The following is an 86,212-nucleotide window of genomic DNA, read 5'->3' as shown; positions in this document are numbered from 1 at the left end:
TACAAATCTAGGGCCACCTCAAAGAGGGGGCATCGCCGGAACGCCGATTGGTATTATGACGGGTCACGGATCAGCCGTTTCACGTCTTGGGCTTTACCAATCTACATTGGATGGTCCGTTTTTTGGCGTTGATAATGCCGACCGTGGCATTTCCTTCATCCAAACCCAATCAACCACTCTTCTCAATGGTGCGGCACTTCACAGTGGCGGCACTCTCGGGACTGATCTTCTGTTGAGCTAACCAAAGGAATACAAAATGCGATTTGATATTGAAAATGAAGGCCGCAAAACATTTGCCATAGACCGTGCAGGCGCACTCGCTCTGGGCTATCCAGAGGCTCTGGTGGATACCTGTGAGGCCAAGGCCAAAGTGGCTGTCATTGGTCGGGAGTGCCGTCGCCGCATCTACTCTATGGCATCCGTTGAAACGCAGATGAACATGGCCGCTGCAAGCGCCATTATTTCATCCAAAACATCCAACTCCCGCACGGATGAAGAGAAGGCCGTGTTAGCGGGTCTTGAGGCTGCAATCGGTTGGGTTGGCGCAATGCGTGCAGCCGTCAAAACCCTTGCCGTTGACCCCGCAAAGGACTTCACGGCAGATGAGCACTGGCCGGGTGTTCCGCCCGCTGCCGCCGCTGTCGTGGACCAATTCTAGGGGCGGTTTAATGCCTGACAGCACATGGTACGAAAAGGGCGGTGCGCGTGGTTATGTCACCACGCGCCCACATGAATGGTGGATTGGCAAAAAGCACAGCATGTGGCTCCTTACCGTTCCGGCAGGGCGCGAATTCGAAAGCTCTGTGCCACATGGCTTGCGCTGGCTTTTTTCACCAGATGATCCGCTCTTCCTCAGGTCTGCATGTATCCATGACATGCTCTTGGAAGAAGGTTTCCGGCAGGCTTTTGCAGACAGCCAATGGTTTGAAGCGGCCATGTCTGAGCACGCCCCGCCACTGCGCGTCTGGCTGGCCTACAGCGCCATGAGAGGCCGTCGCTTTGTGCTTTGGTCTTTGGGCCGATCACCAAAATACGTCTGAGGAAACTGACCAATGCAGCACGATTATCCAGACCCGATTGAGACGGAAGTTATGGGCTTTGCCGTGATGGTTGATGAGACGCTCGGCCACCTCACGGTGACGCATGACGGCTCTCTCACATGGGATCAGCTCCAAGGGATCAAGTGCGCTGTTTGGGGCAATGAAGCCCGTGCGATTGAGGTCTATCCGGCGTCTGCTGATGTCGTGAACAACGGCCAGTTTCGCCACCTTTGGTTGCTTGGTGCAGATGATTTCTGCCCTGACCTTTTGGGCCATGCAGAGCCACGTCTGACCTTGGAACGGCGCTTCAATAATGCTTGGGACGCGGCCAATGCGTGAGGTTATTGCAACTTGGTTGGTCCGCGCGGCGGTAGCTCTAGCGTACCCTCAACGGCAAGGTGAGCCGCAAGTTGACGCAATAGTTCTTTCGCCCGGTCTTCGCTCATTCGATAACGAAACGACATTTGCTTACCGTTGCGCCAACGGAAGACGTCTAGAAGTAATGTTCTTGGAGTTTCACCCTTTGAAATGTGGAACTCCTCCATCTCGCCTTGATAAATCACCTCTGGATGATCGGACAATTTCAATCTCCTTTTCTGAAACGCTCAACCAATGATATCGAGCACCACCCGTGATGACGATGGCCGATTCCGCCACCGTCACTTCCAGCGATTGCGGCCGATACCGTCAAAGCTGGCGAGGCTTCAGTCGTGACCTATCCGGGCGGAAAGAACGGCGCGGGCATCTATCAGCGCATCATAAACCACATGCCACCTCACCAGACCTACATTGAGGCCTTTCTTGGCTCCGGCGCCGTGCTGCGTCACAAGCGGCCTGCCTTGCGCAATATTGGGATAGATCGCAGCGTGGAGGCGCTTGATCTGTGCCTTGAGCTGGCCGATCAGGCTGGCGTTGATCACAGTGAGTTTCGCCTGCTCGATGGCGATGCCCTCAAGCTGCTCCCATCGTTGAAGCCGATGGTGAGCGATTCCCGCGCCGTTTTGATAAATCAGCCCACCACGCTGCTCTACGCCGATCCCCCCTACATGATGGAAACCCGCAAAGGGGCGGACATTTATGACTTTGAGATGGATGATGATGCCCATTCTGACCTTCTGGACCTCCTGACAGAGGCGCGGTGCATGGTGATGATCTCAGGCTATCGCAGCCCACTCTATGATGATGCTCTGCACCTCTGGCACCGCATTGACTACCAAGCACAGACGCGCCGTGGGCCGGTTGCTGAGAGCCTCTGGATGAATTTCAAGGCACCCGTCGCCCTGCATGACTATCGCTTCCTTGGTGATGGTTACCGCGCGCGTGAGCAGATCAAGCGCAAAAAAGGACGGTGGGCTGCGAAGTTTGCCAAGATGGATCGCCAAGAACGTCTGGCAATCATGGAAGTGCTGACACAGGAGATACAGCCATGAAGCATGATGACACGATCCGCATCCGGATTGAAAAAGCGTATTTGCTTGGCTTCCAAGCGTCTGGTGAAGGCCACAACGGCGAGTATCCATTTGAGCAGCGCGATGTTGAGCCTGAGACGGATCACAATTGGACGAAGCAACGTGATGTGGATTTGAAAGCAGTGATGGAGACAGTGAAATGACCCCTATTTTATTCGCCCCCTATCAAGACTACGCTAACGTATCGAATGTAAAACGAATCGTGAGTTGGTGGGATATGTTGCAGGTCGATACGGTAAATTTCTTATCCAGTTTGACACTTATCAGCTCGGCATTAGGCGAATATCAAATTTTGCTCAGCATGGCGACGCAGACTGCAAACTATCGCGCGACACAACCACTCGAAACACGTGCTCTTGTTCTCAAAGCAATTGCGAGTTTGCAGGATGAATGTTCCAAACATGGCTTAGTGATGGGTGCGAAGTTTGCCCATACGGCCAGTGGAGACTGCCTCAAAGCTCTTGCCGGAGATAGCTGGTGTCATCCTCGGAACCTCAGAATTGTTACGGGAGCCTTGGAACAGTTGATCAAGGTCACAGTGACCGAAGCGGATGCACGTCAGTTCTACCTTCTGGACCGTACTGTCAGCGAACAACACGACGATGCCGACACCCTATTCGGGACGGAAGTCATTGATGCGTTTCCCAGTGCAGCGTTCGATATCTCAGAAGCTGGGAAGTGCCTATCCTTTGGCCTTTGGACCGCATCTGCGATGCACGTCATGAAGGTGCTTGAGATCGGGCTATGCGGGCTGTCGCATCACATGAAAATTGTGCATTCCGAGAACTGGAACAAGTCTCTCAATGAAATTGAAGCGGCACTGCGCAGCATCAGCAAGAAGACAGATGGGCCTAAAGAAGAGCAATGGGCAGCCGAAGCTGGCACACATCTGCGTTTTATCAAGAACGCTTTTCGCAATGAGTTAGCCCATGCAGGATCGAAATGTGATGAGAGAGAAGCTAGGGAAATCTTCGGAAATGCTCGCTCTTTCATGGCTCACATCGCCGAGATGACTGAGCAACACCGTTAAAAACTCAGATTTGGCGTCTCAAAGCTGGTGTAAATTCGTCTCAAAGGTAGCGGCGCGCCACACCAACCCATTGACGCCGTAAGCTATAAAATGAGTGGTGCCCAGGGGCGGATTTGAACCACCGACACGAGGATTTTCAATCCACTGCTCTACCCCTGAGCTACCCGGGCACCGGGTGTTCGCATAGGGTGTTTACCTGCGAACGTGGGCCTATTTAGGCCAGTGTTCTGGTGCTGTCCAGTGGGGAATGTGCGAAAAGTTCTACCATTCGCAAACGAGCGACTTAATGGGGTTTTGATCTACTGCCGAATGGGGTGTCAGCGGCCATCTTGTCGAGCGCTTTTTCAAGTTCTTCGACCAGCTCTGCTTCATTATCAGGGTCTTGGCTGGGTAGCGCGTAACTGCCCGTCATCCAACGACCAAGATCCACATCCGCGCAGCGCTTAGAGCAAAAGGGGCGAAATTTATCAACGGATTCGTTTGAACAGATCGGGCAAATCATTGGGCAATCCCCACAGGTAAAGGCAGGCGTTCACGTTTGCGTTGCAGCTCGAAATGGCCCAACGGGGTCCAACCCACCAGCGACGTCTCGATCGGATCTGCTTTGAACGCGGCACGCAGCGACACCTCGAACTGTTTGCGGTCTTTCTTTGGCATCGGTGCCAAATCAAGTGTGATTTGCCCACCAAGCCCGCGCAAGCGCAAGGCGCGCGGCAATGCTTTGGCCACGGCGAGGTTAACTTTCACACCAGCAGCGGGCGAAAAATCCCCCCCCGTGTTCACATCGACCGCCACTAACGCGCGGGTCGGCTCAACGAACATCGAACCCGTCCCCAAATTAACTTCGGCACTATCAAGCAGCACCAACGCGTCCAACACGCCGTGCTCCTCAAACCCTTCAACACTTTTGTTACCACCGGGCCAGTCGCGCCATGCCAGATCATGTGGCCCGGGTGCATCCACCAGTAGCTCCGGCCCGCCAACGCTATCAGCCAGCACCGCATCGGCCAGATCAAGCAGGCTGTCCGCTTCTTCGGCAATATCATCCGCATCAAGCCCCACAGCGCCGGTGCGCAAGATCACACCATGCCCCGAGTCAGGTGCGCGGGATCGATGTAGCGCTTCCAGCAAGGTCTCGCGCATGTCGTCATCACGCACTTGTCGCGACACGTTCAGCCCTTTGGCCCCCGGCGTCACAATCACACTGCGGCCTTTGAAAATCAGCCGGTCAGTTACTGGCACCGCTTTATCCGCCTCGGCGTAGCTTGTGACCTGCACCAGTATCGCAGTGCCGGGTTTCAGCCCTTTAGCGCCTCGAAATAACGCGGTTTGCCCACCGGGGAGCGACATCATCATGCCGCCCTGCCCCTTCATCGGGCGGTCCGCTACGGCGCGAAAAATGGCACCCGGTGCCGGGGGGGCATTGTCATCGGTGGCCAGCAAAAAGTCGTCCAGCTTGCCGTCAACCATACGCGCCGCCGCGTCGCGGCCCGCTATGTTGCCCAATACAATCAAAGTGCCTTTCATCGGCGTGCCTCGTATCCTGCGGCCTTTAGCATCATTGCCGCTTCGGCCACGGGCAGCCCCATAACGCCGGTATAGGAGCCCTGTATCCACGGGATAAACGCCCCCGCGGGCCCTTGGATCGCATAGCCACCCGCCTTGCCCTGCCAATCATTCGTGGCGAGGTAGGCGTTCAATTCTTCATCAGAGAGGTTCTTCATTTTCACTGTCGTGACCACATCGCGGGTCCAAATTTTATCGCCACGTTTCACCGCAATGGCAGTGATAACGCGATGTCGCCGCCCCGCGAGTGACAGCAAAAACTGAGCCGCCTCGCCCGCATCAGCAGGCTTACCCAAGATGCGCCGGCCAAGCGCCACAGTGGTATCTGCACACAAGGCAATCTCGCCCTCAGACAGCACTAAAGCCTGTGCCTTTTGCAGCGCAATCCGTTGACAATAGGCGCGTGGCTTCTCCGCGGCTATCGGTGTCTCGTCAATATCTGGGGGGCGGATGTCGTCGGGGATGACCCCCAAAGTCGCCAAAAGTTCCAGCCGCCGAGGCGAGCCAGAACCAAGCACAAGCTTCAACCCGGTCGCCCGGGTTAACGCCGTCATGTTGCCGTCACTTGAAGCGGTAGTTGATCCGACCCTTGGTCAGATCGTAGGGGGTCATTTCGACCTGTACTTTGTCGCCTGCCAGAACGCGGATGCGGTTTTTACGCATCTTGCCTGCCGTGTGCGCGATGATCTCATGGCCGTTTTCCAGCTCGACCCGAAATGTCGCGTTAGGCAGGAGTTCCTTCACGACGCCTGGGAATTCGAGCAGTTCTTCCTTGGCCATGTTCACTCCATTGTTGTTGCCGCGTTGGTGCGGACGTGGCACTAGATGCGCTCGCTTTGTGGGGTTTTCAAGGGAATTATGCGCAATTGGCCCTTAACGCGGCACAAATGTCGGCGCCGAGTGCACCAGCCGCGTGAAAAAACAGCCACAATCAGGGGCCTAGTCGGCTGTTGGTGCCCCGAATCGCGCCAAAATTCGTTCCTTAATCTGGTCACGAGACATGCGGTAGGAATTCAACTTTTCTTCACGCCCTTCGCCCAATCCAGTGGGGTCTAGGATGGGCCAATATTCAACATCCAAGTGATATAGGCGTGTTAGTTCAAGAGCTTGGCGTTGTGATGCCGGACTAAGGGCCACGACAAGATCGAAACCAGACAGGTCATCGCCCCACTCCTGCATCTCTTCAAACGACCGCGTGCGGTGGCGTGACAGCTCGACCCCCAGCTCGGCACAAACCGCGACCGAGAACCCGTCGATGTCGAGATCATTCTTCACACCCGCTGACTGGATATAAATGTCGGTGCCGTAGAACAGCTTCATCAATCCTTCAGCCATGGGCGAGCGCACGGCATTATGGTCGCAGCAGAACAAAACCGATTGTGGCTGATCTGCTCCCATTCCCTCAGCCCCCGAAGTGCAGAACGCAAATGAGGGTGAAAAGGCGGCGCGCCGTGTCATTATCGACCTCTGCCTTGCCTTCAAGGCGCTCGGTCACGACCAAAGCGCCCTCGTTGTGGATGCCGCGCCGTGCCATATCAATGGTCTCGATCTGGCTAGGAGGCAGCTTTTTAACCGCATCAAAGTAGCTTTCACAAATCTGGAAATAGTCTTTCACAACTTGGCGAAACGGCCCCAGTGATAGGTGAAATTCCGCTGCTGTCTCATCAGCTTGAGTGCGCAGATCAAACACCAATCTGCGTTCACGGATCGACAGGTCAAGCTTGTAAGGACCGTCAGGCGCACCCTCTTGTGGCAAGGAAAAAGAGTTGTCTTCCAGCAGATCAAAAATCGCGACTTTACGCTCCTGCTCAATCTCCGGCGTGGGAGTTGGCAAGCCGCTGTCGTCGATACTTACTTCGCAAAGTTTACTCATTGTTCATTCAACCTATTCAATCGTGCACGGACCGACAACCCGTGGGCTTCCAGACCTTCTGCTTTGGCCAAAACTTCCGCCGCAGGGCCTATCGCGCGCAGTGCGTCTGGCGTCATTTTGGACAGCGTTGTCCGCTTCATAAAATCCAACACTGACAACCCGGACGAGAACCGCGCCGAGCGCGCTGTGGGCAACACATGGTTCGGCCCGCCAATGTAGTCGCCAATGGCTTCTGGGGTGTAGGCACCGATAAATATCGCGCCGGCATGGCGCACTTTTGCAGCAATTTTCTCAGCATCTTCACAAGCAATTTCAAGGTGTTCCGGCGCAATTCTGTCAGACAACATCACCGCCTCATCCATATCACGCACCACAATCACTGCGCCGTAATCACGCCAGCTAGGCCCAGCAATGGCAGCCCGTTCCAAGGTTTTCAGACGGGCCTCCACCGCCTTGACCACGGCTTGACCAAAATCGACGTCATTCGTGATCAACAGGCTTTGGGCGCTCTCGTCATGCTCTGCCTGCGACAGCAAATCCACCGCAACCCAATCGGGGTCATTATGCTTGTCCGCGATGACCAAAATTTCCGATGGGCCCGCAATCATGTCGATGCCGACACGCCCGAACACCCGCCGTTTGGCCGCCGCCACAAATGCGTTGCCCGGCCCGGTGATCTTATCCACGGCTTGGATCGTCTGCGTTCCATAAGCCAGTGCCGCAATCGCCTGTGCGCCGCCTATGCGGTAGACGGTTTCGACCCCCGACAACCGCGCTGCCAACAGCACCAACGGATTAGCAATCCCATCCGGTGTCGGGGCGCAAATGGCCAGCCGCTCAACCCCCGCAACCTGCGCAGGAATAGCATTCATCAGCACCGAGGACGGATAGCTCGCCAGCCCACCCGGCACATAAAGACCCGCCGCCTCAACCGCGCTCCAGCGCCAGCCAAGCGTCTCGCCGTGCGGGCCTGTCCAGCTTTCATCAGTGGGGCGTTGGCGCTCGTGGTAAGACCGGATGCGCGCGGCAGCCAGCTCCAGCGCCGCGCGCTGCTCGCTGGATACTTTCGCAATCTCCGCGTCCATTTCAGCAGCGCTGAACGCCATGGTTTCGGGCGTTAACTCCATGCGGTCAAATTTCGCAGTCAGCTCGATCACTGCCGCGTCACCGCGAGCGCGCACATCGGCAATAATATCCGCAACAATGGCGTCCACGTCGGGACTGTCCTCGCGCTTCATCGTTAGAAGCTTGGCAAAGAGGGCATCAAAATCGGGCTCGGAGGTGTTCAAAAACATAGGCATGACGCATCCATACCTTGCGCGCAGGGCAGGCTCAACAATCCAAAGCGCGCACCATGAAGAAATCATCATGGTATTCGCCGCCAATCCTCACAGAGCGCGGCATAACCCCTGTTTGCACAAACCCGTTGCGCGCGTAGAACTTTTGCGCACGTGGGTTGCCGGACCAAACCACCAGCTCCAATTGGATCACGCCCATCTCACCTGCACGACGCACCAACTCGTCCATCAAAGCCTGCGCCACGCCGCCACCATGGTGTGATGGTTTAACATAAAACGGACCAATCATGGCGCGATGTTGTGTTGCAGTAAGGTTATGCGGCTCCAAGCCCGCAAGCCCGATCAAGTCTCCGGCCTCGAATGCTCCCGTAATTTTTCCGCTATCTAAGACGCGTGCAATCTCATCAGAGCGGGTCGCACGCACTTCTTCTGCGGTGCGCAAAAATGCCGTCGGGAAATTCGTCACGCCCTCAAGATAGAGCGCCTCATAGGCCTCCGCATCCTGTGATGTCAGGGGGCGGAGGTCCATGTCAGCCCTCTGGGTGCGTCGGGGCCTTGCCCGATGGCGCCAAGTAAGGCCGCGTGACATCTTGCAGTGTGATGTTCACGCATTCCGCGTCCAGCGCGATTGCGCCATCCCCCGCGAGCGTCAATTCAAAGCGCCCTGCCCCGTCTTCACCTGCCTCCCAAGTGATCGACAGAAGTGACAAAATCATCTCCGGGTCCGAGCGGTCTAAGCCGCTGGAGACCACCTTACTCACGTCGTCAAACGCCAGTACCGCGCGGGCACGTTCAAAGTCGTGCCCCTGACGCGCGTTGGCAGGCAAGTCTTCCCACCGAAACCGATTAAGCAACAAGGCAAAGCGCCGTTTCTCGGGCTTCCATGAAATTTCGGACACAGGAAACACCGCATCCTGCGCTAGGGACGAGATCACAGTCACATCATCCGCGTCCTCAGCCTTCAAGCGCAACGCGCGGGCTGCGCCATCTTCAAAAGTTGCATCTTGCGACATTATTCTGGCACCCGTGCGATCTGGGCACCGATGCCGCCCAACTTTTCCTCGATCCGCTCGTAGCCGCGATCAAGGTGGTAAACGCGGCCCACAACAGTTTCGCCTTCGGCTGCCAGCCCCGCCAAAATCAGCGAGACCGAGGCCCGAAGATCCGTCGCCATAACCTGCGCCCCGTTCATTTTAGGAACGCCTGTCACTGTCGCGTGGCCACCTTGCACATCAATCTGCGCGCCCATACGGATCAGCTCCGGCGCATGCATAAAACGGTTCTCGAAAATCGTCTCATGCAGTTTGCTCGTGCCATCCGCGGTGCAAAGCGCGGCCATCATTTGAGCCTGCAAATCGGTTGGGAAGCCGGGGAACGGCTCTGTCGTCACATCAATCGGGCGCAAGCGATCCCCATTGTGCGACACCTTCAGGCCCCGCTCGGTCTCTGCAATTACAACACCGGTTGCCTCCAGCTTTTGGCAAAAAACCTCGATCAGATCGCGACGACCACCGATCACCTCAACCTCGCCGCCAACAATGGCGGGAACGATCATAAAGGTGCCCATCTCAATGCGATCGGCAATCACCTCATGGGTGGCCCCATGCAGCCGGTCGACACCTTCAATGGTGATCTCGGACGTGCCAGCGCCAGCAATCTTAGCCCCCATAGCAACCAGACATTTGCACAAATCCACGGTGTCCGGCTCGCGCGCGGCGTTCTTGATAACGGTTGTGCCCTTGGCCAACGTCGCGGCGGTAATGGCATTCTCGGTGCCGCCAACGGTAACAAACGGAAACTCAATGACCGCGCCTTTTAGCCCGTTCGGGGCCGAGACATGCACATAGCCCTCATCCATGGTCAGGGTTGCGCCGAGCTTTTCCAGCGCCATCAGGTGCAGGTCCACCTTGCGCGCGCCAATGGCACAGCCCCCGGGCAAAGACACGGTCGCCTCACCCTCGCGGGCCAGCAATGGTCCCAGCACGTTGAACGAGGCGCGCAGCTTGCGCACCATTTCATACTCGGCTTTGCGGTTGGTGATCTTGCCCGCTGATAAAACCATAACATTGCCGCCATTCAGCAACGCCACTTCGCAACCCAAAGATTCCAGCAACGTCGTCAACGTCCCGATGTCAGACAGGCGCGGCACATTGGTCAGGGTTAACGGCTCGTCACTCAACAACGCAGCCGTCATTAACTTTAAGCATGTATTTTTCGCACCGGAGATCGCAATCTCCCCACTCAATGGGCCATTGCCCGTAACGACGATCTTATCCATGTTTTACTGCCCTTTAGTTTCATTATTGCCCGCGTCAGCGGGGGCGCGTCTGGCGCGCGTTTGTTGCTTCCTGCGCCCCATATTCGCCTTTAGTGCAACCTTCAAGCGCGCCGCGCGCGTTTGAGCCTCGGTCGGTGGCTTGTTCGGGTCTTTGGGGGTCATTTTGTTACTCATGACACTGTCATAACGCAGGCGTGGAAAAGGGTCCAGATTAGGCTTGCGCTGGCCATAATTTGGCCCTATCTACCCGCCACACGCCAGTGACGATGCTGTGGTAGCTCAGTGGTAGAGCACACCCTTGGTAATGGGTAGGTCCATTCCAAGTTCGTGTGTTTGAACAGTGAGTTAGCAGCGTGCGGAAATTGTTAGTAGGGTATTAGTAGGGCGTATGCCCTTGTGCCTTGGATTTTATAGGCTGCTGTAGCTCAGTGGTAGAGCGCGTCATTGGTAATGACGAGGTCGGGAGTTCCATTCTCCCCAGCAGCACCATAAAATCCGATTTCCCAATAAAACCGCCCCTCAACGCCGACACACAAGCTTTACTGGCCCAATCGACATACTCTGCCTGATCCCAATGGGCTTGGACAGAAAGCACGTTTGTCTATACTGCACTTGATCCCAGTCGAAAAGTACCCATGCAATTAGTCCTTAGGTTCTTTCATTTTCAGGATGCGTTCGGAAATGAGTTCAACGGGGTCACGCAACCTATCAACGTTGATAATGATGTAACCGCCTGTAACGTCGGCGGATAAGCGATGGTTAAGCAACCGTTTGAGCGCATAGTGCGGAATGTCGAGGCTTTCAGCAATCGTGATGTAAGTTCTGCGCAGATCATGAAGTGTGAAAGTTACGCCTGAAGCCGCGGTGACCCGTTGAAGGAACGTTTTAGGCTCGACAATGTGACCTGCTGGACCTTTACCGGGAAACACCCATGGCTTGCGCGGCGAAGCTTGGTCTTGTCCCGCTTTAGTTCTGGTCTTTTTCGAGCGATATTCGCAATGAAGAAGATTAATACTGGCCCCAAGATACAGCGACGAGTTCAGACGTGATGCGGTTCGCATAGCGACGACCTGCGGAGTGACGCGCACCCAGGCTGCATCAGATTTAAAGATATGGTCGAAACCTTTTTCAAACCCCTGAAAGCCGAACTGATCTGGCGGCAGAAATGGGAAACCCGCAGGCAAACAGAAGGAGCAATAATCCAATACATCAATGGATTCTACAATCCGCACAGACGGCATTCATCCCTTGGTGGGAAAAGCCCCTTGGCATTCAAACGAAAGGCTGCCTAACATGAACCAAGAGACCGGAGCTTTTGTGCGGCGCGTGCAAATGGCAGGTGCAAAGTTATACCGGACCTGTGCAAAATTTTGCGACATAACGCTCGGAGGCGCAGATTAAGTGCGGTGCCCTCCAAATAAGCTCGTCAACGCAAACAGCCCCGCCGCCACGCAGACGATGGTGGGACCTGTAGGGGTGTCGAACTGGTAGGCCAGCCACAACCCGCCAAGTGCCGAGGCCGCGCCGATTAATGCGGCGATTGCAGCCATGCGTTCTGGCGTTCGGGCCAACGGGCGCGCGGCGGCGGCGGGGATGATCAGCAAGGCGGCGATGAGCAACACGCCAACCACCTTGATTGCCACCGCCACCACCAGTGCCAGCGCGATTGTTAGGGCCAGTTGCTCGCGCTTGGGATCAATGCCGCTGGCGTGGGCCAGATCAGGACTAACGGTCGCGGTCAGCAGCCGTTGCCAGCGCCAGCCCACAAGGCCCAATACCAGCAGCGCGCCGCCCCAGATCACGGCTAAATCGACACGGCCCACGGCCAAGATATCACCAAACAGATAGGCCATCAGATCAATTCGCACGCCCTCTAGGAAGGACACCGCCACCAGCCCGAACGCCAGCGCGGAATGGGCCATGACACCTAGAAGTGTGTCCATCGCATAGCCGCGCCCGCTTAGCATAGAGACCATCGTGGCCATCCCCAAGGCCACCACCAACACGCCCGCAAAAATCGACATGTTGAAACTCAGCGCCAATGCCACCCCAAGGATCGAGGCATGGGCCGTCGCATCGCCGAAGTAAGCCATGCGCCGCCACACCACGAAGCAGCCCAGCGGGGCGGCGGCTAGGGCAACGCCTAGGCCAGCGAGGGCCGCGCGGATCAGAAAACTATCGAGCATTATTGGCCTGCCTCATGTGTGTGGTCATGGTCGCAACTGTCACCATGCGTGTGGTCATGATCATGGCGATAAAGCGCCAATGCGCCCCCCGTGCCAGAGCCAAATAACGCGCGGTATTCTGGGGCCGAGGCCACCACGTCGGGCTTGCCCTCGCAGCACACATGCCCGTTGAGGCAAATCACCCGGTCAGAGGCGCTCATCACGACGTGCAACTCGTGGCTGATCATCAAAACCGCACAACCAAGGTCCGCGCGGACCTTCTCAATGCGGCGATAGAAGGCAGCCGACCCCGGTTGATCGAGCCCCTGAGTGGCCTCGTCCAGCAGCAGTAATTGCGGGTTATGCAACAGTGCGCGGGCCAGAAGTACGCGTTGAAACTGCCCCCCCGACAAGCGCGACATTTGCCGCGCCCCAAGGTCAGCCACACCGGCTTGGGCTAGGGCCGCATCAGACTCGGAGGCAGAAACCGGCAGGGGAAGGCCCAAAAAGCGGGTGACGGTGATCGGCAGGGTTGGGTCGATATGAAGCTTTTGGGGAACATAGCCAATGCGCAAACCGGGCGCGCGATCGATCTTGCCCTCGGACGGCGACAGCGCGCCGATCACTGCACGTAGGAGCGAGGATTTACCCGACCCGTTCGGCCCCACAATGGTCACGATTTCTCCGGCCGCGATGCTCAGGTTCACACGGTCCAGCACCTTATGCTCTCCGTAACGCACGCTAACACCTTGAATATCAATCAGCGCGCTCATGTCTGCGCACTTTGGCAATTGGGGCAAATGCCTTCGGCCTCCAGCACGGTGCGCTCGATGGTGAAACCCGTATCTTTAGCGGCCTTGGCAAGCCGCCCACCCGCAGGTTCTGTCACACTTTCGGCCACGGCGTCACAGGTGCGGCATATCAAAAACGCAGGCGCATGATCTTCGCCGGGCTGGGCGCAGGCAATGAACGCATTCAGGCGCTCAATCTTATGGGCAAAGCCGTGTTTCACCAAAAAATCCAGCGCGCGATAGGCCACAGGAGGTTGCGAACCCAACCCCTCCTCGCGCAGTGAATCAAGGATTTCATAAGCCCCGACCGCGCGATGCTGCGCCAACAACAATTCCAACACCCGTTTGCGCACGGGGGTAAAGTGCAACCCGGCTTTCGCGCAGGTTTTAGCCACTGATGTGACCCCGCTGGCGATGCATATTGCGTGGTCGTGGCGCTTAAATCCGAGCGGGTCCATGGGGGCTCCTGAAAAGAATGGTTGATATGTTATGCTATAACACTTACTGATCTTCAATATGTTATACAATCACATGAGAACGCCATGCTTCGTCCCATCCTATTAACCACCTTTTTGACCCTAACCTGCGCAGCCAAAGCCGATGTGCCGCGCGTCGTCACCGACATTGCGCCGATCCATTCGCTGGCCGCACAAGTGATGGGTGATTTGGGCACGCCGACATTACTGATCGACGCCGGAGCCTCGCCACACAGCTTCGCGTTGCGCCCGTCACAAGCCGCAGCGCTGGAGCAAGCGCAGACCGTGTTCTGGGTCGGCGAAGGCTTGACCCCATGGCTGGCCGCGGTGCTGGATCGCCTTGCTAAACACGCCTCCCCGACCGAACTTCTGGACGTCTCCGGCACACATTTATTGCCACTCCGAGATGACGATGATTTCGCGACTGATGACCACGGCCACGACGAGGGTCACGATGAGGGGGCGCATGACGACCATGACCACCATGGTGATTTTGATCCGCATGCCTGGCTCGACCCTGAAAACGGCAAAGTTTGGCTTTCGGCCATTGCTGCACGGTTAGAGCAGTTGGACCCGGAGCACGGCCCCATATACCAAGAGAATGCGCGCAAGGCTTTGGGTCGGCTAGATCAGTTAACGGCCCAAATTGAGGCAACATTCGCCTCGGACACCCCCCCTTCGTTCGTTGTTTTCCACGATGCCTACCACTACTTCGAGGCCCGATTCGACGTTGAAGCAGCCACGACGATTGCCCTGAGCGACGCGACGCCCCCCGGCCCGGCCCGTGTTGAGAAGGTACAAAATCTGATCCGCGAGAAAGGTATCAACTGCGCGTTCTCCGAGCCCCAGTTCTCGCAAGCTTTAGTCGCCACGGTTCTTGAGGGAACCGACGCAAAATCGGCCACTCTCGACCCCCTCGGAGCCGAACTCGCACCCGGCTCCGGGTTGTACGAGGCGTTGTTGACCTCTATGGCAACAGCTATTTCGGGGTGTTGATCAGGCCGACGAGACCACAATTTAGCTTTAACGCACCAATCAACTGATAAGTTACGAACGAAATGAAAAGAGGGGAAATGGCCATGTCATCGCAAAACGAAATTTTTCAGACATCCCGGACGTGTCGGTCAAGGGAAGTAGAAAAGTCGCTATCAAAAGCATAAAAATGAACACAAACATCCCAACTACACCACTCACACGCGCAGAAGCATCGCTCGGTGGGACCCAATATTTCAAACGCTGGGTTGATAACAACGTGACAAAACTGAAGTGGTCCGGCAAAATTGGACTGCGTGCTAAGATGTATCCAGCCATGAAGACAGGATACACAAATGACGAAAAGACGTAGTTTTTCAGACAAGTTTAAGGCTACAGTTGCGCTTGAGGCACTTCGTGAAGATCGCACAGCGCAAGAGATAGCAGCCAAACACAAGGCCCGTCCGACGTAGGTGACTACGTGGAAAAGGCAGGCGATCGATGGGCTGACGGACGTGGTTTCTAACAAAGCCAGACGAGTTGAGGACAATGAAGCCGAAGCCAAAGAGCTTCACGCCAAGGTTCGGAAGCTGGCGGTTAAAAACGATTTTTGTCATAAGGGCTAAAGCGATAAGCCCATCTGACGCAAGACCCTGAACAATCGGAACAGCACCGATCTGAGCCTGACCAAGCAGTGTCAGTTGCTCAAGATCAGCCGGTCGCCCCTGTATTACGTGCCGGTTGGCGTGAATGCGGAGTCATTGAAGCGGATGAATGAGATTGATCGTGTGTTCACGAAATACCCGTTCTTCGGCAGCCGACAGATCGCAGCCTACCTGCCGAGAAACGGGTTCCATGCTGGCCGTCACCGTGTGCGTCGACTGATGGGTATCATGGAGCAGCAGGCCACCTACAAAGGGCCAAACACCAGCAAGAAGCACCCACAACACCGGATTGCCCCCTACCTGCTGAGAAAGCCACCAATCACGCGCCCGAACCATGTTTGGTGCAGTGATATCACCTACATCCCGGTGCGGCGCGGCTTTCTCCATCTGGTCGCGATCAAGGATTGGACCACACGCAAGGTACTGGCATGGAGGCTGTCAAATACGGCACCCCAGACATCATGAATACAGACCAAGGATCACAGTTCACTGGTGCGGCGTGGAACTCCACTTTGACCGAAGCTGATGTCAAAACTTCAATGGACGGCAGGAGGCGCCATCTCGACAACATCTTCATCGAACGGTTGTGGCGATCACTGAAACAGGAGGCCGTCTACCTGCATGAATTGCAAGATGGGCTCCAAGCCAAACGCGTGATCAAAGACTGGATCAAGTTCTACAACACTGAGCGACCACACACCGCTCTCGACAAACGATCCCCAACGACGCATTCTTCAACACAGAACGAACCCAAAGGGCGGCATGAAACCAACCCGGTTACATCTTAGATAAGCCAAAAACCTGTCCTAAATAATGGGGCCACTTCAGCGCGGCACGTCAACGCAGGCAAAACTTTTATGATCGAAAATCTCGCGGTGCTGTTTGCGTCGGGTGACATCAAATTCGCTCATGATTTGCCCCTACGTCAGGAAATAGAAGAAGACCAAGCCTCGTTCACTCTGACAACCACAGCAGCCCAAAACCAGATCATCACCCAGTCGCGGTCATCCGCTGGCCACGGCGATCTTGGCATTGCTCTCATCGTCGGTACGTTCGCATCACAATATCTAAAACCTAGAAAAATCCTTGTCAGCCAACTGCGTGGTTGGGCGTAAGAGCCGCAGTAGAACGGGGGTTGCTACGAAGCTGTTGATAAACCTTGCAAACGTTGTTCGAGCATACGTCGGCAACCCGTTGACGATTTTTGTGTGAACTACGAAACCAAGTATCGGAACGCCATCAAGGCAGCACGTTTGGAGCAAGAAAGTTAAATACCGACGGGTCGCGATCCTTTGCATCGTGCCTGATGCCCAATTGCAAGCCGGTCATACCGAACGCCATTGATAAACGCTCAAACCCCTATAGTTCGTTGTATTAATTAAGAAAAAATGGCGCCTCCACACGGGCTCGAACCGCGGACCTACTGATTATAAATCAGACGATCGGCTGTTGAACGCACTACCTCTACCACGCTGGATATACTTGATCTCACACACTCCATTTCTGTCAGCTAGGTAGTATCTAGCTACGTTTCCAGCTTAAGTTTAGAAACTAGTGCCTCATACGGTGTAAAGCTAACCTCCTATAGATGTTTAAGAGCCAAAGTTGCAGGTTAGATGTCAAAAACTGGCAAGTCGGCGTCAAAAAGTATCACGTTACATGCACTCCCCACCAACAGAGGGCCCGTTGGTGGTCATTTAACCTGTGTCGAGAGGTCAAAAACGCCCCTCAATGGCCAAGTTATGCCGTGTTAAACACAAACAGCCACCTTCACACTAGCCGCATTTAGAATGCCCACATGACCCACATGTCATACAGCCCTCAATCATGCGCAGGCCATACTGCCCACAGCTTGGGCAGGCGGCACCACGATTGTCGCCTAAATTGACCACTTCCGCCTGCGGGTCGCTTTTCAACCCCATCCCTTCACCCGCGATAAACCCCGTGGCGATCATATGTTTCTCGATCACGCCGCCAAATGCCGCCAGAATGGAGGGGATGTATTTGCCCTGCATCCACGCCCCGCCACGCGGATCGAACACCGCCTTCAATTCCTCAACCACAAAGGACACATCGCCGCCACGCCGGAACACTGCCGAAATCATCCGGGTCAATGCGACAGTCCAGGCAAAATGCTCCATGTTTTTAGAGTTGATGAACACCTCAAACGGGCGTCTGTGGCCATTCATAACAATGTCATTAATGGTAATGTAGATGGCGTGCTCGCTATCGGGCCATTTGACTTTATAGGTCTGGCCTTCCAGCTCATTGGGACGATCCAGAGGCTCTGCCATGTAGATAACATCACCCTCTGAGGATGTTTGCGGGGTTTCGGATGGGGAGGTGTCGGCGCTCTCGGACACGGACAACACCGAACCCGTTACCGCGTTGGGGCGATAGGTTGTGCAGCCTTTACAGCCCGTATCCCACGCCGCCATATAGACTTCTTTGAAGTCGTCAAAGCTGATATCTTCAGGGCAGTTAATGGTCTTCGATATCGACGAATCCACCCATTTTTGTGCCGCCGCTTGCATGCGCACATGCTCCAGCGGGGCCAATGTTTGCGCATTCACAAAATAGTCTGGCAGCTCTTTATCACCAAACTTATCGCGCCACATTTGCACGGCGTAATCTATGACCTCTTCTTCCGTCCGAGAGCCGTCTTTTTGCAAAACTTTGCGCGTATAAGCATAAGCAAATACCGGCTCGATCCCCGAGGATACATTGCCTGCATAAAGCGAAATCGTCCCCGTTGGCGCGATCGAGGTTAGCAACGCATTGCGAATGCCATGCTCACGAATGGCCTCGCGCACGTCCTCGCCCATCGCTTGCATCGCACCACTGGCCAGATAGGCCTCTGCGTCAAACAGCGGAAACGCGCCCTTCTCCTTGGCCAAATCCACCGAGGCCAGATATGCGGCGCGCGCAATCGCGTGCAACCAGCGCTCCGTCAGACGCGCCGCGCCCTCAGTGCCATATTGCGCCCCGACCATCAGCAAGGCATCCGCCAAGCCCGTTACACCCAAGCCGATCCGCCGCTTTGCCGCCGCCTCACGCGCTTGCGCCTCTAGTGGAAATTTCGACGCATCCACCACATTATCCATCATGCGCACAGCCACGCGCACCAATTGATCCAACTTCTCCTCATTCAGATCAGCACCCTCAGCAAACGGGTCAGCCACCAAACGCGCCAGATTAATCGAGCCCAGCAAACACGCCCCATAGGGCGGCAAAGGCTGCTCGCCACACGGGTTTGTCGCCGCAATTTGCTCTACATAAGATAGGTTGTTGGCGGCATTGATCCGGTCAATGAAAATCACCCCCGGCTCGGCATATTCAAAGGTGCCGTGCATAATCGCGTTCCACAAATCCAGCGCCTGCACCGTCTTGTAAACCTTGCCGTCAAATACCAAATCCCACGGCCCATCAGCCTTCACGGCCTCCATAAACGGGTCTGTAATCAGCACCGAAAGGTTGAACATCCGCAAGCGTGCCGCATCTTGTTTAGCGGCAATAAATGCCTCCACATCGGGGTGATCACAGCGCATCGTAGCCATCATCGCGCCCCTGCGCGACCCCGCCGACATGATCGTGCGACACATCGCATCCCACACATCCATGAACGATAGCGGCCCAGAAGCATCTGCCGCCACCCCCTTCACATCCGCACCTTTGGGGCGAATGGTCGAGAAATCATAACCGATGCCGCCGCCTTGCTGCATCGTCAGCGCGGCCTCTTTCAACATCTCGAAAATACCGCCCATATCGTCAGGGATCGTGCCCATGACAAAGCAGTTGAACAACGTCACCGAGCGCCCAGTGCCAGCCCCTGCAATGATGCGTCCCGCTGGCAGGTATTTGAAGTCCGATAAGGCCTCAAAGAACACCTCTTCCCACTTGGCAGGATCCGTCTCGACCTTGGCCAAATCATGCGCAATGCGCCGCCAAGTATCTTGCACATCACCGTCAATAGGCGTGCCATCGGCCGCCTTAAAGCGGTACTTCATATCCCAGATTTGCTCGGCAATTGGGGCGGCGAAAGAAGTCATGACGATAGGTCCTCGGCAGGGAATCGGATTGCAGTTGGCATTTGGAGGGTTACTATATGTAGCACAGCGGGGATCAAATGGCATTCATCAACTTAATCAAATTAAGCGTCGGCACAGAAACGGTCGAAGGCTTGCAAGATTGGCAAGACAGCATTCGCCCCACCCTGCCCGGCGGCCTGCCCCGCCATGTGACCCGCATGTGGCCCAAACGCGAGGCCGAATTACTAAACGGTGGTTCAATTTATTGGGTCATCAAAGGCGTAATCCAAGCCCGCCAAAAGCTGTTGCGACTGGACGAGGTTACCCGCGACGACGGCATCCGGCGCTGCGCATTGGTGTTGGAGCCAGAGCTGATCCGCACTACATCCGTATTGAAAAGACCATTTCAAGGGTGGCGGTATCTTAAGCCCGAGGACGCCCCGCCAGACCTGACGGCACACCGTGTCAACGACGATGCGCTGCCGCCTGAACTGTCCGCCGCCCTAGCTGATATCGGGATTTTCTAAGCCCAAAATCCTCATCAGTCCCGACAGATCACGCCCGGTCCAATCAGCGGTCTTGCTGGCAAAAAGGCTGGCTTGCGAGGCCAGTAGCGGCCCATCAGACAACATGCGCAAATGGTTGGCCTGCAACGTGGCTCCGGTTGATGTAATGTCGGCCACGGCCTCCGCCGTTAGGTTCGCAACAGTGCCTTCCGTGGCGCCTTGGCTATCGACCAGTTGATAATCAGCCACGCCATGCTTTTGCAGGTATTCACTCACAAGCCTATGATATTTAGTCGCAACTCGCATCCGAAACCCGTGCTTGGCACGAAATGCCGCCGCTGCCGCATCCAGATCATCAACCGTTTGCACGTCAGCCCAGAAGTTTGGCACCGCAATAATTAAATCCGCATGGCCAAAGCCCATTTCCACAACGCTAACCACTTCTTCGCGCCATAGCGGCATCTTTTCGCGCACCATATCGGTACCAGTCACACCCAAATGAATGCGCCCCGCCGCCAGCTCGCGCGGAATTTCACCCGCCGAAAGCAGCACCAAAGACACGCCACCCACACCTGACACCTCGCCCGCATATTCGCGTTCTGATCCAGTGCGCGCCAAGGTCACGCCACGCGCGGCGAACCAGCTAAACGTGTCATCCATCAAGCGCCCTTTAGAGGGGATACCAAGTTTAATCATCGGTACATCTCCACCAATTGCGGGCGGATCACGCCACCCACGGCCGGAATTTCGCGCCCCTGCCCCAGCACCCGCGTCAGCGCATCGTAGCGCCCGCCAGTTGCTACAGGAATATCGTCATAGCCGTGAAATCCAAAAACGAACCCATCATAATATTCCATTGTCGTGCGTCCGTAGCCACTGGTGAAAATCAGGTTAGCAGTATCGACGCCACGTTTTTCAAGCGCCACCAGCCGCGCTTCAAGCCTATCTAATGCCGGGCTGATCGCCGAGAAATCCTTAGCAATATCGCGGAGCTGCTCTAACGCTTTTGGCAAAGTATCAGCCACCGACAAAATCGCATGCAACGCCTCGGTCTCGCGCAGCTCTAGCGGCGCTGTTTTGCCATCTTCACACAAGGCCTCAAGGCGCGCTTGAACTTCACCTTGTGAACGCAGTCCAATTTGCGGCGCATCCATATCGAAATCTGGCACATTTCGCGTAACTGGCGCGCTGAACCGCTTCAACAAAGCCCGAAACCGAACTGGTCGCCAGATATGGCGCAGCAGTGCTTTACGTCGCCGATCTGACGTTGAAAGCCCTGCAACCGCAGCCATTAAAATACCGATATCCCCGGTCACTGCGCGTAAAGGCAATCCCTTCAACGCACTGGCAAACAACGCAAAAACTTCGGCATCAGCCCCGACAGGATCGCTGCGATCAAACACCTCATAGCCGACTTGCACATATTCCGAAGGTCGCTCGGTCCCGGCCTCTTGCTTGCGAAAAACCAAACCCTGATAGGTATATCGCGCAGGCTCCGCCCCGATTTCCATATGCTGCTGAACCACAGGCACCGTAAAGTCAGGGCGCAACATTTGCTCGCCCAAAACTGGGTCCGACGTCACATAAGCGCGCGCCCGGATATCCTCGCCATACAGATCCAAAAGCGTGTCCGCAGGTTGCAAAATCGGCGTCTCAACACTGAGCGCCCCCGCCTCGCGAAACATCTTAGACAGCCGGTTTGCTTCATCATGAACTCGATCCATATCAGGCCAGCATTTCCTTGATCTGAGCAACCAAATCTGCGCGCGAAACCTCACGCTGGGCAGGTTGCCCTTTCCATTCCTCCAGTGTCGCCGTTTGCGCAATCTGCGCCCCCAGCACCAGATCTTTGACCTGCACAACACCGCGCGCGGCCTCATCAGAACCCTCGATAATAGCCAGCGGAGAATTCCGCTTATCAGCGTATTTCAACTGATTGCCAAAATTCTTCGGATTGCCCAGATAAACCTCGGCGCGGATGCCTGCGTTGCGCAGCTCTGCCACCATACTTTGATACTGCGCCATACGGTCGCGATCCATCACCGTCACAATCACCGGACCAACAACTTCCTTGCTCATGCGCCCCTTGGCATGCAGCGCAGCCAGCAGGCGATCAACCCCAATCGAGACCCCGGTTGCAGGCACTTGTTGCCCCGTGAACCGCTTGACCAGATCGTCATAACGCCCGCCCCCCGCAACCGATCCAAATTGGCGCGGACGGCCTTTCTCGTCGTTAATTTCAAAGGTTAATTCCGCCTCGTAGACTGGCCCAGTATAGTAGCCAAGCCCGCGTACAACGCTTGGATCAATCTCGATACGACCTGAATTATATCCCTGCGCGGCCATCAATTCCGCAATTGTTTCAAGCTCTTGCACGCCCGTGATGCCAGTCTCAGACCCCGACACCAACTCATGTAGCCGCGCCACAGTCGCGCCGCCGCTCTCGCGCTTGGCTTGCATGAAGCCCATGACAATCTCGGCTTGCTCACCTGACAAACCGGCGCCCTTGGTGAAGTCACCGCTGCCATCTTCGCGCCCCGCGCCCAACAATGCGCGCACGCCGTCAGGCCCTAAACGATCCAACTTATCAATGGCACGCAACACGATGCCACGCTCCGTCACAAACTTATCGGGATCAGACGAGTCTAACACGCCCGCCACTTCCATCACACCATTCAAAACCTTGCGGTTATTCACCCGCACAATGTAGTCGCCGCGCGGAATGCCCACAGCTTCCAACGTGTCCGATAACATCGCGCAAATCTCTGCATCTGCAGCAACAGAAGACGCGCCGACAGTATCCGCATCGCACTGATAAAACTGGCGAAAGCGCCCCGGTCCAGGTTTTTCATTGCGCCAAACTGGCCCCATCGCATAGCGGCGATAAGGCGTCGGCAAATCATTGCGGAACTGCGCATAAACTCGCGCCAAAGGCGCCGTCAAATCATAGCGCAGCGCCAACCAATCCGCGTCCTCATCCTCTTGCCACGCGAACACACCCTCGTTGGGGCGATCCACATCTGGCAAAAATTTTCCCAAAGCCTCAACGGTCTCTACCGCACTGCTTTCCAGCGCCTCAAACCCATAAAGCTGATAGACCTGCGATATCTGATCCAGCATCTCTTTTCGCTGCGTTACCTCTGCACCAAAATAATCGCGAAACCCTTTTGGGGTGGCCGCTTTAGGGCGGGGCTGCTTCTTGACTTTGGCCATGGCGCTCGGTCCTGCTTGTGTTGTTTGGCCCAGCCTTTACCCCGCAGCCCTTGCGGGGGCAAGCAAAGCGCCATATTTGCAGGTGTGAAACCGGAGGCCAACATGACCAATACCACCAATCTGGAAGAAAAAATCGCCCACCTCACCCGCACGATCGAGGATGTTTCCGATATTGTCGCACGCCAAGAAGATGAAATAGCCACCCTAACGCGCCGCGTAGAAATGCTGATGCAACGCTCCGCCGAGGCAGAACTAGACGTAGGCGGCACTGCTGTTATGGCAGATCAACGCCCCCCTCATTGGTAGGCCATTAGAAGGTAAGGCGCGCCCCGCCTAACACGAATAGAAACGGGGCGCTTTAGTCTTCTTCGATCTACGGCCATCGGCTCGGCAGCCTGTACCGCGTGAGCAAATAAACACTTAAACCTTTCTTTGTTCTTAAAAATACGGGCTGCACTCCAATAAAATCACGAAGCGCCGATTCCGTATTTGAGAGAACAAAGAAGCTAGACTTCTTCCACCATCAACACACCACTGAGCGATTTGATAGCGCCTTTCACCTGCGGGTTCACCGCAAACTTAGTGCCCAACTCAACTTCAACCTCGCCCGGCAAATCCGGTGACATCAGGCACAAAGACACCGGACCACGCGCGCGGATTTTCGGGTCTTGCCCAGAGCGCTCCAACACCGATGCGATAGCCTCAATCGCGCTGTCATCTTCCACGAATATTTTTAGGCCCAGCGATCCCGCATCCGCCACCGCGCCATCAACAGGCTGCGCGCCGCGACAAAGCAATTTCAGCTGCTCAGACTCCAATGTGGCCTCGACAGTCAACACCACATTGGCCCCCGTGACCATATGATCGCCAGATTTCTCCAACGTATCCGAGAATACTGTAACCTCAAATTGCCCTGTAGGATCAGATCCTTGCACAAAAGCAAACCGATTACCGCGCGCCGATTTTCGGTCTTGCCGCCCGGCAATATTGGCCGCCAGTTTGGCCACAAACGGCCCACCTTGGGCGCGCAATTCGATCTCGGTAAGTGTCATCACGCCTTTGCGTTTCAGCGATAGCATGTAGTCATCCAACGGGTGGCCGGACAGATAGAACCCAACCGCCTTGAACTCCTCCATCAGGCGCTCGGCCGGTAGCCAATCATCTACTGGCGATAGGCGTGGCTCGGGCAAATCATCGCCCGCTTCGCCAAATAGAGACACCTGATTAGAGTTGCGCTGCTCGTGGATCGCCGCCGAATAGGCCACCAATCCATCCAGCGAGCTTAGCACGCGGTGGCGGTTGCCATCCAACTGATCAAACGCGCCAGAGCGTGCCAACATCTCTAGGGGCCGCTTGCCGACACGCTTCAAATCAACGCGGCGCGCCACGTCAAATAACGTGGTAAACGGCGTGCCGTCGCGCCCATCTGTGACCAGCTTCATCGCCTCAACGCCGACGTTTTTCAGCCCGCCCAGCGCATAGACCACGCGGCCCTCATGCACGCTGAACGTCGCATCAGAGCGGTTCACGCAAGGCGGCACCACCTCGATCTCCATGCGCTTGGTGATCTCTTCAAAATACGTCGCCAGCTTATCGGTTAGATGCAAATCGCAGTTCATGACGCCGGCCATAAACTCTACCGGATGGTTCGCTTTCAGCCATGCCGTTTGGTAGCTGACCACCGCATAGGCCGCCGCGTGCGATTTGTTGAAGCCGTAATTGGCAAACTTTTCCAACAAATCGAAAACTTCGCGCGCTTTCTTCGCATCAACGCCATTCTCCTTAGCGCCTTTCTCGAATTTAGGCCGCTCGGCATCCATCGCCTCTTTGATCTTTTTACCCATGGCACGGCGCAGCAAATCAGCGCCCCCAAGCGAGTATCCCGCCATAACTTGCGCGATCTGCATCACCTGTTCTTGGTAGACGATAATGCCCTGCGTCTCGGCCAAAATGTGGTCAATCGACGGGTGAACAGATTCCAAATCTTTCAGCCCGTTCTTCACCTCGCAATAGGTCGGGATATTTTCCATCGGGCCGGGGCGATACAGCGCCACCAGCGCCACAATATCCTCGATGCATGTCGGCTTCATGCGCCGCAGCGCATCCATCATTCCCGAGCTTTCCACCTGAAATACCGCAACCGTTTTAGCCGCGGCATACAGCTCGTAGCTTTTGACGTCATCAAGCGGGATCGCCCCGATATCATTGACCGAGCCCTCGGGCGGCTCGAACAATGTCTCACCCGCAGCATCAACATGCAGCGCCCGTCCGGTGCCTTTAATCAAATCAACCGCATTTTGAATAACCGTCAAGGTTTTCAGGCCCAAAAAGTCAAACTTCACCAGACCGGCTTGCTCCACCCATTTCATGTTGAACTGGGTCGCAGGCATGTCCGATCGTGGATCTTGATACAGTGGCACCAACTCATCAATCGGGCGGTCGCCAATCACCACACCCGCCGCGTGGGTCGAGGCATTGCGCAAGAGCCCCTCAACTTGTTGACCATAATCCAGCAGCCGCGCCACGACCTCCTCGTTCTTGGCCTCTTCACGCAGCTTCGGCTCGTCGGCCAAAGCTTTCTCGATAGAAACCGGCTTCACGCCCTCGACCGGGATCATCTTCGACAGACGGTCCACTTGCCCATATGGCATCTGCAAAACTCGACCGATATCGCGCACAGCAGCCTTGGACAGCAGCGCACCAAAGGTGATGATTTGCCCCACCTTATCGCGACCGTATTTATCTTGCACATAGCGGATCACCTCTTCGCGGCGCTCCATGCAAAAGTCGATATCAAAGTCGGGCATGGAGACCCGCTCAGGGTTCAAGAACCGCTCAAACAGCAACGAATATCGCAACGGGTCCAAATCCGTCACCGTCAGCGCATAGGCCACCAAAGACCCCGCCCCCGAGCCACGACCCGGCCCTACAGGAATGCCCTGATCTTTGGCCCATTTGATAAAATCCGCCACGATCAAGAAGTAACCGGGGAAGCCCATGCCCTCGATGATATCTAGCTCGAATTCCAGCCGCGCCTCGTAATCTTCAACCGAGACCGCGTGCGGGATCACCTCCAAGCGCCGCTTTAACCCCTCAGCCGCTTGGCGGCGCAACTCGACCACCTCATCATCGGCAAATTTCGGCAAAATCGGATCGCGCTTATAGACTTTGAACGCGCAGCGCTGCGCAATTTCAATCGTGTTTTCCAACGCTTCTGGCAGGTCGGCAAACAGCGTGGCCATCTCTTGTGGCGACTTAAAGTAATGCTGCGGCGTTAAGCGACGACGCCCCTCTTGCTGGTCAACATAGGCCCCCTCCGCGATGCAAATCAGCGCATCATGCGCCTCGTACATTGCGGGTTTAGGGAAATAGACATCATTGGTCGCCACCAGCGGCAGCCCCATAGAATAGGCCATCTCAATATGACCACGCTCGGATTTTTTCTCTGCCTCAGGCAGGCCGCCATCAATCGGATGGCGTTGCAATTCTACATATAAGCGGCGCGGGAACACCTCCGCCAGTTGCTGCATCAACCCTTCGGCTTTTGGCCGCTGACCTGCGCGCAACAACCGCCCGATGGGGCCATCCGGGCCACCACTCAGACAAATCAGCCCGTCACTATATTTGCGCAAATCCTCGACCGAGACCTGCGGAACCTCCCCGTTCGCTTCGATATAAAGGCACGAGTTCAGCTTCATCAGGTGCAGATACCCCTGCTCGTTTTGAGCCAGCAGGACGATGGGGGCCGGACCGCGCGCCCGCTCGCCCGGGGCGGCTTTCTCAAAAGTCAGATCAACCTGGCAGCCAATGATCGGCTGAACACCCGCATCAAATGCGTATTCCGAAAATTCCAGCGCGGCGAACATATTATTGGTGTCGGTCAACGCCACCGCTGGCATGCCCATATCAATGCACTTGCCGGGCAGCTTTTTCAGCCGCATAGCGCCTTCCAGTAATGAATACTCGGAATGCGTGCGAAGGTGAATGAATCGGGGTTGGCTGCTCATGGGGGCAGTCTACGGTGCATGAGCAGCCAGCGAAAGATGCCGTTTGGGGATTCGCTTGTGCTAAACCGCAACATTTGATAGTTAGCTCCATGCCTAACCATTCCCTCGATACTTTGTTCTCAGCCCTTGCCGATCCGACCCGTCGCGCGGTGATTGAATGCCTTGCGCATGGCCCTGCACCCGTCAGTGAATTGGCCGCGCCGCATGACATGGCATTACCCTCTTTTCTTCAACATATCAAAGTGATGGAGGCAGGCGGCGTCGTTGCAACACGCAAGGAAGGCCGCGTGCGTATGTGCTGGTTGGAGCCCAATGCGCTGATCCCATTGCAAGGCTGGCTAGAATGGCAAAGGCGGGTCTCCGAGACAGACGTCTAAGCGGCGCTAAATTGAAAAGCTTGCCAAATGCGCGCGCGTGCGCTTTGCTATGCGTCAGGCAATCCCGTGGGTCTTCTACGTCGCATCGAAGGCACGCATATCGGGACACCCATCGGTAACGCGGCAGGATACTATCCATATGTTAACGTTTCTTCTAAACGGAGAGACCGTGGAAGCCGAGGTTGGAGCCACCGAAACCCTGCTCGATTTTCTACGCGAACGACAAGGCCTCACAGGCACCAAAGAAGGGTGCAACGAGGGCGATTGCGGCGCGTGCTCTGTCATCGTCACCGGTGATGACGGCGTGGCGCGCGCGATGAATTCATGCATTTTGTTCATGGGCCAATTGTCCGGGCGCGCCGTGCGCACCGTCGAAGGTGTCAGCGGCCCCGATGGCACGCTGCATCCCGTCCAAAGCGCCATGGTTGATCTGCACGGCTCGCAATGCGGGTTTTGCACGCCGGGCTTCATCACCACCATGGCCGCGGCGCATAAAAATGGCGCCACCGACCACGAGACCCAATTGGCAGGCAACCTGTGTCGCTGCACCGGCTACGCGCCGATCATTCGCGCGGCACAAGCTGCGGAAAACTCTGACGTGCCCGACTGGATGAGCGAAGCATCCGTGGCCTCAACCCCACCCTACCCGATGCCTCAAAGCTCCGACGCTTTGGCCGCGTGGTACAAGGCCAATCCTAACGGCACGCTTATTGCTGGCGGCACCGATATTGGCCTTTGGGTCACCAAACGCCTGATGAGCCTCGATAATATCGCCTTCCTTGGCCGCTGCACCGATCTGCAACAAATCACGTCCACCGATGCTGGCCTGCGCATCGGGGCCGCATGCTCTATCACCCAAGTGCTGAATGCTGTGCGCGTCAGCTACCCCTCGCTCGCTGAAATGCTGCGCCGCTTTGGCTCCACCCAAGTGCGCAATGCCGCCACCATTGGCGGCAATATCGCCAATGGCTCGCCTATCGGGGATGGCCCGCCCGCGCTTATTGCTTTGGGGGCTATTTTGCACCTGCGTTGCGGCGATACCCGGCGCGACATTCCGCTAGAGGATTACTTCATCTCTTACGGCAAACAAGACCGCGCCCTCGGTGAATTTGTCGAGGCAGTGACCATCCCCAACCAGCAAGACAGCCTCAGATGCTACAAGCTCTCTAAACGCTTTGACCAAGATATCTCAGCACTTTGTGGCTGCTTCAATATCGTCGTCGAAGGCGGCTCTATCACCAGTGCGCGCGTAGCCTTTGGCGGCATGGCAGCCACCCCACAACGTGCCAGCGCCGTCGAGGCCGCCCTGATCGGCAATGCTTGGAGCGAAGACAATATCGAGGCCGCCCTGCCCGCATTCGAGGCAGATTACACCCCCATGAGCGACATGCGCGCCTCCTCCCAATACCGCCTGCAAGCGGCGAAAAACATGTTGCGCCGCGCCTATGTGGACAGTCTCGGCATCGCCACATCCGTGTTGGAGGTCAACCCATGAGCGTTGGCACGAATACCGCCCATGACGCAGGCAAACTGCACGTTAGCGGCACCGCGCGCTACACCGATGACATCCCAACACCGCGCGACACGTTGCATCTGGCGTTTGGGCTTAGCACCGTTGCGCGCGCTACGATCACCAAAATTAACCTTAACGCAGTGCGCAAAGCCCCCGGCGTAATCGACGTCCTGCTGGCCGAAGACCTCCCCTTCGAGAACGATGTAGGCCCCGCCATCCATGACGAGCCGTTGCTGGCCACAGGCAGCGTTCACTTCCTTGGCCAGCCGATATTTCTCGTCGTCGCCACCTCGCATCTTGCCGCGCGCAAGGCCGCGAAACTTGGCAAAATCAGCTATGACGAGCAAACCCCGATCCTCACCATAGATGCCGCCCTTGCCGCCAATTCCCGATTTGAAGATGGCCCGCGCATCTATGCCAAAGGCGACGCGGACACCGCGCTCTCTACTGCCAAAAATCGCCTACAGGGCAGCATGGAAATCGGCGGCCAAGAGCATTTCTATCTTGAAGGTCACGTCGCTTTAGCCATGCCGCAAGAAGGCGGCGATATGGTTATCCACGCCTCCTCGCAGCACCCGACAGAAATCCAGCACAAAGTGGCCGAGGCCCTTGGTCGCCCAATGAATGCCGTGCGTGTCGAGGTGCGCCGTATGGGCGGCGCGTTTGGCGGTAAAGAAAGCCAAGGCAACGCGCTTTGCATTGCGTGCGCAATCACAGCCTCAAAGCATAATAAGCCCGCCAAAATGCGCTATGACCGTGATGATGACATGATTATCACTGGTAAACGCCACGAATTTCGCATCGACTATGATGTGGGCTTTGACGATAGCGGCCACATTACCGGCATTGATTTCACCCAATATGCGCGCTGCGGCTGGTCGCAAGATTTATCCCTGCCCGTGGCAGATCGCGCCATGCTGCACGCCGATAACACCTATAATCTGGACCATGTGCGCATCACCTCGCACCGCCTCAAAACCAACACCCAAAGCAACACCGCCTTTCGCGGCTTTGGTGGCCCACAAGGCATCGTTGGCATCGAGCGCGCAATCGAGCACATTGCCCACCACCTAAACCTAGACCCGTTGCAAGTGCAGCGCGCAAACTATTACGCGCCCCATGATCCCAAAGCCCCGCAAACCACCCCCTACGGCATGCAGGTCACGGACTCGATCATCAACGAATTGGTCGATCAGCTAGAAACCTCGTCAGACTACCAAAACCGCCGCATAGCCATTGCTGCTTGGAATGACCGCAACCCGGTCCTTAAACGCGGCATCGCTATAACCCCGTTGAAATTTGGCATCGCCTTCACCCTGACATTTCTCAATCAGGCCGGCGCATTGGTGCATGTCTACCAAGATGGCTCGATCCATCTTAACCATGGCGGCACGGAAATGGGCCAAGGCCTGTTTACCAAGATTGCCCAAGTCGCTGCGCATAGTTTTGGCGTGCCGATGGGCGCGGTCAAAATCACCGCCACGGATACGGGCAAAGTCCCCAATACCTCCGCCACCGCCGCCTCGTCTGGCGCGGATTTAAACGGCATGGCCGTGCTGAACGCCTGCGAGAAAATCAAAGCCCGCCTCAGTGAGTTCCTGTCAGATCGCACCCAAGGCGCTAGCGTCACATTCAAAGATGGCAACGTGCATGTCGGCCCCGAGGTGATGAGCTTTAACGACGCCATAGCACTGGCCTACCAAAACCGCATTTCGCTCTCGGCCACCGGATTTTATGCCACCCCCGATATTGAGTGGGACCGCATCGCAGGCAAAGGCCGCCCGTTCTACTATTTCGCCTATGGCGCCGCCGTCACCGAGGTTGTCATCGACACCCTAACTGGCGAAAACCGCATCTTGCGTGCCGATATTTTGCACGATTGCGGCGCCTCGCTGAACCCCGCATTAGACATCGGCCAGATCGAGGGCGCCTACGTGCAAGGCGCAGGCTGGCTCACCACAGAAGAGCTCATCTGGGACGAAGATGGCATGCTTGAAACCCACGCCCCCTCGACCTATAAAATCCCCTGCGCATCCGATCGCCCCGACATCTTCAACGTCGCCCTTTGGGATGGCGAAAATCACGCTGAGACCGTCTTTAAATCCAAAGCTGTGGGCGAGCCGCCCTTCGTGCTGGGCGTCTCGGCTTTGGCCGCCTTATCTGATGCTGTTTCCGCTTGCGGCACCGACTATCCAGACCTAGACGCCCCCGCCACGCCAGAGCGCATTATGATGACGTGCCAAAGGTTGCGCGAATGAGTTTTGACGCGCCAGATCTGCAACGCGCCCTCGCCACCCATGGCCGGGTTGCGCGTGTTGTGATTGCGGCGCATCAAGGCTCCAGCCCGCGCGAAGCCGGCGCCTCTATGCTGGTTTGGCAGGGCGGACAATCAGGCACAATCGGCGGTGGCGCGCTCGAGCTAGACGCCGCTCAGCGTGCCAGATCTGCTACAACAAATAGCGTCACACGCATCCCCCTTGGCCCGGCTCTGGGCCAGTGCTGCGGCGGCGCTGTCACCTTGGTCACCGAAGTTTTTGAAGCCATGCCAAAAATCGGCGCCAGCTTCACGCGCCAGATCAAAACCGGCACTGATAAACCCCTCTCCATCACCCGCGCTGAGGCCAATACACGCAATGGCGAAGGCACAATAATTACCTTTGAAAACGGCTGGTTACACGAGGTATGCAACCCATCACGCGAAGATTTATGGGTCTGGGGCGCAGGCCATGTCGGGCGCGCAATCATTGATGTTTTAGCCCCCACAAAAAGCCTCAATATCACATGGGTTGATAGCGACCTGGCACGCTTCCCAGACACGTCACCACCGCCCCTTGTGACCCCCTTTCCCGTGGCCAACATCCCCGATGCCGCACGCCACGCCCCCCATGACGCGCATCACTTGGTGCTGACATATTCGCATGTTTTCGATCTAGAGATTTGCCACCGCCTCTTGTCGCGCGGCTTCAAAAGTTTGGGCCTCATCGGCTCGACTACAAAATGGGCGCGTTTCCAGTCTCGCCTGCGCATATTAAACCATACCGATGCACAAATTTCGCGCATTACCTGCCCAATCGGGCAACCGGCGTTAGGGAAACATCCGCAAGCCATTGCGGTTGGCGTAGCATCCGAGTTACTTATGACGCTGCAAACGCAGACCTTGGGGGAGGAGATAGCGGTTTGACCGAAAATACACTCAGCATGGCAGGCGAAGACCTGCTCACAATTAGCGGCCTCACCAAGGCCTATCCCGGTGTCGTTGCCAATGACAACGTGTCGTTTTCGATCCGCCCCGGCGAGGTTCACGCGCTGCTGGGCGAGAACGGCGCAGGCAAATCCACACTGGTCAAAATGATCTACGGATTAGTGAAACCTGACGCTGGGGTGATGAAGTTCAAAGGTGCCGATTTCACCCCATCCGAGCCACGCGCCGCGCGCAACGCAGGCGTCGCCATGGTGTTCCAACACTTCTCTTTGTTCGAAGCACTTGATGTGGCTGAAAACATCGCCCTGGGCATGGAAAACCCGCCCAAAATGCGCGATCTGGCTTCGCGTATTACCGAGGTGTCGCATAGTTACGGCCTGCCACTGGACCCCGCCCAATTGGTCGGTGATCTCTCCGCAGGCGAGCGCCAGCGCGTGGAAATTATCCGCTGCCTGCTGCAAAACCCCAAACTGTTGATCATGGACGAGCCAACATCAGTGTTGACCCCGCAAGAGGTCGATATCTTGTTCCTTACGCTTGAGAAATTACGCGGTGAAGGCTGCTCGATTTTGTATATCTCGCACAAGCTAGAAGAAATTCGCGCCCTTTGCGACAGCGCCACGGTGCTGCGGTTAGGCAAAGTGGTTGGCACCTGTAATCCACGCGAAGAAACTGCGCGCGCCATGGCTGAAATGATGGTCGGCGAAGAGCTGCACGTGCCGCAGAAAAACCCCCGCATTCCCCAAGACGTGGCCCTAGAAATCAAAGGGCTAACCGTCCCTGCATTGACCGAATTTGGCACCACACTCAAAGACATCAACCTATCCGTGCAAAAAGGTGAAATTCTTGGCATTGGCGGCGTCGCGGGCAATGGCCAAGATGAATTATGCTCGGTGATCTCTGGTGAAATTTTGGTCGAGCCATCGCAGCTATGCCTTGCTGGTCAGCCCATTGGCGACCAAGGCCCCAACGAGCGCCGCGCATTAGGCACACTTGCCGCCCCAGAAGAGCGCCTAGGCCACGCCGCAGCCCCCGATATGTCCCTGATAGAGAACGCGCTACTTTCTGGTGCCGTGCGTGAAAACCTAGAGACCCGCGGCTTTGTTGATTGGGCAAAGACCCGTCTTTTTGCCAAGAAGATCATTCAAGAATTTGACGTGCGCACCCCGTCGGCCAAGACCGCCGCGCGCGCGCTATCTGGTGGCAACTTGCAAAAATTCGTGGTCGGCCGAGAGATTTTGCAAAAGCCGGATGTGTTGGTGATCAACCAGCCAACATGGGGCGTTGATGCCTCGGCGGCGGCCTCGATCAGGCAAGCACTGCTGGACCTTGCAGCCAATGGCGCGGCGATTGTGGTGATCAGCCAAGACCTTGATGAATTAATGGAAATTTCCGACCGCTTTGCCGCCCTAAACGAGGGCCAGCTTAGCACCCCGGTTGAGGCTGCGGGCCTGACAGTGGATCAAATCGGCTTGATGATGGGCGGCGCTGATGGTGGCGCGCCAGATCAAGACATAGCGCAGGTGGCGGGGTGAGGATTTTGGATATTTATAGAACAATGATAGGGAATGTTGCGCGGAGGAATTTAGCGTGATTACACTTGAAAAACGCCCTCAACCATCGCAGTTTTGGTCTGCGATCACCCCCTTACTGGCCGTGTTCGCCACGATGATCGCAGGCGGCATAATGTTCGCCATGCTGGGCAAAGACCCGTTTGAGGCGATCCGCGTTATCTTTTGGGACCCGTTATTTAACGAGCAGTTCGCCGCGTTCTCGCGCCCGCAATTGCTGGTCAAAGCCGCGCCACTGGTCTTGATTGCTATTGGCCTTTCCACCGGGTTTCGCGCAGGTGTGTGGAATATCGGGGCGGAAGGGCAATACATTATCGGCGCCATTTGTGGGGCCGCCGTGGGTCTTGCTTTTTATCCGACCGAGAGCTTTTTGATCTTCCCGTTGATGGTTGTTGCAGGCGCATTGGGCGGTTTTGCATGGGCGATGATCCCCGGAATTCTGAAGGTAAAGTTCCACACCAACGAGATTTTGGTGTCGCTGTTATTGGTCTATGTGGCCGAGTTCATCCTTGCCTCCATGGCGCTTGGCGCGTTGCGAAATCCGGAGGGCAACGGCTTTCCCGGCTCGCGCAATTTGAAAGAATACCCTTCAGCGTTTAATGCTGAATTGCTGCCCAATACCGGCCTGCATTGGGGTGTGGTAGCGGCAATGATTGCGGTCATTTTCGCCTATGTTTTGTTCTCCAAGCATATGATGGGGTTCAATATTCGCCTTGCTGGGCAGGCCCCCAAAGCGGCGCGTTTTGGCGGGGTTGAACCTGCACGCCTGATCTTGTTTTGCCTTGGTATCTCTGGCGCATTGGCAGGCTTAGCTGGCATGTTCGAGGTCGCTGGCCCCGCAGGTCAAATCAGCATCGACTTCAACGTGGGCTATGGTTTTACCGCCATTATCGTGGCCTTTCTTGGTCGCCTGAACCCGTTTGGCATCTTGGCTGCTGGCCTGCTTATGGCGCTGACATATATCGGCGGCGAGTTGGCGAGTTTCATGCTGGGAGTGCCGTCAGCGGCGATCCAAGCTTTCCAAGGCATGTTGCTGTTCTTCTTGTTGGCCATGGATGTTCTATCAAATTATCGCATCCGAATTGGTAAACGGAGGCCCATCTAATGGATCTTTCAGCAATCTCTCCCACCTTGTTATTGGCCTCCCTTATGGTGGCCGCGACCCCGATCCTGCTGGCCGCCTTGGGCGAGTTGGTGGTCGAAAAATCGGGTGTTCTGAACCTTGGCGTTGAGGGCATGATGATCACAGGCGCGATTTGCGGCTTTGCCATTGCGGTCGAGACCGGATCGCCTGTGATGGGCTTCATCGCGGCGGCAATCGGCGGCGCGCTTTTGTCACTGATCTTTGGTTTCTTAACGCAATACTTGCTATCCAATCAGGTCGCTACCGGGCTGGCATTAACCTTGTTTGGACTTGGCCTGTCATCGCTACTGGGCCAAGGATATGTCGGCATTCGGCCCCCATCCATCGACAAGCTGAACCTAGGTCCGCTGGCCGATATCCCGCTTATTGGCCCGATCTTGTTCAACCATGATCTGATGGTCTACCTGACGCTCATACTTTGCGTCGCCACTTGGGCTGTCCTTAAATTCACCCGTGCTGGCCTGATCTTGCGCGCGGTCGGCGAAAACCACGATGCCGCCCATGCGCTTGGCTATAAGGTCGTTAAAGTCCGGCTGCTGGCGATCATGTTTGGCGGCGCGTGTGCTGGTCTTGGCGGCGCGTATCTTAGCCTGATCCGTGTGCCACAATGGACCGAGGGCATGACCGCTGGTGCTGGCTGGATTGCGCTTGCAATCGTAGTGTTTGCCTCTTGGCGGCCCTTGCGCGTTTTGCTGGGTGCCTATCTTTTTGGCGGTGTGACTGTTTTACAGCTAAATTTGCAGGCGGCGGGGCTGGCAATCCCGGTCGAGTACTTGTCCATGTCGCCCTATCTGATAACCATCGCGGTGCTGGTCATCATGTCTGCACCACGCAAGGGCAAAAACGCCCGCGCATCACTCAATGCGCCCGCCTGTTTAGGGCGCGCCTTCCATGCCTCACACTGAGGCCACTAATTCCATAAACCTGGGGAGAAACCTAAATGAAACGTAGAACAATATTGGCCGGGGCCGTTGCCGCCTTGGCACTCACAAGCGCCGCCTTCGCCGAAGATAAAACCAAAGTCGGCTTTGTATTTGTCGGCCCTGTGGGCGACGGCGGCTGGACTTACGAGCACAACCAAGGCCGCTTGGCTCTGGAAGCTGAGTTTGGCGATAAGGTCGAGACCATTTTCCAAGAAAGCGTCCCTGAGGGCGCTGACTCTGAGCGTGTTATCACCCAAATGGCCCTGTCTGGTGCGGACCTGATCTTCACCACGTCATTTGGCTATATGGACCCAACAAACGCCGTTGCCGCCAAGTTCCCGAATGTAAAATTCGAGCACGCAACTGGCTATAAACGCAACACGCCAAACGTATCCACATATTCGGCACGCTTCTACGAGGGGCGCGCGGTCCAAGGCCACATCGCTGGCAAAATGACCAAGACCAACAAGATCGGCTACATTGCCTCCTTCCCGATCCCCGAAGTTATTCGTGGCATCAACTCGGCTTATATTCACGCCAAGAAGGTAAATCCTGACGTCGAATTTAGCGTCGTTTGGGCCTATACATGGTTCGATCCAGCCAAAGAAGCCGACGCTGCGACCGCATTGATCGAGCAAGGCGCGGACGTGATCTTGCAGCACACCGACTCGACTGCGCCACAAGCAGCAGCCCAAAAAGCCGGCAACGTGATCACCTTTGGTCAGGCTTCCGACATGGCTGAGTATGGCCCAATGCCACGCGTCTCCTCGATCATCGACAACTGGGGCCCCTACTACATTGCGCGCACCAAAGCGGTTATGGATGGCACATGGGAAAGCGTCTCGACTTGGGACGGTATTGGCGCTGGCATGGTTGGCATCGGTGAAATCTCCGACGCAGTTCCGGCCGACCTGAAAGCCGAAGCCTTAGCATTGAAAGACACCATCGCATCGGGCGACTACAACCCGTTCACTGGCCCGTTGAAAAAGCAAGACGGCTCTGACTGGTTGGCTGATGGCGAAACGGCTGATGATGGCACACTTGCAGGCATGAACTTCTACGTCGAAGGCATCAAAGGTGATATCCCTAACTAAGCAGCACTAGGGTGGCTCACCCTATCTGACATATCAAAAGGCCTGCGATTTTCGTGGGCCTTTTTCCATGCGGCATCCGGTCTGTTAGAAGGTATAGTTGCCACCCAATAAAGACAGTGCAACAGTGCCCCTATGGCCGAACAATACGATACATATCATCAAGGGTGTTTGATTAATGGAATTTGTAATCGGGGCATTCTTTGGCGCAATCTTCATGTGGATTCGCGGTTTCTTCAAAAGGCGATCTGCCAGATTGCACTACCTTGAATGGGATATAAGCAACCCTGAAAATCAGCTCAAATTCCTAAAAGATGCCTCCCTGCGCTCTCGCAAGCCCATAAACCTTGAGGCCTTTAAGGCCGTGTTTATCGTCGCGGAAGGTGTCATAAATAGCGTGACGCCTAAGCACCGTATTTTGGCCGAAGTCTCCATGGGGAGTTTTCTTGGCACAACGGGTGATGCGCCTCAAGACGCCCAAAATCGCGCATTCAAATCCTTTAATTCCAAACGTGTGGATTTTTTGATCATTGATGCATATGGCAAGCCAAAGCTCGCCATCGAATATCACGGAACAGGTCATTACCTAAGCGATGACGCCAAGCCACGAGATGCCGTCAAACGCCTCGCCCTTGAGCGCGCTGACATCCCTTTGCTAGAATTCCATGCTGGGGTTACAAAGGCAGAGGTGGAGAACAAAATTCGTTGGTGGCTTACCCATTATAATGGCGCGTCATAAAGGGGTGGAACTCTGCCAACTTCGGCTTGATAGATAGCGACCGCTGCCCGACCACTCACGAATGGGCTTTAACCACACGCAGTTCTCTGGCACGCTTCACCCTATGACACATATGATCACGCCCAATGGGGCCCCCGCGTCCAAGCTTTGTTTCGGAACTATGCAGTTCGGGGGCGGCGCAGATATAGTTGCCAGCCAGTCGATGTACGAGGATTGCCGGACCGCTGGCATCAACTTCTTTGATACCGCCTATGTCTACACCGATGGCCAGTCCGAGACCATGCTGGGCCGCTTTATTCGCATCGAACGTGACGATGTTTTGATCGCTACCAAGGCCGCGTTCAACAAGCCCACGACCAAAGATAACGTGTTGCAATCATTCGAGGAAAGCCGCGAGCGGATGAAGGTCGACACTGTTGATTTGATGTATCTGCACCGCTTTGATGAGACCACGCCGCTGCAAGAAAGCTTCGAGGCGTTGGCCGAGCTGCGCGAAGACGGCTTGATCCGCTATATTGGCATCTCGAACTTTGCAGGCTGGCAGGTCATGAAGGCCGCCCAAGTCGCACGCGATATGGGCACCACAATTGATGTGTTGCAGCCCATGTACAGCCTCGTGAAACGTCAGGCAGAAGTTGAAATCCTTCCTGCATGTACTGATCAAGGCATTGATGTTGTTCCTTATTCTCCGCTAGGCGGTGGTCTTCTTACTGGTAAATATGCCAAGGTTGGTGCCAAAGGTCGCCTTGTCGATGACGCGCGATATAACGCGCGCTATAACGTCGCTTGGATGCATGATACTGCCGCCGCATTGCCTGCAATTGCCTCTGAATATGGCACGGACGCGGCCACTTTGGCTGTCGCTTGGGTTGCACGGAATGATGCCGTTGCGGCCCCGATTATTTCGGCCCGCTCGCCCGAGCAATTGGCCCCATCCCTTGCCGCAATGGATTTCCAGATGGATGACGACCTTTATGCGCGGCTCACCGCTCTCAGTCAGGCTCCTGCCCCTGCAACAGATAGGCTCGAAGAAGCATGATCGACTTCCTTGTGATCGGCGGCGGCATCGCTGGCGTCTCGGCTGCGGCACACCTATCCGAGCTGGGCCAAGTGACATTGCTAGAGCGCGAAGATGCACTGGCTTACCATTCCTCCGGCCGTTCTGCCGCGATGTTCGAGGGCACCTATGGCAAGCCTGCCACCGTCGCGTTAAACGCGGCCAGCAAGGACTGGCACCTTGACGTCAATGGCTCGCGCGACACCCCGCGCGGCCTTATGTTATTGGGGCGCGCGGGCAAACAAGACGCCTTCGACGCTGATATGATCTCTATGCAAATGCGCCCTATGGGTATGGACGAAGCGCAGGCGATGATCCCCATTTTGGACCCCGCCCGCGTCACCCAGATCGGCTACCACGCCGAGGCATGGGACATCGACACTGACGCTGCCATCCAGCGCTATTTGCGCCAGTTGCGCGGCAATGGCGGCACCGTTCACGCTAAATCCGAAGTCACCAAAATCGAGAAAACCGCCCAAGGGTGGCGCGTCACGGCGGGCGAGATTTTCGAGGCACGCCAAGTCATCAATGCCGCCGGTGCATGGGCCGATCAAATCGCTGCCATGGCGGGGGTTACTCCGCTGGGTTTGCAACCGCTGCGCCGCTCTATTGCGCGCGTCGCGGCCCCCGACACCATCAATGTGAACAGCTGGCCAATGCTGTTTGGCCCGGGCGAGGAATGGTACGCCAAACCCGATGCCGGTGCCTTGCTGATCTCACCCGCCGATGAAGACCCCGTCCCCCCTATGGATGCGTGGGCCGAAGATATGGCGCTGGCCGAGGGCATCGCCCTCTACGAGGAATATGTGACCAGTCCTGTGCAACGCATGATCGCCAATTGGGCAGGCTTGCGCACCTTCACGCCGGACCGCTGCCTTGCCATCGGGGCCTCCGGGGTTGACGGCTTTTGGTGGTGCGCAGGCCAAGGCGGCTACGGCTTCCAAACCGCCCCCGCCGCCTGCCAACTTCTGGCCGACCTTGTCGCTGGCCGCCCGTCCGAGTTGGACGCGGACATCATCGCAGCACTGGCCCCAACGCGTTTTCACAACGATTAAACGCAGACTACAACCCACAGACTTAACCCCGTAGACCATGGTACCTATATTTGGCACACTCGACTTATTCAACTGATGGAGATTTTCCAATGACACGCATTTCCCTTATCGCAGCTCTTTTCGCACTCCCCGCCAGCAGCCTTTTTGCAGGCAACCTAGAACGCCTTGAAATTGCTACTGAAATGGGCGGCAAACAACTATCAACCTTCCTAGTTTCACGCGCGCCAGAGCTGAAACCAAACCTGCCAAATTGGGAATGGGACGACGACTACCGCAGTGCGGGGGGCTGTTTTTTGGACAAGCTAGAGGCCGGGATCGGTGCGGACGGCGTCGAGAAATACATCACCATTGTCGAAGCCCACGCCGCGCGCCCGATCACCTCGCTTGCTGATACCGCCAACCAGCCAGCAGAGCTGAGCCAGCCAGTGGCGCTGTCTGCAATGCAAAGCTGCGGCTTGCAAGAAATCATCATGAAACGCATGACGGAAAGCGGCCTGATGGGCGCGATGATGAACGAGGGTATGATGGCGAAGCTGGGGGGCTAAGCGCCCCCATTGGCTCAATTATATGTTTTGGCGGATGGTTTCATTCTTCGGATCATAGGGGCTGTCTTCGACAATCACCGCATCCCAAAGTTGGCGCTGCATCCGTACTTTCAGCTTGGTACCAACTTGCGCCAAATCTGGCGTGACATAGCCCATGCCAATACTTTTTCCAAACGCCACCGAGTAGCCGCCAGAGGTCAGGCGGCCCACTTTGGTATCACCGGAATACAGCGCCTCGCGACCCCATGGATCGGCATCTGTTGGCCCGTCGATTAACAGCGTGACGCATTTAGACCGGATACCTTTAGCTATCATTGCATCCTTGCTATGGAAGTCTTTCTCAAGGTTCACAAAGCGCGGCAGATCAGCCTCCATCGGCGTGGCGTCACGGCCCAATTCAGTACCGAACGCACGGTAGGATTTCTCCATGCGCAACCAGTTTTGTGCGCGTGCTCCGACCAGTTTCATACCATGTGGCTCGCCTGCTTTTTCTAGCAAATCGAATAGGTAATTTTGCATCTCGATCGGGTGGTGCAACTCCCAACCCAGTTCGCCCGTATAGGCTACGCGAATGGCGTTGACCGGACACATGCCCAGCTCAATTTGTTGCGCAGATAACCACGGGAACCGCTTATTGCTCAACGCTGTTTCTGGGTCCGCATCCTTGATAACAGCCCCCAAAACGTCGCGCGATTTTGGCCCGGCAATGGCAAAAACACCCCATTGAGTGGTCACATCTTGGCACTCAATGCGGCCAAATTCCGGCTCTTTATCCTCGATAGCTTTGCGCAAATAATCCGCGTCATAAGCCGTCCATGCGCCAGCCGAGACAAGGTAGAACTCGTCATCTTTGAGGCGCACAATCGTGTATTCCGTGCGCGTAGTCCCCGCATCCGTCAGTGCATAAGTCAGGTTAATGCGGCCCACACGCGGCAATTTATTGGTGGTGAACCAGTCTAGGAACGCCTCTGCGCCAGCCCCTTTGACGATGTGTTTTGTAAACGCCGTGGCATCGACTAAGCCGACACCTTCGCGGATGGCCTTGGCCTCTTCCACGACATGTTTCCACCAACCACCGCGCCTAAACGAGCGGCTATCATGGTCGTTAAAACCCATCGGTGCGAAGTAGTTCGGACGCTCCCAGCCGTTCACCCAGCCAAACTGCGCACCGCGTGCGGCTTGGCGATCATAGGCCGGTGATGTGCGTAAGGGGCGCGCTTCTGGGCGCTCTTCATCGGGGTGGTGCAAGGTGTAGACGTGGTCGTAGCATTCCTCGTTTTTGCGCGAGGCAAACTCGGTTGTCATCCATGATCCATAGCGCTTGGGATCAAGCGATGCCATATCGATCTCGGCCTCTCCCTCGACCATCATTTGCGCAAGGTAATAGCCTGTGCCCCCAGCCGCCGTGATCCCAAACGAGAACCCTTCAGCCAGCCACATGTTGCGCAACCCCGGCGCAGGCCCAACCAGCGGATTACCATCTGGTGTGTAGCAAATCGGGCCGTTGAAATCATCTTTCAGACCACAGTTTTCGCAAGACGGAATGCGGTGGATCATCTCCATATATTGCTTTTCTATCCGCTCCAGATCTAGCTGAAACAGATCGGCGCGGAAGCTATCCGGCACACCGTATTTAAAGCGCGATGGTGCATTTTTCTCATAGACGCCAAGTATCCAACCGCCACGTTCTTCGCGCACATATGACTGCGCATCGGCGTCGCGAATAACGGGATGTTCGGGGTTGGTTTTACGGAACTCGACCAATGCGGGGTCTTGCTCCATTACGATAAATTGGTGCTCCACCGGGATCGCAGGAATTTTAATCTTAAGCAGCTCGGCCGTGCGTTGCGAATGGTTGCCCGTGGCTGTCACCACATGCTCGGCCGTGATGATCACCTGTTCATCAGATGCGACCAAATTGCCGCCCTGTTCCACCATTTTGGTGACAGTGACTTTCCACTCGGACCCGGTCCACTCGTAGCCATCAACCTGCCATTTGCGCTCGATCACAGCGCCATGTTGCCGCGCGCCTTTGGCCATCGCCATGGTGACATCGGCGGGGTTAATATAGCCGTCCGTGTTGTGGTAAATCGCGCCTTTCAGATCATCAGTGCGGATCAGCGGCCAGCGGTCTTTGATCTGTGCAGGCGTCATCCAGTCATGCGGCACACCCACGGTTTCAGCCGTTGTGCTATAAAGCGCAAACTCGTCCATCCGCTCTTGCGTGCGCGCCATGCGCAAGTTGCCACAGACCGAGAACCCCGCATTCAGGCCCGTCTCTTCCTCAAGGGTTTTGTAGAACTTGATCGAGTAGTCATGAATATGCGTCGTCGCGAATGACATGTTGAAATAGGGCAAAAGGCCCGCCGCGTGCCAAGTGGAGCCTGATGTTAACTCGTCACGCTCTAGCAACATGGTGTCCCAACCCGCCTTGGCCAAATGATACGCGATAGATGTTCCGACGGCACCACCGCCGACAACCAATGCTTTGACATGCGTTTTCATCTGTGCCGACTCCCTGTGGACTTACTGTCCTTGTCTAGCAAGGGATGCGTCAATTCCCGTGCGTCTTTCGACCCAAAATCCACCATTTCCGACAAGCTAACCCCAGCCAGTTGCGCCGAGCACTGCACGTGGGTAAACTTTCACCACTCTCGTTTTAGAAAATGGATTGATTAAATGTTTCGCACCGCCGCCCTTATCGCAGCTTTGACCATTGCCTCCCCAGCCCTCGCCGCCCAATGCGGAAACTCTGCGGGCGGCTATAACGCGTGGAAATCCTCCTTCGCCAAAGAGGCCTCCAAGGCAGGTGTCGGGGATCGCGGGTTGGCGGCATTAGCGGGCACCACCTACGCCAAACGCACGATTGCAGCCGACCGCAATCAAAAGAGCTTCAAGTACACGTTAGACAAGTTCATGAAGGTGCGCGGCGCAAATACAATCATCGCCCAAGGGCGCAAACGCAAAGCCAAAAGCGCCGCGTTTTATAACTCCCTAGAGAAGAAATACGGCGTGCCAGCAGGCGTTATCATCGCCATTCACGGCATGGAAACCGGCTTTGGCCGTTTCATGGGTGACAGCAATGTTGTGTCCTCCATCGCGACACTGGCCTATGATTGCCGCCGCTCTGACTTCTTCACGGGCCACACGATGGCGGCGTTAAAACTGGTGGATCGCGGCGTGATCTCGTCCAAATCCATTGGCGCGAAACATGGCGAGGTCGGCCACACGCAATTCCTGCCGGGCAATGTGCTGAAATACGGCCAAGACGGCAATGGCGACGGGCGTATTGACCTCAACAACCTAGCTGACGCGCTGGCTTCCACCGCCAACTTCCTGAAAGGCAAGGGCTGGAAAAAAGGCAAAGGCTTCCAAGAAGGGCAGCCGAACTTTAAGGTAATCAAGCAGTGGAATGCGGCTGGCGTTTACCAAAAAGCGATTGCGATTATGGGCGGTAAGATTGAGGGTTAAGTCTGTGATCAGAGGTTAAGCATTATCCGCTTTGCGGACAAAGTGTGAATTCGCTGCGGCTGCGCCAATGTCGGCGTTGACCTATTGAGAGTTTCGTGTTTCCAATCCAAAATTGACCATATTTAGTAAGTATCGGGTAAATCTCACATCGAGGACTTCTGATCACTAGGCGATAGTAGAGCGGTATGGCCAAGCAGGATTTCTGGACTTCGAAGCAGAGAGAAAACAATTGAAACACCCAGTCCTTACCACTCTTTTCGGCATTTCGTTGGCCATTGGTGTCTTCGTGTTCACGTTCGAGAAAGGCCCTCACGCACAGCCGTTTTTGCCAATCGTACATGCCGATGGAACAAAAGAGTTTCGCCTCATTGACGGAGGTAATGACGGGCAGAAAGGCACTCCAGATGACGAGGTTTGGGTGCTGCGTATGCCTGCAGGACTATGGGCAAAGTCTCTTGATGAAGACCGTACTGATCAGCAGGTCGAAGACAACCCGAACTACCCTTACAATTTGAATTTTTCCTTTATCGTTGGGCTGCCTGATTTTCAGTTTCTCAAGGACCCGAACAAGACTGATCGCCATGAGCGTCTTTCGGTAAGTATTAACGCCCCAAACCTGCCTTATGGGGCAGGGGCATTTGCGGGCGAGCGAGAACGGTCGTTTTCGACGCGGCTTGATTTGTTTGCCAATTACAATTGCCGACAGGACACATCTGTTGGGACCGGTGTGTATCGCCTGAGGCAACCCACAGATGCAGAAGCGGCGCAGATGTCGCGGAAATATGTGAGTACACTTGGCAAGAGCGCCTTGCGGCTCTTCTTGCCCCCCGAATGCAACCGGCCAATGCTTGGTGGCAGTCAGCGGCCAACTTTCGCCATCTATGACATAGACAATACAGCCATAGGCTATGGCGGTTGTACCTTTAAGCGGGCCTCAAATACGGAGCTGTCTCCGAACGACAATTGCAGCTTTCGGTTCTGGCTACCTGTTGAGCGTGAGGTGTTGATGATGTTGAGTGCTAAGAACGTGCCTCAACTGCAAGATATCTATACGCAGGTTGCGACCTTACTAAGCGCAGCTACGGATCACGCAAATTCCTCAAACATGGTTGCTTGGGAAACCCGGAAATGAACACGAATAGCCCAATGTTCAGATTCTGGCGCATGCTTCATCTGATGGGGCTGGCCCCCGAACTGAACTCTTCAACCGTTTCCCGGCACTTTCAATTTTCCGAGAAACAAGCAGAAACTCAGACAAGTGTATTGTTATTCACCACGAGAGCTAGCGCCAAAAGCTAGGTGGCCATGCTGAAAGGACAAAACAGTCAGGCAGTTGAATGCGTCTGGCAGTATCTGGCTTCCTTGCGTGAGAAATACTGGCAAATAATGCATACTTGTCATTCGTGTTTATCGCAGCATCGGTGCCTCTGGGCTCTAAGCCGCCATTCATAGCACCACGTGCGTTTGACCCAACCTAAAACCTAGACCGTGCGCCCCTAAAGCATCCCTGGCACAACCTGATCCGGTGGTCGATGCCCATCTGCGAAGGTCTTGATATTCAACAAAACTTTCTCGCCCATCTCCAAGCGTCCTTCGCGGGTGGCGGAGCCCATATGCGGCAGGAGAACCACGTTTTTCAACTCGCGCAGGCGTGGGTTAATCTGGTTGCCATGCTCGAACACGTCTAGGCCGGCCCCCGCCAATTCACCGCTACGCAACATCCGCGTCAGGGCGTTCTCGTCGATCACTTCGCCGCGCGAGGTGTTCACAATCACTGCGTCAGGCTTCATCAGTTTCAAGCGCCGCGCGTTCATCAGATGATAGGTCGAGGGCGTGTGCGGGCAGTTGATCGACACCACATCCATGCGCGCAATCATCTGGTCGAGACTGTCCCAATAGGTGGCCTCCAACTCATCCGCGATACCGTCATGGACCTTCTTGCGATTATGGTAGTGCACCTGCATCCCAAAGGCTTTGGCCCGACGCGCGACAGCCTGCCCGATGCGCCCCATGCCCAGAATACCAAGGCGACGCCCGGATATGCGCCCCCCCATCAGGGCCGTCGGCGACCAGCCTTCCCAATCGCCAGATTGCATCATCGCCAAGCCTTCCGGGATGCGACGTGTCACCGCTAAAATCAGCGCCATCGTCATATCGGCAGTATCCTCAGCCGCCGCGCCGGGAGTGTTGGAGACCAAAATGCCGCGTTGGCGGGCGGTGTGGATGTCGATGTGATCTACTCCGGCACCATAATTCGCGATCAGTTTCAGGTTTTCACCCGCCTGCCCCAGCAGCCCAGCATCAATATGGTCTGTCAAAGTCGGAACCAACACATCTGCCGTTTTCACCGCCTCGACCAATTCAGCACGGGTCATGGGGGTATCATCGCTACGCAACGTAGCGTTGAACAACTCGGACATTCTGGTCTCGACATGTTCAGGTAACCGTCGCGTCACGACAACACTCAGCTTTTGGTTTGGCATTTGCGCTTATCCTTGAGTGGAAATTATTTCCCTATAGTGACAAGATCACGGGCAAAGGGGCAAGGTAGAAATGTCTCAAATATAAAGTGCAGCAGTGCAAACAGGACGGTTAATGAAACGGGTATTTGGAATTGCGGCTTTGGTCGCGTGTTTGCTTTGCGCTCCAATGTTGGCATTGGCTGCGGATCGCGGCCCTGTCACCAACCTGCCGTTGCCGCGATTTGTGTCCCTGAAAGCCTCTGAGGGCAATGTGCGCCGCGGACCTTCACTGTCACACCGGATTGACTGGGTGTTCAAGCATCGCAATATGCCCCTAAAGATTGTAGCCGAGCATGGCCACTGGCGGCGTGTCGTGGACCGCGACGGCGCTGGTGGTTGGGTGCATTATACGCTGCTTTCTGGGTCCAGATTTGGGTTGATCGAAGAAGACCTGACCCCGGTCTACAAACTGGCCGATACGGGGTCTCCGGTGGCGGCCTACCTAGAAGCTGGCGTTGTCGCGCGCCTTGGGAAGTGCGACCAATATTGGTGCCGCATCACGGTTACCGGCTCCAAAGGCTGGGTGCCTCGCGAAAAGCTCTGGGGCCTGCTGCCCGATGAGGTTCGCGAATAGCAAGCACGCGATTTATTTTCAAAACTTTTCAAACGCGTGTCGAAATCTCGGCCCCCCGTTCGTTATACCTATGAAAGCACCACCGCTTTCGGGTCAACAAACCGGAGGATGCAAACAAGGGAACGCCCCCCTTTGCCCGCACCATAGCGCTTTTCATCATCAAGGTGATCGGCGAAGCTCTGGGCAACAGTTTGCAAACCCTCGCACTGAAACAGCATAAGGATTTATCGCAATGCGCTACACGTTTTTAATATATACCGACCCTGCGGACCTATCCAATATGACACCAGACGATTGGACTGCCGAGAAAGAACTCTATGGGGCCTATATCGGGGCTTTAAAGGAGGCAGGGGTGTTCCTTGACACCGACTATTTGCAACCCGTGCAAACCGCGACCACACTGGCCCTCAAAGGCGGCGAGTTGCGGGTTCAAGATGGCCCGTTCGCGGAGACCAAAGAAACGCTGGGCGGGTTCTTTGCCGTTGATGTCCCCGATTTGGATGCCGCTATGGCGTGGGCACAAAAATGCCCCGCAGTTAAACGAGGCAAGGTGGAAATTCGCGCCTCGGCCATGGACGGTTGAACGCTGACGACACAAAGCTGCGCGCGGAGCATATCGCGCGCAGCTCTTACGGGCGGTTGATTGCAATATTGGCGGCCCCTGATCGCGATATTGCGGGGGCTGAGGATGCGCTGGCAGATGCGTTTGCCAAGGCCTTGGACATTTGGCCCAGCCAGGGCATCCCCGACAACCCCGAGGGCTGGCTTATCACCACAGCACGGCGCGGGCGCATTGATATGTTACGCAAGCATGGCCGCAATGACCCGCTTGATGAGGCCCATTTAGCGGCGAAAATCACCCCCGAGAATAGCATCCCGGACGAGCGGCTGCGCCTCATGTTGGTCTGCGCCCACCCTGCCTTGGATGCACAGATTCACGCCCCCTTAATGTTGCAATCCGTGCTGGGCCTGACATCGCACCGCGTGGCGCAGGCCTTTCAAGTGGCACCCTCGACCATGGCGCAGCGGCTGGTCCGCGCGAAGGCAAAAATTCGCGATGCCGGTATCCCCTTTTCTCTGCCAGAACGCGATGCCATGCCAGAGCGAATGACCGCGCTGCTAGAGGCCATCTATGCAGCCTATTCCCTCGACTGGATGATGCTACCCGATGGGCGCGACCTAACCCGCGAAGCGTTGTTTCTGGCCGATCTCGTTGCTTTCTTAAATCCCGACACTCCTGAAGCCTTGGGGCTGAGTGCGTTGCTTTGTTTCCTTGCCGCCCGCCATGATGCGCGGCTGGAAAACGGTATTTTGATCCCTCTGCACGCGCAAAATACGGCGCTCTGGGATCACCGGATGATCTCCCACGCCAGTAAAACCCTGACCCGTGCCTCTGGCGCAAAGCAGCCGGGGAGATTTCAGCTTGAGGCGGCCATCCAATCCGTCCACGCCGCCCGTGCCGTGACTAAGCGCACAGATTGGGCGGCTTTGGTCCAACTCTACACAGGGTTAAACGCGCTTTACCCAACCCTCGGAAGCCGCGTTGCGCAAGCTGCGGCCTTGGGCCATGCGCAAACCCCGGAGGCCGGGCTCGCATTGCTAAATCAGCTACCTGAAAACCGCATTGCGCGTTATCAACCTTATTGGGCGACGCGGGCGCATTTGCTGCGTGACATCGATCCACAGGCAGCGAAACCTGCCTACGACAAAGCGATTTCACTGTGCACCGAGCCGCCTTTGCGCCATTGGTTAGGGGTGCAATTGGGGCAGCTCAAGCTCCACTAGGCAAGGAACCGAAACCGGTCGGCCAACGCATCCCAAAGCGCTGATGAGGCCGCCGTTAACAACACCCCTTCGCGCATCGTGGGATGGTATTCGCGCCCATCCAGCAAGCGCGCCACCCCGCCCGCTTCTTGGTAGATCAGCACACCCGCTGCATGGTCCCAAACATTGAGCATCCCGTTCAGGCAAAACTGCGACGTTCCACTGGCCAGCATTCGGTATTCATGGCACGAGCAGCGCAGCGTCATAGTGCGCCGAAACGCAGGCAGTTGCGCCGCGATTTGGGCCTGCTGCGCCTTGTTGAACAGGTACATACCGACAAAGCCAAAACTGTCGGAAATTTGTGGGGCTTCGGGCAATTGAAGCGGTTTGCGCGCGCCGCTTTGGTTGCAAAACCATGCGCCTTGGCCCTTGATCGCCGTAATCCAGTCGTCATAGCTAGGGTCATAAAGCAGGCCAAAGACCGTCTCTCCGTCCTCAATCACGGATAAGATCACACCATAAGTCGCGTTGCCATTGGCAAAATTCCATGTCCCATCAATGGGATCAATGACCACAACTTGCCCCTGCCCAACCCTATCTAGTACCGATTCATCGGCGGCAACCGCCTCTTCGCCCACAATCGCCGCATCAGGCAGAAGATTACGAACGGCAGCCGCAATCGCCAACTCGGCTGCGCGGTCTGCAACTGTCACCAGATCATCGGGCGATGACTTGCTATCAATCACCGTGCCTTCAAGGTTGCGAAATAGCGGCTTAATTTCACGCGCCGCGACGTCGCGCACAATCTGGATCAGGGCATCGGCCTGTTGCGATGTTAGTTTCATGCGACATTATCCAATCCCCGCCCTTTAAGCAGCGCATCTACACCCGGCAAACGCCCCCGAAATTCCGTATAAAGCACGTCGGCTTCACGCAATCCGCCCACCGATAAAATATGCTCTTCCAGCCTCGCAGCTGTGGCCGCATCAAAGGCACTGCCAGCCTCTTCAAATGCGTCGAACGCATCGGCATCCATGACTTCTGACCACATGTAGGAATAATAGGCTGACGAGTACCCATCACCGGCAAATACATGCGCAAAATGCGGCGTTGCATGACGCATCCGAATGGCCTGTGGCATGCCCATCGCCTCTAAAATTTCGGCCTGCTTAGCCATTGGATTATCGGGCGCATCACCGCTGTGAAACTCTAGATCGACCATCGCTGAGGCCACATATTCAACGGTTGCAAACCCTTGATCATAGGTCGCCGCATTCAACATTCGCTCCAACATATCGGCAGGCATCGGCGCGCCAGTTTCCGCGTGGGTGGCGAACTTTTGCAAGACCTCGGGAACCTCTAGCCAGTGCTCGTATAGCTGGCTTGGCAGCTCGACAAAATCGCGCGCGACCGAGGTGCCAGAGATCGACTCGTAGGTCACATTAGATAGCACCTGGTGCAGCGCATGGCCGAACTCGTGGAACAGCGTGCGCGCATCGTCATAGCTTAGTAAAGCGGGGCTGCCAGCGGCAGGTTTGGCAAAATTGCACACGTTGATTACATGCGGGCGGACATCGCCGCGCAGCTTTTGTTGTGCACGCATCGCCGAGCACCACGCGCCGGAGCGTTTACCACCGCGCGCGAAGTAATCCCCGATGAACACGGCGATATGTTGGCCGTCGCGCGTGACCTCCCAGGCGCGCGCATCCGGGTGATGCAAATCAGCTTTGATCGGTGCGAACTCAAGGCCAAACAGGCGCGTAGAGCACTCGAACGCGGCCTCGATCATCCGGTCAAGTTGCAGGTAGGGCTTGATCGCGGCCTCGTCCAGATCATGCTCAATCGCGCGACGTTTCTCGGAATAATAGCGCCAATCCCACGCCTCTAGATCGCCGTTCACACCGTCGGCACGCATCATCTTAACCAGTTTAGCCGCATCCAAATCGGCCTGTGCTTTGGCGGGTTGCCAGACCTGCATCAACAAGTCGCGCACCGCGTCTGGCGTCTTTGCCATTTCGGTCTCTAGCTTGAAGTTGGCGAAGTCTTTATAGCCCAGCAATTGCGCGCGCTCGTGGCGCAATTTCAACGTCTCGGCGGCAATCGCACGGTTGTCGGTTTCGCCACCGTTCGCACCGCGCGCTACCCATGCTTCATAGGCTATTTCGCGCAGATCTCGACGTGGCGAGAACTGCAAAAATGGCACGATGAGTGAGCGCGATAGTGTCAACAAATACCCCTGCTTGCCGTCAGCCTCGGCCGCAGCGCGCGCAGTGGCGATCACGAAATCAGGCAAGCCTTCCAGATCATCCTCAGACAGCTCCATCGACCAATCCCGCTCGTCGCTCAGCAGGTTTTGGGTGAATTGCGTCCCGATCACGGCAAGGCGTTCTTTGACCTCTTTCAGGCGGTCGAACTCCGCCCCTTTCAACTGCGCGCCAGAGCGCACGAAACCGCGATGCGTCAGCTCCAACACCCGCATCTGCTCTGGTGTTAAATCAAGATTATCGCGCGCATCCCACAAGGCCTTTACGCGCGCAAACAATTTGGGGTTCATCGACACCTCGGACCCCCAAGCCGCCAATTTAGGCGAAAACTCACGCTGCAACGCTTCGCGTGCGGGGGTACTGTCCACGCCAGCCAGCGTGTAGAATGGCGACAACACGTTGTGCATCACCTCGCCCATCAGCTCTAGCGCGTCGATAGTATTAGCAAATGTCGGCGCGTCTGCATTGTCGATTATCGCGGCCAACTCAGCACGTGCCGCGATCAATGACGCCTCAAATCCGGGGGCGAAATCATCGTCAGAAATTTGGGCGAAAGGCGGGAGGCCGAAAGCTGTGGTCCAGTCGGACAGTAGCGGGTTATTCATGTGGGGTGCTCCTTTGCGCCTAACCTAAGCACTGCACCGCCAGATGCAATCAGCTGTCGCCGGGTTGGCGCATATGGCGCTCAAATCGGCGCAGGGCCAGCGATAAAGTGACGGTTAACACCAAGTAAATCAGTGCCACGACGTTATAGGTCTCGAAATAGCGAAAATTGCCCGCCGCCGTGACCTTGCCCAACTGAGTGATATCACCGACCCCCAACACCGAGACGAGGCTGGAATCCTTCACCATCGCCACAAAATCATTGCCCAAAGGCGGTAAAATCGTGCGGATCGCTTGTGGGAATACGATATAGCGAAAGCGCTGCCAGCGGTTCAAACCAAGGGTATGACCCGCCTCGATTTGGCCCTTATCAACGGATTGCAACCCGGCGCGAAACACTTCCGCGATGAAGGCGGAATACCCGATAGCTAGCGCCATGGTGGCGCGCCACAAAAGTGGAAACTGGCGGGTCTTAACCAGCTCTAGCCCAAGCGGTTCCAACGCCCAATTTGCCAATGCAACAAGGCCGGGGGCAACGACAAAGGCCACATAAAGCAGCATCACGATAATCGGAATACCGCGCACGACCTCGATATAAAATCGCGCAACCTGGCGGATAATGATGTGGCGAGACATCGACATTAACGCCAACCCAAGCCCCATCATTGATGCACTGGCAAAGCCGATTAACGTGACCGTAATCGTAATGCGGATACCCTTAGAAAGCGTCCCCAAAACTTGGGAATACAGATCGTCGGCCACCACTTGGTAGCCAAGATAGGCCACGACGCCCCCTAGAAGCACCAGCCAATAGGGGAAGTCGTCTTTTTGTTGTGAAGGACCTAGCACAGGCGCAATCAGCCGCCCAGTTTGTAGTCCAGGAACCACTTCTTATTAAGCGCGTCCAGCGTGCCGTCTTTTTCCATATCCGCAATAGCTGCGTTAATTGGCGCAACCAATTCCGAGCCTTTTGGGAAGATGAAACCGAAGTCTTCGGTACCAAGTTTATCGCCGACGATCTTCAACTTGCCCTCGGACGAGGCCACATAGCCATTGCCCGCAGTGCCATCGGTCAAGACCAGATCAACATCGCCAATGCGCAGCGCTTGCACCCCTGCACCAAAGGTTTCAAACTTGATAATGCGCGGGTTTTCCTCATTGCCATCCAGCACGTCATAGACACCGACATAAAACGGCGTGGTGCCGGGTTGAGCGGCCATCAACAGCTCTTCATCAGCGGCAAAACTTTTCGCATCCATGAAGCGATCTTCATCGGCGCGCACCAGCATGATCATCTCGGAGGTCATGTATTTGTCCGAGAAATCCACCTTCTCGCGGCGATCATCACGGATGGTAATACCCGTCATGCCCAGATCATATTGACCTTGGTTCACAGCAGGGATCATCGCGTCCCAGCTGGTGTTCTCATAGGTGATGGTCACGTTGATACGCTTGGCGATCTCGGCCATGGCGTCATATTCCCACCCAATCGCGTCACCAGTTCCCGGCTCGATAAATTGCAGCGGCGGATAGGCGTTCTCGGTGACGACAACGATTTCTTTGCCCTCAAGATTGGGCAGGTGCCCATCCGCAAAAGCAGCAGTAGCAGTAAAAGCGGCAAAGGCCGCAGCAGCAAAACGAAGCATGGGTCAGGTTCCCTTTTTTGAACTATGCGATCTTATGTGTCGCAGGTGGGGAATGGCAAGATGGCATGCAACTTCTCTCGGGTCTGGGCCGCGCGTTTACAAAGAAGGTCCCAGCACTGTAACGAGAAATAAACACTCGCCAAAAGCGGGCTTTTCCCGGAGCGACCCAAATTGGCGGAGAATTTGAGAGGTGCTTTTGCTGAGCCTCAAAATGGCGTTCAGCCCATACGAACAAGGCGCTTCGAGCGCGTTCAGCTCGCAATTGGAGAACTTTTCTGGGGTCACTTTTTGGCGCTTAAAGTCACGTTCTTGCAGGCCAACGACACGCCCGATCACTGGGCCATCACCATAGTGCCGTAGCAGGGGGGGCGCGCTGCAAGCCAACAGATCATGCGTGTCCATATTGACCTCTAACCGCTTGGCCCCAAGGCCATCGGCAATGCGTATCACATAGATGCTTTTGGTGTGCGGGTGGGGCCGCTTGTGATCGACAAGGACCAGCCCTTTCGTGTGTAGGGTCGGCTCCATACTGCCCTAAAGGCGCGAACCAGTGAGGCTTTGTCGGAGTTGATCCCCTGTCTCTCGCAACCAATCTGCACGAAATGCCAGATGACCGGTGCCCTCATATAGCGAAAACTCTGCTGGCATTACTTTGCGCTGAGACCTATTGGCTTCGGGACTTTTTGCTCTGAGTGAAGCGGAAGGATGTGTTTCCCGTTTCAATGATCGAGCAGTGATGCGTAACCCGGTCCAAGAGCGCAATTGTCATCGCGGCATCGGCAATACGGGCTTATATCGCCTAATCCCACCTTTTTTGGCGAGGACTTCTTTCTCGTTACAGTCGGCCTTAATCGCGGAAGGTCAAAAAGGTCTGGACGGTTGACCTAACGCACCATAGCATCCCCACAACTTCGGGAGAGACATCATGGCAACTGGCATCAACATTCGCACCTATTTCAACGGCACTTGGCACGCGAGCGATGTTCCCGTTATGCGTGCTGCGGATCATGCTATGTGGCTTGGCACCTCGGTCTTTGACGGCGCGCGCTTCTTCGAGGGCGTGTCGCCAGACCTGTTTGCCCATTGCGAGCGCGTGAACCGCTCGGCGCAGGCCTTGATGATCACGCCCACACATAGCGCGCAGCAAATGGTGCAGATCATCCACGAGGGCCTTGCCGCCTACCCCAAAGGCACCGCCGTCTACATTCGCCCGATGTATTGGGCGCTCGAGGGCGACGAGCTGGGCATCGTCCCCAAGCCTAACGCCACAGGCTTTGCCATCTGCCTCGAGGAAATTCCGATGGCCCCGCAAGGTGCCTCCACCACCCTCACCACCACAAAATTCTGCCGCCCGACACTGGAATCCAGCGTGATCAACGCCAAAGCGGGCTGCCTCTATCCCAACAATGCCCGCATGCTGGCCGAGGCGCGCTCCAAAGGCTTCGGCAATGCGCTGGTTGCAGACGTGATGGGCAACGTGGCCGAGACCGCCACCGCCAACGTATTCCTTGTGCGCGATAACGAGGTCTTCACCCCGATCCCCAACGGCACATTCCTTGCCGGCATCACCCGCGCACGCCATATCGGTCATATGAAAAATGCAGGGCTGCGCGTACATGAAACCGTGCTCGGCTTTGACGACTTTCATAGCGCCGACGAGGTGTTCTTGTCCGGCAATATGATGAAAGTCACCCCCGTCACCAAGCTTGACGACACCACATACAAATCCGGCCCCGTGACCGCACAAGTGCGCGATATGTATTGGGATTGGGCGCTGTCAGCGCAGTGATTTCCCATGTCACATTAGGCGCTTAAAAACTGGTGTTCTGGTTAAGGATTTTCCACTCTCGGGTACTGCTGAAAACTATGGGTTAATTTTCCGCCATAGGTGTTTAAAGGACATAAACCACTTTGGCCTCGTGTGTAGCGTTGGCCACAAGACTCAGCCCCCGTCACGTCAGGTCATCGGTTGTTTTTTTAAGCAAAACAGTCGGTTCCAACTTAGCTAGAAAAAACTCAATTGCCTTCCACCTTCCAGTTTCAGCCCCATACACCGCTGGCTTATCATCCTCCCCAGAATGGATGAGACGGATCGTTCCCATATAGCTCCAACTGCGCCCCTCAGACGGATCCCAAACATGTGCTTGGACCTCTGAAACGGCGGGTGCTTCATCTCTAACTTGAAGAATACGCCATTCGCAGGCTCCAACGTCAGCCAGTCGCATTTTAAAGTCTTTCGCTCGCTCCCCGATGGGCCGCTTCATGAAGTCAACCGTGTGTGCTGCAAGGCGCCCATAGTTTCGCCCTGACAATGCTTGCAGGTATGCCATTGCAGCGGCCTCTGGACTTCCCTTGCCGAATGCCTCGAGTTCTGCTTGGCTTGCCCCGTCTTCAAAAGACTTCAATGGGCGAGCAGACCAAGCACCAATCGCCTTGTTGATCTTTGCATCATCTGCAAGCCCCTTTAAAATCTCTATTACCGGTGGAACGTGCTGTTCCTCAAGGGCCTCCGCCACTCTTACTTTTTCATCCACTTTGCGTTCACAACAATCTATCACAGCATGCAGGGCGTTGAACGCCTTCGCGGCAACAACGGCATGACCAAAATTTAGGTCCACACCATGTAAGATGCCGTGACGATACGGAGCTTGTAATAGCTCAGTGGTAACAGAACCTCTTTGTTGACCAAGCAAACGCAACACGTCAGCTATACCGCCCGGGCCCGATGCGAGAGTATCAAAGACTGGCGCATCTGTACCGCCAGAGAAAGCATGTTTCCCTGTCAGATTTGTAACGATCCCATCAATGATCAACAGCACTAGTGGGACAGCAGAAACGAAGCCCTCTGCCTCAGCCCGTTCCTTGGCGGTCTTATAAATGTCGAACCAAGGGCGCAGTTTTTCGGACTTAAGTCGCTGCTGCAAAGCATGAAGATTGACTGGCTTGAGGTGGTAGCTTGTCAGGATGGCCGTGCTGGTCTCTTTGGTGGCGCCCATTAGCTCAAATAGTGTTGGTGTCGCCATGCCTGCAAACAAGGACCAGCCGTCTGGGGCATATCGTTCAGTGAAAACCTCTTGAGCCTTTGAGAGCTCGTCAATCTTAGCTTGTATTTTCTTCATATCTGCCTTCGCCCTACGCGCCTTTGAACTGAAAGGTACTGCTAAGTTCATAAGCGTACGTAAGCCAGAAAGCTGCTCTCTGAGATAAACTTGGCTATTTTTAGGCTCTTTGGTCATAGGTGCCAGATGGGCATGAATAACTGTCCTGTCAAATGACTCTTGGTAAGAAACTCTACAGGTTTTAGGCGCAGAATTATGAAAGGATATAAAGCAGCCATTGGTGCGGTAGCAGCGAATAGCGGAAGCCCCCCACAGCCGATGCCATAATCTAGCTGGCAACAAGCAGAACATGAGCGCCCGCCATTCAACATAACCCAACCTTTTGATGCTCAGGCGGCCACCGTCGCAAATGGCGCAATGGTTGCTCTGCTCGTGGCCACGCGCGCTGATGTAGACTGCGCATACAGCTCCATGCTGCGGTCCTTGAGGGTGCGCGCCCCGAATATCACCTCGACTTTTATGACGCATATTTTCGTGATCCATCTGGCAACAAACTTTGTATCTGCTGCCATGACCCGGAACCTCAGACCAGTGGCATCGGCACATAGCGGAACCCATCCCCAAGGCGCATGATGCGCCCCACGCCCGGAAACGGGAAATGATAGCCTGCAATCAGCAACTTCTCATCGGCGGCTTGTGACAGCAGCCGTTTTCGGGTCTCCACCGCCAGCGGTTTGTTTAAGTCCGCGCCGACGGTCCACTCGGGGTGCTCCAATCCGGCTATATAATGCACGACAGTATCCACCAGATGCAGCAGCTTCTCGCCCCGGCTTTCCAGCATCAACGCGAAGTGCCCATGGGTATGGCCCGGCGCGGCTACGGCCTTGATGCCCGGTGCAATTTCCTGGCCGTCCACATAGGGCTGGATGGCTTGCGCAACTGGCAACAAATGCCCGCGACAGTGGAGGATCATCTCGCGCAACTGAGCAGGCGCGCGGTCTGGCGATTGTGTCCAGAAGTCATATTCCATCTGGGGGATGCAATGGGTGGCAGATTTGAACACTTGTTCACCGCCCATAGTCAGCCCACCCACATGGTCCGGATGGCCATGGGTCAGCACCACCATATCTATATCTGCCGGAGCGAAACCCAGCGCTGCCAACGAGCTGATCAAGCGGCCATTGTCGTGCTCGTTGCCGTGAAACGTGACCTCTCCCATGCCAGTATCAATCAATATGCGTTGGCCAGCGGTCTCGATCAGCATGACCTGCAATGGCATCTCTGCCATTCGGCGCGACAAGCCATAGCTCTCCATCAACGCACCCACTGCCCCCTTTGGTGCATTGGCCCCGAACATGCCAACACCCATAGAAAAGCTGCCGTCGTCAATCACGCTGACCACCATATCACCCAAGTCAAACTGGCGAATGGCGCGCATCGGCATGGTCCCGTCAGCGCGTGCGGGGCCTGAGGGACTAAACTGGGCCAGCCCCAAGGCAAGGGCCCCCGACAGGACGGACCGGCGGTGGATGAGGGTGTCGGGCATTTCTGACCTTTCTGTGATCCATCGCCATCATAGGTCCAGCGGGTCTTGCTGAGCCAGACACAGACGCGTGAAGCGCAGATAAGGAAAACCATATGTTGCACGGCGACGGTGCTTGGCCCATGATCCGGCTCTCAGGAGGGCGATTGCCATGCGTAAGTTTCTTGTAGTGCTCGATGACAGCCTTGAATGCCTCAACGCGATGCGGTTTGCCGCGATGCGGGCGGCGCGCACGGGTGGCGGTGTCGAAGTTTTAGCGGTGATTCCGCCAGAGGAGTTCAACCACTGGGTCGGCGTCGGCGAAATCATGCGCCAAGAGGCGCGCGAGCGTATCATTGCGCATTTCGAGGTCTTCGGGAAATGGATGCGCGACAAGCAAGGCGTGGACCCCGAGTTGGTTATCCGCGAGGGCGAGCCGGTGCCGGAAATTCTGGCACAGGTAAAAGACGACCCCGAGGTCGGAGTTTTAGTGCTTGGAGCCAGCCCCGACAACAAAGGCCCCGGACCACTGGTGACCGAGTTGACACGGCGCTCTGGCTCGCTGCCCATCCCCTTTACGATCGTTCCCGGTGAGATGACCAAGGAGCAACTTGAAGCTGTCAGTTAGTGCTGCCCCAGCCAACTTAGAATAATTCTAACATATTGACTCCGCGCAGATCCAAGCCCATATCTATTACGATCCCCAAAGAGGCCGTGACCCATGTTTATCCAAACCGAATCCACTCCGAACCCCGCCACGCTGAAGTTTCTGCCGGGCCAAACCGTTTTGGAAATGGGCACCGCCGACTTTCCATCCGCAGACACCGCGGACAAATCCCCGCTGGCCAGCCGCATTTTCGCGGTAGAGGGCGTCACTGGCGTTTTCTTGGGTAATGACTTCGTGACCGTCACCAAGGTGGACACCACTGACTGGGACCACATCAAGCCCGCCATTCTAGGCGCGGTGATGGAGCACTTCCAATCAGGCCAGCCCGCGATTGACGGCGACGGCGGTGGTGCCACAGGTGGGCACGCCGAACACACCGGCGAAGACGGTGCCATTGTCGAGCAAATCAAAGAACTTCTAGACACCCGCGTACGCCCAGCCGTGGCGCAAGATGGTGGCGACATCACCTTCCACGGCTTTGAGCGCGGCGTGGTTTACCTGCATATGCAAGGTGCCTGTGCTGGCTGCCCTTCGTCGACGCTGACCCTGAAAATGGGCATCGAAAATCTGCTGCGCCACTACATCCCCGAAGTGGTTGAGGTTCGCCCAGTTGCCGCCTGAAGATGGTGCCCGCCCAATCGGGCGGTGTTACTGTCAGCACTCCACGCTCACCTCACGAAGCGCACCAACAACGCTAGCCTATTGCCACTGCGTTGACTGTCGGCGTTGGACTGGTGCTCCGGTTGCCGCCTTCGCCGCTTTCGCAGTTAACGATGTTGTGCTTGTACCACCACGCACGCCCTCTACGACTACACCCGAAGGCGTCAACCGATGGTTTTGCCCAGAATGTGGATCGCCGTTGATGGCAACCTTCGACTACCTAGATGGTCAGGTCTACGTACCCGTAGGCCTCCTTGATAATGCAGACGCGTTAGAGCCTAGCCTGCACACCCATTGTGGCTCGCAACTCCCGTGGCTTAGCATCACAGATGACCTCCCTCGTGTGCAAGGAAGCGGGCGTAAATGCCTAGCTAGAACAGGCAGTTAGTTACTTGACCCATGCCCCCTTAACTCTGGCTTTTGATACATCAATGGCACATTGCGCGGCTGCTTTATTGTTGGGCGATACCATTTTGGCGTCACGTATCGACGAGATGCAAAAAGGCCAAGTCGAGAGCCTGATGCCCCTGCTCGAAGACCTGCTATCAGAGGCAGGGAAAACATGGGACGACCTCGATCGCATCGGTGTTGGCATCGGTCCGGGCAACTTTACGGGCATCCGCATCTCCGTCAGTGCGGCGCGCGGATTGGCTCTGGCGCTCGGCATTCCTGCCATCGGTGTCTCCTCGCTCGAAGCTCAAGCCTACGGGCAAAGCGGCGTGGTGGTGTCCAGCTTGGATGCAAGGCAAGGGCGGCTTTATGTGCAAGTCTTCGGGACGGGGCAAAAGACCGATCCGGCACTCTGTGATCTAGACAGCCTGCCCGCCATTCCCGCACGCGCCGAGCCGCGCTGTATCGGGCATAGTGCCGACACCATCGCCCCCCTTTGTGCAGGCCACGCTGACACGCCCAAGATGCCCATTCCCGAGGCCATCGCGCGCATCGCGGCAAGCCGCACCCCAGACGGCACCCGCCCTGCGCCGCTTTACCTGCGCCCCGCCGATGCCGCCCCGCCCCGCGACCCTGCACCTGTCATTCTATGACCTTTGACGAGCTCGCAGCATTACATGCGCAATGCTTTACCACCCCGCGCCCGTGGTCCGCACGCGAGTTCAGCTCAATCCTAAGCCACGCCTTCCTCATCGAAGCCCCGCAAGGATTTCTAATCGGGCGCACCATCGCGGATGAGGCCGAGTTGCTAACCCTCGCCATATCTCCCGACCTCCGTCGGCAAGGCGCTGGAATGGGGCTGGTCTTGGCTTTCTTGGGCCGCGTCGCGGGTGCAGGGGCGACCGAGGCCTTTCTAGAGGTCGCACAAGACAATGCCCCGGCGCGCGCGCTTTATACACAGGCCGGTTTCACCGAAGCAGGGCGGCGCAAAAACTATTATACCGCACTAGACGGGGCGAAAAGTGACGCTCTCGTATTACGGTGCCCGCTTTAGCCACCAGAAACCCAAGCGACCTAAGGGCAACCGCCTTAAATCCCGGCTTTGCAACACGAAATCTTAAAAACTGGTTGACCCCCTGCCTCCTCTGAGTCGTTATTGTACGATGATCGACGGGCAGAGCACGCTCGGTCACTGCTTTTTGCAGCCGGGGGGACGGCCTCGGTCAAAACAAAACATCTGGGAGACCACCATGACAATCATGAAAAATTTTCTCGGCGCAACCGCGACGCTGGCCCTAACGGCCGGTATTGCCGCCGCCGACCCTGCCATCATCTTCGATTTGGGTGGCAAGTTCGACAAATCCTTCAACGAAGCCGCCTATAACGGTGCCACCCGTTGGGCAGAAGAAACCGGCAACAAATTCGCCGAGGTCGAATTGCAATCCGACGCACAACGCGAACAGGCTCTGCGCCGCTTTGCCGAAGCTGGCTCCAACCCGATCATCATGGCAGGCTTTGCATTCGGCAATGCTTTGGGCGAAGTCGCTGGCGACTACCCTGACACCTCTTTCGTGATCATCGACATGGTTGTGGACGCACCAAACGTGCGCTCGGTGGTGTTTAACGAACACGAAGGCTCGTATCTGGTGGGCTACATGGCGGCTAAGACTTCCAAGTCCAACACCGTAGGCTTCATCGGCGGCATGGATATTCCACTGATCCGCAAATTCGCCTGCGGCTATGCCCAAGGCGCGAAGGCTGCGAACCCTGATGCGACTGTGATCTCCAACATGACGGGCACCACGGGCGCGGCTTGGAACGATCCGGTTAAAGGCGGCGAGCTGACCCGTGCGCAAATCAGCCAAGGCGCTGATGTTGTTTATGCCGCCGCTGGCGGTACTGGTCTGGGCGTGCTGCAAACTGCTGCTGACGAGGGCATCTTGTCCATCGGCGTTGACAGCAACCAGAACTACCTGCACCCCGGCAAAGTCCTGACTTCAATGATGAAGCGCGTCGACACCGCCGTGTTTAACGCAATGACCGACGGGCCGGGTCTGGAAACCGGCTTCAACGTCATGGGTTTGGCCAACGGTGGCGTGGGCTACGCAATGGACGAAAACAACGCAGCACTGGTCTCTGACGAGTTGAAAGCCGATGTGGAGGCCCTTTCGGCCAAAATCGGTTCGGGTGAAATCGCTGTGCATGACTACATGTCCGACGAAACCTGCCCGGCACTGAAATTCTAAACCAGTCGGTATTTTAAGCAAAAAAGAGGGGGGGGCCTCAGGTCATGACAGATTGTCTCAACACATTCTTCTCAGCTTGGGGCGACCCCTCAGAGCAGAGCCGCGCGGCTAAAACCGACGCGGCTCTGGCCACTAGTTTTTATTACGCAGACCCCAATGCCCCCGCGCCGATCACTGATCGCGATGCCTATCTGGCCTATGTCAAAATGTATGGTGACATGATGCCTGACGGCTCTGCCGAGGTTGTTGATATGTCCACGCATAATGGCCATGCCCGTGCAACAGTCGCCTTTTGCAAAGACGGCGTAGCAATGCAGCACGGCCAGTATTTTGCCGATATCGTAGACGGCAAGATCACGCGGCTAATCGGGTTTGCAGGCATGGGAGCGCCCGCTTGAGCCTTGAATTGACGACTGAACCAGCAATTGAACTCAAAGGCATATCCAAGGCCTTCGGCCCTGTTCAGGCCAACAAAGATATCTCGATCCGCGTCATGCCCGGCACCATTCACGGGATCATCGGCGAGAACGGCGCGGGTAAATCTACTTTAATGTCAATCCTCTACGGCTTTTACAAAGCCGATAAAGGTGACATCTTCATCTCGGGCAAGAAGACCGCCATTCCCGACAGCCAAGCCGCCATTGCGGCAGGCATCGGCATGGTTTTCCAGCACTTCAAGTTGGTCGAAAACTTCACAGTTCTGGAAAACGTCATTCTGGGGGCCGAGGACGGCGCACTTCTGGCCCCATCCCTGCGCAAGGCCCGCAAAGAGCTGACCGCGCTGGCCGCTGAATACGAATTAAACGTAGACCCCGACGCTTTGATCGAGGACATCGGCGTTGGCATGCAGCAGCGCGTTGAGATCCTCAAAGCGCTCTACCGTCGCGCCGACATCTTGATTTTGGACGAGCCAACGGGCGTGCTAACCCCCGCCGAAGCTGACCAGTTGTTTCGCATCCTTCACCGCCTGAAGGATGAGGGCAAAACCATCATCTTGATCACCCACAAGCTGCGCGAAATAATGGAAGCAACGGACACCGTGTCGGTGATGCGCCGTGGCGAGATGACCGCGACGGTAAAAACCTCGGAAACCTCGCCCGAGCAGTTGGCCGAGCTGATGGTCGGGCGCAAAGTGCTGCTCCAAGTCGATAAAGAGCCTGCTACCCCCGGTGAATTGGTGCTGGAAGTCGAGGACCTGCGGGTCGTTGATGACAGTGGCGTCGAGCGGGTCAAAGGCATCTCTCTCAACGTCCGTGCTGGCGAAATTCTTGGTATTGCTGGCGTGTCTGGCAATGGTCAATCCGAGTTGTTGGAAGTGCTGGGCGGCATGCAAAACGGCACCGGGTCTATCCGTGTAAACGGGCAGGATATCGACCTGACTGGCAAGTTTTCAGACGCGCGGTCGCGGCGCAAACGCGGCATTGCCCACGTTCCCGAAGACCGTCAGCGCGAAGGTCTGATCATGGATTTCACGGCTTGGGAAAATACCGCATTTGGCTACGATGACGACCCGCACTACCAATCCGGCCTCTTGATGAATAACGTCGCTATCCGCGAAGATACCGAGGGTAAAATCAAGCGCTTCGACGTGCGCCCGGCCAATGCAATGCTGGATGCCAAAAGCTTCTCCGGCGGAAATCAACAGAAAATCGTGCTGGCCCGCGAGATTGAGCGCGACCCCGATCTTTTGCTCGTTGGCCAGCCCACCCGCGGCGTGGATATTGGCGCGATTGAATTTATTCACCAGCAAATTGTGGCCCTGCGCGACAAGGGCAAAGCCATCTTGTTGGTCTCGGTAGAGTTGGAAGAAATTCTGTCTCTGTCAGACCGCATTGCGGTGATTTTCGACGGCAAATTGATGGGCGAACGCCTGCCCTCCGAGACCGACGAGAAAGAGCTAGGCCTGATGATGGCTGGCATGACGCGCGAAAATAGCGGAACGACTACAGACGGGGGGGACGCCTGAAATGGACCAATTACCAAAATGGGCTGACCTGATCGTTGTGCCACTTGTCGGGCTGCTCATGGCCTTCGTGTTGTCCATGTTGATGGTTTTGGTTACCGGCCACGACCCGGTCGCAGCCATCAAATTGATGATCTCCGGCGCGCTCGGATCAACCTATGGCTGGGGCTACACGCTGTATTACGCCACCAACTTTATCTTTACCGGCCTTGCGGTTTCCGTAGCTTTCCACGGCTCCTTGTTCAACATTGGCGGCGAGGGTCAGGCGGCTCTTGGCGGCCTTGGCGTGGCACTGATTTGTCTGTTCATTCCGTGGCCCCACTGGTCCATCGCATTGATTGCGGCTTCCGCGTCTGCGGCGGCGTTCGGCGCGCTTTGGGCACTGATCCCTGCCTATCTGCAAGCCAAACGCGGCAGCCATATCGTGATCACCACGATCATGTTCAACTTCATTGCGGCCTCCCTCTTGAACTATGTTCTGGTCAACCAGCTGCGCCCCAAAGGCGCCATGGACCCCGCCACGGCCAAGTTTCCAGAACCCACACATTTGCCCTCGATCGGCGAGATGGCGAATGCCTTAGGCCTGTCTTGGGCCAAAGGCACCCCTGCCAATATCACCTTGTTAGTGGCCCTAGTGGCCTGCGTATTGGTCTACCTTTTGATCTGGCGCACCCGCTTTGGCTACCAGTTGCGTGCCTTTGGCAAATCGCAACCCGCCGCCATTTACGCAGGCATCAGCCCGGTTAAAATCACCATCATCGCAATGATGATATCGGGCGGTTTGGCTGGCATGATGGCTATCAATAACGTCATGGGCGAGGCCGAGCGCCTGATCCTTGGCTCCGTCGAGGGCGCGGGCTTTATCGGTATCGCGGTGGCTTTGATGGGCCGCTCGCATCCCGTCGGCATCCTGTTCTCAGCGCTTTTGTTTGGCGCACTTTATCAAGGCGGCGCCGAGTTGGGTCTCTGGACCAAAATCCCGCGCGAGTTAGTGATCGTCATTCAGGCCTTGGTGATTTTGTTCACCGGCGCGCTGGACAACATGGTCCGCCTTATCGTGGCCAAGCTATTCTTCCGAAACCGTAAATCGGCGGAGGCGTAGACATGGACTACAACACCCTCCTGCAAATTCTCGACAGTGCGCTGCGCCTTGCAACGCCTCTGCTCTTTGCCTGCCTCGCCGGGCTGTTTTCCGAGCGCGCGGGCATTTTCGACATCGGATTAGAGGGCAAAATGCTCATGGCCGCGTTTTTCTCGGCGGCCACAGCCTATTCAACCGGCTCCGTCTGGTTGGGCCTCTTGGCGGGGATTGCCGCCTCATTGGTGTTGTCCCTTATCCATGGCTTGGCGTCGATTACCTTTCGCGGCAACCAACTCATTTCTGGCGTGGCGATCAACTTTCTCGCATCCGGCCTGACCGTGTTAATCGGGCTAAGTTGGTTCAAACTTGGGGGCCAAACTCCGGCGCTGCGTGGGGCCGCGCGCTTCCAAGGGATCGACCTGCCCTTTGCCGAGGCCCTGTCTGGCGTCCCCCTCATCGGCCCGCTCTATTCTGTAGTCTTGTCGGGGCACACCATCCTCGTCTATGTCGCCCTGCTCTGCGTGCCATTGTCTTGGTACGTGCTATACCGCACCCGCTTTGGCCTGCGCCTGCGCGCCGTGGGTGAAAACCCGGCAGCCGTGGACACCGCAGGGATTTCCGTGGTCGGTCTGCGCTATTCGGCTGTCCTGATTTGCGGCGTTCTTTGCGGCCTTGCGGGGGCCTATTTGGCAACCGGCCTAGGCGCGAGCTTCGTCAAAGAGATGACAGCAGGGCGCGGCTACATCGCATTGGCAGCGCTGATATTTGCCAAGTGGCGACCATGGTATGCGCTGTTCTCAACCTTCTTGTTCGGGCTACTTGAAGCCGTGTCCAACCGCTACCCCAGCATTGATTTGGGCTTTGTCACGCTGCCCTCGCAATTCATGCAAGCACTACCCTACATCCTGACCGTGGTGATCCTCGCTGGATTCGTTGGTAAGGCCATCCCGCCCCGCGCTGGCGGCGAGCCCTATGTCAAAGAGCGATGATCGCGACAAAAGAGGCCCATTTTAACCCGCAAAAGCACTCAAATGCCTATTTTTGCAACTGGACTCACATTTTTGATTTGCTCAGTCCAGTTGCCGGAGGCTAAGAAAGCCCATGCAAATCTACCTCCCAATTGCCGAGGTCTCGGTCAACGCCTTCTTGTTGTTGGGCCTTGGCGGAATTGTGGGCATCTTGTCGGGCATGTTCGGCGTTGGCGGCGGCTTCCTGATGACCCCATTGTTGTTCTTCATAGGCATTCCGCCAGCCGTGGCCGTGGCCACCGAAGCCAACCAAATTGTTGCCTCGTCGTTTTCCGGTGTCCTAGCACATTTCAAGCGCAAAACCGTTGATCTGAAAATGGGCCTCGTGCTGCTGATTGGCGGCTTGGTTGGGGCGGCAATCGGCGTGCAAGTCTTCGCCATCCTGCGCGAGATGGGCCAAGTCGATCTTCTGGTGAAACTTTGCTACGTGCTGTTTCTTGGCGTTATCGGCGGGTTGATGTTTTTTGAGAGCCTGCGCGCTATTCGCCGCTCAAAAAACCCCAAAGCGCTGCCGCCGCGCAAGAAACACGGCTGGATTCACGCCCTGCCCTTCAAGACCAAATTTCGCACCTCCGGCCTGTATATATCGGTCATTCCGCCCATTGTGGTTGGCCTGTTTGTTGGCATTCTGGCCGCAATCATGGGGGTTGGCGGCGGCTTTGTGATGGTGCCTGCAATGATCTATCTGTTGGGAATGCCCACCAAGGTTGTGGTCGGCACCTCCCTGTTTCAGATCATCTTTGTGACTGCGTTCACCACCCTGCTACACGCCACCACCAACTATACCGTGGATATGGCGCTGGCCGTTTTGTTGCTGGTTGGCGGGGTGATTGGTGCACAAATCGGCACGCGCATCGGCGTAAAGCTGAAAGCCGAACAGTTACGCATTTTGCTGTCCATTATGGTCATCGCGGTCTGCGCAAAACTGGCGCTTGATCTGCTGATTGAGCCGACGGAGCTTTTCTCGCTAGGTAGCGGTGGCCACTCGTGATCCGCGCTCTTTTACTCGTATTCAGCCTCATTGCAGCCCCTGTATTTGCGGAGCAAGTCGTCGCAGATCTGTCGCGGGACGAGGTTGCCATCACAGCCAATTTCGATGGTTCCGACATCTTGATTTATGGCGCAGTCAAGCGAGATACGCCGCCAGAAGGTAGCCCTTTAGACGTCATCATTGCCGTCTCGGGACCCCAAAAATCAGTCAGCGTCCGTAAGAAAGCCCGCCGGTTTGGTATCTGGGTAAACACAGCCTCGGTCGAGGTGGATCTGGCCCCCAGTTTCTACGCCGTGGCCTCCAGTGGGATATTGGAGACGCTGCTGTCAGAGGTCGAAGACCTGCGCCACGCAGTCTCCATTCCCCGCGCAATTCGATCGGTCGGAGCGCCTTCCGATGTCGCCAATACTGCCGAATTCACCGAGGCTCTGATCCGTATCCGCACTGGTAAAAACCTGTATCAACAGCTCGACAGTACCGTGACGTTCCACGATCAAACACTCTTTTCAACCACGATCGACCTGCCCGCCAATCTGGTTGAAGGGCCGTACAACACCCGCATATTTTTGGTTCGCGACGGATTGGTGATTGATGAATATGAGACCATAATCAGCGTCAACAAAGTCGGGCTAGAGCGCTGGATTTATGATCTGGCCCACAACAAACCGCTGGCTTATGGTTTGTTGTCACTGTTCATCGCAATCGTCGCAGGCTGGATGGCCTCCGCCGTCTTCCGCTACATCCGCTTCTAGTCAGCGTCACTATCTTCAACAGTCAGCTCTAAACGTGCCGCGCTTTTGGGCAAATCATCCGTGCGCAACGCCCCGGTTGGGCGCGCCAACATGTTTCGCGTGATCCACATAAGCCGGTTTTCAGCACGGGTAATTGCAACATATGCAAGCCGTTTCCACAGCGGCTGCCCCGCCTCTTCGCGCCCAGCACGCGCGGCAGCATATAAATCCGGCGCGAAGACCTGAACCGTATCCCATTGCGAGCCCTGCGCCTTGTGAATTGTTACCGCCGCACCATGTAGAAAAGCCGCGCCCATGCGGGCTGCAAAAGGGATGAACGGCTCTTCTTCACCCGGCGCTTCAATCTTGATGATCGAGGCGGCAGAAACCTGCGGGTCTTCCGCGCCAATCACATGCAGCCGTGAAAACCCGGGCTTGTTCCCCGGTCCCATATAAACCACCTGCGCGCCCTTAATCAGGCCACGCGCCTCAAGATCAATCCGTTTTTTGCGGTGTTTTGCAGGCAGCTCAATCCCGTCACAAATCAGCGGCTCACCCGGAAGCAACGTGTCCACGGTCGCGCCATAAGCCCCCCGAAACGCCTGAATTAGCCGGATGCGCGTCGCATTGCGCCAGACCAGAACAGGCGAGCGGGCCATTAAATCCGCCTCGGCCCGTTCCGCGTAGACCACACGGTCATCCTTAGCGGCCGCCTCACGCACCATTTGGTCAAACGCGTTAAAATTAATGGTCGGGTCCGCTAAGGCATGGGCCAGATCAAGGATCGGATTGTCCTGCGTTTGGCGGTGTACACGCGACAACTCCAACCGGCGGCCGTCCTTGAGTTTGTCAAACACCATTGCACCAGATTGACCGACAGGGGCCAATTGCGCCGGATCACCAAACAGGATCAGCGTCGGAAAAATTTCCCTCAAATCTTCATATTGCTTCTCATCAAGCATCGAGGATTCATCAATAAACCCGATATCCAATGGGTCTTCACGCCGCTTCCAGCCTTGAATAAAGTCAGACCCTTTCAGTCCCGCCGCGGCCAGTGCACCGGGGATGGATTTGTTGTTGGCATAAAACAGCCGCGCACGCTCCAGTGCCACATCTGTAATACCCTCAACTTCGGGCTTTTCACCTTGCCCGGCCAACCACTCAGCAATCCGCTCATACTCGGGGTCATATAATGGGGTGTATAAAATTCGGTGGATCGTTGTCGCAGGCACACCACGGTTGCGCAGCACACTTGCCGCCTTATTGGTCGGGGCCAGCACCGCAATTGTGCGGCGGTCTTTGCGCGGCTTACCATCGTAGTCGCCTGAGATCAGATCAACGCCCGCCTCTTGAACCGCCTCAACCATCTTTGCCAGCAGCAATGTCTTGCCCGACCCCGCCTTGCCAACAATCGCCATAACCTGGCTTTTGGCCTCGTTCAAAGGGGTCGTATGCCCCTCCAACATATCTACCCCCGCGCCAGCCATAACCTCGGCAATGGCATCATAGGCTTCGGCTTGATCGTCAGAAAAGACAATATTTATGGGGGTGCGTGACATAGGCGGACCCTATCTCGCACCCCGGTGATTTGCCAGTGCGATCAGGCCGCAATTGCCACCTCTTCGTGTCCGAAGGCACGATTATACCAATGCCTTGCGACCTCGATCGAGACCCCTGCCTTGCCCGCCATTAGGGACAGGATTTCAGGCGTAAACTCCCACAACCCAGCGCTAATTGCATCGCGCCCCTGCCCTTCGGACCCCAGCACCTCGGGCGCCCAGCCAAGTTTACGATATATCCGAACCATCCGTGCATCGAACACGCCAACCGTATGCGTCAGCCCACGCCCCAAGCCCAGCTGTGCACCTGCCATCATCAACAACGCGGCGATACGCCCGCCATCTTTACTCGACGGAGAGATACAAAACCGCGTCGTTTCCCAAACACGCGGAGCCGTCAACGGCCCCCCCGCCAGATGCGCAAAGAAGTCGTTCAGCATCGTCTCCCCCGTCGTGGGCAGAAACCTCATAGAGCCACCATGCAAACCATCAGGACGCTCCCAGATCACATAAAGCGGGTTCAGGGCGTCATATTGATCACGCTCATATCCACGCTCGTCCACGCTCACCTCCCACTTAAGGCGGTCATGAAATTGCACTGCGCGGTCGCGCAACATGCTGTCTTCAAGTTTTGGGTAGGCCGTCATCTGGTCGCCGTAAAGGTATCTGATCATTTGGAACTCCATCCGGGTCGGGAGGATGGAGATCGCAAAGTTTTATTAAGCTCAGATCAAAGCTGCGTCCGCAGATAGTTAGAATTTGCAACAAATTTAAACGACTATCAGGCCATGTGTCAGCGCCATGGCCACAGCGTGCGTTGTATTTGCCGCGCCCAGCTTGAAGCGCGCACTCTCAATATACACGCGCAACGTGCTCTCGGAAATCTTAAGGGTCTCTGCAATATTTGCACGGGTGGCCCCCGTGGCAAGCAACGTCAGCGCGTCCTTTTCACGCGGTGACAATGACCGAATGGGACCACGGTCGGGATTTCCTTCTATCTGCAAGGCTTTCTCATTGAGATAATGGGAGATCAAAAGTAATTCCCCAACCCGTTCGTTGGTGAACTTTTCCCATGTGTCATCGCTGCATTTTTGGTTCACCGAGAACAGGGCAAATTGCCCGCTTGGCCCCCGAATTGGAACACTAAACCCTTGATTGCCAACGCCCGCAGCGATTGCTTCGCCAAGAAAATTTCGGGCAGGTTTGGGCGACCAGTCTAACGCTTTCCAGTCAATAGGGCGGAACTGGCGATAGCAACCTTGGACCACCGGATCTATGCGGGCATAGTCTTTTTCAACATAGCGCTCAACCCAATCGGCATCATAGGTCAGTGCCGCATATTGCTCGCCCGTGCTGTTAACAGAGTGGTAGACGAGATGTTCGATATCATAGACATCGCGCAGCCCATCAACAAAAGTCTGGACTTCTTCAAGCGTTGTCGCCTGTGAAAGAGCTTCTTGCATGTCTATGAGTTTGTTCAATCTCACCTGCCAAACGGCGCCGTGATCGGGCCGGCGATGCGAGCTCAGTTGTTGCAACCATGATCGTATCGTCGAGGTGCTCAGCTAAGTAATCCAATTCATTACTAGCTGAGAACTTCTTAAGGTCCATCAAGACGTCAATAATCCAGTCATTCGTCATGAACACTATCCTTCCGAAAGGGTTAATCATCCGTTAACAACTAGGTTAACAGCGGAATATCGCCGAAAATATTCGCTAATTAACCCTCCCCATAAATAGCGAGTCAGGTTTTGGTAAGCTTTTGGTGGATTTGGATTGCCTAAATTTTGAGCACAGAAAAGCCCGCGAAATCCGGCGATTCGCGGGCTTTTGAAAGGGTCGCCTAGTAAGGTCAACCCTCGCGGCTAGCCTCAAGCGTATCTTCAAAGGTTGTCAAGCCTGTGCGCGGCGCTGACACCAAAACGGCCATGTTCCCCGGCTTATGTTCATTGCGCAGCATCTTGGTGTGTGCCTTTGGAATTTCATTCCATGGAAACACTTCGGACATGCAGGGATCCAAGCGACGCTCGACCATCAGCTTATTCGCCGCAGCCGCCTGTTTGAGATGGGCAAAGTGAGACCCTTGGACGCGCTTTTGATGCATCCACAAATACCGCGCATCCATTGTCAAATTATAGCCCGTTGTCCCTGCACAAATCACGATCATGCCACCCTTTTTGCACACGAATACAGACACAGGGAACGTCGCCTCACCGGGGTGCTCAAACACCATATCGACGTTGTTACCCTTGCCTGTGATGTCCCAAATGGCTTTGCCAAATTTGCGCACTTCACCGAACCATTCTTTATATTCAGGCGTGTTCACGGTGGGCATTTGGCCCCAGCAATTGAAATCTTTGCGGTTGATGACGCCCTTTGCACCCAATCCCATCACGAATTCGCGCTTGTCCTCATCCGAGATCACACCAATCGCATTTGCCCCGGCCGTATTGGCCAATTGCACTGCGAACGAGCCCAATCCGCCTGACGCACCCCAGATCAATACGTTCTGACCCGGCTTCAATTCATGCGGGTGATGGCCAAATAACATCCGGTAAGCTGTGGCCAACGTCAGTGTATAGCACGCACTTTCTTCCCAGCTAAGGTGCTGAGGGCGCGGCATAATTTGCTGGGCCTGCACACGCGTAAACTGCGCAAATGACCCGTCAGGTGTCTCATAGCCCCAAATCCGTTGGCTGGTCGAGAACATCGGATCACCACCGTTACATTCCTCATCATCGCCATCATCTTGGTTGCAATGCACAACCACTTCGTCGCCCACTTTCCAACGCTTTACCTTATCGCCAACGGCCCAAATGATGCCCGCAGCATCCGATCCCGCAATATGATAATCAGCTTTATGCACATCAAACGGGCTGATTGGCACACCAAGCCCCGCCCAGACGCCATTATAATTCACGCCAGCGGCCATCACCAAAATCAACACTTCATGGCTGTCAATCGCAGGTGTCTCAACCACCTCATTTAGGAAACTGTCTTCTGGGTCACCATGCCGGTCGCGCCGAATGGCCCACGCATACATTTTCGCAGGGACGTGACCCATCGGGGGAATTTCACCGACCTCATAGAGGTCTTTTTTATCTGCACTATTGTCCATCATATCGTCCTGCGTATCTAGGGCCATGGTAGGCGTTCCCCATCATTTCGTGCCGCGACGCAGAATCAAATGCTGCATCGCCAATAAAGAAGAGATACAAACGTCAAAGTAACAATACAACCCCAGTTTGGGTATTTTTGTAATTTTATGTCGCGTCGAAATGGGCTATTGAAGAGGCATAATAGCCGATCACTTCAGGTGCCTTGTCACTCACCTCGACCATGCCCCCCACTTGCCGGATAAGTCCGCGAACCTCCAACATGCGTAATGCCTCCTCCACTGCGCGCGTGCAGACATCGCTCTCATTTTCTACCGGCAAGCACAGCTCCCGCTGCTCACCACCGTATTTCGCAATATCAGCCGTAAACCTAGTCACAATCTCGGTGACCTTTATCGCGCCCTGCGCATCCAGCAGAAAGCGACAGACCAAAGGCACCGGCAGGATTGGCACAACCCGACTGACGCGGGTCATAAGCTCCGCCCCAAGTTTCATGGTTGTATCCTCCGGGTTCTCCGTCAGAAACGCCTTCAATGACACGGGCTGCCCAAAAGCCACGGCAGCAAACCCCAAACGATGAAATCGCCCTGTCACCCGTTGCCACAAGTGCCTGCCAACGTATTTTGCCACATGAGCAATCCTGAACTTAAAGCGCGCAGACTTCTCGCCCGCAGCCGAGATTAAAACCCGGTCTTCCAGCACCCTGTCATAATTCAGACCCACCGGCACGAACACAACATCGCGCGTCCCCGCAGGATCAAACCCATCTATAATATAGCTGATCAAGCCAAGTTTCGGCTGCCCTAACCCGCCGGTCCGCGACAATCCCCCTTCAGGGAATACCGCTTGCGCAACACCCTCCTTCGTCGAAAGCTGCACATAACGCGCCAGAACCCTGCGATAGAGCGGGTTAAGGTTTTTCCGCCGGATAAAGTAGCCACCCATCATCTTGATCAACGGGCGCAAGGGCCAGCCACGCGCCCATTCACCCACGGCATAAGACAGCGCACTCTCACGCGCGGCTAGGTAAGTCACCAACACATAATCCATGTTGGAGCGGTGATTCATAATGAACACCACCGTCGCCTGCGGGTCGATATCGGCCATTGCCTCGCTGCCAGTATTAACCACACGCACCCGATAAAGCGATCGCGACACCCACTTGGCTACCCGCGTGCCCAGCCCGAAATATATCGTGGCACTGAACGACGGCACAATCTCGCGGGCATAGCGCTCCGCCGTTTCGAAAGCCACATTGTCGGGCACGCCCATCTGGTCGGCATAGTCATTCACCGCACGGATCACATCAGGATCATACAGAACATTCTGGATCATGTCGTGGCGCCGCGCCAGTTTGAACGGCTGGATCGGGCGGGCTAGTCGCGCATTTAAGCGACCAACAACCCGTTCAGCCCTGCGCCTGAAAAACCACCGAACTGACGGGAAAAGTAAATGCGAAGCTGCCGTAACCGTGGCCAATACCCCGATAAGAACCAAAGCCCAGACGGGCATTTCAACTGTACTAAACATAGTTCAAGACAGTGGCAGTGTTTGCGTCCTCGGTAAATCCTTTGTAAATCTCCGTTAATCCGACATGCTGCGATGCAGCGCGTTGACATTAATATAATCTTTCAAGTAACAATCAAACTAAGCAATAATATTACTAAGCCATGATTCCTGCGAGGCCCTCCATGTCCGACACTTCCGACACCTCCACCGCCCCTAAAAAGGATCGTCCTTGGTTGTTTCGCACCTATGCCGGGCACTCAACGGCCAAGGCCTCAAACGCGCTCTACAAGGGCAATCTCGCCAAGGGGCAAACTGGCCTCTCCGTCGCCTTCGATTTACCGACACAAACCGGCTATGACAGCGATCACACTCTGGCGCGCGGCGAGGTTGGCAAGGTTGGCGTTCCTGTTGCGCATTTGGGCGATATGCGTGCCTTGTTCCACGATATCCCGCTCGATCAGATGAACACCTCGATGACGATCAACGCCACGGCCCCTTGGTTGCTGGCCCTCTATATTGCCGCCGCGCAAGAGCAAGGCGCGGATGTATCCGCCCTGCAAGGCACGGTGCAAAATGACCTTATCAAGGAATACCTGTCGCGCGGTACATATATTTGCCCGCCAAAACCCAGCTTGCGGATGATCACCGATGTCGCCGCTTATACGCGCGAGCATCTGCCAAAATGGAACCCGATGAACGTCTGCTCGTACCATCTGCAAGAGGCCGGAGCCACGCCCGAGCAAGAACTTGCCTTCGCGCTGGCCACGGCCACCGCCGTGCTGGATGATCTCAAAGGCAAAGTCCCGCCCGAGCATTTTCCCGCCATGGTTGGTCGCATTTCCTTCTTCGTAAATGCAGGCATCCGGTTCGTGACCGAGATGTGCAAAATGCGCGCTTTTGTAGATTTATGGGATGAAATCACCCTTGAGCGCTATGGCGTGCAAGACCCCAAATTCCGCCGTTTCCGCTATGGTGTGCAGGTGAACTCGCTTGGCCTGACCGAGCAGCAGCCCGAAAATAACGTCTACCGCATCTTGATCGAGATGCTCGCCGTGACCCTCTCCAAGAACGCCCGCGCGCGCGCCGTGCAATTGCCCGCATGGAACGAGGCCCTTGGCCTGCCGCGCCCGTGGGACCAGCAATGGTCGCTGCGGATGCAACAAATCATGGCGTTCGAGACGGACCTTTTGGAATTCGACGACCTGTTTGATGGCAACCCCGCCGTTGACCGAAAAGTCGAAGCCCTCAAGGCTGGCGCCCGCGCCGAGCTGGCCACGATTGACGCGATGGGCGGCGCCAACGAGGCGATTGAATATATGAAATCACGGCTGGTCGAGGCCAATAGTGCGCGCCTTGGCAACATCGAAACCGGCCAAACCACCGTTGTTGGCGTGAACAAATTCCAACAGCACGAGGAAAGCCCGCTCACCGCTGGCGACGAGGCCATTATGGTCGCCGACGCCGACGCCGAGGCTGACCAAATCACGCGCCTGAACGCATGGCGCGCATCGCGCGACAACGCAGCCGTTAAGGCTGCCCTTGCCAAGGTTCACCAAGCCGCACAAGACGGCACCAACATCATGGCCCCCACCATCGAGGCCGCCAAAGCAGGTGCCACCACCGGCGAATGGAGCGACGTGATCCGACAAGTGTTCGGCCAATATCGCGGCCCTACTGGCGTCTCGCGCAACCCCTCCAACCGCACCGAAGGGCTGGACGATATTCGCGCTCAAGTTGATGCTGTCTCTGACAAACTGGGTCGCCGCCTGAAGTTTTTGGTCGGTAAACCCGGCCTAGACGGCCACTCCAACGGGGCCGAGCAGATTGCCACGCGCGCACGCGATTGCGGCATGGATATCAGCTATGAAGGCATCCGCCTGACCCCCGACGAGATTGTCGAGGCCGCTGTAAAAGAGCAGGCACATGTCGTTGGCCTATCAATCCTGTCCGGCTCTCACATCCCGTTGATCGAGGACCTAATGGGCAAAATGAAAGCCGCAGGATTGGGCCACATCCCCGTCGTTGTCGGCGGCATCATCCCAGAAGACGACGCCACCCACCTGCGCGCGATGGGCGTGGCCAAAGTCTACACGCCCAAAGATTTCGAGTTGAACCGCATCATGGTTGATCTGGTCGCATTGGTGGACCCGAAAGGCATCGCGGCGGAGTAGTTAGCGCACGCTGATACTGCCCACCATTCGACTGGTTTCTCCATCGAGTTCACTCAAAATAAAGAAAAGTGACTTCTCCACATCTAGGGGGATGCTATCACCAGTACGCAGGTATTGGCCTCCTTGGCCAATAAAGTTGAACCGAAGTCTAGTCGTTTGATAATACCTCATCGTCAAGATCGGGTTTGAACCATTGCAAATGTAGGAACCACTTTCAAACGTCACGCCCACAATCGGCTGCTTTCCCGAGACATCTAGACAAGTATTCTTCTTCACAACAATCGGCTGGCCCGCCGCCTGCGGCACCCGCGCTGCTTGCGCTGTAGTTGTCACGCCCGTCGCCCGCGCATTCATCGCGGCAAGTAACTTCGCGGTATCCACGTTTCTGCCGTCAGCCCCTTTCGGCCCAATTACGCCAACCGGCCCCACGGGGCCTTCTGCGCCAGGCGCGCCAGAAAGGCCCGCGACACCTCGCTCGCCCCTCACGCCGGCAAGACCCGCAGGGCCGTCTGCCCCGCGCAATCCTTGCTGCCCCCTAGGCCCTTGCGGGCCACGAATAACGTCGCGATATTGCTCGGCCAGCACCGCTGCCACCTCATCTGGTGACACGAACCCTAACCGCGAGCCATTCCCGGATTTAAGTTTCGAGAGCTGGTCTTTAAATTGCGAAAGCTGGGCCTCCAGCGCCGCCACCCGCACTGCCGATGGCTGAACTCGCAAAACCGCGCGCCCCTGATCCGCAACATCCTCCTCCAGTGACGCCAAGCGCGCGCCGACCTGCCCTACATTGCTGCGCAACTCAGACGCCGCCACCGCTTCTTCAATCCGTTGTTGAACCGCATCTTCGCTCAGCACTGCGTTATTAAACCTCGACTGCTCAGATACGCCCATCCACCCCACAGCAACCGTTGCGAAAGCTCCAAGCACACCCGCGCCAAGCGGTATAATATAGTCTTTAATCATCATCTCGTGCGTCACCCACCCTGTAATATTGCAAGCCTATCGCCTTGCCCGTCTTTGTCCAGCACTTCCCCCCAAGCGGTCCAAACACCACAGCCTTGAGCAAGATCACGATCCATTCCATACTCCCCACTATTAAAGTTAAGTATTAAAAGGCCCGCAGCATGCAAGCCACTGATCCGAAAACACGCCGCCCCGCCCGTGAATGGATACCAATTTTAGCAAACTACCGCACACCTTCTCTGAAGCGCTCGATCTGGGAGCTCGCCAGCACTCTGGTCCCATATTTCACGCTTTGGGCCGTTGCATGGTGGTCGCTATCGGCGCAAATTTACTGGCTCACGGTTCCCACAGTTATCCTTACAGGCATGTTGATGATGCGCATTTTTGCTATTCAGCATGATTGCGGCCATGGCGCAATTTTCAAATCCTGGCGCGCCAATCGCTGGCTGGGGCGTTGCCTTGGCGTGATCTGCATCGCGCCCGCCGCCGTTTGGGCCAAAAAACACGATGTGCACCATGCCACCCATGGCAATCTTGATCGCCGCGAAATGGGTGACTTGTTGACCCTGACAGTGGCAGAATACAACGCCAAAACTCCGTTTTGGAAGGCCGCGTACCGGCTGTATCGCAACCCTTATTTCCTCTTGGCATTCGGCCCGTTTTACTCATTCTTTTTGGAATACCGCCTGCCAGTTCGCTTGATGGATCGCCGCGAATATTGGGTCAGCGCCATGGGCACCAACCTGTCTATCGCCATTGTTTTAGGCATTATCTATGCGTTTGGCGGCTGGGACCCGATCCTATATATTTTCGTGCCCTCAACCTTGATCGGGGCCTCGTGTGGCGTTTGGGTGTTCTATATCCAGCATCAATTCGAGGGCGTTGGGACCACCAAGAAGATTGGAGCGTCCTTGATGCTGCCCTTTATGGCTCCAGCTATTACGTTTTACCAAGCTGGCTAAACTGGTTCACCTGCAATGTTGGCATCCATCATGTGCACCACTTATACGCGCGCATTGCGTTCTATCGCTTGCCCGAAGTTTTAGCCGACCACCCAGAATTAGCAGCCACAAACCGGGTCACATTTCGCGACAGCCTGCACTGCCTCAAACTGAAACTTTGGGACGAAGATAGCCGCCATATGGTCGGTTTTACAGCCGCCAATACGATTGCCACACAACAGGCGCTCGCGCCCGCACAATAGGGCTGATATGATGGGGAAAACCTGATCTTTAGGAGCCTTACCCATGACCATTCATATCGGTGCCAAACCCGGCGATATCGCTGAAACTGTTCTGATGCCCGGTGATCCATACCGCGCTAAATGGGCGGCCGAGACCTTCCTTGAAAATCCAAAACTGATTAACGAAGTGCGCGGCATGTTGGGCTTCACCGGCATGTGGAAAGGCAATCGCGTCACCATTCAGGGCTCTGGCATGGGGATGCCGTCCCTGTCCATCTATGCCAATGAGTTGATCAAAGACTACAACGCCCAAACCCTGATCCGCATCGGCTCATGCGGTGCAATGCAGGAGAAAATCAACCTGCGCGACGTGATCCTCGCCACCACCGCCTCAACCCTGACCACACCCTCGCGCGGTATTTTCAAAGAACTGCAATTCGCCCCCACATGCGATTGGAACTTGCTGCACTCAGCCTTCCACGCGGCCGAGGCACGCAGCGTATCCACCCATGTAGGCGGCATCTATTCATCAGATATTTTCTATGACGAGCGCCCAGACTTGAACGAGCAAATGACCCGCCATGGCGTTCTCGCCGTGGAAATGGAGGCGGCCGAACTCTACACTCTCGCCGCCCGCTATGACCGCCGCGCCTTGGCTATTCTGACCGTATCCGACCACTTGATCACTGGCGAAGCTCTGCCCTCTGAGGACCGCGAAAAAAGCTTCGGGGATATGGTTGAAATCGCACTAGAAGCAGCTTTCTGATGAAACAACGCCAGCTAGGGACCCGCGGTCCAATGGTCGGGGCAATAGGTCTTGGCTGTATGAGTTTTGCCGGATTTTATGGTAAAACCGACGAGGCCACATCGCATGACACCCTGGACGCCGCTCGTGATTTAGGTGTCACCTTTCTGGACACCGCCGAGCTATATGGCCTTGGTCAATCCGAGAAAATAATCGGCTCCTACCTCAAGATGAACCCCGGACACGGATTCAAAATCGCTACCAAAGGCGGGATCATCGCGCAGCCAACGCGCCATTTTAATAATTCGGAAACCGCCCTGCGCACCGCGCTTGCCGGATCCATGAAGCGGCTCGGGGTTGACTACATTGACCTCTATTATGTTCACCGCCGCGAGGCTGAGCGCCCCATAGAAGACGTTGCACATACCCTTGCGAAATTCATTAAAGAGGGGTTGATCGGCGGCTTTGGGTTCTCTGAAATAGCTCCGAGTTCCCTGCGTCGCGCCCACACCGTGCACCCAGTCACAGCCATTCAAAGCGAGTACTCCCTTTGGACCCGTCAGCCCGAGATGGGCATGATCCAAACCTGTGCCGAACTGGGCGTGGCCTTCGTTCCCTTCTCACCCGTCGCGCGCGGTATGTTTGCCGATACACTCCCCAATCCGGGCACATTTTCCCAGACGGATTTTCGCAATGCTCAGCCACGGTTCCTTGGGGAAAACTTCACCGCCAACTGCAAAACCATCAACGCATTCCGCGCCTTTTGCACGACACGCGGTTGGAGCCCCGCCGCCGCCGCCATCGCATGGGCGCTGGATCAAGGTGCGCACCTAATCCCGATCCCCGGCACCCGCAGTCGCGCGCATCTAGAGCAACTGGCTCAAGGCAATGCGGTCATTTTTACAGATCAGGATCGAAACAAAATCCAAAAACTTCTGCCCATTGGATGGGCGCATGGCGACCGTTACTCTGACGCGCAAATCATCGGGGTAGAGCGCTACTGCTAGGTTGAAATCGGTCCTATTTTTGACGAATTCGTATGATTTATCCCTGCATGAAAGGGGCAAAATTCATGCGTATCACTTACCTAGACCACCTGCGTGCCATGTGCATGATCTTCGTCGTGGTGCTACATGCTTACTACCTGATCGACTACGCCCCTGCCGCGCCTTTTGCCGTGTTTATCTACAATTTTTGCATGGGGACGTTCTTCATTATCTCTGGCTATGTCATGGCAGCAACCCTGCCCGATGGCCCGATCTGGCCACATTTACGCGACCGTTTGCGCCGCTTAGCTTGGCCGTTGGCAACAGGGTTATTGCTGGTAAATCCGGCCACCCTAGCCCTCATCCACGGCGAGTTTAGCGCTGAGTGGGCGCAAGACGTGGTGTCACGCGCCCTATCTGGCCGCCTCTTTGTGCATCTGTGGTTTCTGTTCAGCCTGATGGGCTTTATCTGCGCGGTGCCGCTGATCTTGCGCGGTCTACGCTCTGCCACATGGGGGCGTTTAACCTCACCCAGCATCCCGGCACCCTACATCGCCACCGCGATCACCCTTGTCGCCGTCACGGTGCAAATGGCCCTCGCCGCGACCATTGGCTTGGACCTGCCCGCCCCCTTTGACGGCTTCACCAAATATGGCTGGGCGTTCATCACTGGTCTGGCCCTGTTTCAACATCCAAAAGCGTGGGAGGCCATACATCGCCCCGGTCCCCTGCCCTTTGTGATTGCCGCCATTTTCTGGCTGGCCATGATCGACGGCTGGGCCACCCCTGGCACGACGGCACACCACATGCTGCACGCCGCGCGCATTGCCTCTAGCACTGCTGCCATCAGCTTCGGCTTGCTCTGGGCGTTCCGTCGGTTCTTCCACCGCGCCACGCCGCTGTGGTCTTTCATCTCACAGGGCGCGTTAACCACCTACATCTTGCAATGGTTGGTGCTGCATACATTGCTAGCGCCCCTCACCGCCATCGGGCTGGAAGGCGGCGCATTATTCGCGGCTTTGATCATCTGCACCTTGGCAATCAAGCTGCCAACCCATCACCTGATCGTCAAACGGGTGCCGGTGCTGGCCCTGTTGCTAAACGGGGTGCCACTTCGACGCCGCACCCCCGTAGAGCTCTCAAATCCAACCCCGGCTTAGGTTTCATCCACGGACGGCGGCGGCGATGCTGGCGGTGTTTTTCCGTTCAACCAATCCATCACCCCATGCCCCGGCTCGCCGTACCAATCCTCGTTGCGTGTCAGGTACATCGTGCCTGCCAGCGCCACGAACGCTAGGGTGGAGCCTGCCAGAAGCGCGTAATCTGCACTGCGCAAGATCAGGTACAACACCCCGTAAAGCAGCAGCAACATCACGCCCAAAACGGCAGACCGCACACCCAGTTTCATGCCCACATAGCCAAACAACGTCAGCAAAATAATCGTCGCGCCGGCTGAGACTCCATAGGCCGCCGTAAAGCCGATTTGCTCGGAATAAGCGACCATCAACAGCACAAACAAAGACTGCGCCAAGCCAATGAAAATATATTGCACCGGATGGGTCGGGCGGCCAGTGCGGTCTTCAATCAGCAGCACGGTCAGGAAGGTCAACGCGATGAACAAAATGCCATAGCGCGCCGCGCGGTAGGCTTTTTGGTAGAAGTCATTGGGCTGGAAAAACTCAACTCCGAAAGCCGTCTGCGTGCGCGCAGTCTGATCCGAATTTTCACGCGATATTTGCGGCAGGTTACGCGCTAGATGCGGGATCAGCCATTCCGCCTCAAAGCCTTGCTCGCTGACCGTGCGCGTATTTGGCAAGAAGGCCCCTGAGAAGCTGGGATGCGGCCAATCGCTTTTGAACACAACGCGCGAGGTTCGCCCGACAGGCGTCACCTCAAAGCTGCCAGCACCGTTAAAGCCAAGCTCCAGATCATATTGCGAGGTTTTCCGTGGGTCGCCAATCTCGGCCATAATGCCGGGGTTGGTATCGCTGCGACTGCCCGTTATCGGCTCTAGCTGTACATCCTTGCCATCCACAAGCAGCGTCGCGGCACCGCGTAACGCCTTGTTGGATCGTAGCGATACCCGAAGCTTAGCGTCGGCCCATAAAATTTCTTCATCCTCAAAAACTTCATCCGTGACCGTGCTGAAATCAAACGTAGATTTGATATGCGCCGTCGCCACATAGACTGGCACACGAAACACACCGCGTGCACGGGTTTGCGTTTCAGAACCCAAAGTGAAATCATAATTATTGGGATAAAGATAAATCGCGCGCTTATACTTAACCTCGGTGATCTCGTATTCTTCTGTTGTGATGACTTCTTTGCCATCCACGATCTTCGCCACTTCACGCTTTTCCTTGCGCGTAACGGGCCCCTTCACAGGGATATAAATCTGCGGCCCAGAAACCAATTGCGGGCCACCCCATTCCTCCCCGGCCGAGGATACAGTGTTACGACTGTGATCTGCACGCGCGTCGATCACCTCGCCCGCCAAAAATAACGGGACAAACATCAAAACGGTCAGCAGACCGACAATAAGAAAACGAAAACCAATAGATCTCATAAAAATACTCCGAAGTTACTACCCCGGAGTATTATGATTAAACGCGGCGTTCGACCATCATCTTTTTGATCTCACCAATTGCCTTGGCCGGGTTCAAACCCTTGGGACAAGTCTTGGCGCAGTTCATGATCGTGTGGCAGCGGTACAGCTTGAACGGGTCTTCCAACTCGTCCAGACGCTCGCCCGTTGCCTCGTCACGGCTGTCGATGATCCAGCGATAGGCGTGCAGCAATGCGGCTGGCCCGAGGTAGCGGTCGCCGTTCCACCAGTACGATGGGCAGGAGGTCGAGCACGACGCGCACATCACGCATTCATACAGGCCATCCAGCTTTTTGCGGTCCTCAATGGTTTGACGCCATTCTTTCGCGGGGCGGTTAGTTTTGGTTTCCAACCACGGCATGATCGACGCATGCTGTGCGTAGAAATGCGTCAGGTCGGGGATCAAATCCTTGATCACAGGCAGGTGTGGCAGCGGGTAGATTTTTACATCACCCTTGATCTCGTCCATGCCGTAAATACAGGCCAGCGTGTTGATCCCGTCAATATTCATCGCACAGGAGCCACAAATCCCTTCACGGCAAGACCGCCGGAATGTTAGCGTCGGGTCAATCTCGTTCTTGATCTTGATCAGCGCGTCCAGAACCATCGGGCCGCATTTATCCATATCAACAAAATACGTGTCCACCGACGGGTTCTTGCCGTCATCCGGGCTCCAGCGATAAATCTGAAACTTGCGCACATTGGTAGCACCCGCGGGCTTCGGCCACGTTTTGCCACCCATGATTTTCGAATTCTTGGGAAGGGTCAGTTCAACCATGTTGCTCTCCTACGTCAAAAACGGCGCAAAGCCGTCTTTCAAAAGACATTGTATAGTTTCGGGGCGGGTGGCAATTTCAACCACCAGCTGGGTCTCGTTCGGGCCAATACCCGTCACACCAGCCTTCGCCAGCGTTAAAATTTCTCCGGCCGAGGCGTTATTGATCACGCAATCGGTGGCAGGCTCCAGCGGCACGCCGGGGAAGCGTTTTGCCAAGACCGGGCTGATTGCATCTTTGGCCTCTTTACGCGCCAATTGATCGGCCAAGCCGTCCTCGCCGCAGGCACTTAAACCCATAAGCGACACGAGTGCTAAAATTGAGATCCGCTTCATTCGGCCCACCTTGTAAATAAAACATCCATATGACGCGGCTGCGCCTTTTTGCCCGCATGTGCGGCCACCGCCAGCACATCGCGAAATTCCAGCCCCGATTTTGCCAACTCTGCAATCATCGCAGAAGGCGGTGCTACACCCTTAAACCGATGCGTCACCGACATCTCGACAATCACAAAATCGCAGCGCTTCAATGTCTCCGAGCCACCTTGCAACACATCCAGCTCAAAGCCTTCGGTGTCGATTTTCAGCCCGATGCGGCCCTGCAAATCCGCCGCCAACATATCTAGCGTAATGACCGGCACCTCACGCTTGGCCACATCCGTAAAACTATCGACCAACTTATCCGTGCGCTCCATCAGGCTCGCCATTGCGCCGCCCTTGCCCGGTTCGGTCTCGGGCACGCTCAGCATAGCCTTGCCCTGCGCAGCCCCCAAGGCCACCGCGCGAAAATCAAACCGTTTGGGCGACACGCCAGCCTTCACCGCTGCCTCGCATTCCGCTTGCGGATCAACCAGCACAAAATGCGCATCGGGAAAGCTGCGGTATAGCCACGGCGTGCCGTCATGCACGCCCACGTCAATCACGTAGTCGGGCGCAAAACCATACCCCTTCAGGTAAGGTGGGCGCGTCTTCCACGGATGTAGGGTAAAGCCCTCATCGCGCGCAGCCCGTCGTATGCCAGCTACATCACTCAGAGCGGAACCCCGTTCAATTCCAGACACGCCAACGTGCCGTCGCGTGTCATAATCTCCGAGATCAAACCCGTTGTCGCCGCATCCAAAACCTCACCCACGGCTGACAGGCGTTGCAGCTCCTCGGAAGTCGTATTTTGCGCACCACAGTTGGACGCCGCCGCCTGCTGCTCTGGCGTCAACTCCGGCGATACATCTGCCACAAACCGCGCAATAGATTGCTCGCTGGCTTGCGTCGGCTCGTCCAACGCAGGCTGCACACACCCCGCGAGTATCATCAAAATCGCAAACTTCTTCATGTCGAGGCCCCTATCGTGATCCCAAACGTCGTCGGTTGCGGCTTGCCATTCACGCGGCGGTCGACGCAGGCCTCAAACGCCTGATCCGGCGACTGCGGGCGAAACACTTTATCCGCCACCGTGATTGAGCCGCGCGCCTTGCCGCCTCCCGTGCCAACACCCACGCCCACATGACCCTGAACGCCGTCAGCCAACCCCACTTCTTCGCGACACAACTCAGCTGCCCGCTGCGGTGAAACCGGAACAGGGGCACAAGCAGCAAGCGCCAAAAAGAGGGCCGCCCAGCGCATTAGTATACGCGCTTTTTCGGGGCGATCGTTTTCAATTTGATCCCGCCATCGCTTTCAGGCGTCAACGGATCAAGATGCACTCCGCGATAGGTCAACGCCACTTTGTTTCCGTCGATGGTCGAAAGCGAGTGCTTGCGCCAGTTCTTATCGTCACGATCAGGATAATCCTCATGCGCATGCGCACCACGGCTTTCCTTGCGCGCCTCTGCGCCCACGATTGTCGCCAAAGCATTCGGCATCAGGTTGGCCAGCTCCAGCGTCTCCATCAAATCCGAGTTCCACACCAGCGAGCGGTCGGACACCTGCAAATCATCCATCTTGGAGGCAACGGCCTCCATCTTGACCACGCCCTCGGCCAACGACTTATCCGTGCGGAACACAGCAGCATCAGCTTGCATGGTTTTCTGCATCTCAAGGCGCAGTTCTGCCGTTGTAACATTGCCTTTTGCATGGCGCAGCCCGTCGAAACGATCCAACGCCGCGTCGATAGATTTTTGCGGCATCTCTGGGTTCGGCGTACCTGCTTTCACAATCTCGGCGGTCCGAATGGCCGCTGCACGACCAAATACCACCAGATCAATCAGCGAATTGGAGCCAAGGCGATTTGCCCCGTGAACCGAGGCACAGCCCGCCTCGCCCACGGCCATCAGGCCCGGTGAGATACGTTCAGGATCGTCGGCGGTCGGGTTCAAAACCTCACCCCAGTAATTCGTCGGAATGCCGCCCATATTGTAGTGCACTGTTGGCAACACAGGGATCGGCTCTTTGGTCAAATCCACGCCAGCAAAAATGCGTGCGCTCTCCGAGATACCCGGCAAACGCTCTGCCAAGGTTTCCGGTGGCAAATGGTTCAGGTGCAAATGGATGTGATCCGATTGCTCGCCCACACCGCGCCCTTCGCGAATTTCCATCGTCATGCAGCGCGAAACCACGTCGCGCGACGCCAAGTCTTTATAGGTCGGCGCATAGCGCTCCATGAACCGCTCGCCCTCGGAATTGGTCAGATAACCGCCCTCGCCGCGTGCGCCCTCAGTGATCAAACAGCCAGAACCGTAAATCCCCGTCGGGTGGAATTGCACAAACTCCATGTCTTGCAATGGCAGACCTGCGCGCGCCACCATACCGCCACCGTCACCTGTGCAGGTATGCGCAGATGTCGCCGAGAAGAACGCACGGCCATAGCCGCCCGTCGCCAGCACAACCA

At 56.1% G+C, this 86,212-nt stretch carries 94 protein-coding genes, 2 tRNA genes and 2 pseudogenes (1 of these 98 cut by a window edge); 50 read left to right on the top strand and 48 right to left on the bottom strand.

Annotated elements, in window-relative coordinates; genetic code table 11:
• From AC3Y7R_RS12030 to AC3Y7R_RS12015, 4 genes are all read left to right on the top strand, one after another.
• On the top strand, positions 1–241 hold a 241-nt coding region (locus AC3Y7R_RS12030; protein ID WP_490042287.1), incomplete at its 5' end, for a hypothetical protein.
• Positions 242–256: 15 nt separating this feature from the next.
• Positions 257–658, top strand: coding sequence for a hypothetical protein (locus AC3Y7R_RS12025; protein WP_490042286.1), 402 nt, complete (start codon positions 257–259; stop codon positions 656–658).
• 10 nt (positions 659–668) lie between these two features.
• Complete coding sequence (locus AC3Y7R_RS12020) at positions 669–1,040, top strand: DUF1353 domain-containing protein (RefSeq protein WP_490042285.1); 372 nt, start codon at positions 669–671, stop codon at positions 1,038–1,040.
• A gap of 12 nt (positions 1,041–1,052) precedes the next feature.
• Complete coding sequence (locus AC3Y7R_RS12015; RefSeq protein WP_490042284.1) at positions 1,053–1,379, top strand: DUF7694 domain-containing protein; 327 nt, start codon at positions 1,053–1,055, stop codon at positions 1,377–1,379.
• 2 nt (positions 1,380–1,381) lie between these two features.
• Here the strand turns inward: AC3Y7R_RS12015 and AC3Y7R_RS12010 are convergent, their stop codons facing one another.
• The gene (locus AC3Y7R_RS12010) at positions 1,382–1,621 is read right to left on the bottom strand and encodes a hypothetical protein (protein ID WP_490042283.1); all 240 of its coding nucleotides are present in this window, start codon (positions 1,619–1,621) and stop codon (positions 1,382–1,384) included.
• A 129-nt stretch (positions 1,622–1,750) separates the two neighbouring features.
• On the opposite strand from AC3Y7R_RS12010, the gene AC3Y7R_RS12005 reads away from it, so the two are divergent.
• The 3 genes from AC3Y7R_RS12005 to AC3Y7R_RS11995 are packed head-to-tail and all read left to right on the top strand — an operon-like array spanning position 1,751 to position 3,539.
• Positions 1,751–2,470: a DNA adenine methylase gene (locus AC3Y7R_RS12005; RefSeq protein WP_490042282.1), complete on the top strand. Its 720-nt coding sequence runs from the start codon at positions 1,751–1,753 to the stop codon at positions 2,468–2,470.
• The gene (locus tag AC3Y7R_RS12000) at positions 2,467–2,652 is read left to right on the top strand and encodes a hypothetical protein (RefSeq protein ID WP_490042281.1); all 186 of its coding nucleotides are present in this window, start codon (positions 2,467–2,469) and stop codon (positions 2,650–2,652) included. Before AC3Y7R_RS12005 ends, AC3Y7R_RS12000 begins: the two co-directional genes overlap by 4 nt.
• Positions 2,649–3,539, top strand: coding sequence for a hypothetical protein (locus AC3Y7R_RS11995; protein ID WP_490042280.1), 891 nt, complete (start codon positions 2,649–2,651; stop codon positions 3,537–3,539). Before AC3Y7R_RS12000 ends, AC3Y7R_RS11995 begins: the two co-directional genes overlap by 4 nt.
• A gap of 95 nt (positions 3,540–3,634) precedes the next feature.
• On the opposite strand, the gene AC3Y7R_RS11990 is transcribed toward AC3Y7R_RS11995, so the two are convergent.
• From AC3Y7R_RS11990 to AC3Y7R_RS11935, 12 genes are all read right to left on the bottom strand, one after another.
• Positions 3,635–3,709 (bottom strand) — tRNA-Phe (locus tag AC3Y7R_RS11990).
• Positions 3,710–3,822: 113 nt separating this feature from the next.
• On the bottom strand, positions 3,823–4,041 hold the full coding sequence (locus AC3Y7R_RS11985) for a DNA gyrase inhibitor YacG (RefSeq protein WP_490042279.1): 219 nt from the start codon (positions 4,039–4,041) through the stop codon (positions 3,823–3,825).
• Positions 4,038–5,066: a ribonuclease E/G gene (locus AC3Y7R_RS11980; protein ID WP_490042278.1), complete on the bottom strand. Its 1,029-nt coding sequence runs from the start codon at positions 5,064–5,066 to the stop codon at positions 4,038–4,040. The genes AC3Y7R_RS11985 and AC3Y7R_RS11980 overlap by 4 nt, the downstream gene beginning before the upstream one ends.
• Positions 5,063–5,632, bottom strand: coding sequence for a Maf family protein (locus AC3Y7R_RS11975; RefSeq protein ID WP_490042293.1), 570 nt, complete (start codon positions 5,630–5,632; stop codon positions 5,063–5,065). Before AC3Y7R_RS11975 ends, AC3Y7R_RS11980 begins: the two co-directional genes overlap by 4 nt.
• A gap of 34 nt (positions 5,633–5,666) precedes the next feature.
• On the bottom strand, positions 5,667–5,885 hold the full coding sequence (infA, locus tag AC3Y7R_RS11970; RefSeq protein WP_007205486.1) for a translation initiation factor IF-1: 219 nt from the start codon (positions 5,883–5,885) through the stop codon (positions 5,667–5,669).
• 159 nt (positions 5,886–6,044) lie between these two features.
• The gene (locus tag AC3Y7R_RS11965; protein ID WP_490042277.1) at positions 6,045–6,503 is read right to left on the bottom strand and encodes an arsenate-mycothiol transferase ArsC; all 459 of its coding nucleotides are present in this window, start codon (positions 6,501–6,503) and stop codon (positions 6,045–6,047) included.
• Positions 6,504–6,507: 4 nt separating this feature from the next.
• A complete protein-coding gene (locus AC3Y7R_RS11960; RefSeq protein WP_490042276.1) occupies positions 6,508–6,978 on the bottom strand; it encodes a UPF0262 family protein in 471 nt (156 codons plus the stop codon).
• On the bottom strand, positions 6,975–8,279 hold the full coding sequence (gene hisD, locus AC3Y7R_RS11955; protein WP_490042275.1) for a histidinol dehydrogenase: 1,305 nt from the start codon (positions 8,277–8,279) through the stop codon (positions 6,975–6,977). The genes AC3Y7R_RS11960 and hisD overlap by 4 nt, the downstream gene beginning before the upstream one ends.
• A gap of 31 nt (positions 8,280–8,310) precedes the next feature.
• Positions 8,311–8,805, bottom strand: coding sequence for a GNAT family N-acetyltransferase (locus AC3Y7R_RS11950; protein ID WP_490042274.1), 495 nt, complete (start codon positions 8,803–8,805; stop codon positions 8,311–8,313).
• Position 8,806: 1 nt separating this feature from the next.
• Positions 8,807–9,289: a DUF2948 family protein gene (locus AC3Y7R_RS11945; protein ID WP_490042273.1), complete on the bottom strand. Its 483-nt coding sequence runs from the start codon at positions 9,287–9,289 to the stop codon at positions 8,807–8,809.
• The gene (murA, locus tag AC3Y7R_RS11940) at positions 9,289–10,554 is read right to left on the bottom strand and encodes a UDP-N-acetylglucosamine 1-carboxyvinyltransferase (protein ID WP_490042272.1); all 1,266 of its coding nucleotides are present in this window, start codon (positions 10,552–10,554) and stop codon (positions 9,289–9,291) included. The genes AC3Y7R_RS11945 and murA overlap by 1 nt, the downstream gene beginning before the upstream one ends.
• 3 nt (positions 10,555–10,557) lie before the next feature.
• Positions 10,558–10,728 carry a hypothetical protein gene (locus AC3Y7R_RS11935; RefSeq protein ID WP_490042271.1) on the bottom strand — a complete coding sequence of 57 codons (171 nt, stop codon included), beginning with the start codon at positions 10,726–10,728 and terminating at the stop codon, positions 10,558–10,560.
• 240 nt (positions 10,729–10,968) lie between these two features.
• Between AC3Y7R_RS11935 and AC3Y7R_RS11930 the strand changes: the two genes are divergently transcribed.
• Positions 10,969–11,043: transfer RNA gene (locus AC3Y7R_RS11930), tRNA-Thr, on the top strand.
• A 152-nt stretch (positions 11,044–11,195) separates the two neighbouring features.
• On the opposite strand, the gene AC3Y7R_RS11925 is transcribed toward AC3Y7R_RS11930, so the two are convergent.
• Positions 11,196–11,615 carry a site-specific integrase gene (locus AC3Y7R_RS11925; RefSeq protein ID WP_490042270.1) on the bottom strand — a complete coding sequence of 140 codons (420 nt, stop codon included), beginning with the start codon at positions 11,613–11,615 and terminating at the stop codon, positions 11,196–11,198.
• 54 nt (positions 11,616–11,669) lie between these two features.
• Here AC3Y7R_RS11925 and AC3Y7R_RS11920 point away from each other — a divergent pair.
• Positions 11,670–11,846, top strand: a pseudogene (locus AC3Y7R_RS11920) (IS3 family transposase); the annotation flags it as partial.
• Positions 11,847–11,951: 105 nt separating this feature from the next.
• Here the strand turns inward: AC3Y7R_RS11920 and AC3Y7R_RS11915 are convergent.
• The 3 genes from AC3Y7R_RS11915 to AC3Y7R_RS11905 are packed head-to-tail and all read right to left on the bottom strand — an operon-like array spanning position 11,952 to position 13,968.
• Positions 11,952–12,740 (bottom strand): metal ABC transporter permease, encoded by a 789-nt coding sequence (locus tag AC3Y7R_RS11915; protein WP_490042269.1) that lies wholly within the window; start codon positions 12,738–12,740, stop codon positions 11,952–11,954.
• Entirely contained in the window at positions 12,740–13,492 is a 753-nt protein-coding gene (locus AC3Y7R_RS11910) for an ATP-binding cassette domain-containing protein (RefSeq protein ID WP_490042268.1), read from the bottom strand. The genes AC3Y7R_RS11915 and AC3Y7R_RS11910 overlap by 1 nt, the downstream gene beginning before the upstream one ends.
• Complete coding sequence (locus AC3Y7R_RS11905) at positions 13,489–13,968, bottom strand: Fur family transcriptional regulator (RefSeq protein WP_490042267.1); 480 nt, start codon at positions 13,966–13,968, stop codon at positions 13,489–13,491. The genes AC3Y7R_RS11910 and AC3Y7R_RS11905 overlap by 4 nt, the downstream gene beginning before the upstream one ends.
• A gap of 84 nt (positions 13,969–14,052) precedes the next feature.
• Between AC3Y7R_RS11905 and AC3Y7R_RS11900 the strand changes: the two genes are divergently transcribed.
• From AC3Y7R_RS11900 to AC3Y7R_RS11890, 3 genes and pseudogenes are all read left to right on the top strand, one after another.
• The gene (locus tag AC3Y7R_RS11900) at positions 14,053–14,982 is read left to right on the top strand and encodes a zinc ABC transporter substrate-binding protein (protein ID WP_490042266.1); all 930 of its coding nucleotides are present in this window, start codon (positions 14,053–14,055) and stop codon (positions 14,980–14,982) included.
• Between the two features lie 332 nt (positions 14,983–15,314).
• Positions 15,315–16,411, top strand: a pseudogene (locus tag AC3Y7R_RS11895) (IS3 family transposase).
• Positions 16,412–16,480: 69 nt separating this feature from the next.
• Positions 16,481–16,738 carry a hypothetical protein gene (locus AC3Y7R_RS11890; protein WP_490042265.1) on the top strand — a complete coding sequence of 86 codons (258 nt, stop codon included), beginning with the start codon at positions 16,481–16,483 and terminating at the stop codon, positions 16,736–16,738.
• 660 nt (positions 16,739–17,398) lie between these two features.
• On the opposite strand, the gene AC3Y7R_RS11885 is transcribed toward AC3Y7R_RS11890, so the two are convergent.
• Positions 17,399–19,672, bottom strand: a complete 2,274-nt coding sequence (locus AC3Y7R_RS11885; protein ID WP_490042264.1) for an adenosylcobalamin-dependent ribonucleoside-diphosphate reductase — start codon at positions 19,670–19,672, stop codon at positions 17,399–17,401.
• 77 nt (positions 19,673–19,749) lie between these two features.
• Between AC3Y7R_RS11885 and AC3Y7R_RS11880 the strand changes: the two genes are divergently transcribed.
• Positions 19,750–20,178: a DUF1489 family protein gene (locus AC3Y7R_RS11880; protein WP_490042263.1), complete on the top strand. Its 429-nt coding sequence runs from the start codon at positions 19,750–19,752 to the stop codon at positions 20,176–20,178.
• Here the strand turns inward: AC3Y7R_RS11880 and hisG are convergent.
• Genes hisG through hisS form a run of 3 tightly spaced genes read right to left on the bottom strand, consistent with a single transcriptional unit; the run spans position 20,155 to position 23,370 of the window.
• A complete protein-coding gene (gene hisG, locus AC3Y7R_RS11875) occupies positions 20,155–20,853 on the bottom strand; it encodes an ATP phosphoribosyltransferase (protein WP_490042262.1) in 699 nt (232 codons plus the stop codon). The two genes, AC3Y7R_RS11880 and hisG, sit on opposite strands and share 24 nt — an antisense overlap.
• Positions 20,850–21,881 (bottom strand): ATP phosphoribosyltransferase regulatory subunit, encoded by a 1,032-nt coding sequence (locus tag AC3Y7R_RS11870; RefSeq protein ID WP_490042261.1) that lies wholly within the window; start codon positions 21,879–21,881, stop codon positions 20,850–20,852. Before AC3Y7R_RS11870 ends, hisG begins: the two co-directional genes overlap by 4 nt.
• 1 nt (position 21,882) lies before the next feature.
• Positions 21,883–23,370 (bottom strand): histidine--tRNA ligase, encoded by a 1,488-nt coding sequence (gene hisS, locus AC3Y7R_RS11865; RefSeq protein WP_490042260.1) that lies wholly within the window; start codon positions 23,368–23,370, stop codon positions 21,883–21,885.
• 102 nt (positions 23,371–23,472) lie between these two features.
• On the opposite strand from hisS, the gene AC3Y7R_RS11860 reads away from it, so the two are divergent.
• Positions 23,473–23,676 carry a SlyX family protein gene (locus tag AC3Y7R_RS11860; protein WP_490042259.1) on the top strand — a complete coding sequence of 68 codons (204 nt, stop codon included), beginning with the start codon at positions 23,473–23,475 and terminating at the stop codon, positions 23,674–23,676.
• Positions 23,677–23,876: 200 nt separating this feature from the next.
• On the opposite strand, the gene dnaE is transcribed toward AC3Y7R_RS11860, so the two are convergent.
• On the bottom strand, positions 23,877–27,377 hold the full coding sequence (gene dnaE / locus AC3Y7R_RS11855) for a DNA polymerase III subunit alpha (RefSeq protein ID WP_490042258.1): 3,501 nt from the start codon (positions 27,375–27,377) through the stop codon (positions 23,877–23,879).
• Positions 27,378–27,466: 89 nt separating this feature from the next.
• Here dnaE and AC3Y7R_RS11850 point away from each other — a divergent pair, with 89 nt between their 5' ends.
• From AC3Y7R_RS11850 to AC3Y7R_RS11795, 12 genes are all read left to right on the top strand, one after another.
• Positions 27,467–27,754 (top strand): ArsR/SmtB family transcription factor, encoded by a 288-nt coding sequence (locus tag AC3Y7R_RS11850; RefSeq protein ID WP_490042257.1) that lies wholly within the window; start codon positions 27,467–27,469, stop codon positions 27,752–27,754.
• A 139-nt stretch (positions 27,755–27,893) separates the two neighbouring features.
• Positions 27,894–29,249: a xanthine dehydrogenase small subunit gene (gene xdhA, locus AC3Y7R_RS11845; protein WP_490042256.1), complete on the top strand. Its 1,356-nt coding sequence runs from the start codon at positions 27,894–27,896 to the stop codon at positions 29,247–29,249.
• Complete coding sequence (gene xdhB, locus AC3Y7R_RS11840; protein WP_490042255.1) at positions 29,246–31,525, top strand: xanthine dehydrogenase molybdopterin binding subunit; 2,280 nt, start codon at positions 29,246–29,248, stop codon at positions 31,523–31,525. The genes xdhA and xdhB overlap by 4 nt, the downstream gene beginning before the upstream one ends.
• Positions 31,522–32,448 carry a xanthine dehydrogenase accessory protein XdhC gene (gene xdhC / locus AC3Y7R_RS11835; RefSeq protein ID WP_490042254.1) on the top strand — a complete coding sequence of 309 codons (927 nt, stop codon included), beginning with the start codon at positions 31,522–31,524 and terminating at the stop codon, positions 32,446–32,448. Before xdhB ends, xdhC begins: the two co-directional genes overlap by 4 nt.
• A 17-nt stretch (positions 32,449–32,465) precedes the next feature.
• A complete protein-coding gene (locus AC3Y7R_RS11830) occupies positions 32,466–34,004 on the top strand; it encodes an ABC transporter ATP-binding protein (protein WP_490042292.1) in 1,539 nt (512 codons plus the stop codon).
• Positions 34,005–34,059: 55 nt separating this feature from the next.
• Positions 34,060–35,145, top strand: a complete 1,086-nt coding sequence (locus tag AC3Y7R_RS11825; protein ID WP_490042253.1) for an ABC transporter permease — start codon at positions 34,060–34,062, stop codon at positions 35,143–35,145.
• Entirely contained in the window at positions 35,145–36,089 is a 945-nt protein-coding gene (locus tag AC3Y7R_RS11820) for an ABC transporter permease (RefSeq protein ID WP_490042252.1), read from the top strand. The genes AC3Y7R_RS11825 and AC3Y7R_RS11820 overlap by 1 nt, the downstream gene beginning before the upstream one ends.
• A 35-nt stretch (positions 36,090–36,124) precedes the next feature.
• Positions 36,125–37,201: a BMP family ABC transporter substrate-binding protein gene (locus tag AC3Y7R_RS11815; protein ID WP_490042251.1), complete on the top strand. Its 1,077-nt coding sequence runs from the start codon at positions 36,125–36,127 to the stop codon at positions 37,199–37,201.
• 175 nt (positions 37,202–37,376) lie between these two features.
• Positions 37,377–37,937 carry a DUF2726 domain-containing protein gene (locus tag AC3Y7R_RS11810; protein ID WP_490042250.1) on the top strand — a complete coding sequence of 187 codons (561 nt, stop codon included), beginning with the start codon at positions 37,377–37,379 and terminating at the stop codon, positions 37,935–37,937.
• A 103-nt stretch (positions 37,938–38,040) separates the two neighbouring features.
• Entirely contained in the window at positions 38,041–38,976 is a 936-nt protein-coding gene (locus tag AC3Y7R_RS11805) for an aldo/keto reductase (RefSeq protein ID WP_490042249.1), read from the top strand.
• Positions 38,973–40,049 carry an NAD(P)/FAD-dependent oxidoreductase gene (locus AC3Y7R_RS11800; protein ID WP_490042248.1) on the top strand — a complete coding sequence of 359 codons (1,077 nt, stop codon included), beginning with the start codon at positions 38,973–38,975 and terminating at the stop codon, positions 40,047–40,049. Before AC3Y7R_RS11805 ends, AC3Y7R_RS11800 begins: the two co-directional genes overlap by 4 nt.
• Before the next feature lie 89 nt (positions 40,050–40,138).
• Positions 40,139–40,594 (top strand): hypothetical protein, encoded by a 456-nt coding sequence (locus AC3Y7R_RS11795; RefSeq protein WP_490042247.1) that lies wholly within the window; start codon positions 40,139–40,141, stop codon positions 40,592–40,594.
• Positions 40,595–40,612: 18 nt separating this feature from the next.
• Here AC3Y7R_RS11795 and AC3Y7R_RS11790 read toward each other — a convergent pair whose 3' ends face one another.
• A complete protein-coding gene (locus tag AC3Y7R_RS11790) occupies positions 40,613–43,099 on the bottom strand; it encodes a GcvT family protein (protein ID WP_490042246.1) in 2,487 nt (828 codons plus the stop codon).
• A 174-nt stretch (positions 43,100–43,273) separates the two neighbouring features.
• On the opposite strand from AC3Y7R_RS11790, the gene AC3Y7R_RS11785 reads away from it, so the two are divergent.
• Together AC3Y7R_RS11785 and AC3Y7R_RS11780 are read left to right on the top strand one after the other, a co-directional pair.
• The gene (locus AC3Y7R_RS11785) at positions 43,274–44,065 is read left to right on the top strand and encodes a lytic murein transglycosylase (RefSeq protein WP_490042245.1); all 792 of its coding nucleotides are present in this window, start codon (positions 43,274–43,276) and stop codon (positions 44,063–44,065) included.
• A gap of 229 nt (positions 44,066–44,294) precedes the next feature.
• A complete protein-coding gene (locus tag AC3Y7R_RS11780; protein WP_490042244.1) occupies positions 44,295–45,197 on the top strand; it encodes a hypothetical protein in 903 nt (300 codons plus the stop codon).
• A 364-nt stretch (positions 45,198–45,561) separates the two neighbouring features.
• On the opposite strand, the gene AC3Y7R_RS11775 is transcribed toward AC3Y7R_RS11780, so the two are convergent.
• Positions 45,562–46,548 (bottom strand): 2-hydroxyacid dehydrogenase, encoded by a 987-nt coding sequence (locus AC3Y7R_RS11775; RefSeq protein WP_490042243.1) that lies wholly within the window; start codon positions 46,546–46,548, stop codon positions 45,562–45,564.
• A gap of 112 nt (positions 46,549–46,660) precedes the next feature.
• Here AC3Y7R_RS11775 and AC3Y7R_RS11770 point away from each other — a divergent pair, with 112 nt between their 5' ends.
• From AC3Y7R_RS11770 to AC3Y7R_RS11760, 3 genes are all read left to right on the top strand, one after another.
• Positions 46,661–47,161, top strand: a complete 501-nt coding sequence (locus tag AC3Y7R_RS11770; protein WP_490042242.1) for an SH3 domain-containing protein — start codon at positions 46,661–46,663, stop codon at positions 47,159–47,161.
• A 232-nt stretch (positions 47,162–47,393) separates the two neighbouring features.
• The gene (locus AC3Y7R_RS11765; protein ID WP_490042241.1) at positions 47,394–47,744 is read left to right on the top strand and encodes a YciI family protein; all 351 of its coding nucleotides are present in this window, start codon (positions 47,394–47,396) and stop codon (positions 47,742–47,744) included.
• On the top strand, positions 47,741–48,946 hold the full coding sequence (locus AC3Y7R_RS11760) for an RNA polymerase sigma factor (RefSeq protein ID WP_490042240.1): 1,206 nt from the start codon (positions 47,741–47,743) through the stop codon (positions 48,944–48,946). Before AC3Y7R_RS11765 ends, AC3Y7R_RS11760 begins: the two co-directional genes overlap by 4 nt.
• On the opposite strand, the gene AC3Y7R_RS11755 is transcribed toward AC3Y7R_RS11760, so the two are convergent.
• From AC3Y7R_RS11755 to AC3Y7R_RS11730, 6 genes are all read right to left on the bottom strand, one after another.
• Positions 48,943–49,770: an inositol monophosphatase family protein gene (locus AC3Y7R_RS11755; RefSeq protein ID WP_490042239.1), complete on the bottom strand. Its 828-nt coding sequence runs from the start codon at positions 49,768–49,770 to the stop codon at positions 48,943–48,945. The two genes, AC3Y7R_RS11760 and AC3Y7R_RS11755, sit on opposite strands and share 4 nt — an antisense overlap.
• A complete protein-coding gene (locus AC3Y7R_RS11750; RefSeq protein WP_490042238.1) occupies positions 49,767–51,794 on the bottom strand; it encodes a M3 family metallopeptidase in 2,028 nt (675 codons plus the stop codon). Before AC3Y7R_RS11750 ends, AC3Y7R_RS11755 begins: the two co-directional genes overlap by 4 nt.
• Before the next feature lie 49 nt (positions 51,795–51,843).
• Positions 51,844–52,641: an amino acid ABC transporter permease gene (locus AC3Y7R_RS11745; protein ID WP_490042291.1), complete on the bottom strand. Its 798-nt coding sequence runs from the start codon at positions 52,639–52,641 to the stop codon at positions 51,844–51,846.
• Between the two features lie 8 nt (positions 52,642–52,649).
• The gene (locus AC3Y7R_RS11740; protein ID WP_490042237.1) at positions 52,650–53,438 is read right to left on the bottom strand and encodes a transporter substrate-binding domain-containing protein; all 789 of its coding nucleotides are present in this window, start codon (positions 53,436–53,438) and stop codon (positions 52,650–52,652) included.
• 96 nt (positions 53,439–53,534) lie between these two features.
• Positions 53,535–53,966 carry a hypothetical protein gene (locus tag AC3Y7R_RS11735; RefSeq protein ID WP_490042236.1) on the bottom strand — a complete coding sequence of 144 codons (432 nt, stop codon included), beginning with the start codon at positions 53,964–53,966 and terminating at the stop codon, positions 53,535–53,537.
• Positions 53,967–54,102: 136 nt separating this feature from the next.
• Positions 54,103–54,222, bottom strand: coding sequence for an ATP-binding protein (locus AC3Y7R_RS11730; protein ID WP_490042290.1), 120 nt, complete (start codon positions 54,220–54,222; stop codon positions 54,103–54,105).
• Positions 54,223–54,363: 141 nt separating this feature from the next.
• Between AC3Y7R_RS11730 and AC3Y7R_RS11725 the strand changes: the two genes are divergently transcribed.
• Complete coding sequence (locus tag AC3Y7R_RS11725) at positions 54,364–55,227, top strand: branched-chain amino acid aminotransferase (RefSeq protein WP_490042235.1); 864 nt, start codon at positions 54,364–54,366, stop codon at positions 55,225–55,227.
• A 163-nt stretch (positions 55,228–55,390) separates the two neighbouring features.
• Here the strand turns inward: AC3Y7R_RS11725 and AC3Y7R_RS11720 are convergent, their stop codons facing one another.
• From AC3Y7R_RS11720 to AC3Y7R_RS11705, 4 genes are all read right to left on the bottom strand, one after another.
• On the bottom strand, positions 55,391–56,674 hold the full coding sequence (locus tag AC3Y7R_RS11720; RefSeq protein ID WP_490042234.1) for a hypothetical protein: 1,284 nt from the start codon (positions 56,672–56,674) through the stop codon (positions 55,391–55,393).
• A gap of 212 nt (positions 56,675–56,886) precedes the next feature.
• Positions 56,887–57,069, bottom strand: coding sequence for a hypothetical protein (locus tag AC3Y7R_RS11715; protein WP_490042233.1), 183 nt, complete (start codon positions 57,067–57,069; stop codon positions 56,887–56,889).
• Between the two features lie 11 nt (positions 57,070–57,080).
• Positions 57,081–58,043, bottom strand: a complete 963-nt coding sequence (locus AC3Y7R_RS11710) for an MBL fold metallo-hydrolase (protein WP_490042232.1) — start codon at positions 58,041–58,043, stop codon at positions 57,081–57,083.
• 27 nt (positions 58,044–58,070) lie between these two features.
• Complete coding sequence (locus tag AC3Y7R_RS11705) at positions 58,071–58,193, bottom strand: hypothetical protein (RefSeq protein ID WP_490042231.1); 123 nt, start codon at positions 58,191–58,193, stop codon at positions 58,071–58,073.
• On the opposite strand from AC3Y7R_RS11705, the gene AC3Y7R_RS11700 reads away from it, so the two are divergent.
• From AC3Y7R_RS11700 to AC3Y7R_RS11645, 12 genes are all read left to right on the top strand, one after another.
• A complete protein-coding gene (locus AC3Y7R_RS11700) occupies positions 58,192–58,647 on the top strand; it encodes a universal stress protein (RefSeq protein ID WP_490042230.1) in 456 nt (151 codons plus the stop codon). The two genes, AC3Y7R_RS11705 and AC3Y7R_RS11700, sit on opposite strands and share 2 nt — an antisense overlap.
• A 93-nt stretch (positions 58,648–58,740) precedes the next feature.
• Complete coding sequence (locus AC3Y7R_RS11695) at positions 58,741–59,307, top strand: NifU family protein (protein ID WP_490042229.1); 567 nt, start codon at positions 58,741–58,743, stop codon at positions 59,305–59,307.
• Positions 59,282–59,734 (top strand): GFA family protein, encoded by a 453-nt coding sequence (locus AC3Y7R_RS11690; RefSeq protein WP_490042228.1) that lies wholly within the window; start codon positions 59,282–59,284, stop codon positions 59,732–59,734. The genes AC3Y7R_RS11695 and AC3Y7R_RS11690 overlap by 26 nt, the downstream gene beginning before the upstream one ends.
• Positions 59,735–59,738: 4 nt before the next feature.
• On the top strand, positions 59,739–60,389 hold the full coding sequence (gene tsaB, locus AC3Y7R_RS11685) for a tRNA (adenosine(37)-N6)-threonylcarbamoyltransferase complex dimerization subunit type 1 TsaB (RefSeq protein WP_490042227.1): 651 nt from the start codon (positions 59,739–59,741) through the stop codon (positions 60,387–60,389).
• Positions 60,386–60,790 (top strand): GNAT family N-acetyltransferase, encoded by a 405-nt coding sequence (locus AC3Y7R_RS11680; protein WP_490042226.1) that lies wholly within the window; start codon positions 60,386–60,388, stop codon positions 60,788–60,790. The genes tsaB and AC3Y7R_RS11680 overlap by 4 nt, the downstream gene beginning before the upstream one ends.
• A gap of 196 nt (positions 60,791–60,986) precedes the next feature.
• Positions 60,987–61,982, top strand: coding sequence for a BMP family lipoprotein (locus AC3Y7R_RS11675; RefSeq protein ID WP_490042225.1), 996 nt, complete (start codon positions 60,987–60,989; stop codon positions 61,980–61,982).
• Positions 61,983–62,026: 44 nt separating this feature from the next.
• Positions 62,027–62,380: a nuclear transport factor 2 family protein gene (locus tag AC3Y7R_RS11670; protein WP_490042224.1), complete on the top strand. Its 354-nt coding sequence runs from the start codon at positions 62,027–62,029 to the stop codon at positions 62,378–62,380.
• 8 nt (positions 62,381–62,388) lie between these two features.
• Positions 62,389–63,948, top strand: a complete 1,560-nt coding sequence (locus tag AC3Y7R_RS11665) for an ABC transporter ATP-binding protein (RefSeq protein ID WP_490042223.1) — start codon at positions 62,389–62,391, stop codon at positions 63,946–63,948.
• 1 nt (position 63,949) lies between these two features.
• Positions 63,950–65,047 (top strand): ABC transporter permease, encoded by a 1,098-nt coding sequence (locus AC3Y7R_RS11660; RefSeq protein WP_490042222.1) that lies wholly within the window; start codon positions 63,950–63,952, stop codon positions 65,045–65,047.
• 2 nt (positions 65,048–65,049) lie between these two features.
• Entirely contained in the window at positions 65,050–66,015 is a 966-nt protein-coding gene (locus AC3Y7R_RS11655) for an ABC transporter permease (protein WP_490042221.1), read from the top strand.
• A gap of 112 nt (positions 66,016–66,127) precedes the next feature.
• Positions 66,128–67,045: a sulfite exporter TauE/SafE family protein gene (locus AC3Y7R_RS11650; protein WP_490042220.1), complete on the top strand. Its 918-nt coding sequence runs from the start codon at positions 66,128–66,130 to the stop codon at positions 67,043–67,045.
• A complete protein-coding gene (locus tag AC3Y7R_RS11645) occupies positions 67,042–67,797 on the top strand; it encodes a TIGR02186 family protein (protein WP_490042219.1) in 756 nt (251 codons plus the stop codon). The genes AC3Y7R_RS11650 and AC3Y7R_RS11645 overlap by 4 nt, the downstream gene beginning before the upstream one ends.
• Here the strand turns inward: AC3Y7R_RS11645 and AC3Y7R_RS11640 are convergent.
• The 6 genes from AC3Y7R_RS11640 to AC3Y7R_RS11615 form a co-directional block, all read right to left on the bottom strand.
• A complete protein-coding gene (locus tag AC3Y7R_RS11640; protein WP_490042218.1) occupies positions 67,794–69,335 on the bottom strand; it encodes an ATP-dependent DNA helicase in 1,542 nt (513 codons plus the stop codon). The two genes, AC3Y7R_RS11645 and AC3Y7R_RS11640, sit on opposite strands and share 4 nt — an antisense overlap.
• Positions 69,336–69,376: 41 nt before the next feature.
• Positions 69,377–70,009 (bottom strand): acyl-homoserine-lactone synthase, encoded by a 633-nt coding sequence (locus AC3Y7R_RS11635; protein ID WP_490042217.1) that lies wholly within the window; start codon positions 70,007–70,009, stop codon positions 69,377–69,379.
• A gap of 96 nt (positions 70,010–70,105) precedes the next feature.
• Positions 70,106–70,798 (bottom strand): helix-turn-helix transcriptional regulator, encoded by a 693-nt coding sequence (locus tag AC3Y7R_RS11630; RefSeq protein WP_490042216.1) that lies wholly within the window; start codon positions 70,796–70,798, stop codon positions 70,106–70,108.
• Entirely contained in the window at positions 70,764–70,976 is a 213-nt protein-coding gene (locus tag AC3Y7R_RS11625; protein ID WP_490042215.1) for a hypothetical protein, read from the bottom strand. The genes AC3Y7R_RS11630 and AC3Y7R_RS11625 overlap by 35 nt, the downstream gene beginning before the upstream one ends.
• A gap of 211 nt (positions 70,977–71,187) precedes the next feature.
• A complete protein-coding gene (ccrA, locus tag AC3Y7R_RS11620; RefSeq protein ID WP_490042214.1) occupies positions 71,188–72,480 on the bottom strand; it encodes a crotonyl-CoA carboxylase/reductase in 1,293 nt (430 codons plus the stop codon).
• A gap of 118 nt (positions 72,481–72,598) precedes the next feature.
• On the bottom strand, positions 72,599–73,981 hold the full coding sequence (locus AC3Y7R_RS11615) for a 1-acyl-sn-glycerol-3-phosphate acyltransferase (RefSeq protein ID WP_490042213.1): 1,383 nt from the start codon (positions 73,979–73,981) through the stop codon (positions 72,599–72,601).
• A gap of 161 nt (positions 73,982–74,142) precedes the next feature.
• Between AC3Y7R_RS11615 and AC3Y7R_RS11610 the strand changes: the two genes are divergently transcribed.
• Entirely contained in the window at positions 74,143–76,131 is a 1,989-nt protein-coding gene (locus AC3Y7R_RS11610) for a methylmalonyl-CoA mutase family protein (RefSeq protein WP_490042212.1), read from the top strand.
• Here the strand turns inward: AC3Y7R_RS11610 and AC3Y7R_RS11605 are convergent, their stop codons facing one another.
• A complete protein-coding gene (locus tag AC3Y7R_RS11605) occupies positions 76,132–77,094 on the bottom strand; it encodes a hypothetical protein (RefSeq protein WP_490042211.1) in 963 nt (320 codons plus the stop codon).
• A 161-nt stretch (positions 77,095–77,255) separates the two neighbouring features.
• On the opposite strand from AC3Y7R_RS11605, the gene AC3Y7R_RS11600 reads away from it, so the two are divergent.
• From AC3Y7R_RS11600 to AC3Y7R_RS11580, 5 genes are all read left to right on the top strand, one after another.
• Positions 77,256–78,056 carry a fatty acid desaturase family protein gene (locus tag AC3Y7R_RS11600; RefSeq protein ID WP_490042210.1) on the top strand — a complete coding sequence of 267 codons (801 nt, stop codon included), beginning with the start codon at positions 77,256–77,258 and terminating at the stop codon, positions 78,054–78,056.
• Positions 77,942–78,298, top strand: coding sequence for a fatty acid desaturase (locus tag AC3Y7R_RS11595; RefSeq protein WP_490042209.1), 357 nt, complete (start codon positions 77,942–77,944; stop codon positions 78,296–78,298). The genes AC3Y7R_RS11600 and AC3Y7R_RS11595 overlap by 115 nt, the downstream gene beginning before the upstream one ends.
• A 43-nt stretch (positions 78,299–78,341) precedes the next feature.
• Positions 78,342–79,043, top strand: a complete 702-nt coding sequence (deoD, locus tag AC3Y7R_RS11590) for a purine-nucleoside phosphorylase (protein WP_490042208.1) — start codon at positions 78,342–78,344, stop codon at positions 79,041–79,043.
• A complete protein-coding gene (locus AC3Y7R_RS11585; RefSeq protein ID WP_490042207.1) occupies positions 79,043–80,029 on the top strand; it encodes an aldo/keto reductase in 987 nt (328 codons plus the stop codon). The genes deoD and AC3Y7R_RS11585 overlap by 1 nt, the downstream gene beginning before the upstream one ends.
• A 65-nt stretch (positions 80,030–80,094) precedes the next feature.
• Positions 80,095–81,168: an acyltransferase family protein gene (locus AC3Y7R_RS11580; RefSeq protein WP_490042206.1), complete on the top strand. Its 1,074-nt coding sequence runs from the start codon at positions 80,095–80,097 to the stop codon at positions 81,166–81,168.
• Here the strand turns inward: AC3Y7R_RS11580 and creD are convergent.
• The 7 genes in view from creD to sdhA are tightly spaced (at most 37 nt apart) and all read right to left on the bottom strand, a layout consistent with a single transcriptional unit that may run on beyond the window.
• On the bottom strand, positions 81,165–82,574 hold the full coding sequence (creD, locus tag AC3Y7R_RS11575) for a cell envelope integrity protein CreD (RefSeq protein ID WP_490042205.1): 1,410 nt from the start codon (positions 82,572–82,574) through the stop codon (positions 81,165–81,167). The genes AC3Y7R_RS11580 and creD overlap by 4 nt on opposite strands.
• A 37-nt stretch (positions 82,575–82,611) precedes the next feature.
• Positions 82,612–83,391, bottom strand: coding sequence for a succinate dehydrogenase iron-sulfur subunit (locus tag AC3Y7R_RS11570; protein WP_490042204.1), 780 nt, complete (start codon positions 83,389–83,391; stop codon positions 82,612–82,614).
• A 9-nt stretch (positions 83,392–83,400) separates the two neighbouring features.
• Positions 83,401–83,724, bottom strand: a complete 324-nt coding sequence (locus AC3Y7R_RS11565) for a succinate dehydrogenase (RefSeq protein ID WP_490042203.1) — start codon at positions 83,722–83,724, stop codon at positions 83,401–83,403.
• On the bottom strand, positions 83,721–84,449 hold the full coding sequence (locus tag AC3Y7R_RS11560) for an FkbM family methyltransferase (RefSeq protein ID WP_490042202.1): 729 nt from the start codon (positions 84,447–84,449) through the stop codon (positions 83,721–83,723). The genes AC3Y7R_RS11565 and AC3Y7R_RS11560 overlap by 4 nt, the downstream gene beginning before the upstream one ends.
• Entirely contained in the window at positions 84,419–84,718 is a 300-nt protein-coding gene (locus AC3Y7R_RS11555; RefSeq protein ID WP_490042201.1) for a hypothetical protein, read from the bottom strand. Before AC3Y7R_RS11555 ends, AC3Y7R_RS11560 begins: the two co-directional genes overlap by 31 nt.
• Positions 84,715–85,008: a hypothetical protein gene (locus AC3Y7R_RS11550; RefSeq protein WP_490042200.1), complete on the bottom strand. Its 294-nt coding sequence runs from the start codon at positions 85,006–85,008 to the stop codon at positions 84,715–84,717. The genes AC3Y7R_RS11555 and AC3Y7R_RS11550 overlap by 4 nt, the downstream gene beginning before the upstream one ends.
• Positions 85,008–86,212, bottom strand: the 3' portion of a protein-coding gene (gene sdhA / locus AC3Y7R_RS11545; protein WP_490042199.1) for a succinate dehydrogenase flavoprotein subunit. 601 nt of this gene lie beyond the right edge of the window; 1,205 of the gene's 1,806 nt are visible here — the last part of the coding sequence; its start codon lies off the right edge, out of view; it ends in the stop codon at positions 85,008–85,010. The genes AC3Y7R_RS11550 and sdhA overlap by 1 nt, the downstream gene beginning before the upstream one ends.

This window comes from Litoreibacter sp., from assembly GCF_058136045.1.
Note: the sequence above shows the minus strand (reverse complement) of the source record. Positions and strands in the feature narration are given on the sequence as shown.

Excerpts from the sequence above, each read along its gene's own strand:
- AC3Y7R_RS11695 (WP_490042229.1), top strand. The coding sequence starts at position 58,741 with ATGTTTATCCAAACCGAATCCACTCCGAACCCCGCCACGCTGAAGTTT.
- AC3Y7R_RS11900 (WP_490042266.1), top strand. The coding sequence starts at position 14,053 with ATGCTTCGTCCCATCCTATTAACCACCTTTTTGACCCTAACCTGCGCA.
- AC3Y7R_RS11765 (WP_490042241.1), top strand. The coding sequence starts at position 47,394 with ATGCGCTACACGTTTTTAATATATACCGACCCTGCGGACCTATCCAAT.
- AC3Y7R_RS11580 (WP_490042206.1), top strand. The coding sequence starts at position 80,095 with ATGCGTATCACTTACCTAGACCACCTGCGTGCCATGTGCATGATCTTC.
- AC3Y7R_RS11805 (WP_490042249.1), top strand. The coding sequence starts at position 38,041 with ATGACACATATGATCACGCCCAATGGGGCCCCCGCGTCCAAGCTTTGT.
- AC3Y7R_RS11555 (WP_490042201.1), bottom strand. The coding sequence starts at position 84,718 with ATGAAGAAGTTTGCGATTTTGATGATACTCGCGGGGTGTGTGCAGCCT.
- AC3Y7R_RS11750 (WP_490042238.1), bottom strand. The coding sequence starts at position 51,794 with ATGAATAACCCGCTACTGTCCGACTGGACCACAGCTTTCGGCCTCCCG.
- xdhA (WP_490042256.1), top strand. The coding sequence starts at position 27,894 with ATGTTAACGTTTCTTCTAAACGGAGAGACCGTGGAAGCCGAGGTTGGA.
- AC3Y7R_RS11960 (WP_490042276.1), bottom strand. The coding sequence starts at position 6,978 with ATGAGTAAACTTTGCGAAGTAAGTATCGACGACAGCGGCTTGCCAACT.
- AC3Y7R_RS11790 (WP_490042246.1), bottom strand. The coding sequence starts at position 43,099 with ATGAAAACGCATGTCAAAGCATTGGTTGTCGGCGGTGGTGCCGTCGGA.
- AC3Y7R_RS11945 (WP_490042273.1), bottom strand. The coding sequence starts at position 9,289 with ATGTCGCAAGATGCAACTTTTGAAGATGGCGCAGCCCGCGCGTTGCGC.
- AC3Y7R_RS11610 (WP_490042212.1), top strand. The coding sequence starts at position 74,143 with ATGTCCGACACTTCCGACACCTCCACCGCCCCTAAAAAGGATCGTCCT.
- AC3Y7R_RS11605 (WP_490042211.1), bottom strand. The coding sequence starts at position 77,094 with ATGATTAAAGACTATATTATACCGCTTGGCGCGGGTGTGCTTGGAGCT.
- AC3Y7R_RS11670 (WP_490042224.1), top strand. The coding sequence starts at position 62,027 with ATGACAGATTGTCTCAACACATTCTTCTCAGCTTGGGGCGACCCCTCA.
- AC3Y7R_RS11660 (WP_490042222.1), top strand. The coding sequence starts at position 63,950 with ATGGACCAATTACCAAAATGGGCTGACCTGATCGTTGTGCCACTTGTC.
- AC3Y7R_RS11715 (WP_490042233.1), bottom strand. The coding sequence starts at position 57,069 with ATGGCAGCAGATACAAAGTTTGTTGCCAGATGGATCACGAAAATATGC.
- AC3Y7R_RS11705 (WP_490042231.1), bottom strand. The coding sequence starts at position 58,193 with ATGGCAATCGCCCTCCTGAGAGCCGGATCATGGGCCAAGCACCGTCGC.
- AC3Y7R_RS11810 (WP_490042250.1), top strand. The coding sequence starts at position 37,377 with ATGGAATTTGTAATCGGGGCATTCTTTGGCGCAATCTTCATGTGGATT.
- AC3Y7R_RS11890 (WP_490042265.1), top strand. The coding sequence starts at position 16,481 with ATGATCGAAAATCTCGCGGTGCTGTTTGCGTCGGGTGACATCAAATTC.
- AC3Y7R_RS11725 (WP_490042235.1), top strand. The coding sequence starts at position 54,364 with ATGGCAACTGGCATCAACATTCGCACCTATTTCAACGGCACTTGGCAC.
- murA (WP_490042272.1), bottom strand. The coding sequence starts at position 10,554 with ATGGATAAGATCGTCGTTACGGGCAATGGCCCATTGAGTGGGGAGATT.
- AC3Y7R_RS11860 (WP_490042259.1), top strand. The coding sequence starts at position 23,473 with ATGACCAATACCACCAATCTGGAAGAAAAAATCGCCCACCTCACCCGC.
- creD (WP_490042205.1), bottom strand. The coding sequence starts at position 82,574 with ATGAGATCTATTGGTTTTCGTTTTCTTATTGTCGGTCTGCTGACCGTT.
- AC3Y7R_RS11720 (WP_490042234.1), bottom strand. The coding sequence starts at position 56,674 with ATGACCAAAGAGCCTAAAAATAGCCAAGTTTATCTCAGAGAGCAGCTT.
- AC3Y7R_RS11640 (WP_490042218.1), bottom strand. The coding sequence starts at position 69,335 with ATGTCACGCACCCCCATAAATATTGTCTTTTCTGACGATCAAGCCGAA.
- AC3Y7R_RS11980 (WP_490042278.1), bottom strand. The coding sequence starts at position 5,066 with ATGAAAGGCACTTTGATTGTATTGGGCAACATAGCGGGCCGCGACGCG.
- AC3Y7R_RS11565 (WP_490042203.1), bottom strand. The coding sequence starts at position 83,724 with ATGAAGCGGATCTCAATTTTAGCACTCGTGTCGCTTATGGGTTTAAGT.
- AC3Y7R_RS11770 (WP_490042242.1), top strand. The coding sequence starts at position 46,661 with ATGAAACGGGTATTTGGAATTGCGGCTTTGGTCGCGTGTTTGCTTTGC.
- AC3Y7R_RS11600 (WP_490042210.1), top strand. The coding sequence starts at position 77,256 with ATGCAAGCCACTGATCCGAAAACACGCCGCCCCGCCCGTGAATGGATA.
- hisG (WP_490042262.1), bottom strand. The coding sequence starts at position 20,853 with ATGATTAAACTTGGTATCCCCTCTAAAGGGCGCTTGATGGATGACACG.
- AC3Y7R_RS11850 (WP_490042257.1), top strand. The coding sequence starts at position 27,467 with ATGCCTAACCATTCCCTCGATACTTTGTTCTCAGCCCTTGCCGATCCG.
- AC3Y7R_RS11950 (WP_490042274.1), bottom strand. The coding sequence starts at position 8,805 with ATGGACCTCCGCCCCCTGACATCACAGGATGCGGAGGCCTATGAGGCG.
- AC3Y7R_RS12025 (WP_490042286.1), top strand. The coding sequence starts at position 257 with ATGCGATTTGATATTGAAAATGAAGGCCGCAAAACATTTGCCATAGAC.
- AC3Y7R_RS11585 (WP_490042207.1), top strand. The coding sequence starts at position 79,043 with ATGAAACAACGCCAGCTAGGGACCCGCGGTCCAATGGTCGGGGCAATA.
- AC3Y7R_RS11905 (WP_490042267.1), bottom strand. The coding sequence starts at position 13,968 with ATGGACCCGCTCGGATTTAAGCGCCACGACCACGCAATATGCATCGCC.
- AC3Y7R_RS11700 (WP_490042230.1), top strand. The coding sequence starts at position 58,192 with ATGCGTAAGTTTCTTGTAGTGCTCGATGACAGCCTTGAATGCCTCAAC.
- ccrA (WP_490042214.1), bottom strand. The coding sequence starts at position 72,480 with ATGGCCCTAGATACGCAGGACGATATGATGGACAATAGTGCAGATAAA.
- deoD (WP_490042208.1), top strand. The coding sequence starts at position 78,342 with ATGACCATTCATATCGGTGCCAAACCCGGCGATATCGCTGAAACTGTT.
- AC3Y7R_RS11880 (WP_490042263.1), top strand. The coding sequence starts at position 19,750 with ATGGCATTCATCAACTTAATCAAATTAAGCGTCGGCACAGAAACGGTC.
- AC3Y7R_RS11615 (WP_490042213.1), bottom strand. The coding sequence starts at position 73,981 with ATGTTTAGTACAGTTGAAATGCCCGTCTGGGCTTTGGTTCTTATCGGG.
- AC3Y7R_RS11910 (WP_490042268.1), bottom strand. The coding sequence starts at position 13,492 with ATGAGCGCGCTGATTGATATTCAAGGTGTTAGCGTGCGTTACGGAGAG.
- AC3Y7R_RS11830 (WP_490042292.1), top strand. The coding sequence starts at position 32,466 with ATGGCAGGCGAAGACCTGCTCACAATTAGCGGCCTCACCAAGGCCTAT.
- AC3Y7R_RS11710 (WP_490042232.1), bottom strand. The coding sequence starts at position 58,043 with ATGCCCGACACCCTCATCCACCGCCGGTCCGTCCTGTCGGGGGCCCTT.
- AC3Y7R_RS11915 (WP_490042269.1), bottom strand. The coding sequence starts at position 12,740 with ATGCTCGATAGTTTTCTGATCCGCGCGGCCCTCGCTGGCCTAGGCGTT.
- AC3Y7R_RS11735 (WP_490042236.1), bottom strand. The coding sequence starts at position 53,966 with ATGGAGCCGACCCTACACACGAAAGGGCTGGTCCTTGTCGATCACAAG.
- AC3Y7R_RS11625 (WP_490042215.1), bottom strand. The coding sequence starts at position 70,976 with ATGACGAATGACTGGATTATTGACGTCTTGATGGACCTTAAGAAGTTC.
- hisS (WP_490042260.1), bottom strand. The coding sequence starts at position 23,370 with ATGGCCAAAGTCAAGAAGCAGCCCCGCCCTAAAGCGGCCACCCCAAAA.
- AC3Y7R_RS11985 (WP_490042279.1), bottom strand. The coding sequence starts at position 4,041 with ATGATTTGCCCGATCTGTTCAAACGAATCCGTTGATAAATTTCGCCCC.
- AC3Y7R_RS11870 (WP_490042261.1), bottom strand. The coding sequence starts at position 21,881 with ATGGATCGAGTTCATGATGAAGCAAACCGGCTGTCTAAGATGTTTCGC.
- AC3Y7R_RS11885 (WP_490042264.1), bottom strand. The coding sequence starts at position 19,672 with ATGACTTCTTTCGCCGCCCCAATTGCCGAGCAAATCTGGGATATGAAG.
- AC3Y7R_RS11740 (WP_490042237.1), bottom strand. The coding sequence starts at position 53,438 with ATGCTTCGTTTTGCTGCTGCGGCCTTTGCCGCTTTTACTGCTACTGCT.
- infA (WP_007205486.1), bottom strand. The coding sequence starts at position 5,885 with ATGGCCAAGGAAGAACTGCTCGAATTCCCAGGCGTCGTGAAGGAACTC.
- AC3Y7R_RS11935 (WP_490042271.1), bottom strand. The coding sequence starts at position 10,728 with ATGAGTAACAAAATGACCCCCAAAGACCCGAACAAGCCACCGACCGAG.
- AC3Y7R_RS11650 (WP_490042220.1), top strand. The coding sequence starts at position 66,128 with ATGCAAATCTACCTCCCAATTGCCGAGGTCTCGGTCAACGCCTTCTTG.
- AC3Y7R_RS11570 (WP_490042204.1), bottom strand. The coding sequence starts at position 83,391 with ATGGTTGAACTGACCCTTCCCAAGAATTCGAAAATCATGGGTGGCAAA.
- AC3Y7R_RS11925 (WP_490042270.1), bottom strand. The coding sequence starts at position 11,615 with ATGCGAACCGCATCACGTCTGAACTCGTCGCTGTATCTTGGGGCCAGT.
- AC3Y7R_RS11635 (WP_490042217.1), bottom strand. The coding sequence starts at position 70,009 with ATGATCAGATACCTTTACGGCGACCAGATGACGGCCTACCCAAAACTT.
- dnaE (WP_490042258.1), bottom strand. The coding sequence starts at position 27,377 with ATGAGCAGCCAACCCCGATTCATTCACCTTCGCACGCATTCCGAGTAT.
- xdhC (WP_490042254.1), top strand. The coding sequence starts at position 31,522 with ATGAGTTTTGACGCGCCAGATCTGCAACGCGCCCTCGCCACCCATGGC.
- AC3Y7R_RS11550 (WP_490042200.1), bottom strand. The coding sequence starts at position 85,008 with ATGCGCTGGGCGGCCCTCTTTTTGGCGCTTGCTGCTTGTGCCCCTGTT.
- AC3Y7R_RS11655 (WP_490042221.1), top strand. The coding sequence starts at position 65,050 with ATGGACTACAACACCCTCCTGCAAATTCTCGACAGTGCGCTGCGCCTT.
- hisD (WP_490042275.1), bottom strand. The coding sequence starts at position 8,279 with ATGCCTATGTTTTTGAACACCTCCGAGCCCGATTTTGATGCCCTCTTT.
- AC3Y7R_RS12015 (WP_490042284.1), top strand. The coding sequence starts at position 1,053 with ATGCAGCACGATTATCCAGACCCGATTGAGACGGAAGTTATGGGCTTT.
- AC3Y7R_RS11995 (WP_490042280.1), top strand. The coding sequence starts at position 2,649 with ATGACCCCTATTTTATTCGCCCCCTATCAAGACTACGCTAACGTATCG.
- AC3Y7R_RS11785 (WP_490042245.1), top strand. The coding sequence starts at position 43,274 with ATGTTTCGCACCGCCGCCCTTATCGCAGCTTTGACCATTGCCTCCCCA.
- AC3Y7R_RS12020 (WP_490042285.1), top strand. The coding sequence starts at position 669 with ATGCCTGACAGCACATGGTACGAAAAGGGCGGTGCGCGTGGTTATGTC.
- AC3Y7R_RS11755 (WP_490042239.1), bottom strand. The coding sequence starts at position 49,770 with ATGAAACTAACATCGCAACAGGCCGATGCCCTGATCCAGATTGTGCGC.
- AC3Y7R_RS11630 (WP_490042216.1), bottom strand. The coding sequence starts at position 70,798 with ATGCAAGAAGCTCTTTCACAGGCGACAACGCTTGAAGAAGTCCAGACT.
- AC3Y7R_RS11800 (WP_490042248.1), top strand. The coding sequence starts at position 38,973 with ATGATCGACTTCCTTGTGATCGGCGGCGGCATCGCTGGCGTCTCGGCT.
- AC3Y7R_RS12000 (WP_490042281.1), top strand. The coding sequence starts at position 2,467 with ATGAAGCATGATGACACGATCCGCATCCGGATTGAAAAAGCGTATTTG.
- xdhB (WP_490042255.1), top strand. The coding sequence starts at position 29,246 with ATGAGCGTTGGCACGAATACCGCCCATGACGCAGGCAAACTGCACGTT.
- AC3Y7R_RS11815 (WP_490042251.1), top strand. The coding sequence starts at position 36,125 with ATGAAACGTAGAACAATATTGGCCGGGGCCGTTGCCGCCTTGGCACTC.
- AC3Y7R_RS11965 (WP_490042277.1), bottom strand. The coding sequence starts at position 6,503 with ATGGGAGCAGATCAGCCACAATCGGTTTTGTTCTGCTGCGACCATAAT.
- AC3Y7R_RS11795 (WP_490042247.1), top strand. The coding sequence starts at position 40,139 with ATGACACGCATTTCCCTTATCGCAGCTCTTTTCGCACTCCCCGCCAGC.
- AC3Y7R_RS11775 (WP_490042243.1), bottom strand. The coding sequence starts at position 46,548 with ATGCCAAACCAAAAGCTGAGTGTTGTCGTGACGCGACGGTTACCTGAA.
- AC3Y7R_RS11820 (WP_490042252.1), top strand. The coding sequence starts at position 35,145 with ATGGATCTTTCAGCAATCTCTCCCACCTTGTTATTGGCCTCCCTTATG.
- AC3Y7R_RS11675 (WP_490042225.1), top strand. The coding sequence starts at position 60,987 with ATGACAATCATGAAAAATTTTCTCGGCGCAACCGCGACGCTGGCCCTA.
- AC3Y7R_RS11680 (WP_490042226.1), top strand. The coding sequence starts at position 60,386 with ATGACCTTTGACGAGCTCGCAGCATTACATGCGCAATGCTTTACCACC.